Here is a 115,343-nt window from a genome sequence, read left to right as displayed (position 1 = left end):
TTGGAAAGGAGTTGTCGAAGATCACAATAAATTTCAAATTGAATTATTGACTGTTCTTGGTATTGATGAGGAAAAATGGTCGGGTTATTGGGAAGAAATGAAAATTTACAGAAATGAAGCAGTAGCACATGATTTTGATGATACGAACATAACTCACCACCCCACATTTGATATAGCATTAAATTCATGTCATTTCTATTATGGGCACCTTATAAAGAACCTAAGAGACTTAGGTTCTACTCAGTTCCCAGATAGCCTTAAAGAGTATAGTGACGATTTTACAGAGCAAATTAGATCAATAGCAGAGATAGCAGTAAATGCCACAAAAGATATAGAAGAGAGAGAACGAAAAAAATACTAGTAAAAATTCGAGGTGAAAAACAACATTGAAATTAAGTTCATGCTTTAACAAACTTAATCACTGGAAAAGGCTCGCGGTAGTACTAACCGGAATTTATTTTCTGGGTGCTTTGGTATGGGGGCTGAATATCTATATTGGTTTCAATAACCCTAGTCCGTCCAATGTTAAGAGAACATATTTATTTGTTATTTTTACCCCATTTGATGAAACCGAAGTTGCTAGCTATAAAAAGTGGAAATATGAGCAGTGCTCAAATGATGGTATGTTGCTAAATGATAAAAGGTTAGATAATGAAGGTTGCAAAGGTCTCGTAGAGTTAGACTTGGGACAAATGGCTCATAAATCACCTAATTATATTGGCTTTTTAATTTTATTAATTTTAGCCCCAATGCTTTTTTGGTTATTTGTATGGCTACTGATAAAAATTGTAAAATGGGTTCTGGCTGGAAAATCTAATGCATAATAAGGCCATTAAACTTGCCCCTACGGTCGCTGGAGGTAGTATAGGAAAAAGCGTCATTACACTCCAAAGTGTTTTTTGAAGGGATTTACAGGTGGTGGTGAAAACTCTTCACCATTTTGAGCTATACCAAAAAATAATGAGATTCCATTCCCGACCAGCCACAATGATGTAAGTGTTGAACAAGCCGCTAATTTTCACCATTTCCGCCCCTATTGAACATAATAATGAAAGTGCGAAATGCGACTTTAGGCTTCGAAGAAAAAGAGCGATAAACGTCTTAAAATGAGCAGTTATCTTAGCAAAATTAGTGAAAAAATCACATGCTAATAAGTGGTGAGTTTCACCACTATGAGGTTAAGGCCAATGGAGTCATGAGTGGGTCATTTTAGGGCTTTTTGATGGCATGTTTGGTTTAACTTTTCTATTTTCTATTCTCTATTCTCTATTCTCTATTCTCTATTCTCTATTCTCTATTCTCTATTCTGTTCGATTTTTCGTTCTTTGTGATTGGTTGTTTGTGATTTTCTTGCTTGATATTGCGGGATAAAATCGATTTAATGGCATGAGGTTAGCGTTTTGATGACGTATAAAGAAGAGGCTGAAATGAAACATCGATTGTGGGCGAGAAAAGGCTGGATTGTCATGGCCGGATTATTGAGTGTGATGTCGATAAAGAGTATGGCATTTTCTATTCCTCAATCGTCTCAAGCAATAGAAGCCAGTAAAATCGCTTATTTGCAGCTTAATGCCAGCTTAGGTAAACCTAAAGCGCAGTACTTATTGGGGATCATGTATTTAACGGGAAAATATGTGGATCAAAATACCCCTCAAGCTATTCATGCGATTACGGCTGCAGCAGAGGGGGGTGACGAGAAAGCGCAGAAAACATTGGCTGATTTGTATTATGACGGACAATTTATTCCAAAGGATTTTGCTCAAGCTGCGCACTGGTATACGGTATTAGTGAATAATGAGCGCAATGACGATCGCAAGTGGGCCAGCTTTCGATTAGGCTTTATTTATGCGGCTGGTGGCCTAGGTGTGCCCAGAAATTGTGGCAAAGCTTTATCTCAGTTTGAGTTGGTGGGAGATAAGGTCTCACTTGGAAATGTTGCCTGGATTTTAGCAACTTGTCCTGAAGCGCAATATCGAGACGGTCATAAAGCGGAGAACATTATAAAGTCTTTATTGGCAGAGAATAAAAATAATCCGGTTTATTTAGATAACTTGGCAGCGGCCTATGCCGAACAAGGTGATTTTAGGGCGGCTATTGATGCACAGAAAAAAGCCATAAAGGTGATAGATAAGGTGGCTGAAGAAGCGGATTTCAAGGCGTATGTGAAGCGACTTGCTTTGTATAAGCAGCACAAGCCCTTTAGAGAGCATTCAAATAGCCTTTCAATGTGATGTGAGTTTATTTTGTTGGTTTGACTGTGGCGAGTTCAAGCCGATACTCGGCAAACCCTATGTTGTTGGTGGCTATTTTGGTCATTTTTATCTGTTGATGTTGAATGATAAAACGGTCAGCTTTTGGGCTGTTTTGAGTTTCAAAACGAATATCTAATGGGATGTGTGTGTTAATGGTTTTCAAATGCCAATTATAAGTCGGTGCCGCAGAGACCTGTCCCCATTTTGCGGTTTGCTCTGTGATGTAATTGGCTAACACATCTCTACTGCTATCGGGTGAGACGTATATGACATTTTCTTTTCTTGTGCCGGCAAATTTACCCCCAAATGCACGATAGCTATTGGTTGCAACGATAAAATTCATTTGTTTAAACAGTGGCTTTATTTAATCTTAACTCGGAATGATGATTGTTATATTGAGTTATCTATATATTTAAAATTAATGGTTTAATTTACTTTGTTGTTTTTACTTATTTCACTTTTTTCCGACATTTTTGCCGAATTTTTTGTCGATATCAAGGCGAGTTTTCATACTTAATAACCCGCTATTAGTAGAAAGCATAACACAGCTAGGGGGCAAAATAGCGATATCTGACGGCGCTGCTTATTCCGAGCTCAGCTGCTTTACTCTTCTGAGCGAAGTTGGATACGTTTGTCCATTAACTCTTTGACTAACGGTGTTAAAATGAGCTCCATGGCGAGGGACATTTTTCCACCTGGCACCACTAAGGTATTGGTACGAGACATGAAAGAGCCTTGGATCATATTGAGATAATAAGGATAATCCACATTTTGAATATCATGGAAGCAAATTACCACAAAGCTTTCATCGAGACTGGGTATGGTGGTGGCACTAAAAGGATTAGATGTATCTATGGTAGGGACACGTTGAAAATTGATATGTGTGCGTGAAAATTGAGGAGTAATATGATTAATATAATCATCCATACTACGCACAATGGAGCCCATGACTTTTTCTCGTGTATGGCCTCTATCGGATGTATCGCGAATAATTTTTTGGATCCACTCTAAGTTAACAATAGGCACCATGCCAATGAGTAAATCTACATGTTGGGCGACATTACATTCATCGGTGATCACTCCTCCGTGCAGGCCTTCATAATAAAGCATGTCAGTATTATCCGGTAGCGGACGCCATTGGGTGAATGTGCCCGGCATTTGATTAAAGGGAACGGCTTCATCAAAGGTATGCAAGTAAGAGCGGCTTTCTCCTTGGCCGGTTTGCCCATAATCATGAAAACATTGCTCGAGTCGAATAAAGTCATTGGCCTCTGCACCAAAATAACTAATATTGCGATTTTCGGTTTTCAATTTACGGATAGTCACTTCCATTTCAGCTCGAGTGTAATGGTGGAAGCTGTCACCTTCAATGGTGACGGCGTTAATCCCAAGTTGCCTAAAAATTTCTGTAAAGGCGGTGGTGGTTGTGGTTGTGCCGGCGCCTGAGGAGCCAGTGACTGCAATAATGGGATGTTTTGCTGACATGTTGATTACCTAACTATATGGAGTGTTGTCCACACTTCATTAATCATGCGCTGAAAAAAGATAGTGCTAAGCGCGTTAAAAAGTGAATGGGTAAAGGTACCTGTATCGACGTTGCATCACCTTAAAAGGCAATAAGTATTTCTGCAATAATACGTCTTGAATTAGGACCTTTTACAGGCTCTGAAAACATGCATCTTCAAGTATTATGGGTATAGTTATACGGATTGAATTGCTTAAGGTCAATTTTCCGGCTGCATATTTGTGATATTATCCTTGTGCCTGATGGCAATAGATTCATCTTCTTCACTGTATTCGACCATTAACATACCAGATTTAAGTGCTTGATGGCATTTAATAATAGCATTTTCTAGTACTTTGTCATCTGTATGGCTAAAACTGCCATCTTCTACTTGAGTGAATAAGTATTCCTTTATTAGGTTGTTAATTGTGTCTTTTGGAAGTTGTTGTAATGCTTCAAAAGGAACTAGCATTGAATGTTATCCATTTAAGTTTGAGGTGAAGTAGGAAATAAAAAATCAAGAATGCGACGTTCTAGGTAATATTTTGGATGCCAAGGACTCCCGCCTTCAATAAAGCCTAAGTGACCCCCTTGCTTGTGTAATTCATAACTCACATGTGGTGAGAGCTCTGCGGGGCCGGGAATGACATCTTCTGTCATAAAGGGGTCGTCTTTAGCATGAATGACCAATGTGGGTTTAGCTACATGGGCGAGAAAAGGTAACCCACTGGCTTGACGATAATAATCATCTACGCCATCAAAACCATGTAATGGCGCGGTAACTTGATGATCAAACCCATGAAAAGTGGTTAAATTTTTGATTTGATGCTTAGTCACAGGAATATAAGAATCTAATGCCATACGTTCCATTTTATCGATGATTTTTTGTTGTAATAATTTAATCAAATAACTTTGGTAGACTTTTGAAAAGCCTTTTTCGAGTTTTTTAGCACAAGCGGCGAGTTGTAATGGCGCAGAAACCACTACTGCACGTTCGATTAAACTTTGCTCTTTTTGTTCGCCAAGATATTTAGTGAGAACGTTTCCACCTAGGCTATAACCTACGGCATAAATAGGGTTATTTGGATAGTGTTCTTTAAGATGTTGTAAACTCAATTGAACATCTTGTGTATCACCACTGTGATAACTTCTAGGCAGGCGATTTTGTTCACCAGAGCAGCCTCTGTGATGATGAATTAACGCGCAATAACCTTTTGATTTACAAGATAGAAAAAGCCTTTTTATATAGTGTGAGTCAGCGCTGCCTTCTAAGCCATGGAACATGAGTATAATCGGTTGACTTTCTATGGGCTGCGATAACCAGTCAAGATCAATAAAGTCTTGATCGGGGAGCTCCAACCGTTCCCTTTCTAATAACGGCCCTAATACTCGAGTAATTGATGGTAAAATGGTTTGAATGTGGGGGCTTTTTGCCCACCAAGGGGGAGAAAATACACTACTCATTGTTAATACCCGTGATACTTCAAAATGTCTGTTTTCAGAGTGCGTAAAAGTGCCTAATTCAAGGCGTATTATTGCTAAAATGCTTATTGCCTTTTAAGATGATACAACGTAGAAGTCGGTGCTTTTACACACTCCCAACGGGCTGGTTTAAAAGCCTTTTATACTGTGTTATTGAACACCAGCTTAGAATGACTAGGCTTGATGCTCAACGTCTTGTCTAAAAGGCTTTTAATTCCAGCTGAACCCTGCAGCTTGAAGCATCACGGGTATAGATCATCTTAAACATTAAACCAGTCATCGATAAAAATAGTGTAGCTAATACCAAAGTGATACGCCAATAGTTATTTAGTGTGAGTAAAATGACATACTCAGCTGGAATAAAATCCTCATGAAGAATTTTTATTCGCTTTCAACTTTGTTTGAAGGAGGGGAAGTGAAGATCACTTCAACTTTATGGCCCATTGCGGTGCTTTCACTGTTGTAATGCCAGTGAAATTTTTTAATGAGTCGTTGGGTGAGTTGCAGTCCAAGGCCAAAGCCTAAATCATCCGGCTTTGCTATTGGATCAATATGGGTATTTTCAATGATGACATGATTGCTAGATTGTTTAATTGACACTGTACCTGATTGAGTGTGTTGAAATGCATTTCGAATGAGGTTTGTGAGCACAATTAAGCAGGCTGTTGTTGGTAATTTGATACGATATTGACTGGATTGAATGTCAATATTGACGGTTTTTCCTTGCAGTAAATAACGCAGTTCATCCACAAGTTGCTGAATAAGTTTGTTAAGTTTGATATTTGATATTTGAGGGGGGATGGTATTATCTCGTCCTAACCAGAGTAAAGTTTCAGTAAGGTGTGTCATCGTGAAGCCAGCACGTTCAATGCGCTGCAATATTTTTTGTTGCTTATCATTTAACGGAGTGACTTCATTCATCTTATTGAGTAATTCAATATTGGAACGGATCACTGAAATCGGTGTACGCAGTTCATGACTGGCGTAATTGAGAAATGCTTGTTCTCTTTTGAGACTTGATTGAACCGAATTTAAACTGCTGTGAATGATTTGAGCCAGTTCATTAGGCTCATGATATTTAAAGTCAGGAGGCGGTAGGGCTAAGCTTTTATCATTGAGTGTTTTGGTCCAATTGATTAATGATTCCATCGGAGAGGAGATCTTATTCATAATGAGGAATAAAAATAATGTGAAGACAATGAGACCACAAATGCCGAATAACAAGATCCCGGTAAAATGTGAGCTGCCTTTTTTGGTTTCATTCTTGATGGTATTTTTATTAAAGACTTTACTCACATAGCGCTTTTCTCCTTGTTCATTAATCATATAAATGACGAAATAGGCTTTTTTAGGCGGAGAAAATAGTGTGACATCTTGCATTTTCTTGTGTAAAACGCCTTGTTTGGTAGGAGGCTTTGGAAATTGCGCTTTAATATCCGCAGGTACATCTTGCCATCGACTGGATATTTGAAAGTTAATTAATTTGACAGGATGGTTGTCGCGAACATTGTCGACTTTGGATAATTGATGCATGGTGCTTCGCATGCCAGTATCGAGCCCTTCAATAAAATAATTAATGGTGAGTGCCGAAAAGACTAAGGTGAGTGACGCACCTAAGAGTAATACGGCAATAAAGAAATAGAATCTTAGGCTCGGTTTTATTTTCATCATTCATGCTCTTTGCTAAGGCGTAAGGCAAACCCTTGACCTTGCACTGTGTGTAATAATTTAGGACTATGCTGCCCATCAAGTTGTTTACGCAGGTGATGAATGTGCACTTTTAAACTATTGCTATCAGGTTGATCATCCCCCCATATATTTTGCATTATTTGATGACGTGAGACGGGATTAGGTGATGCGCGCAGTAAAACATCAAGAATGCGAAAAGCGGTGGGTGAAAGCTTAAGTGGATCATTATGTCTGTAGGCTTTTTTATCTGCCAGATCAATTTCAAGATCGGCTAAGCGCAACTTTTTGACTTGACCGCTTCGACGTTTTGACAATGTTTGAATACGCACTATCAGTTCTGCCATTGCGAATGGCTTGACGAGGTAATCATCTGCACCTGATTGAAATCCTTCAATTTTATTATCTAAACTGTCTCTAGCCGTTAGCATGAGTACTGGGGTATCAATGCCTTTTTCCCTGAGGGTGTTGCATAAAGTTAACCCATCCATTTTAGGCAAATTAATATCGATGATCAGTGCCGAATATGCCTGCTGCTCAATGAAGTGTAAGCCTGCTAACCCATTTGTCGCATGATCGCATTGCATTGATTCAAGTTCAAAATAATCAATAATGGTCGCGGCTAAATCGATGTCGTCTTCGACTAATAAGAGATTTAGCATGATGAGATTTCCTTTTTAGAGGCCGTTTCATTGAATGAGAGCAGTTTACCTAATAATGTTTTTATTTCACATTGAATTAATAATAATGCAGGGATCAAAATTAAGGTGATCACTGTGGCAAATAAAATTCCGTAAGCCAGTGAGGCTGCTGCTGGAATTAAAAATTGTGCTTGTAGGGATGTTTCACTCAATAAGGGGACTAATCCAACAAAAGTCGTAATGGATGTGAGTAAAATGGCCCTTAAGCGGCTGGTACATGCTGTGATAATCGCTTGTTGCACCGAATGTTTACCTGCTTTGATTAATTCATTAAAGCGAGAAACCAGTAATAAGCTGTCGTTAACGACAACACCGCTGAGCGCCAAAATACCATTTAGCGATAATAGGCTAATGGTGATGTCATTTAGCCAGTGCCCTAATATGGCCCCGACAATACCAAAGGGGATAGCCATCATGATTAATATGGGTTGAATATAGGATTTTAATGGGATGGCCAGTAATACATAAATGGCGAGCATAGCGAGGATAAACATACTACTCATCGAACTGGAGGTTTCTTGTTGCTGTTCAGCTTCACCTGCAAAATATACATTTAAATCAGGATATTGATTTTGCAGTTGGGGAACAAAATTTCTCTTTAAATTGGCGACTAACTCATTAGGCGCAATGATTGTTTTGTCCACTGCTGCACTTAAGTAAACGGCACTTTGGTTATTAATACGTGTCATTTCATCTTGTTGATATTCGCTACTCACTTCGGCTATAGCGCTTAAAGGAACAATGGTGCCATCAGGGGTTCTGACTCGGGCTTGCATTACATCAGCAAGGGTTTGACGTTGTTCTTTGGGGTAGCGGACTCTGACCCAGACTTCATCTTTGTCTCTTTGGTATCGCTGTACGACTTGTCCGCCAAAGGCTTGTAATAATTGTTCGGATAGGCTGGCTGTGTCCATGCCCAAGCTTCGGCCTTGATTGGATAAAGTAAAATGCAGCTGTGCTTGACCTGGAGATAAGTTATCTTCGATTCCATTAACACCTTGGGTATTGAGAAGCATCGTTTTAAATTGTGCACCAGCCGCTTTAAGGGTAGTTGCATCATTGGATTTTAATTCAACTTTAAAATTATCTACCATCTCTTTTTTTGAACTAAATTTAAGCTTTTTAATGCCTTCAGGTGAGCCCACATCCTGTTGCCATTGCTTAATAAGCTCGGTTGATGGATAGGGGGAGTCTGAGTCCATTTCAACAATGAGTTTACCGCTGAGATCGCCACTGGCGATGACTTGAACACTTTTTATTGCACTTGAATGGGTCTGATACTTTTCGGCTAATTGCTGATCTGCTGCTATCGCTGTTTTTTCTAATAGCAGTAAATTCGCATTCGTTTGGCCAAAGCTGGCATCATTTTGCATTGCAATATCCACATTGATCACATCACCATTGATATCGGGAAAGAAAGAGACCCTAACACTGCCATTAAAAGGCATTGCCGTCACGAGAATAAAAATGGCGATAAAAATGAAGATCACGGCATAGCGAAACTTTAATGCCCAACGTATGGCGGGTTGATAGAGTCGTGAGTTAAACCATTCTAAGCTGCTATTAGCGAGTGCTTGTATTTTTGCCCACATGCCCGCAATCCCTGTTGTGGCTCTGTTTTGTGTATTAAGATGGGCTAAGTGAGAGGGCAAAATCAATTTTGATTCAACCAGTGAAAGCAGTAAGCAAATGGTCACGACTGTCGCAAATTGTGCAAAGAGTTTACCGATATTTCCCGATATATTTGACAATGCGATGAAGGCTGCGACGGTTGTTAATACACCAAAGATAGTGGGGATGGCCACTTTTTTGGTGCCAATGATGGTATTTTCAATCGTGTCGCCAAATCGTTGGCGGGTTGTATAAATACTCTCACTGATGACAACAGCGTCATCAACGACAATACCTAATGCCATAATAAACCCAAAGGTGGTCATTTCATTGATGGTCAGGCCTGTATAGGCATCGCCCATAAAATACAAGGTACCAAAGAACACAAAAGGCAGGCCTGCAGCAACCCAAAATGCGAGTCTGAGATTGAGAAATAATGCCAGTATGATGAAGACCAGTGCGATACCGCTGACGGCATTTTTAGTGAGTAAGGATAACCGGTCTTTGATGATGGTGCTGCCATCATACCAGGTTTTTAGCTTAACATTTTGAGGTAATAATCCCCTGTTATTCCAGTCTTGTACAACGGCGTTGGCTTGATCAACAATTTGGGTTATATCCCCTTGCTCGTCCATGACTATCTCAATACTCATGCCATTTTGTTGATTAAAGCGTGAGAGGGTATAGGGATCGTCGTCAAAAGTATCGGTAATGGTGGCCACTTCCCCCAAAGTGATAACAGAGCCTGTGCTGGTGGTAATGAGAGGAATTTTTTCAAAATCAGCAATTTGATACGCTTGATCTGAAGCTTTAAGACGTACAATTTTATTCTCATTTCGCAGGCTGGTGGTCAAAGGTGCAGAAGACTCAGCATTAATCGCCGTTTCAACATCGCTTAAGGTGATCCCATAGGCTTGAAGTTTACTGTCATCGACTTCCACTGACATTAATATTTGGGATTCAGCTGAGATTGATAGGTTGCGAATGGCAGGTTTAGTTAATAATGCGGTTTTTAATTTTTCAGCTAGCTTTTGCAAGGTGATTCGGTCGGCATCACCATAAAGTTGCACCCATATAGCATGATCTTCACGAGTGGCTTTCTCAATAACGGGTTTTTGTGCATCCGTTGGCAGGTTATAAATGGAGTCAACTTTTGTTTTAATATTAGTAAATAAGGTATCGAGGGAATAATTGGTTTCTTTTTCAATGGTAACAGTACTCCCGCTGGCATTGGAGACTGAGGTAATACGTTTAATTCCGGGGACAGTTTCTAAGGCATTTTCAATTTTAATCGCAATGCCTTCTTCTGCTTGCTTAGCATTTCCACTGTAATAACTGACTGAAACGGTAATGAATCTGGGCTCAATGCTTGGAAAAACTTCCTTTCGAAGTGAATATAAAGAGAGGATCCCTAGAATGATAACAGAGATCAGAAATAAATTAGCAGCAACCGAATTTCGGGCGAACCAAGCAATAATACCGGTTTGTTTTGTTGATGTTGGCTGTTCTGGGTTAACAGGAAGAGATGACATATTATTGTTCCTCCTGTGCTGTTTTTGCTAATAGTTGTGCTGCGTTGGTGTGTGTGGGAGTCATATGCATACCCACAAGATAATTATTGAGTGGGCGAATGACTATTTGTGCATTTTTCATATCGTCAATGGGAGTGATATAGACTTTGTTCTTTATTTCAAACAGTTTATTAGCTTTAAAATTAAGCAGGTTATTCTGATTGTCTACATACCAAACTTCACCGCTTTGAGAGAGGGCAGAAGCGGGGATTTCCCAAATATTTTTTAAGGCTACTCCCTGTATTACCGCTGTAAGGAATGTGCCTGGAAACAGGGCGGGTGTTTGTTCTAGTGGAGAGTCAACGGCGACAATCAATGAACGTTGTCTGCTGGTGGGATCTAAATGTTGCTCAACACGTTGTACGTAACCTTGCCATTGCTCACTGCCTTGTGTATTTCGTAAAGTGACAGGCCATGTTTTTGGGGGCATATTATTGATGTTAGGCAGGCTTTGCCATTGATGTTCAGATAAAGGAATACTGATCTCGATTCTATCTGTGCTATAAAGCGTGCTCACAGTGCTCCCTACAGTCAGGTAGCTTCCAGGTTGTATGTCTCTAGATACGATCAGTGCATCAAAAGGCGCGGTAATATGGGTTTTTTGCAGATCACGCTCAGCGGTTTTCAGTTGTCTTTGTGCATCATCAAGACTAGCTTGAGCCGCGATAAGTTGAGGGTGACGCAATACTAAAGAGGAGTCTGGTTTACCTGCCATCCCTGAATTTTTCCACTCTAATTGGGCTTGTTGGCCTTGACGCTCTTCTTCAAGTAGTGCCACTTTGGCATCGGCCACAGCCATTTTTGCATCTGTTACAGCTTGTTGGTATGTGGTGTCATTTAACGATGTGAGTAATGCGCCTTGTTCAATTTGTTTGCCGGTTTCAAACTGTGACGATAAGGTTTCAACTTGGCCACTCACTTCAGTGGTTAGTGTGAGTGTGTTGCGTGCTTTAGCCTCGCCATATCCTATGATTTGAGCTTGATATGTCTGTGCACTGACATTAAGGATCTCAACCTCAGGAGCCGCAACAGCAGTGGGCTGACTCATTGACTGGCTATTTTTGAGGTAATTGGCTTTTTTGGCTTGGGTATAAGTGATTGCTCCAGCAATACACAGTACTGCTATTAAGGTAATGAAAATAGTTTGTTTTTTGTGTTTCATTTCGAGATCCCTAAGCCTAATGCAAGCCCTAAGTCGATGCGGTTGACCAGTCTGTTGTAGATAAGTTGAGTGAGTTGAGATTGAAGGTCGAATGTTTGCTGTTGAACGGAAAGTAAATCAATGATATTGACTAATCCTTGGCGATATTTTGTTTGATAATTTGCAAAACTGCGATTAGCACTTTTTAGTGCATCATCAATATGGCCTTGCTGACGAGATAAAGATTGTTCTTGTCCTAAGGCATTATCAACTTCATTAACAGCGTTAAGGAGGGTTTCTTTATAGCTCCAATAGGCTTTTTCGGCTGTCAGCTCAGCAATATCGGCTTGGGCTCTGAGCTTCCCGCCTTCAAATAAAGGCGCGGTAAGTTGACTCAGTAGTGTCCATGCAGGGCTATTAAAAAGGGCGTTGCCTGTGAGTTGTGCACTTAAATTAATAGAAGGTAATAATGCCTTGTAAGCAGCACTTGAACGGTACTGTTCGGCGTAAATGGTGTAATAAGCGCTTTGAAGATCGGGGCGCCTGCTTAAGTCTTGATTGGGAAGACTGGCTAAAGGTTGTAATACCGCTGGAAATTCAGCATTGATAGTGATATCGGCGGGGGCGGTATCTTGACCGAGTAATTGCCACATTGTACGCTGATATTGGGCATAGAGTTCATTATATTCAGCCAGTGTGGCCCGTGTACTTGCACTTGAACTTTTAGCATCATCCAAATCTTCTAAACTGCCAAGCCCTGAGCGATAGCGTTCAATAATAAACGTTTCATTGTGTTCGAGAGAGGTCAGTCTTTGCTGTTCTATTTTGATGAGTTGCTGCTGTAAATTAATCTGTAACCAAGTTCGCATAATATTGGCAGCGAGTGCATCTTGTGCGGCTTGTAGATTTGCTTTTGAGCTGGCGATATCCATTTCAGCCCCCTTGATGCTATCACTGATTTTTTGCCATAAATCCACTTCCCAGCTGATGTTGAGTTCATTGCCATAGCTGGTATTGCTTCCCTCATTTTTACTGCTGGTACTATTGAGTGAAGCTTGAGGTAAACTCTCGCTGGTTTCTATGCCTCTTTGTGCATAGGCAATTTGTAATGCAATGGCGGTTTGTTGCACACTGGGATTATGCTTCATGGCTTGATCAATGAAGCGTGTGAGTTCTGGTATATTGATGAGCTCAGTTAAATCGGAGACTTTTTCTGCGTTATTTTGACTGTATTGCCAAGGCTTTATTTGCTCTCGAGAATCAATTGCTTGTGATTGATAATCTGATGCTTTTTGAGCACTACAGCTTGTGATACTTATCATTAATAGCAATTTTATTAGTAGCTTAGAATGGCTTTTCTTAAGCATAAGGTCAGTTTCTCCTACAATTATCTCTCAGTAGAGTACACAATGGGGGGTTAAGGCTGGGTTAAAGGGGGGAGGAAAAATAATCTGGTTCAAGCTATGTTTATGATGTCAGTTTTACAGGGAGCTTAAGTGATATGGACTTGCCAATGTAAGGGGGATGAATAAATATGAATGTTACAGCAGAAAAAATACACAGTGAACAGTATGATGTTGTGATTGTTGGGGGCAGTTTTAGCGGTTTGAGTTTAGGATTATTTTTAGGCAATGCAATGCGTAGGGTATTAATTGTTGATGCCTATTCTCCACGCAATGAACAAAGCCATATCATGTACAACTTAATCGGGCGAAATGAAACAGAGCCCTGTTCATTGTTAGAAGATGCAAAAGCAGAATTGTTGTCATTTGAGCATGTTACTTTATGTCATGGCACGGTGACATTAGTCAGCGGCAATGAAAAAACCGGTTTTACCGTTGCTTACAGTAAATTTGATGCGCAAAAAACAAATATAGAAGTGGCTGCTAAGCAGGTGGCATTTGCAAGTGGTGTTAAAGATATTTTACCGCAAATTGAGGGGATTGAGACTTTTTGGCCTGAACATATTTTTCATTGTCCTTATTGCATTGCTTATGGAATAAAAGGGTTACCGGTTGCGATTTACAGTCCTAATGAGGAGGCTTATATGATGGCTAAAATCATTAATAAATGGACTGGGGATGTATTGTTATTAACAGAAAATAAAGTGATGCTGAGTGATGAAGAATTGGCAGAATTAGCTCGCTTAGATGTGGCTATTAATACCAGTGAAATTGTGAAAATAACAGGAGATGTTGGCGATCATATAGAGTTACATTTAGCAACGGGTGAGCGTATTCGTCGGCGGGGGTTGTTTATTCATTTACCCTTTCATCTTAATAATGAAGCCTTGCTAATGCAATTAGGTTTAGCGATTACTCAAGAAGGATTAGTTCAAGTTAATGAGAACTATCAAACCTCTAAAGCAGGAATTTATGCGGTTGGTGATATGGTGACCTTGCTACAAAAAGTGAGTCATGCTATTCATAGCGGTAATGCGGCAGGCTTTGCTATTGATCACGTTTTATCTATGCAAGTGGATGATGTAGCTTAAGTTATTCATGCTTCATTATTTTTATTTTGTTTATCTGATGATTTGATAATGAAACGCCGCGCTTGATGTATGTTGACTTCAAGTAAATTAATTAAATGTTGCATCGGTTCAAGTGCGGGTAATGTTTGCTCAAAGGGATCTGATAATAAATTTTTGATTTGTTTGATGATGCGTTTTAATTTGTATTCTGTTGCGAGCGAGTGTATATCTTGACTGATGAGATATATTTTATGTATATCTTTGCTTTCTGATGCTTGTATTATTTCTGAAATCATCGATTCAGCACTGTTTTGAAAAGCGTTAATTAAGCTGTTTAATTCTAGATGCTGTTTTTGAGCAAGGCTCTGTAAGTGATTGAGTTTGATTTCCGCTTCAGTGAGATTGAGTTCACTTTTTATATGGCGAGATAAGACGATGATATGGGCTGTTTCTGATGGAGTCTCAGTATTGTCGTTGAGGATGGGATGACTAGATTGCGCTGCCGTCGGTTCATCATGGTGGGCGATTAGTCCAGCATGTTGATGTAATGCATCCATAAAGCTTTGCTCTTGCAATGGTTTTGTGAGTACATGATTAGCGCCTGCTTCAATGAACTTATCGTGTGCTTCTTGAAAAACATCGGCTGTACAGGCAAAAATGGGGGTGGTTATTTTTAACTCTTGTCGAATGGCGGTTGTTGCTTCAATTCCATCCATTTCAGGCATGTGGTTATCCATAATAATGAGATCAAAGTGATTGTCTCTTAAAAGGTTAACGGCTTCGAGTCCGTTATTGGCAATTGTGGCATTATGCCCGAGCCGTTGACAGAAGGTTTTAGCCACTAATGCATTGATTTTATTGTCCTCTGCAATAAGTATCACGAGATTTTTTGGTAAATCTCTTATTAATGCTTGTTGCTGCTTTGGTTCACTGAGTGCTTTATCTGATTGCTTTAGTCCGATAAAGAGAGTAAATGTGGTGCCTTTACCGATTTCACTGTCTATAGTTACATTCCCCTGCATGAGCTCGACTAACTGTTTTACGATAGAAAGACCTAATCCGGTACCACCATATTGGCGAGTTGTTGACGATTCTGCTTGGATAAATGGATTAAAAATAGTGTCAAGTCGTTCCTGTCTAATGCCAATACCTGTGTCTGATAATGTAATACAGACTCCTTCAATATCATGTTGTTGGGTTTTCTTGAAGCTAAGGGTGACGCTGCCTTCATGAGTGAACTTCACGGAATTACTGAGCAAGTTATAAATCACTTGGCGGATCCTAGCCTTATCTCCTTCAAATGCTTGATTTTCATCAATATCATTATTTAGTATAAATTTTATATTTTTTTCATCGCATATGGGACCATAAGTGCTAATAATGGGGTCAATAACATTGTTAAAGCTGAATAATTCACTGTCTAATTCCAATTTATTTTGTTCTATTTTTGAAAAGTCGAGAATATCATTTAAGAGCGCGGTGAGGTGATTACCTGATTCAAGTAATATCTGCAGCTGTTTTCGTTGAGTGGGCTCAGTTAAATTCGATTCGACAATTTGCGCCATGCCTAAAATACCATTTAGAGGGGTCCTGAGCTCGTGACTCATGGTGGCTAAAAAAGTGGATTTTGCAGCACTTGAGGCATCGGCAGTTTTGACTGCGTGAGCGAGTTCTGTTTGCATTTTTTTTCTATCGCTACAATCTCTTTCCACTGCAATATACTTAATTAACTGATTTTCAGCACTTAAAATGGGCGTGATAGCGATATCTATCCAATAGGGTGAACCATTTTTATGGTAGTTAATGATTTCTGCTTTGACAGGCTTGATTTGTTTGATGGCTTGGCTAATTTTGTTTATGTCTTCTTTGTCCGTTTCACTGCCTTGTAATATTTCGCCAGGTTTTTTATTGAGCATCTCATTAAGTGAATAGCCAGATAAAGCCGTAAAAGCTTGATTAACCCAAGTCACTTTTCCTTGTTCGTTGGTGATAATAATTGCATCTTGGGCATGCTCCGCAACGAGGGCTAATTGGTGTTTCTCTTTTTCTACTTTGGCTAATGTTTGTTGAATATTGAGCTCTTTTTGGGCTCTTAATTTAAATTGTAAAGCGTAATAACTGAATAACGATAGGGTTAATAAAAGCAATGATATGAAAATAGCTTGCTTAGTATTTTCAGTTTTTTCTAGCCATAAAAAGGTGTTATTTTCAAGTAAGTGACGAACTTGATTATTCAGAATACTGATATTTTTTTGTTCTATATTGAGGTTAACGTTATTAGCCAGCTTAAGATGGTTTTTAAGGCTAATATAGGCGTTATCATCACTTAAAGTAGGTGAGTGGAACTGTGTATTCTCTGTACTATTAAGCAAAGATAAAATGTGTATTTTTTCTTGGGTTGTCGGGTTATTGTTTAATAATTTTTGTTGTAATAAAGTGATGGTATGGCTGGAATATTCTTGTGAAATCATTAGCCTTAATAATGTTTCAAGTTCTGTTATCAGTTGTGAAATAGCTGTGGTTAAGCGCTGACTTCCACGTTCAACGGATTGCCCGCCTATGAGAAAAAGGGCAATCATGTTCAGTTTTTGATTGGAAAGACTGGTATCAATTTGAGTCACTTGTAGTTCTGATTGAAGCAGCTTTTGTGAGATAAGGTCATAGTTTTTTTGATCGCCAACTTTAAATTTAAATACCGCATCTCTGACAGAGAGAACTTGATGGGTTAAGTCAACATAAGCATGGTGGTATTGTTGAATAAGATGTGTTTTAGTCACTAACAATGAAAGACTCAGTAAAAGTAAAGTACTGGCAGTAATAAGAAGCCCACTAGCGACACGGTATTGATGTGTGGTCATTATTGTAACGCCTTTAATGCTGGAGGAAGAGGGGCACTGAGTGCATGAAGAAAGGCGGAGAGTTCCAGCACAGTAATGGGATCGAGATCTTGACCTAATTGCGCTTTTGCCATGAGAATAATGGCCTCTTCTAATGTCGCTGCTCTACCATCATGGAAATAGGGGGGGGTGATTGCCACATTTCGTAAGCTGGGTACGCGAAAGACATTTTTATCGCTTTCTTCTTGAGTAATGGCAAAGCGTCCTAAATCATCAGGATTGAGGTGAATAGATTCCACATGACCGAACTTTTGAAAAATATTTCCTCCGATATTTTGTCCTTGATGACAGTAAATACAACCTAAATTTTGAAATTTCACCCAGCCATTAATGGCGGTTTGTGACATGGCTTGTGGATTGCCCAATAAATATCGATCAAAATCGGCATCGGGTGTATTGAGTACTTGCATAAAACTAATGAGCGCATCTTTTATGGTTTGTTCATTAATCTTGCCGTTATATTCTTGGTTGAAGGCCGTTTGATAGCTTTTATCTGCTTGAATCATTTGGCTAATATCTTTCCAATTACTATTCATTTCAAGTGGATGGTGGACAGGGCCGTCTATTTGTTCATGTAAACTAGATGCGCGGCCATCCCAAAAAAATCGAGTGTTAAAGGCGATGTTAAATACAGTCGGTGAATTTCGATTACCTTTACCGAGTACACCAGTTGATACTTTGGTGGTTTCAGCTCCATTAGTGAAAAGGTTGTGGCAAGAAGCGCAGCTGATTAAATTGTTTGAGGATAAGCGAGGGTCAAGAAATAAACGTAAACCCAGCTGTAATTTATTTTTATCTTCAGGTTGGATGTTTGATACAGGAATAGGTGTAATAGCTTGATTAAAGTTAGGTGTAGAAGGTTGTTGAGGCGCACTAATTAGTGGCTCTCTAAAAGTGATATACAGATAAAGGCTAAATCCGAGAACGATTGATAGTGCAATTACCCACCTGTAATCGACTTTCATTGAATGGCATCCTTGGTTTCATCAATGCTAGTTTTATTTTAGAACATATTTAGTGTTTCTTTGTGATTCTTTATTATGGATATAGAACAGTGGCTATAATCGCCAGATTGCTCTCAATGTCTTTTTATATATAAAAGACATTGAGAGTGAACAACCTTAATTGGCATATTGCTCAACTTATTGGGCTGTAATCGTGTCGACATCTATTTTCACATTGGTACCGTCTGTATCTACTTCTCCTTGTATAATCACTTGTGTTTTTGGCGTGACTTTCAGCCCATTCCAATCATCATCGTCAATATCGACGACCATTTCTCCAGTATCATCTTGAAAATGATATTTTTCATCACCTAATGAGCTGGTTATGTAACCTGTTAATGTTACTTGGGCATCATCAGGTGCAGCTAGTGCATCTTTTACGTTAGTAATACTGTCTTTGGCTGGTCCAACAAACCCGCCTGAATCAGCGAATGCTGTTATTGCGAATGTAGAACTGGAGATAATTAGTAAGAGGCATAATAATGACTTTTTCATATTCATTCCTTATATTGACTTCTATTCTTGAACATAAAGAAAGGGGAGTATGTGTACAATAAACAACAATAGATGGACATAGTAGAGAATGCCAATAAATGCACAAATATACTCAAGCGAAACGAGTGGCCTTTATTTCACTTAGGTAGAGGCGCGATTTCACATAAATGCGGTAGTAAACTATGATTTAAGCTCAAGGAAGTTTTATATTGGTGGTGAAAGATGTCCGTTTTTAATCAATGTAAACATAAAACTGCTATTGAAAAGGTGGTTTTTCATTCAGGGATGAGTGAATGTTATAATCGATTTGAATGTCCTCGAAATGCTATTGATGCGGCTAAAAGAGGACTCAATTTATCTATAGCGCGTCAACAACCTATGCCAGTAACCGATCTTAAGCTTTCCCATTTACAGTTTCAATGCCATAGAGTAGGAGATGCATTAAAAGGAACTTTATATGCACCTATGGGCCCTCATGTGAAAGGAAAGCCATTTAATGGAAATAACTTAGCGACGTTGATGGTATTTTTCATCGTTTTTAAGGGGAATGATACTTTATATTGGAATGAGTTAGCGGACTGTTATCATGCCATTTATCATCGGCCTCCAGATGTGATTAAACCAGAACTTCCTTGGATGGGGATTATTATGACCCCTTTTATTGATGAATTTCCTGAAGGAGGGGAGTCATTAAGCCATTTTGAATTATCACTTGCATGGGCTTGGGAGGAAAAGCTATCTCGTACAATGATATATCGATAAGATTTAACGTTATATTATTTTAAATATTAATGTTAACAAGTACCTATATACTAGATCTAGTAATATTCTTTTTGGTTGATATTTTGTTAAATTTAGTTGTTATTGATAGATAAGTGTTACTTAAAAGAAGAAAAACCACTTTTATATTATTATTCCCATTTTTTCTTGTCAAACTCCTTGTATATTAAGATATAAAGAACATTATTTATTGATATAGCGCTCAATGACTTTGTTGCTAACTTTATAAATAAATAGAAAAGGCAGATTTCTATTTGGTTTTATGGTTAACAATTATCTCCAGAGATGTGTTTACTCTAATGAGAGCAATTCCCCTAATTAAAAATCTATGATAGCTTGGTTATTAGTTTATTAACGGTTTTATTTTTTGGTAAATGGAGTCATGATGAAGATCCCAAATCAATTCACTAAACAATTAAAAAACTTATGTTTGCTTGCTAGAGATGCCGAAAGTGATTATGAAAAGGCGGCGATTTTTTCAGCGACTGAGCTATTTGTCACCAATTTTTTAGATAGAAATATTTATAATGAAGCGGTAAATAACCGTATTCAAGGTATTAAATTTCATATTCATGCGGCTTTAGGTTATGAATCGGCTAATGGCTATCATCTTCATTCTCATGCTAATTGGGCATTATCGGAAATTGATGAGTTATTATCTTATTCTTGTGATTATAATGATCAGGTTATAGTGATCCACGGCATGAGGTAACATTTTGCAATGATCTGTATTTAGGGTGATTGTATTATATATTTCATAACTATTAATGAGTACAAACAAAATATATTTTATTATGATGGTGGGCTTGTTCCTTTTATTATATTGATTGTTTGAGGTATTTGTCATGGCTTCTCAGTCCTTAATAAGCCAATATTTTTATACTCAAGATAATGTAAAGTTACACTATATCGACTTGGGAAGTGGACTGCCCATTGTGATGCTACCTGCTTGGTCTCAAAGTATCGAAGAGTTTAAATATCAAATTGAAGCGCTACATCAATATTATCGCGTTATCGCACTGGATATGCGAGGACATGGCTTATCTGAAAAGGTTGAATACGGATATCGGATCCCACGATTGGCAAAAGATCTTCATGAATTACTATCTTTATTAGGATTAAATGATGTTGTTCTGGTGGGCCACGCTATGGGCTCTGCTGTTATGTTGTGTTATTGGGATTTATTTGGTGATGGATTATTATCTAAGTTGGTTATTATTGATATGCCATCGATGTTGGTTTCAAATCCTATTTGGTCCCCTCAAGAAATGCATAATTTTGGGCCTTTGGTGGATCCTATTAATGTGATGGATGTGATGAATGTGATTAAAGGGGAGCAAGGCAATAACTACCGAAAAACCGTATTGAATTGTATGTTGTCATCTAATATTTGTCCTGATAAGCGCCAACGTATTATTCAATCTAGGCTTAAGTTACCCCTTCCTCAAGCCGCGCAACTTTTTTATAGCAATTATCATCAAGATTGGCGTGATATTTTTGCGAGGGTGAAATTACCGAGTTTAGTTGTTTCTGGTCGAGCAAGTCTTACTGCCTGGCGGTCTCAACGATGGATCGCAGAGCAGCTCCCTCAATCTAAACTTGTTTATTTTGAAGAGAGTGAGGGAGGTAAGCATTTTATGTTTCTTGAAAATCCATTGAGGTTTAATGCTGTTTTACATGATTTTATTCAGTCTTATTAACCGATTTAATATTTTTAAGCAGTGTTAGCAAAGTCTTTTATAGCATTAATTAACGCATGCAATCCATTACTTCGAGAAGGGCTCAACTGGCCACTTAACCCAAGCTCTTCAAAATAGTGGGTATGATCAAATGCATTAATTTCTGTTGTCGTTTTATCATTGTATGCGATAAGCAATAACACAATCAGTCCTCTTACTATTCTGGCATCACTGTCTCCTGTATAGAAATGAGTACCTTTTTTTTCATAATGATAGAGCCATGCATTACTTTCACATCCTTGCACTTGTGCATTGGGTATATGGTATTCTGATGCAAGCTTAGGGAGTTGCTTTCCCAGTAACATCAATTGCCGATAACGTTCTTGCCAATTTCTTGCTTGTGTGAAGCGGCTTAATACTTGCTCGGTATTGAATGATAGGGGGGTGAATAGATCGGGGGTCACATAAGCCTCTGTTAGTATGTTTTGCATGGCGGTTAAAGTAAAATGTCTTTAACCATTTTTAGTCCATCAACAAAATTATCAATATCTTGCTTGTTCGTATAAATCCCAATGGAGGCTCGACAGCAACCTTTAATATTTAAGGTTTGCATTAATGGCATTGCGCAGTGGTGCCCACAGCGGATAGCAATGGCTTGTTGATCGAGTAAAGTGCCAACATCTTGATGATGCTCACCATATACATTAAAAGCAACGGCGCCAATATTATCCTTATGGACTCCATAAAGAACGATATCTGGGAGGTTAGCGAGCTGTTGTTGTAAGTAATGTAATAAAGCACTTTCATGTTCTGCGCGTATGGTTTGAGGTATGTGAGTGAGGAATGTGATTGCTTCACCTAATCCAATGACTTCTGCGATAGGGGGGGTTCCAGCTTCTAATCGATTGGGCAGCACATTAAATTCTGTTTTTTCAAAACTGACGGATTGGATCATTTCTCCGCCTGTGATTAATGGAGTGAGAGAATCGAGTGCTTTAAAGCGACCATAGAGGATGCCAATACCCGTTGGGCCATACATTTTATGGCCGGAAAAGGCATAAAAATCACATTCAAGTTGCTGAACATCAATATCAAGGTGTGCTACGGCTTGGGCACCATCGATGACGGTTATTGCCCCAACGGTTTTCGCTTTTTGAATCAGCTCCTGTATGGGGTTGAGGATCCCGAGTGCATTAGAGACATGGCTAAGGGCAACAATGGCAGGTTTTTCAAGTAATAATGTCTCATAAGCTAACAGATCTAGTCTTCCGTCTGCTGCTAACGGTATTGGTTTTATCATGGCTCCGGTTTCTTGGGCGATGACTTGCCAAGGAACAATATTGGCGTGATGAGCTAGGCTATCGATGAGAATAATTTGCCCAGATTTTAAGTCTTTTTTGAGACCGTGGGCCACCATGTTAATAGCTTCTGTTGTTCCATGAGTAAAAATGACTTCTTCTCTGCGCTTTGCGTGAATAAAGCGCCTAACTTGCTCACGTACGGCTTCATATTCACGTGTAGCTTGACTGGATAATTGATGCGCTGCTCGATGCACATTGGCATTGGTTTTTAAATAAAACTGTGTCATAGCGTCTAATACTTGCTGAGGTTTGTGGCTGGTTGCAGCGGTATCGAGATAACACAAAGGGTAGTCATTGAGCGTTTGTGCCAGTGTAGGAAACTGAGTGCGCACTTGGGTAAAATCCATTAATGCAGTCCAAAAAGTGTTCGTGAATGAGTCAGCAAAACCGATCTTCTAAGATCTGCTGACCGAATGCAAGCTGCATTTTATTAAACGGAACACTAATTGTCATTATAGGCAAGGAATGCGATAGGTTTGGTTTGTTTCATCAATTGCTTGCATTAATTCTGGTGTGATTGTGTATCGAAGGCTATCAATATTGCTTTCTAACTGAGATAGCTGTGTTGCCCCTATAATATTACTGGCGACGAAAGGCTGTGAATTAACAAAGGCGAGCGCCATTTGAGTGGGGGTGAGAGAAAAGCTGTGAGCAAGATCGACATAGGCTTGGGTAGCTTGGATGGCTATCTGGTGATGACTATATCGATTATATTGTTTAAACAAGTTTAAGCGGGTATTTTTGGGGGTTGGGTTGTTGAGGTATTTTCCTGTTAGTACACCAAAAGCGAGTGGAGAATAGGCTAATAAAGGTAGGTTTTCCCTATGACTGATTTCTGACATGCTAATATCGAAACTTCGATTGAGTAAGTTATAAGGATTTTGGATACTGATTATTTTATGTAATTCATGTTTTTCGGCTAGTTGTAAATATTTCATTAACCCCCAAGCTGTTTCATTTGATACACCGATATAGCGAATTTTCCCTGCATCAACTAAATCAGATAGAGCTTCTAAGGTATCAATAATGGGAGTGAGTTTCTCATGTTCATCCTGTTGCTGGTAGGAAAATTGTCCATGGATATTACAGTTTCTGTCTGGCCAATGGACTTGGTAAAGATCGATAGCATCAATTTGTAATCTTTGCAGTGAGTCATCAACAGATTGATGAATGTTTTGCCAATTTAACGGGGGACTGTGATGATTATTTTCTAGCGGTGCAATGGTTTTGCTGGCGATAATTAAATCATGCCGCTTCCCTTTTTGTTTAAGATATTGGCCAAGTATTCGTTCACTTTCTCCGTGATGACTTCGTTCAAATGAGGCTTGAGCCATATCACTAGTATTGATGAAGTTGATGCCATGATTAATAGCAAAATCTAATTGCTCAAATGCGTCTCGTTGAGAATTTTGCTTTCCCCAGGTCATAGTGCCAAGGCATAACTGGCTGACAAGTAAATTAGAATGAGATAGGCGACGATATTCCATAAAAAGTTCCATTGCATTGTTATGACTTAAAGTTATCAAGCTTTGGTTTTTATGGCTAGACTCATTAAGGTGGATAGGATGTGAGAACTTGACTCCATAAAACTGGAAAATGTGATGAAGAAAGTACTACTGATAGGTTTTGAAGCACATGCACCTCGATATACTTATTCAGCCCAATCTGTTGTTGATACCTTACATGGTTTACAACAAGGGAAAATTCGTATTTATTCTCGTTTAATAAAGGAAACATTTTTTGATTCAGTTGATGCTGTGTGTATGGCAATGACCGAATTCAAGCCCGATGTGGTGCTTATGATGGGGGAATATATTGGGGCTAATATCATAACGCTTGAGCGTATTGCTCATAATTTTAATGACATGAAAGCTCATAGCATGATTGATACCAGTGACTTAAATGAGGATAATGCATTTACAGCTAAGTCTGGTCCCGTTGCCTACATGAGCTCATTACCTCTTAATACTATGGTCAAAATGATGAGAAGCAATGGGGTTCCCGCTGATATTTCAAATTCAAACGGGACGTTATATGGTAATCATGTTTTTTATGGTGTGTTACATTACCTTTCCATTCATCAATTATCGACACCTGTTGGTTGGTTAAATCTACCGATGTTACCTGAAAAAGCGACGTTACCTGAATATCTTGGCCAACCCAGTATGTCTTTGCATACGTGTATCGAAGGGGTGAAGTTGGCTATTCAGGCCGCAATGTGAATATTATCATCCTACCTTATGATGAAGGCTTTTTTTTATTGTTAAGGTTGAATTTAGGCTGGAGTTCACATTAGCGCTCCACAGCATCTCATATTATGGATGATGTTCAAAGAGTGCTGGGTTTAAAATGGGGGCCATAGCCAAGATCAAACCTTGAGTATAAGTGCTTTCTCTTGTGGCTTTATGCTGGGTGAGTAGCCCTATTGCACCACCTTGTTGCTTAATATTCTTAGTGTTAAATAGTCTATCCATGACATGTCCTAATTCTTCACCTTGTTTTAGTGCTTGATAAACCGCTATGGGAAGAGGTAATGAAGCACTTCTGCCGATGGACAGTTGGTTTTTTGTGGCAATGGCTAAATAAGCAAAAGTTGCAGGGCCTTGCTCAAATAAGTCGACTCCGCCCTCCATGGCAAAGTAAAAATCTGCTTCATGTCGTGACTGGCAGTACTTCACTCTATTGATAGCACCTTGTTTGGTCTCTTCAGCGGTCATGGGCTGTTCAGGGACTAACGATGGGGCTTGCATACCCTGACATTGAATGCTGGCATTTGGGTAGAATGTGGCAATGGTGGTCTGAGCAGCATTGATTTTAATAGGATTGGTTGAGCCAACGATGATATTGAGGTGATTGTCCATTATTATTTAGTACTCCAATCTAACTGTTTGAAAGTTATATTTTTATTTAAAAATAACCATATTATTTTACTTTGTCATGTTAATAGGTTGTTTATGTAAAATAACCATGTGTTCTTCTTGTTTAAGTTGTGCTTTTTTTGTTTTTAAGTATGTGTTTGTCAGTTTGTTAGTTATTGTTTTTCATGTTTGTTGTTTGGTTAATGTTTGTTTGATAACAATTGTTGAGGGAAAATTCGACTTATTTCTTCTTTTGAAGGATTCATTAGTATACCCTCGATCGCTTATTCAGCGAATATACAGATAAAATATCAACGTATGAATACTGTGTTTAAGTTTTTTTACAAGGTGTGGATGGATGCAAAAAGAACAGGTAGAGAATCAAGATGTACTGATAAGTACACAAGATAGGGTGAGTTCGGTCGCGTGGACTGCAAAAGATACAACATGGATGTTGAGTTTATTTGGCACAGCTGTCGGCGCTGGGATTTTATTTTTACCGATAAATGCTGGAATGGGGGGCTTTTGGCCTCTATTATTAATGGCAATTTTAATTGGTCCTATGACTTATCTAGCCCACCGTGGTTTATCGCGTTTTGTTTGTTCATCGACTAAAAAAAACAGTGATATTACAGAAGTTGTGACTGAGCATTTTGGCGACGGAGCGGGAAGGGCTATCACGTTACTTTATTTTTTGGCTATTTATCCTATTGTGCTAATTTATGCAGTGGGGATCACAAATACGGTCGATAGTTTTATGGTCCATCAATTGGGCTTTAGTTCACCACCTCGATGGTTGCTATCAGGTACACTTATTGTGGGCATGATGTCTGTGATGATGGCGGGTGAGCAATTTATGTTGAAGGTCACTCAGCTGCTTGTTTATCCCTTAGTGGCTATATTAGCGTTTATGTCTCTTTATCTTATTCCTGATTGGAAGCTTGATGCTCTGATGAGCGTGCCTTCGACAGGAGACTTTTTGAGTACCGTTTGGTTAACAATTCCAGTATTGATTTTTGCATTTAATCACTCACCTGCTATTTCGCAATTTTCGGTGTCCTTAAAGCGCGATCATGGAGAGCATGCGGCGAATAAAGCTGATGTGATTTTACGTAATACCACCTTGATGTTGGTGGGATTTGTTATGTTGTTTGTTTTTTCTTGCGTGCTGTCATTGTCCCCAGCTCAGCTTGTGGAAGCTAAGGCGCATAATTTACCTATTCTTTCTTATTTAGCGAATATGCATCAAAGTGACTTTGTGAGCTATTTCGGCCCTATAATTGCTTTTGTGGCTATTATATCATCTTTTTTTGGTCATTATATGGGAGCAAGAGAAGGGTTAAAAGGATTGATTACAAAACAAATGAAATTGGATGCTTCAACAGTGGCGACACCAAAAATTGATAAATTTATTATTGGTTTTATGTTTTTGACCTGTTGGGGGGTGGCTATCCTTAATCCGAGCATTCTGGGGATGATAGAATCTTTGGGTGGGCCAGTGATTGCGGCTATTTTATATTTAATGCCTATGTATGCTATTTATAAGGTTCCCGCCTTAAAAGCTTACAGGGGACGTCTGAGTAATCTGTTTGTTATATTGGCTGGTTTACTTTCTATTACGGCTATTTTATTAGGTTTATTTTAATTCAGTTTCATTTAATTAAGCCATATGCGCCCATGTCGTAATGGCTTAATTATCACATTGATTGCTTATTTATAAGAATGGAAAAGTGATTTCTACTGGCATCAATAAATCTTCCTTCTATATTCTATTATTTCCGCTTTAATTAATCCTTACTGTCAACAATCAGCATTCTATCGACATAAGCACTAAACTCAACTAGTACAAAAGAGCTAGTCCCAATGGGTTATTTTTTTATAAGGGAGTGTTATTTATCGATAATTTGAGGTTCACTGGTCTTAAGGAATGTTCAATTACCCTTGGCTTATCATCAATTTTAAAAGTAATTCACAGGGATGTTGGAGGGGGAATGACGAAGATAATCACTCTATTATTATGTTTTTTTTTAGCTTTGCCAGTATTGGCAGCTGACGATGATATTGAGATCAGTGGGTTAGTCATAGACAGAACATTGACTCGATTTGGTAAAGATTTTAATTTTTATTATTCGAGTTATTGGCGCAGTTTACCTTTTACGCAAGGTTTTAATGTGACGCTTTATGAAACTGTATTTCCTCAGGCGGGCACTGAATTAACGCTAGAACTTAATGGCGAGAAAATTTATGTGACTCATTTCGGACGTCGAGCAAACCCCATTAAAGAAAGAGCTGAGCAAGCAATTTTATTGACAATTGATCATATTGCTCGAGTCAGAGCGGGTGCTATTGCGGGTGAATTGTCGACAGTCAATGATGGTTTTTAGGAATGAGAATAATGAACAATAGGATGTTAATGCTCGCGACAGCGGCATGCTTTTCAAGTACAGCTTTACACGCAACAGAGTTAGTTTATACCCCGTTAAACCCAAGTTTTGGTGGTAACCCTCTTATTGGCTCTTATTTATTAAACAAAGCTAATGCACAAAATGATCATACCGAACAAGGGAGTGATGATGATTTTGTTACCCGTTTTCAAGAGTCGTTAGAACGGAATATGATCAGTGAAATTACACGAGGTGTGACGAATGGGGAAATAGAAAATGGCACCTTTACATCGGGTGATTATTTAATTGATATTGTTTCTTTAGGTGGTGATACCGTTATCACCATTACAAATGTATTAGATCCGACAGAAGTGACTATTATCAGAATGTCGGATTTTGGGTAAATAATAATGAAAAAAATACTTCCCTTTATCGGTTTACTTTGTTTATCTGGATGCAGTTTATTTCCAAAGCCAATATTAAGTGTGACACCCGCTGAGCTTAATACTGTTAGTGATACAATGAAAACATTACAGAGCCAGCCTAAGCCTAAATACCCTATACCTGTTGCTGTGTATTCTTTTCGTGATCAAACGGGTCAATATAAGCCGCAACAAAATGTGAGTTCGTTTTCAACTGCGGTCACTCAGGGAGCGACCTCTATGTTGGTGCAAACCTTGCTGGATTCAAAATGGTTTTCACCTGTTGAACGTGAAGGATTGCAAAATTTACTAACAGAAAGAAAAATCATTAAGAAACAAGTGGTCAAATCTAAACCGGCTGAAGTACCTCATTTAACTGATGCTCGATTATTGCTTGAAGGTGGGATTATCAGTTACGAAACAAACATCAGTACTGGTGGGGCTGGTGTAGAATATTACGGTATTGGTGCATCAGAGTTATATCGTGAAGATCAAATTACCATTTATCTCAGAGCTGTGGATGTTCATACCGGTAAGGTGATGATGTCAGTATCGACGACAAAACGTGTTTATTCTCAGGAAATGCGTGCAGGCCTTTTTCGATATACGAGTCTTAATCGTCTAGCCGAAGCAGAAATAGGTTACACAACCAATGAGCCGGTGCAATTTTGTGTTTTACAGGCGATAGAATTAGCTGTCGTTGAGTTAATTGAACAAGGTACTGAATTAGGTTATTGGAGTCCATCAAACAACACAACTCAAGGTGATACTCAAAAAATTACCGCCTCTTAAGTCTGATTTTTAATTATACATAATGTTAACTTTTCAGTGAAGAAACTGTGTCTAATCTCGGTTTCTTCTCATTTTCCCTTCGACGTAACATTTATTTTATTCTCTTTAGGTCTTCATATTCATGGTAAAATCTTGGGAAAGTTATTTTTCAAAGATTTTTTGTTGGATTTATTCTTTTTATCTTTGTTTGATAGATATTGAAGACTTTACTAGTAATTTATTGCTAAATGTTATATTAATGTTGTGTCTAGGTCGTTTGAGGCGAGCTAATTTCTATTATTAAGCGAGATCAAACACTGATCAATCAGGAGGTGAGTTTGATCAGACGTAAACTTTCAGGGAGAACAATCCTATGGGTAAAATCGATGAGTTAGTGTTTATTCATCAATTGGCTGCGCCATGTCATTTGGCTATATTGGCCGAATCAATTGGTTTTAAAACGCGGGTCGTCAAACAAGTTTCTGAATTATCTGCAGAGAATGCCGGTCAAGGCTTCTGTCTTATTTCGCAAAAAGGGGCCGCGATGGACAGTAAAGGTATTCCTTTATTGGCTTCGCAATTAGTCTCTCAATATCCTGTTGCTTTATACCAAGTTGAGAGAGGAACGATTGAAGCTGAGTCTGCATTGCTATTAGGGATCAAAGGTATTTTGTATGCCGATCAAGGCATGGACTTATTATTAAGTGCATTGAGGAAAATGCTAGAAGGTGAACTTTGGTTTGATAGAGTATTATTGAGTCAAACATTTAGTCAACTGATACGGCGGTTAGATGGCGGGCAAAATGCGCTACAAGATACGGTTGTCATGCTGCAAATGCTGACAAGTCGAGAAAGAACGATTATTCATCTGGTATCGAGTGGAGCGAGGAATAAAGAAATTGCTCATCGATTATGCATTAGTGAGCATACAGTAAAAGCACATATTTCATCTATTTTTAGAAAAACTCAGTCTCGAAATCGAGTGGAGTTACTTCGTTGGGCCCAATCTCATCAAAGTCAGTTTGAATTGAATGTGAGTTAAAGGTTTTGTAGTCTATTCAATATTATCTGTGTCGTGCTTGGGGCTGAATAATCAACCTCAAGGCGGCGGCGTTTTTATTTTTGGCTCTCATTTCTCATCGATTTTCATGGTCACTATTTTTCCCTATCCTCACTTAATTCTTGGGCGCAGGGGCAACAGGCTGTACAATAGCGGTTGCACAATGCGCTATAAAGAATGTTGCTAGATTAAATCCTGTGGTTTTCATTTCAAGATTAATTGATGTGATTTTAATAAATCATTGTAATATTCATTAAATTTTTTGTTTTTAAGCTTGTATTAAATCATGCTTTGCATGTTTGCTGTATTTTGGAGAGTCAATGTCACAACAAAGTGCCTTCAAGGCCAAAGCCCCCATTCGTGATTTACAAATGGATGCATTAAAGATGCCCCCTCATTCGATTGAAGCTGAGCAATCTGTATTGGGTGGGCTCATGCTTGATGCTGATGCGTGGGATAAAGTGGCTGAGGCAATAGTAAAAGAAGATTTTTATTCACGTGCCCATGGAATGATTTTTGGGGCGATGGAATCTTTAGTTGGTTCTGGTCAACCAATTGATTTAATTACTGTTGCTGAACAGCTTGAGCTTGAGGATTTGTTAGAGGATGTTGGCGGATTTGCTTATATCGGCGAAATTGCAAAAAATACACCCAGTGCAGGTAACATCCATTCCTATGCCGATATTGTCCGAGAAAGAGCCGTAGTTAGGGATATGATTAAAGTGGCGAATGAGATTGCGGATGCTGGGTTTAACCCAGAAGGTCGTAATTCAGGAGAGTTGCTTGATCTGGCTGAGACGAAGGTTTTCAAAATTGCTGAACAAAGAACAAATGCTAATGAAGGACCTGAAGGCATTAAAACCATTTTAGAGAAAACGGTTGATAAGATTGAACAGTTATACAATAACCCCACTAATGGTGTTACAGGGGTTTCTAGTGGTTTCGGTGATTTAGACGGAATGACCGCAGGTTTTCAGTCTGGGGATCTTGTTATTGTTGCTGCGCGTCCTTCGATGGGTAAAACCACTTTTGCCATGAATTTGTGTGAACAAGCTGCATTGCATGAAGATAAACCTGTCTTAATTTTTAGCTTAGAGATGCCCTCGGAACAAATTATGATGCGTATGTTGGCATCTCTTGGGCGAGTGGATCAAACAAAAATTCGTACGGGTCAGTTAGATGATGACGATTGGGCTAGAGTGTCATCTACTATGGGGATTATGCTTGAACAAGGTAAAATGTATATTGATGATGGTTCAGGCTTAACGCCTACAGAGGTGAGAAGTCGTGCAAGGCGTATTGCCAGAGAATACGGTGGTTTGTCCATGATCATGATAGATTACTTGCAATTAATGCAAGTACCGGCTTTGAAGGATAATCGTACGCTAGAGATTTCTGAGATTTCTCGCTCATTAAAAGCATTAGCAAAAGAGCTGGAAATTCCTGTTGTCGCACTGTCTCAGCTTAACCGTTCATTGGAGCAACGAGCAGATAAGCGTCCAGTGAATTCCGATTTGCGTGAATCAGGTGCTATCGAGCAAGATGCTGATTTGATTATGTTTATTTACCGTGATGAAGTTTATAATGATGATTCTGAAGACAAAGGCACTGCCGAGATTATTATTGGTAAACAACGTAATGGACCCATTGGGCGCGTACGTTTAACATTCCAAGGGCAATTTTCAAGATTTGATAATTATGCTGGCCCACAATTTGAAGAAGATTAATTTTTTACTTTCATTCAATGTTCATGCATGTGTATTAAATTAGAGTTTAGCGCTCATTGACAATAAAATATAAAATTTAGGTGATTGTTTGAAACCATTTCCTCGTGCTGAGATTAGTCGTTCTGCATTACAACATAATATGAAAAGGTTGCGAGAAATCGCACCTAATAGTCAAGTGATGGCCGTTGTTAAAGCCAATGGGTACGGGCATGGGTTGCTGAATGTAGCGAGTTGCTTAGAAACGGCGGATGGTTTTGGGCTTGCACGTCTTGAAGAGGCGTTGATATTGCGTTCTGGTGGCGTGAAAGCAAAATTATTATTATTGGAAGGTGTATTTCGAACAGATGACCTTTATCAATTAGTTGAACATGATATTGAAACGGTAGTACATCATAGCTCTCAATTAGAGATGTTAGAACAAACGAGCCTTTCTACTCCTGTTAATGTGTGGTTAAAAATTGATTCTGGTATGCATCGATTAGGCTTCACACCTGAAGAATTTCATTCAATGTATGAGCGTTTAATGCGATGTGAAAATGTCGCTAAACCCATTCATTTAATGACGCACTTTGCTTGCGCTGATGAGCCAAATAATCCGATGACATCGGCTCAGCTTGAAGTATTCTCTGGTTTGACACGAGATTTACCTGGTCATCATTCATTAGCAAACTCAGCTGGAACGCTTTATTGGAAAGAAACGCAAGCTGATTGGGTACGAGCCGGTATAGCTTTATATGGTGTTTCACCGGTTAATGAGGATTTAGGTCGCGATCATGGATTGCTTCCAGCGATGGATTTAGTGTCAAGACTGATTGCTGTTCGCGATCATAAAGCAGGCGAACCAGTAGGCTATGGCAGTTATTGGCAGGCTAAGCAAGATACACGGTTAGGGATTGTGGCAATAGGCTATGGTGATGGTTATCCTCGAAATGCCCCTGAGGGGACGCCTGTTTGGGTTAATGGCCGATTAGTACCTATAGTTGGTCGAGTCTCAATGGATATGTTAAGCGTGGACTTAGGCGTTGATGCGAGCGATAAGGTGGGTGATGAAGCGATGCTTTGGGGGAGCAAATTACCCGTTGAAGTTGTCGCAGAACATATTGGTACGATAGCTTATGAACTGGTGACTAAATTGACACCAAGAGTGGCTGTGTGTTTAGGTTAAAGGCTTTTTAAGTTCTGATGTTTTATAGCAAAATCACTCTAACGCACGCATCTTTAAGTGATTTTTGGGGAAAGGAGTCATTGTTTGACTCCTTTTTTCTATATTATGGTTTGATTATTTTTATTTGATGTCGAGGGGAATAATACCAATCTAAGTCAATAAGTGATCATTTAGTGGGAATGAAAAATACAGTAGGTAAGGTTATAAATTGTTACTGCTTTAACAGACATTTTCACCATTCATGGCGGTCACGGCTGTTTGACGCTAGTAGCAATTTTAAATAGAACACCAGGTTACTTAGATTGGTGTGATTTCATGTTGAATAAGATAATCAATTCCCCCTTTAATGGCCGCTACTTGTGCTTGAATGCATATTGCATCTGTTACACGAGGGCTATCAGGATAAACCTCTGTGGTGGAGGTATATTTAGCCTTGGTCATCCCGCTGCATAGACCCAATGCTTGAGTGGGATAATTAATTACTCCCCATTGAGATATCGGTTCGCCGATGAGCTTGTTTTCTTCATCAGCAGGAGCAATATGAGTCACTTTTTGTACCGCGTTAATGATTGCTTGTTGAAATGCATCTTGAGGGTTATCACTGTTTCCGACTAAATAGAAACCATCTGGAATATTCCAGGTTTTTTGTGGTTTTGCATCTCTTGCTGCTAACGCGGGCCTAAACACACTGTTGTCTGTGTCTGTGGTTTCATGTAAATCAATATGCATGAATATTGTGTGGTTAATCTCCCTTAGGTATTGGATTAATAAACGGGATTCTTCAGCGTCGTGATTAATGCCGTTTACTTGTGCTTGAGAATAGAATGACCGATTAGGATCGACTGCAAAAGGGTTCCATCGATTGATGGTTTCATAGCCCCATGGGCTGATACAAGGTACAACAATGATATTAAATATATTGCTGTAATGGAGTGATTCTTGTTTTAGAAAGGCAAGCGCACCCTGCACCCCACTGGTTTCATAGCCGTGAACGCCTCCAGTGATGAGTAATGTGGGTTTATCTTTATGCCAATTTGATGTGGTTACCACGTAGAGAGGATAACGAGCTGGATCATAGGATAATGCCCCATATTGTTTGACCGTAAATAGCTCGCTCAATATCTTGATTTTAGCTACCACTTCGTCTTGGTATGAGCGCTGAATTGTTTGAGCCGCTAACCAAGCGTTTTTTTCTTTTAATCCCCATTCTAATGATAAGGTATTCATTTGCTGTTTATCCTATTTAATGGCATTGAGTAGGTCTGTCGTTACTTCTCGTATAACCTTGTTATTGTGTTTTGCATTAATATGGTCTTGTACATAATAAATACTGAGTATTAAAGGAGCACTGTTTGACGGCCAGATGACAGCAATATCATTAGTGGCGCCAAAACTGCCACTACCTGTTTTATCACCGACAATCCAAGTTGTTGGAGCAGAAGCACGAATTTTAGTGTCTCCCGTTGTGTTTTGAATAAGCCAACCTTTTAGTTTTTCTCTTTGCGGTTTTTGTAGTGCACTACCAATGACTAACTTTTTAAGACTTAATGACATAGCTTGAGGCGTTGTTGTGTCATGGCTTTCTCCTGGGTAGACAAGGTTGAGTTTAGGCTCCCAGCGAGTGAGATTAAAGTATTCATCATTAATACTGCGGGCAAAGGCGGTAACTTTATTCGGTCCACCAAGCTGCTCTATTAGCAGATTAACGGCGGTATTATCACTATATTTGAGCGCTGCGGCGCATAAAGCCTCTACGGTCATGCCCGTTTGAATATGCTTTGAAGTAATGGGGGCGTAGCCCGAGTTATTGACTTGCTGTCTGGTATAAGCAATTTTTTTATTTAATAAGCGAGTATCTGACTCACTTTTTTTTAAGATAGCGGCAACTGCCATGACTTTAAAGGTACTGGCAAAAGGAAAGCGCTCATTTTCGCGATAATAAATTGTACTATTATCTCGAAGGTTAATGAATGATATGCCTATGCGACCACCATATTGCTTTTCAAGAGCTGAGAATTTTTTTATCAGTTGAGATTCAATAGTCGATGGTGATAATTGCGCATTGGAAGACTTCATTATTGACGCTGTGATGGCATATGACATGAAGGGAGTCATTGGGAGGAGCAAGAGACTCACCCAATAGCGTGTAATGATTTTTTTTAATTGCATGACGAAGCCAAGTAAGAAAGGTAAACCTATTAGAGCATATTTTTAATCCATTATACATTAGGGAAAAATGGCAATATGAATATGAAAAGTGTCATTAAAATGATTGTAACTCAATTAAATGGCACCTTAATGGGATCGTCATTTTCCGTGTTAGAGGAGATAAGCTAGCGTATTAACGCCCATACAAGGGCAAAGATCATTAATATGGCGAATAAAATCCTTAATATTCTAGCCTGACGTGGATGTTGAAAGAGTGGACGTAACAAGCCACCAAAACATAGCCATAATGTATCGACAATGGCTGCAACGGCTAAGCATATAATACCAGTGGCAATGTAGGAATGTATCTCACTGGTTAACGGTAAAATAAATTGAGAGAAAATAGCTAAAAAAGCTGCGTAAGCTTTAGGGTTTAATAAGTTGAGAATAAAGCCATCTTTTAATAACGGCGCGTTGACTGAGGATGCATTTACATTGGGGCTGACTGGGGCTGTCGCAATTTTAAAGGCGATATAGACAAGATAGGCAGCACCTAAGAGTTGTACCGTGATTTGTAACTCAGGCCAATGAGCAAAGAGGGAGGCCAATCCCATGGTTGTGCCTACAATGGCCACGGATAAACCAAGTAAGATACCGCATAAAAATGGTGTGCCTTTTTTTATACCATGTGTCGCACCTGTTGCGGCAAGAGCGAGTGGAGCAGGGCCTGGTGATCCCAGTAATAGGGCGGTGGTGGTGATCAGGGTAATAACAGCTTCAATCAAAATCTGACTCCTTGATATGATGTATTGAATATTATGATCTATCAGATAATAATAAATTAAAACAATATATTAACATAGAAGGAGAAAGGTTGGTCAAAATAAATGCAAAGCGAATGTGTTGAAAGGAAGCGTTGCCGGTTATTGAATTGGCGCGGCAGCGGTGGGGATTGATAAGAATAAATAGCTGTGATCTGAAGTTGTCTGACTATTAGGAAGTTTTGCTTTTGAATGACAACCAATGCAGCTACTCGTGTTTTGTATATAGCTTTCCATGGTGATATTGGCTGCGAGTTTTGGGATTGGTTTTCCTTGAGGATCATGAGGGTGTTGGGGCTGTGAAGGGCGTTGGGTGACGATTAATTGATAGTTTTCTAATACCGTATCATTAACAGGATTATTTTCGTGTTGGTATTGGTTGACTTCATTTGTCATTTCATGGATAGGCGTGACTCGGTCAAGGGGGGTTGGGGTATTAAAGCTGATATTTTCTTTTGGTTGACATAAGGCTGATTCATTGAGGGATGAAAAGACAGTACTTGGTTTATTAAGAATAGGGCGTTCAATCCATAAACATGGAGATTGATTAACCTTGCTTGAAGGAGTGTGAATATTGTAATAGTGATATTGAATGCTAGGCTTTGGTTGATTAACGACTGTGTTATTCTCTACTATTTGGATCGGTACGTTATCTATATGCTCAAAAGTAGACCAAATCCATTGAGGATACCCTGATGCCTTAGTGGCAATGTGTAAGCCCACTAGTCCCAGCGTGACATTCTTTATTTGAGTTGTTTTTTGTCCAAGTGAATCAAACTCTTGTATATCTGCTTGTTTAGTAATATAGCGATTTAAGTCATCATTTATCAGATTTAATGGTCGCCAACTTGCTTTAATGTGAGTGGATGAATTGGGGAAATGGATTTTTCTTGTGTGGGCGAGTTGATGACTATCATATAATTTGTTTTCAACAATATAGTTGAATGAGGTTTGATTGATGAATATTTCATAATAAGTGGGGTGACCTTGCTGATCAATTAGCCATCCTCCGATTTGCTGTAATTCAGCTAAGTTGGCTGCTTGAGCAGTGACTTTCGTTAACTGAGATAAGGTCAAAGGTGCTTCCCCCCCCCATTTGGGGGGTGTTTGTTGCGTATTATCAAATAGTGCTTTGATGTTTTTATAGTTTTGCCAGACGCTTTGTTGTTTATCCTTAAGGGATAAAGTGCAATCGGGTTGCCCTGTAAGTTTTGATTTTGATGGCCAATTCAGGGCAATGAATAATTGCCAACTGTATTGATTGAAATCCGTTATTGTCCCAGTAATATGAGGGGCATTACTTGGAAATTGACAATGAGAATGTGAGCTTGTGAGTATAGAGTGGCGAGGAGAGAAAATGAGTGAAAACACGCAAACAACAATAATGACAAGCGCTAAATAAACAATAATTTTATTCATGAGGTTTCCTTTCTATTTTGTGACTTCTTAAGGGGGATAAAATTGTGATAAACAATGTTATCTATATGGAAAGTCAATTAATGTACGACTTTATTATGAAAACAATGACAGTGTAACAGTGTGTTTTTAATTGAATTCAACGGTTAAAATATCTTATTGTTTAAATATCACCATTAATTTTTTTCAGATTTTATTTGATCCCAACCAGAGCCAGCAGGCAGTATTTTTAATTGATTATTGTTGGTTTTGAGTAAATTTGAATAATTAAAAAGTTGGCATGGTTTCGGTACTGCTGGGCACATTCTTGATACACGTTCCCAAGTATGTGCTGGATTGGGTTTTTCGACTCTAAAACTGGTGTAATTTTGACTGACTATTGGGGCATTGGCCGTATTATAGTCTCCAGAGAAAAAGAATGAATGGGGATGTTGATACCCAGGTGTATTAAATGCATCTGGTGAGACTGCTTTATGGAAGGCAAAACCAAACAGTACTTGGCCATGTAAGGTTAATTGTTGTCGAGAATAGGCCAAAATAGAGTGATTAAGGTGTTTACTACGAAGAAAATCATAGTTTAGGTATTTGACAAAATCGGGTCGCATTGCATGGTGGTATGGGGAGAATAAGCAACAGGTTGGCATTAATTGGGGCCTGTTATGCGGATAGGTAATAAAATACGTTTTATTGCCTAATGAAATGATGCTACAAGTATAGTTATTATTTTCAATAGGAAAAATCGGTAGGCAATAGTTATCATAGTGGGTCATCATGGCACCGATACCATCACCGTGCAGGGGTAAATAGTTGGCGTCATAAAAGGTGGTTCCATAGGAAACAGTGTAATCTTCAGGTTGTAACGTCGAAGGTGGATTTGTGTAAGGAGGGGGATTGTCTTTATAGTTTTGCTTTACTCTGAACATAATCCAGTCGCTTATCCACTCTAAAGGTAAAATAGGATTATTGGGGGCATTTCTGGCTCGAGGTGCTAAACAAAAACCATTTTGCTCATTACAACCGAGGTCATTATGTACGCCATAAGTTTCATATGTGTTGGTTGTTTTATTTTTGCCTGTTTTATCTTGGTTTATTGGTGTGTTTGCTAACGTAGCCGCACAGAAAAAGAATAAAAAATATAATAACAATGAATTATCTTTTAATAAAAGAGGTGAAAAAAAAGTGGTGAGATGGATTGGTGGCATACTCGCTTCCTTCTTTTCTGTCAAAATAGCGGGGCTTTCATAATGATTTTATATTATGTTTTACACTGGTTGTTTTATTTATATTAGCTTCTGATGTTGTATTTGGTAGGGCATTATGGTGAAAAAGAATCGATATCACATGGATAATATATTTAGTGACATAAATTACGAGACCTCAATCGGCTCAGATTATCCTTAATCTCATTCAATTTTTGAACGAATTTGGCATATGTATAATATGCGTTAGCCTGATTGTGGTACTGGTTTATAGAGTAAAAACTATGCAGGAATTCCCTCTAAGTAGAAGCGATTGATTAATGCTTTATCATTGACATTGAGGTGTTGGGGCTCAATAACTGACAAAATGGCTTGAGGAGGTTGACGTTTCGTTAGCAAACGTTCGCGTAATAAGTCGGCTGCTAAGATTGACAATGCAGGGTTATGTCGCTTTTTGAGATCGATTATTTGTGAAGCATCTAAATCAAGAAACAAGGTTTTAAGTACTAGCTGATTAAAGGCTTCTGTATTGAAGTATCTTGCAGGCCAAGGATGGTTTAACGCGATAGCAGCAAATAAAGGTGGATAGTTAGAATTGCTAAGTTCGATAAACTGCTGTACCAACTTTCCTTCTGTATCTGCGAGATGTAATCCTCTGGTAATCGCAATAGCCTCTATGTCATCGGCAAAATGAAAGCATAAAGCACATAATTCTTTTCTTTGGAGCTCATGGCAGCATGATAATGTGTGTGTAAAGAGCAGAAAGCGTGCGAGTTGATCGCATTCCCAACTTGTTGTTTTATAATTTATGATTGTATTATCTAGATAATGAGAGGTGTTATTACTTGCCTCACTCCACAATTTAGCCAGTTGCTTAGGGGTGTTGTTTGGTAGTGTGGCTTGTATTAGTCCTATCACACTATAAAACCAGTCGATTTGTTCTTGATTGACAGTGTCAGTAAATAATTGTGTTAATTGTTTTATTGCTTTCTTGTCAGATGAAACCATCGTAGCTCCTTGCGTTGTTGTGTTTTTTTACGGTCATTATTCGACTTCATTTTCAAATAATATGGTTTAATTATAATAAGGTTAAGTATTATGCAATGTCTCGTATTGTATGAAGAGAGCGGTTAGCTCCCTTCCTTCCTTGTAATTGATTTAAGCGACAATCGCTTGTTTTGGGATAACATGTTTCTTTGTTAGTTCATCGTTATATAAAGTATTTATGGCTTTTTCCATGATGTGCGATTCAATGCCTTGAATCGTCTTACTGTATCCAATTGCCGTTAATAAAGGGACCGGTAAGTCCGCGTAAGTCTTCTCTTTTAGGTTTGCTATCAATTGATTTTGCAGCTTTCCCTTTAATTCTTCATGCCATAGTTTTATATCTAACTTATCGAATAGTTTGACCACTCTTTGGGCGTATTCTTGATTAAGTAAACCAATTTGGCTTGAATAAAAGGCGTTCAAAACAAGGCTTATTGCCATTATTTCAGCATGTTCTAATGGGAGGTTGAGCTTGCTAGATAATAATTGATGACTCCATTGTCCGTATTCGAGTTGGCTGGTACTTTCTTGATGATAAAAATGTAAACTACTGCTTAAATGCTGTTGTTTTAATTGAGTGCAACGAGAAATGGCATATTGCATTTCGTTTGGCTGGCTAAGCCGTAAAGCATCGGCATTAATTTCAATCCAATTAAAAAATTGCGCATCTTTGAGTAATGCCATTTTGACAATGAATACCAGCCCTTGTTGTGTTTGCTGGGTTATGGAAGACAACAATTTGAAGTCATTGAAGATAGCTAAAGGGGGGCAATAGTATTTGCTATTATCTCTTTTTGATCCGCCTTGTAATGAGCTGTCTTCAATAATGCTAGTGTATGCTTGGGAGGACAGGGTTGATGGCATGAAAATAATGGGTACCTTAGAGCAAAGGCTATTAAGAGTGACAGATATTCCCTGAAAAAAATATTCTGTGCCAATCACAATGAAATGCGTATTTCTGTTTAATTTATTTTCCGCAAAAAGCGACTTGATTGCTTCAATCTTGTCTGTCGAATTAATGCTGGTAATCACTGGCTCACACATTAAGCTTAAGTGTATGTTAAAATTGAAAAACTTTTGTATTTCAATCGGTAAATAAGGTTTTCTTTGAGTGGTTTCTTGATCAATAATACAAACGAAAGTATTACTCTTTTGCTGAATATATAGGGTATTTAAAAAAGCCAATAAAGGAGAGGAAATGCTGGAATGAGTAGACCATACATTTGTTGTTGTAAAAATAGGATGAGTTGACTTTGATGAAACAGTTGATTGCGTCAGTTTATTTCCAGTTATCGAGCTCCTTGAACGCGTTATATTAGCTGGGTGATTATTTTTTTGTTTAAAAAGAGAAGATATTAAGGAAAAAGCGCTGTGTATAAGCACTGCGATGCTTGGTAATGCGGTGCCAGCAATGATTAAAAATAAGATAGCATTGCTACTAGATGCTGATGAACCTAGTTGGTTATAGGCCAATGATAAACCAATATTACTCAGGCTGATGAGCCATATGAATTGTCGAATGGGAAGCTGTAAAATACCTGCAGTAATGACCGATATTTCTGCAAGAACGGGTATGGCTCGAAATAAAATGAGCATGATACTTGAAACGTGATCAGCACTTTTTTTTGTTTGGTAAGCAATGGGAGAAGAAGTATTGAAAATGGCTGTTATATTTTTTAGGTGGTGACCAAGCCAGTATCCTATTAAGGAGCTGGTTGTGAGTCCAAACCAAATGATGATAGGGGCTAATAAGTGATTAAAATGTTCGGTTGCAAAAAGAGAAGGCAAGCTTGCAGGTATCGGTAAAATAACATTCACGCTTAATACTAAGATTAAAAAGAGCGCTGATAAATACGATTGAGGCCTTTCTTGCTGCAGTTGAAGAAAAAAAGTTGAAATGACTTCTGTCGTACTTTGCTCTAAAAAGAGGAAAGATAAAATAACCATTAAAGTGAGGGTGGTTAAGAGGATACAAAGGTGAGCCGAACGCAGCATGTTTTTCTCCTAAGTCAATTGGCCCTTAAAATGGCTGTTCTAAATCATCTTAATGATGAACATGAGTTATAAAAGGCCGCAAAGTGGTTTCAAGTAAACTCAGTGCGACTCAATATGTAATTGCCTGTGGTATCGATTACTTCACACGTTTGAAAGTTGATATTCAATGCCCTTTATTGATATAAAATAAACAATAAAATATAAAAATCCAACATATAGCAACATAATATCTACATTCGATTAACGCAATACTTGTATTAATAAAAATGTGAATGATGTCACTTTTCTTACACTTGATAATTGAGCACATAAGCATGCCATGAAATGGATAAGTGAGTCATTTAAAATGAGGTATTACTATGATAAGTATTATAACTAATTCAATTAAATAAGATGTTTTTGGAGGGATGTAGTCTGAATGTATATTTTTAGTGATTAATATCTTTATTATGTATACATAACTGATTGAATGGCTATATTTCTTTGATTATTCGTTTTGTTGTTTGTTAACACAGATATTGAATTGGGCGTACTAAGATTACGTTATCGTTAACAAAGCATAATCCGTTTAGGGGGGATTTTAAGCTTTATGTGCGATTTAATTCTCCATGGCTGCCCTTTAATTCGCCTGATGATGTGTGACTTACATATTGACTTTTCACCCTGTATAATTCAGATAGATTTTTAATGATGACTCCGCAACAGTAGTTAAAATTCCATCGATTTTTGCTATTTTTGACTGAATATGACGCCATAACCTTAAATTGTCCTACTGAAGAAGGGGCGCTATAGAGGGCGTACATTGAAACAGGAGGACGTTACAAGCACTTACAAGTAGTTTAAGTGAAATGTAAAAAGCAGTATTTTTAAGGTAAGTAATGAAAAGTAAAGAAAAAAAGCTTGATAGGACGCTTTCCATTGCGCCCATGCTTGATTGGACTGATAAACATTATCGTTATTTTGCTCGATTAATGTCTTCTAAAGCGCTTTTGTATACTGAAATGGTGACAACAGGGGCCATCATCCATGGAAAAGGAGATTACCTTGCTTATAACGAAGAGGAGCACCCTCTGGCTTTGCAATTAGGAGGCTCAGATCCTCAAGCGTTAGCGATTTGTGCGAAAGCCGCCTTTGACAGGGGTTATGATGAAGTCAACTTAAATGTAGGCTGTCCTTCAGATAGAGTGCAAAGTGGTCGATTTGGAGCTTGCCTAATGAGTGAGCCTCAATTGGTTGCTGAGTGTGTTTCCAGTATGAAGCAGGTTGTAGATATTCCCATTACGGTAAAAACGCGTATTGGTATAGATGAGCAAGACAGTTATGCTTTCTTAACTGAATTTGTTGAAACTGTTGCTGAAGCGGGCTGTGATACCTTTATTATCCATGCACGTAAAGCTTGGCTTAATGGCTTAAGCCCAAAAGAAAACCGAGAAATTCCCCCATTAGACTATGCTCGAGTACATCAATTAAAACAAGATTTTCCAACGCTGGATCTCAGTATTAATGGCGGTATTAAAACATTAGCTGAAGCTAAGCTGCATTTACAAACATTAGATGGGGTGATGATTGGGCGAGAAGCTTATCAAAATCCTTATCTTTTAGCTGAGGTTGATCAACAGTTATGTGGAATGGAGCGTTCAATACTTAGCCGGGATCAAGTATTGGATGCTTTATTGCCTTACATAGAACGACATGTCAAACAAGGCGGCAAGCTGAATCATATTACTCGGCATATTATTGGACTCTATCAAGGTGAAATGGGGTCGCGAGTGTGGCGACGCTATTTAAGTGAAAATGCTCATAAATCAGGAGCAGGTGCTGAAGTGGTTTTACAAGCAAGAGAAAAAATGGCGCAAGTTTCTTAGCGGTTTTTGATCTTTATTTCCTTCTGTTTGCAAAAATTGACCATATGTTGGTCAATTTTGCAAAATCTATTGTTATATTCAATACTTTGATCATAAAGCCTTTCCTTTAATTTAAAATAGTACTTATATATCAATATATTACCTGTATTGGCACACAGTTTGCTTTATCAGGATAACTGTTATTAATGATTTATTGAATATTTCAATATGGAAAAGGAAGACCAGATGTTTAATTTAACTCATATTCAAACGGCTAGAAAATATTTAGTGTTATTTGTCTTATTGATGGCAATGCCTATGTCGGCTCATGCTGAATCAAGTATCGATATTGATTTATCTCATCGCGTTGGCAATACGATTACGGCGCAAATGGATGAAGCTGTTGATTCTTTAAAAGCAGAATTGTCGCTTTTAATACAGTTGCAAATGTCTGAAATGTTATTTGAACATCAATTAGGGGCAATACTCGCTCCTGAACTATCAATAGGTGAAAATGATGTTAAAAGTGACAAATTGGAGCAAGAATGAGCTTTTTATATTTGAGCCTTGTTATATTATTAATGCCCATTTTGAGTTTAGCATTTTTTGCAACGATAATGAGATATTTCTTTATTAATTAATAGTATAAATTATTTATATAAATTAGGAGGGAACAAATATGCGTTCAAGCTCTGTTCATTCTTCAAACAGGGATTCAATGATTTGTGGTGTGGTAGCAAACATATCATCACGCTTTGGTTGGTCCCTTTTTTGGACTCGTATTATTAGTGCTGTTTTCATTATTCTTAATCCTGTATTTGGATTGTTGACCTATTTTTTACTGGCATGGATATTGTCTAAATAGGAGGGCGCTAGTAAGGGAAGGTGCATTTGACTTCAATAGCGGCTTCCCTTCGTTGTTTAAGCTTGTTTACGGTTTTTTTTGTTTAAAAATGCATGAAAGCGTGTTTTAGCCTCATCACTTTTTAATCGAGTACTGAACTCTTCTAATTCAGCATGCATCTGAGCACGGATAGCATCATTGTTACTTCTCATCAAACGTCGACTGGCTTGCATAGCTTGAGGCGGCATCGAGGCTAATTTTGAGGCTTGAGTAAATGCAAAGTCAAATAAGGTTTCTGACGGTAAAATCTCATTAATAATATTCAATTTATGGGCAGCCTCAGTATCAAAACTGTCTCCTAATAATAGTAATTCAGCAGCTTTTTGTGGTCCAACAATTTGAGAGAGTAGTAGACTGGATGCCGCTTCTGGAACGAGGGCTAAGTGAACAAAAGGTAATTGAAATTTTGCACTTTTATCTGCGTATACTAAATCACAATGTAGTAACAAAGTCGTACCAATTCCCACGGCAGCGCCAGCAACGGCAGCGACTATCGGTTTAGTGATGTCTAATAATGTAAAAAGAAATCGAAAAGCGGGATGCTGGGGATCAATGTCAGTGTGTTTTAAAAAATCTTTTAGATCATTTCCTGCGGTAAAACAATCGACTTGCCCTCTGATCATAAAGGCACGAATATCATTGTCTGAGTTGCCCTGAATGAGGTATTCTGTTAACTGTGTATACATCTCTAGGTCAATTGCATTACGTTTTTCTGGGCGATTCAGTATCAATACGCGCACACCATTAACATCTTTAACCTGGATTTTGCTCATACGTAATTTCCTTTATGACAATATGATAAATATAAGTTTAAATGGAGTTTAAGACATTGAAGCCAATATTCAAACACCTGTTTAATTTCGTTGTTCTGTTTAGTTTATCCTTTTCTGCTTTAGGAAAAGTAGAATTGTTAACAGGCTACGTGAGAGCCATGCCCGCAAGTGTCCCTAATTCGGCGGCTTATTTGAGTTTAAAAAATTTAGGGGAAGCGACTGATTTAGTATCAGTTAAGACTGATGCTGCAAAAGAAGCCCAATTACATCGTTTGATTGATGATAATGGCATGATAAAAATGCGGCAAGCTGATAAATTTGCTTTGCCAGAAAAAGGTCAACTTACACTATTAGAGACCGGTAATCATATTATGTTGATTGGACTCAATCAGCCTTTAGAAGTGGGGAATACTGTCGATTTGGTTTTATTGTTTGATAATGGCGAATCTTTGCCTGTGACTTTACCTATAAAAAAACAACATAGTGCAGTAGCTGCACATTCTCACCATTAACGGGAGTGCTATTTGATGAAATTCACATGGAAGAAGTTTATCGCCCTAGTGAGTGGCTTAATCATTATTGGTTATTTTGTGAGTGTTTGGTGGAGTATCGAACCTCCTGTGCTTAATCCAGATACCTATACCACCGCGAGTGAGCGTAAGGTTGTAGGGTATACCACGACATCAGCGTTAATCATGACAATGGATACTTTATTAAATAAATCAGGCGGCTGGTTATCTAATGATGTGATGCCGCCTTCTGTTTTTATGGATAACATGCCTGCATTTGAGTTTGGGGCTTTAGAACAAGCTCGAGACTTAGCTTTGGTGATGAGAAAAGAGTTTAGCCGCTCACAATCTCAATCAACAGCGGATAAAGATCTATTGGCGGCCCAATCTAAACTTAATATTGAACACACTAGTTGGCTAGTGCCAAGTGCAGAAGGTGAATATAAACAATCAGTTAAGTTGCTAAAACTCTATAGGGCTAGGCTGAAAGATCCCAATTCACCTAATGCACAGTTTTTTGCTCGTGCTGATAATCTCAATGAATGGTTAAAAGAAGTGCAAAAACGTCTAGGGAGTTTATCTCAGCGTTTGTCCGCAAGCGTAGGCCAAGAGAGGCTAAATATTGATTTGGCTGGTGATTTATCGGCAAAACAATCTACACCTAATGCCAATACAGGTATGGTGAAAACCAGTTGGTGGAAAATTGATGATGTGTTTTATGAAACTCGAGGAGCAAGTTGGGCTTTGCTCAATTTCATGAAAGCCATTGAAATAGACTTTGCTGATGTCTTAGAGAAGAAAAATGCTCGAGTCAGTTTACGGCAAATTATTCGTGAATTAGAGGAAACACAGCAAACTGTTTGGAGCCCTATTGTGCTCAATGGGTCTGGTTTTGGTATGATGGCTAATCATTCCTTAGTTATGGCCAATTATATTTCTCGTGCCAATGCGGCCGTTATTGATCTTACTAATTTATTAACTCAAGGTTAACTATGAAAAAAACGTTATTAGCGTGTGCATTATTCAGTGGTTTTATCGGCTCAAGCGCTCAAGCATCAACCTTGCTTGGTTTTAAAGCTGGAGCCGATTACTGGAGAGCTGATACTAGTGGTACGTTAGGCAGTAATGGCGGTTCACAGCAAAGTTTTAATTACAGTGATGGTTCTCAAGGGAGTATTTGGTTTGCTTTTGAACATCCCGTTCCGATTATTCCTAATATTAAAATTCGTGAAAACCGCCTTGTGAGTGATGGCAGTACCGCATCGGCTAATTTTACTTTTGACGGTGTCAATTATACTGGCGATGCCAATACTCGAACGGACTTAAGTAATACAGATTTTATTTTGTATTATGAATTACTGGATAATGACATTGTTTCATTAGATGTGGGCGGTGCGTATAAGAAAATGCATGGCTCGCTTCGAGTGAGTAATAGCACGACGAGTTCAAAAACAAATGTGAATAGCGGGATAGTCATGGGCTATGTTGATGCCATGGCCAGTGTGCCCGGTATTGGGTTATATGGTTTTACCAATATCATGGTTGGGGCCAATGAGTCTAATGTTTATGATTACTCATTGGGTTTGGGGTGGAAAATTGATGGGCTCGCGTTGGATTATAATTTACGTGTAGGTTATCGTGAGTTCATGTTTGATGTGAATGATTTTTCTGATGTGAGTACTGATCTAAAATCGAGTGGCTATTTCGCTGGAGTTGAAGTGGTATTTTAAACTTCATTATGTATCGTTAATAATAAAAAACCGCGATTAACGCGGTTTTTTTATATTCAGCGATTATTGCGCTGTTGTATTTTTTGGGGGCGTCGTTAATCCACGGTTGATTAAAGCGAGATCTTTTTCATTTAATGTGCCAGCGGCTTGTTTAAGGGCTAAGACAGAATTAATGTAATTATAACGGGCTGTTGATAGTTCACTTTTAGAACTATATAGCGTACTCGTGCTGTTCAGTACATCAACGATAGTGCGGGTGCCAACTTCAAATCCTGCTTGTGTCGCTTCTAGGGCACTTTGTGAGGAAATTACCGATTGCTCATAAGCACGAATGGAGCTAATTGAAGCGTTTACATTATTAAAGTAGCTCCGCACATCTTGCACTACACTGCGATGGGTTTCTTCTAATACTTCACTGGCATTAACATAATCATATTGTGCTTGACGTACTTGTGAATTGACACTAAAACCAGAGAAAATAGGAACATCTAATGTTACAGCAAGAGAGCCATTATGTTGTTTACCACCATAGATACTGCTTTCAGCAGTAGAGTCTGTTCGATATCCCGATGCATCTAAGCTAAGCGTGGGTAAATGTCCTGATTTATAGAAGGCGATGGTTTCTTCGGCAATGTCTTTGCCGATTTTATCAGACAGTAGTGATAAACTGCTTTCTTCAGAAGCTTTGACCCAGTCTTTAACATTTGTGGGAGAGACCGCAGTAGCTGAAAAACGACTGGTATCCAATACATCAATATTTTCGTAATCCACGCCTGTAATCGCACGCAGTGATTCATAGCTATTGGTTAAGGTATTTTTAGCAGTAATTTCTGTTGCTGTAGCTAAATCATATTGCGCCTGTGCTGAATGCACATCGGTAATAGCGGATAGCCCGACTGCGAAGCGTTGTTTCGTTTGGGCTAATTGGCGCTCATAAGCGCGTCTTTCAGCTCCTTGAAACTCATAATCATCTTGGGCGCTTAGCACATTAAAATAAGCTGTGCTAACGCGAATAATCAAATCTTGTAGCGCCGCCGCGTACGTGGCATCAGCTTGAGTGGCGGTCTTTTCCGCAATGGTTAAGCTAGACCATAGACTATTATCATATAAAGTTTGTGATAAGCTTAGTCCAACAGAGCTTTGACCACCAGCACTTGAGAAGCTTGCAGGGTAATCGTTCCAAGTTTCTGTATAACTGACACTGCCACTGATTGTCGGCAATAGTGAAGCGCGAGATTGTTCGATTTGTTCGTATAACGAATTTCGCTGGGCTTTCGCCTGTAATGTGGCTGGATCGTTCGTTAATGCTTGTTCATAAATTTGTAAAAGGTCGGTCGCCTGAACGGTATTGGCTGTTGCTGCAAGCGATAAAGCGATGTAGAGAGAACGGATCTTAAATTTCATTTTATGTCCTTGTTAGGAAAAACGCTCCCAGAGGAAAGGCTTTATTTATTGTTAGCCATGCGTTGTTAGAGTTAGACGATTGCGTTTCCCGACGCTTCTCAAGTTAATGCCAGATTAACTGATGTTTAGATTCTAAAAAAAATCCACTTTCTAAGTCAACTATCAAGTGTAACAGTTTTTTTCAAAATAACTATTTTTTGTATTATTTCTATTTAGTTAGAATAAAACCTTAAGGTGAGTAATAATTCTAATTTTTGTTGGAGACGGATAATATTATGGGAAAAGAAATGTTTAATTTGGCTGATGTGAAATTGATGAATAAAAAAGTCAGTTATCAAGGTTTTTTTCAAGTTGAGGAGTTGACTTTCAAACATAAGCTTTTTTCAGGACAATGGAGCTCAGTGGTTAAACGTGAGGTGCTTGAAAGAGGTAACGCAGTCGCGATTTTGGCTTACGATCCTTATCTTGAACAGGTCATATTGGTTGAGCAAATCAGAGTACCTGTACTGGCACAGATAAAAGATGAATTGGCTCAGTCCCCTTGGTTATTAGAGCTGGCAGCAGGTATGATAGAATTAAATGAATCACCTGAAGATGTTGCAAGACGAGAATTGATGGAAGAAACAGGGCTAGAAGCGAAGCAACTGAATAAAATTCTTCATTTTTATCCAAGTCCTGGTGGTTGTAGTGAACGAGTGGATTTATATCTTGCTATTGTTGATGCGACAAAAGCCTTTGGTATACATGGACTGTCTAGTGAGAATGAAGATATACGTGTTCATGTGATGAGCCGAATTAATGCGTATAATAAAGTCATGTCGGGTGAAATAGTCAGTGCACCAACGATTATTGGTTTACAGTGGTTAATGATGAATAAGAATGCTTTAGAGGTCGTAGCGAAAAGTGACACAGTCTAGATTTGCGAAGAAAACAAAATATCAACCTAACATAAGTCGGTTTCTTGCTTTGTGTGGACGTAACTATGTGAATATTTTACGTTGGTTACCCCATGCCACTCTTAAAGGGCATCACTGGCAAGTTGTAGGGGAATGGGGTTGTTTAAATGTTCGTTTATTAGAAGACACACCTTATACTCAAGTGATTAATATTTCTCGTGATATAGGGTTTAAAAAAATCTCTTCTTCAAATCAGGTTTCGTCTGAATCCGTTTTGTTATTATCAACACCGCATATATCAGTCCGTATTTTTCATGATGCTCAATTAGCAGAAGTGTTAACTAGTCAACAGATTTCTCAATTACGCCCAGTGTATGATTACCCCAATGTAGAAATGCATCATGAAGATGAAAAGTTTCGTGTTAACGCTTTTCTGGAAGAGTTATTGAAAATAGGCGGGTTAGTTAAAACCGTTTGTTAATCATTTAGGTAATGAATGTGTTGAAAGAGGCGGCTTCTTATTCTGTTGCAAACAATAAAACGGTGAGATTGGTACAGATCACCGATCCTCATTTATTTGCTGATCCTGATGCCCAATTATTGGGTGTGAATACAGCGCACAGTTTAGAAGCGGTATTAAATACCTTAAATGCCACTGCTTCTCCTGCAGATGTTATGTTAGTGACTGGGGATATTAGTCAGGATTATACTGATAAATCTTACCATAACTTTATCGAAGCCATTAAGCCCATTGGATTACCGTGTCATTACCTGCCTGGTAATCATGATGATTTACGTTTGATGAACTTACACATGCAGGGTGATAATGTGCATGGACATAAATGTATTTATATTGGACAGTGGCAAATTTTGATGCTCAATACAACGGTTAAAGGTTCTCCTGGTGGGATAATGCCTGATACGGAATGTGAGTTTATTGAGAGAGCAATTGCTACAGCATCCGATAAACATGTTTTATTGGCTATGCATCATAATCCTATTTTTGTGGGCTGTTTATGGCTTGATAATCATTGGATGAAAAACGGTGATGAATTTTTAGCCTGGGTATCGAATTTTCCTCAAATAAAAGGGCTACTGTGGGGCCATGTGCATCAAACCATAGAAGAAACATATCAAGGTCATTTCGGTAACATAAAGTTAATGGCAACCCCCTCGACCTGTATTCAATTTAAGCCTAAATCAGATTATTTTGCTTTAGATGCCCTTCAGCCGGGTTATCGTTTGCTGGATCTCAATGCAGATGGTAGCATTCTAACAAATGTGTATCGTGTGCCAGGTGAGCATTTTTCACCTGACAAGGACGCTGGCGGTTATTAATCTTTTCTGCATCTTGGGCCGTTATCAATGATGAAGGATAGTCAGTAATCGCAGCATGGGGATTTATGCTGCTCTATATTCATGGCTTCAATAGCTCTCCGTTATCTGACAAAGGTGTGATGACGGCTCGTTTTATGGCTCAATCTTATCCTAATGTGACGTTTTATCAGCCTCAGTTACCGAGTGATATTCAAGAAGCCATCACATTGCTTGAAACTATCGTTAAAAAGGCGAAACAAGCTGGGCAAACGCTTAATTATATCGGTTCATCATTAGGAGGTTTTTTAGCAAGTTATCTTGCTGAACGTTACGGTGGTCAAGCGGTATTGATTAACCCCGCGGTGAATCCAGTAGAGTTATTTGATGGTCTAATGGGTGAGCAGTACAACCCTTATACGGATGAAACATATCACATAAAACCTGAACATAAAGCACAGCTTGTTGCATGTGATACACAGGTTATTTTACATCCTGATCGCTTTTTTGTGTTATTACAAACCAATGATGAAGTTTTAGATTATAAGCTTGCGGTCCAAAAATATCATTGCTGTCAGTTGCTTATTCAGCCTGGTGGCGATCATAGTTTTATCGGATATGAACAGCAGCTAACGTCGATTTGTGACTTTTTGCAGTTAGAATATTAAACTCAAAGGGCAATCAAGCCCCAAATATTATAAGAATTAAGTTTGCCATGACTAATCAATATACCTCTGATGCAATTGAAGTTCTTAACGGACTTGAACCTGTAAAACGCCGACCCGGTATGTATACCGATACCACGCGTCCCAATCACTTGGGTCAAGAAGTGATCGATAACAGTGTAGATGAAGCGCTGGCTGGGCATGCAAGTAAGATAGAGGTGATTTTACATAAAGATAATTCACTGGAAGTGATTGATGATGGTCGAGGTATGCCGGTGGATATTCACCCTGAAGAGGGGATACCTGGTGTCGAATTGATTTTGACGAAATTGCATGCTGGTGGAAAGTTTTCCAATAAGAATTATCAATTTTCCGGTGGACTTCATGGTGTTGGTATCTCAGTTGTTAATGCGCTTTCCAGTCGAGTTGAAATTACCGTAAGGCGTAATGCCCAAGTGCATGAAATGGCTTTTGAGCACGGTGATAAAGTGGAATCGTTATCTGTCACTGGGGCTTGTGGACGACGTAATACTGGAACTCGAGTGCATTTCTGGCCTGATGCAAGCTATTTTGATTCTGAGAATTTCTCTATCTCAAAATTGATCTACTTATTGCGTGCAAAAGCTGTTCTGTGTCCTGGTTTAAGAATTAAATTTGTCAATAAACAAACTAATGAGACTGAAGAATGGTGTTATGAAAGTGGCTTAGAGGATTACCTTAAAGCGACTGTGAAAGGCTCAGCTATGTTACCAGAGGCACCTTTTGTTGGTAGTTTTAAGGGGAATTTAGAGGCAGCTGATTGGGCAATTACTTGGTTGCCTGAGGGGGGAGATTACCTTACTGAGAGCTATGTTAATCTTATTCCTACCGTATTAGGCGGTACCCACGTTAATGGCTTTAGGCAAGGGTTATTGGAGTCAATGAGGGAGTTTTGTGAATTTCGTAATTTGATCCCTCGCGGATTAAAGTTAAGTCCAGAAGATATATGGGATCGCAGTTCTTTTATTTTATCTGTCAAAATTCAAGATCCTCAGTTTGCGGGTCAAACAAAAGAGAAACTATCGAGTCGGCAATGTGCCGCCTTTGTTTCAGGTGTCGTTAGGGATGCGTTTAGCTTATGGTTAAACACGCATACTGAACAGGCTTTAGCCTTAGCTGATATGTGCATTAATCATGCTTTAAAACGCCTGAAAGCGGCTAAAAAAGTCGCCCGTAAAAAAGTCACCTCAGGACCTGCTTTACCGGGTAAATTGACCGATTGTAGCGGCCAAGATCCCATGAAAGGCGAGTTGTTTTTAGTGGAGGGGGACTCTGCTGGAGGCAGTGCGAAACAAGCACGAGATCGTGAATTTCAAGCGATTATGCCTTTGAGAGGAAAAATTTTAAATACTTGGGAGGTCGATGCTTCTCAAGTGTTGGGCTCTAGTGAAGTCCATGATATTTCTGTGGCAATAGGTTGTGATCCTGACAATGATAATATTGCTGAATTACGCTATGGCAAAATTTGTATTTTAGCGGACGCCGACTCAGATGGTTTACATATTGCCACTTTGCTTTGTGCACTGTTTTTAAAGCATTACCGAGTTTTAGTTGAGCAAGGACATGTTTATGTTGCTATGCCGCCGCTGTTTAGAATTGATATTGGAAAAGACGTATTTTACGCGCTGGATGAAGCTGAGAAAGAAGGCATACTGGATAGATTAGTGGCCGAAAAGCGCAAAGGAAAGGTGCAGGTGACACGCTTTAAAGGCTTGGGGGAGATGAACCCTCTACAGTTGCGCGAAACCACCATGGATCCTAATACACGGCGTTTGGTGCAACTGACTATTGATGATGCTGAGGATACGATGGCATTGATGGATATGTTGCTTGCAAAAAAGCGCTCAAATGATCGTAAGGCATGGCTGGAAATGAAAGGCGATTTAGCACAAATCTAATGTTTTAAGTCATGGTCATTGAAACGATAAAGTAACGGTTAAGGGAATAATCTAAGGGTAATAATCATGATAAGTATTCAAAAAAAGCAATGGTTTGAATTATGGTTATTCGCAGCTTGTGTTTGGAACTTTCAAGCTAAGGCTAATGATTTGTCGATGATCAAAGTGGCTGATGGTTTTTCGATAAGCTTATATGCCTCTAATTTGGGGGATGCAAAACAATTAGCTGTGGGTGATAAAGGCACTTTGTTTGTTGGTACTGGAAAAAGTGGGTTGATCCATGCCTTGGTCGATACCAATGGTAGCGGTCGGGTTAACAAACGCTATGTGGTGGCTCACGGGCTTACTATGCCAGAAGCAATTGCTTTTTATCAAGGTGATTTATTTGTGGCGAGTGAAAGAAATATTTTACGTTATCGGAATATTGAGAATAACCTTAGGCGACGAATGAGGCCTGAAGTGGTTTATCAAAAATTGCCTGGGGACGTGATAAAAAGTCGCCGTGCAATTCAGTTTGGTAAGGATGGACGCCTTTATATAACATTAGGGGTTAACTGTAATGTTTGTGAGGCAAAGCTGCCTTTAGGTCAGTTGTTAGCGATTAACATTGATACGGGGGATACTGAAGTTATTGCGAGTGGGATCCGTCGAGTGACAGGCTTTGATTGGTCTAAAGATGATAAATTGTGGTTTGCTGATCTCGGGCGAGATTGGTTGGGCGATAATTTACCGGCAGATGAGCTTAATCGAGTGGATACGGTAGGGGCGCATTTCGGTTTTCCTTACCTACATGGTAAATCAGTTCAAGAACCGGCTTTTACGAAACCTAAAGGATTAAAGATCACTAAACCTGTGTATGAGTTACCAGCACATGTTGGTCCTATGGGGTTGCATTTTTATCGAGGGAGTCAATTTCCAAGCCTGTATCATAATCAACTGTTGGTGGCTGAAAATGGTTCATGGAATCGTTCTAGTAAAGTGGGTTATCAAGTGACACTTTTGCAGCTTGAGGCTCAGAAGGTGGTTAAGCGAACAACGATGGTGAGCTTTTTAGACAGTGAGTTTCCTGTGGCTCAACCGTATTCTTTAACCACTGCACCTGATGGTGCTTTGTTTATTTCTGATGATTTTAAGGGGCGAGTATATCGACTGTCTTATAAAAATAATCATCAAGTAAAGGATATTTTATAGATGAGTGATGCAATAGATTTGAGTCTTGATGGGGTTGAGCAGATGCCGCTGCGCCGCTTTACCGAAGAGGCTTATCTAAATTATTCGATGTATGTGATTATGGATCGTGCATTGCCCCATATTGGGGATGGGTTAAAGCCTGTGCAACGTCGTATTATTTATGCGATGAGTGAATTAGGGATCACTGCGCAATCGAAACATAAAAAATCGGCTCGTACAGTAGGGGATGTGTTAGGTAAATATCATCCCCATGGCGACAGTGCTTGCTATGAGGCCATGGTATTAATGGCGCAGCCTTTTTCTTATCGTTATCCATTGGTCGATGGACAAGGTAACTGGGGGGCGCCGGATGACCCAAAATCTTTTGCGGCTATGCGTTACACCGAAGCGAGATTATCAAAATGTGCAGAGGTCTTATTAGGCGAGTTGGGTCAAGGTACCGTAGATTGGGGGGTTAATTTTGATGGCACCATGAAAGAGCCCTTGGTATTACCGGCTCGCTTACCGCATATTTTGATGAATGGTATTACAGGCATTGCAGTGGGGATGGCCACAGATGTGCCGCCGCACAATGTCAAAGAGTTGGTGTCTGCTTGTGTGGAATTGTTGGATAACCCTAAGGCAGATCTTGATCGTTTAATGGCATTGCTGCCTGGGCCTGATTACCCCACTGACGCTGAAATTATTACTCCTGTTTTTGACATAAAAAAAATCTATGAGACAGGTAAAGGCTCTATTAAACAACGGGCTGTTTATAATATAGAATCCGGCGAAGTGGTCATTACCGCACTACCACATCAAGTGAGTGGTGCGAAACTATTAGAGCAAATAGCTGGGCAGATGCAGGCCAAGAAATTGCCTATGGTGTCTGATTTGCGTGATGAATCAGATCATGAAAACCCCGTGCGAATTGTGATAGTTCCACGCTCAAACCGAGTTGATTGCGAACAGTTAATGGCGCATTTGTTTGCGACAACAGATTTGCAAAAAAGCTATCGTGTTAATTTAAATATTCTTGGATTAAATGGGCGTCCTCAGGTTAAAGGCTTAAAGCAAATTTTAACCGAGTGGCTAGAGTGCCGTTTTAACACCGTTAAGCGTCGTTTAGAGCATAGACTAGATAAAATTTTAGCCCGATTGCATATTCTTGATGCCTTAATGATCGCTTTTTTAAATATTGATGAAGTGATTGAGATTATTCGCCATCATGATGATCCTAAAGTGGAGTTAATGAGTCGGTTTGGACTGACTGAATTACAAGCTAACGCTATTTTAGATTTAAAATTACGTCATTTGGCTAAGTTAGAAGAAGTTAAAATCAAAGCTGAACAAAGTGAGCTTGAGGCTGAGCGGGATAAGCTACAGCTAACGTTAGGCTCAGATCGTCGTATGAAAACCTTGATAAAAAAAGAGTTGCAAAAAGATGCACAAACCTATGGTGATGAGAGGCGCTCACCGTTAGTGGTACGTGCCGAAACCAAAGCTCTGACAGAGCAGGAACTCATTCCTGTTGAAGCAGTTACTGTGGTGTTATCTGAAAAAGGCTGGGTGCGTTGTGCAAAAGGGCACGAGGTTGATGGCAAAGCATTATCTTACAAGGCTGGGGATGACTTTTTATGTTCTGCTGCGGGGCGCAGTAATCAAGTGAGTGTATTCATTGATTCTGGTGGCCGAGCCTTTACCACAGATACCCATAGTTTACCTTCAGCGCGCTCTCAAGGGGAGCCGATTACGACTCGTTTTAATTTAGCGCCAGGCATGACAGCTCAGCATGTGTTACTGAGTGATGATGAGCAATGTTACTTGTTAGCAAGTGATGCAGGCTATGGTTTTATTGCTGAATATAAAGATATGATTTCTCGAAATAAAGCGGGTAAGGCTTTACTCACTTTACCGAGTAATGCAAAAGTGCTTAATCCTCAAAAAGTCAGCCCTGAACGCAGTGAATCTATTTTAGCGATTACTAATGAAGGCCGTATGTTACTTTTTGGCCTCGATGCCTTACCGCAATTATCTAAAGGTAAGGGAAATAAAATTATTGGTATTCCGACTGAGCGGGCAAAAAATCGTGAAGAGTTATTACTTCATTTGCAATTAGTGCCAATTGATACACCTGTAACATTATGGGCTGGCAAACGTAAGCTCACCTTGAAACCCAGTGATTTAGAACATTATCGAGGTGAGAGAGGTAGGCGTGGGGCTAAATTACCTCGCGGTTTGCAGCGAGTGGATAAGATCACCTTAGATGACGAGAATGCATCTCTATAACGATGAAGTGATATACTTTATTGTTTGATGTTTATTGACATGATTTGCATGAGCCCTGACTGTTACAGTAAGGGCTTTTTTAATGGGCTGCTTTATTTTTCTGGTTCCGCGGATTTTTTAATAAACATCCAAAGAATGTAGCCCAAAATACCGATAGTGCTAAAAATGACGATCATAGACAGTAAGCCGATGGCGTTACCAAACATGAGATCGAGCCAAAATGCCATTGTTAAATCCTTTTGTCTTTATTTGTTGGAAATATAGCCTTGCTTGAAGACTAAGCTATTGATCTGGATCAATTTGAATAAGTTAAACAGAAGTGAACAAATAAAATGACTGAGCTTTGTTAAGGGGCTCACATTTTGAGAATTAAGGTGAATAAGGACGGTACTGAGTGAATTTCATGCGGTCAGCCATAAACTGCAAGTAAAGTGCTTGCCATTGCTCTGTGCTTGAGTATAATTCTCTGCAACTTAACGAGGAGTGACTATTTACTCTTTGATTTAAGTCATTAGTATTAATGAAGCCGGTGTGGTGGAATTGGTAGACACGTCGGATTCAAAATCCGATTTCTTCGGAAGTGACGGTTCAAGTCCGTCCACCGGTACCATTAATATTAATCTCGACTTAGGCATTACTAAGCAGAGATACAATAACCGACCATGAGTCGGTTTTTTTTATGCTTAAAATTAGATATTATCAATCGTTCAAGTGAATTTAAGTACAATAACTGACTTTCAATTTACTTAAGAGCACTTTGCTCCCATTTAATCATCATAAGCATGAAGGGCATGCTCTTGTGAAATTATCACTACCTTGTTGAATGGTATTACTCGTACCACTTTTGTATACGATATTCCACTTTGTCATAATTTCAGCTGAGCTGGGATTATAATATCCTGTCCATGATGTTAGGCTACCGCAATTTTTACCTCCGTTGATTGGTTTAGACCAATCAACCATAAAAACAATTTGATTGGCATTGACCCAACCTTTTAGCGGATATTTATCTTTTTTCTGAGCACAAGAAAAAGCTTTCATGCCATTTTGATAAAAGCCTGTAATGACTCCCTTTTCATTCTTAAGGATTGTCATCACTGAATTGCCCTCATTTTTCCAGACTTTATTTGCCGCTAAGCCACCAGATAAACCATTAAATAGCCCCTCTGCTCTGGCAACGCCGAATATCAATAGGGTGAGACTTAAAAATAGAGTGATCTTATTCATCATTAATTCCTTCTAATGTGGCAATGGTTCAATCAGTATTGGTTTATGTAGTCAAATTAACTAGTAAGTATAGACTATACAAGCTAAGGCTAATGAAATTATTGAGTGCTTTCACATGTCGACTGGGGATTTTTTCTGTTGAGAGTGGAATCTGGTATTGTTGGTAATCTATTGAATAATAAGTTTTTTAAACTGGCAGGCTCAACTGGTAAGTTAAATTTGACGTTACAAAAAATAGCATGCTTAAGGTAAGGGGGTGTGAATTGATGAAAGGGGAAGTGAAACCTCACGGGTATATGCTGCAAAGTAAAGTTGATTAATGTATTGAAAAGCACTTGAGGGCGGGTTTTTACTAAACTGAAATAACCTTCCAGAATAATTTGTAGATGAATGAGTCGATAATGGCGTATTTTCCCGTAGATAAAAATTGCTGGCAACTTATGAAAGGCTATAAGAAAAGTGTATTACTCAAAGGTGATCAAGATTTATTAGTTGAAGGAACGCTAATTCAACTGTTGATGATAGAACCTTACACTTCAGTGGCTGCGCATTACCATGAGCAAACCTTAGAGGTGTTTCATATCACCAGTGGAGCGGGCAACATGGTGATTGATGGCGAGTTATTTCAATTAAAAAAAGGAGATACTTTAACCTGTGAGCCCAAGATTGTTCACAGTTCTGAGAATCCTTATTCTGAGCCGTTTGAATATATTGTGATTAAGACTCATTGGAGTGAGGGAGATAGTATCTGGATTTAATATCTGGTCTGAGTGTTCGTTCCCTCTTAGGTTACGCCCTAAGAGGGAGGTTGAGATCTGTTAGCTTTGTAATATTTTCAGTGGCAGTCCCAGCATGCTGTCGCCTGTGCCGGCAAAATACCAAATAATGGCTACGAGCAAACCGACGGTAATGAAGTACCACAGTGTAGAGAATACTTGTCCGTATCTATCGAGGGGTAATAAATGACTTTGGTGACGGGTTTTCCACTCGAACATAATCTCAGCGCTACCGATGAGTAATAAAAAGCCCAGTAAGGCTAAGCCAAGCGTATAACTGATATAAATGCCGATAGCGGCACCTAATGCACAAGCAACCAGACCTGCGATACTGTTCATGGAAAAGCTGATGCTTTTTAAAATATGTCCGCCATCTAAAGGGAGAATAGGCAGTAAGTTAAATAAATTGAGTAAGGCATTAAAGGCTGCAAGTCCTGCAAAAAAAATGTGACCCGTTATCCAGTATAAAATTAACGAAATGATGGACATAAATAGTCCAAATGTTGGCCCCATGATGGAGATCACAACATCTTGCCAGCGGGTATTGATTTTCTCATCACTGAGTGCCAGTCCTCCCATGAAAGGAATAAGGTAGATGCCTTTGGTTTTCATGCCAAAATATTTCATTGCACGAATATGTCCATATTCGTGGAATACTAAACAAGCGATTAGTGCTAAGGCAAAGTGAAAAGAAAATAGCCAAGAATAAGCGGCTATACTGGCACCAGCTAAGACGACTTTAATTATTTTTGCGCTTTTTAGTAGTTTAAACCCCAGTGAGGCCAGCCCGATGAGACTAAATGATCTTTTGACTTTAACGGGCTTAATAGGCACTTGACGTTCAATATCTTTGGTGTTGCGGCTTCCTTCACTGAGTAAGGTTTCATTTTTAAACAGTTTGTATTGGATGGAGAAAGGCTGCCAGCTTAAGTCTGTTTCGAGTCTTATCTGAATTTGTTGTACTGCTTGAGGCGCATCGGGTTGTGTGATTGATTGTTTATGTTGTATCGAAAGCTCAAAGGTATGTATTTTTTTGCCTTCATTATCGGGGCTGGCATCAATGACTGAAACTAAGTTTTCTCCCCAAAAAAGTTGCTGCCAACCTGCCATAGAGCCTTCAAGTCTTAAGGGTTTGCCGAGGCAATTGATATTCATTAATTCCACTTTCATTATTACCTGTTTATTAAGTTACCTGCAAAGTTACAGGTTTTGAGTCAACTATACTTTATTTTATCCATTCTTGTGGTTCAGGGGGAATTATATGTGCCTGAGTGGCTGTTTTTTCTTTTTATCGTTCATACAAAGCTAAATTTATTTAGCTTTGTATTGCTGTTGAACTGAGGTTTTATGCTTGATTAGCATATATTTTATAATGATTGGTTTCGGCTTTCACATGCACTTGCTTGAAGTGTGTTTTGATGGTGTCGGCATAAGGTAAATGGCGATTAGCAACAATATAAAATAGCCCTGTTTTGTCCAGTCTTATGGCGCTCTCTTGTACAAAGGTTTTGGCTATTTGAGTCGTGGCTGATAACCCATCATGAAAAGGTGGATTAGAGATAATACCATTATAAAGCGTATTGGTTTGCCTTAAGCCGTCTGATGCAAAAATATTCGCGCTGAACCCATTGGCCTCCATGGTAAGCCTGCAGGCTTCTAATGCCATGGCATTAATATCGACACAATCTATACTTAACTCAGGTTGTGCTTTTAATAAGGCTGCGGTAATAACACCCGCTCCGCAGCCAAAATCTAAGACTTTCCCTGACATTTTTGGCAGGTTTTCAAGCAATAACTGAGTACCCGCATCGAGGCGTCTTTCACTGAATACGCCCACAAGATTGCAAATCGTCAGCTCACCTTGTGGAGTGTTGAGTTGATATTGACTTGTCCAATCTTTGATATTAATACTCGGTGCATCACCTTGTAATTCACTGCAAAAAAGTAAACAATGCCGAGCATTATCAAGCTTTATGGGTTTACTGAAATAATCAGGTGTTTGCTTTGTAATGGATTTAATACCGCCTTTATTTTCGCCGGTGATGATGAGCTGTCCTTCCTGCTTTAGGTGATGAGCAGCAAGGTTCAGTAAATAAGGCACTAATGATTTTGCTTTTGGGTAGTAAATGAGCACACTATCAAATTTTTCATCATGGGGAAGCTGATGGCCAAAATGAAGAGTTAATCTGTCGTGCTGATGATGATTTAATTGTAAGTGGTGATGGAAGTCCAATGCTAGCGCGCAAACATTTGAAGCGGTTTGCAATAATTCAACAGCAAGTAAATCACTTTCATAGTTGAGGATTAAGACAGAATGATTATCGACTAATTCGTGATTACGTAAAATAATTTGAGAAGGATTGGTTAGCACGGGGATCACATCAAGTAAGAATTTGCGCCATTATACGTTATTTTTCTTTAATGAGTTAAAGAGTCTTGAAAGCTTGATTTTCAAGACTCTTGAGAGGGGGACTATTTATGGCAAGAGGCTGATCATTTTCTTCGCGATATCAGTATTGTCTTGATGTCCTCTAAACAGATTGGCCCCAGGGCCTTCGGCAAAGACTTGAACATCGACGCCCGTGTGACCGCCTGATGTCCAGCCTGTATTGGATTTTTGATTAATCAATTGTTTGATGGCAGTTGTTAGCGCTTTAGTATTTTTACTTTTAGCATCAGCTAACATTTGTAGCTCATGACTGTCTGGGGTAAAGCCTAAGCTCGTGATCATGTTCTGTTGCCAATTAGGATCATCTTGTGTGTTTTGTGCAATACGTTTGGGGCTGGCATTTACTCCTTTAATCAGTGCTGTATCCCACGCATAAATACCATTAGCGCCTATGGATAACCCTCCAGTGTTATGATCGGCGGTGATCACCACAAGTGTATCAGGATGATCACGAACATATTGTTCGACCACTTCTATGGTATTGGCAAACTCTTCCATTTCTCCCATTGCGCTAACAATATCGTTATCATGGCCACCCCAGTCGATGAGACTGCCTTCGACTAATAGCACAAAGCCTTTGGGATTTTGAGACAGTAGTGAGATAGCTTTTTCTGTTTCTTTCGCTAAGCTGTTAGTCCCTTTATTATTAACCGCTAAAGGTAATTCGATATCGGCAAATAAGCCAAGCACCTTAGGTTTATTGATACTTTCTAATTGGGAGATTTCGGTAATATATTGATAGCCTTTCTTCTTGAATTGATTGATTAATGCTTCAGAGAAATATCGCTGACCACCACCTAGAATGACATCAGCATCGGTATCAATATAGCTTTCTGCGATGGCGACGTAATTTTTTCTGCTTTCATTATGGGCGAGAAAGGCTGCAGGTGTGGCATGATTGACTTGTGATTTGACTGCGACACCTGTTGACATGCCTTTTTTCTTGGCGATTTGCATGATAGAGCTGATGGACTTCTTGTGTTCATCAACGCCGATTGCGCCATTATAGGTTTTTATACCTGAAGACAAAGCGGTGGCTGACGCTGCTGAGTCGGTAACGTAGCCACTGATTCTTGCAGGGTAAGTGCTGGCCATACCCACGAGCAATCTATCAAAAACGGTTTCTTCTACTTCTTCTGTATTGGGATTGTCTTGATAGTACCGATAAGCACTTGTGTATTCTGGGCCCATACCGTCCCCAATCATCACAATAATATTCTTAGGTCGAGAAGGGGGTTGTTGAATATTAACATCGGTATTGTTCGTGATGGCTGTTGCAGTAAAGGAAAAGATCATATTTGCTGCACACACCAACAACATTACTTTTTTTAAAAGCATGGTGTTCTTCCTGTTTTAAAATGAATAAATTTATTGTTTCGCTAAGATATTTATTTAGTTTTTATAGTGAGTTACACTTTTTTTAACATGATGAGGATAGTAAAAGGATAAGAGCTAAATTACATCTCTTTTATGACACTTTTTGTCATTATTTTGCTTATTCTAATAATTTATCTTCAATAACATAAAGAGAAAAGGTGTCGAAATTATATTTTTACTATAAAAAACATGTAATTAATTTTTAATCTTTGTTGTTTAAGACTCATTTTTATATAAATATAAAAGCACAATGAGTCAATATTGAAGTTTATTTTTTTACATAAAATATATGATCTGTTTATTTTTAAATTATTAAACTTACTTTTAAGTCATTAGAGAGATTTCAGGTTAACATTTGCTGTAAGCTATTGTTTATTTTGATTGGTGTGATTTGGTAACAGGCTGATCATTTTATTTGCGATATCAGTGTTATCTTGATGTCCTTGGAATAAGGCGGATCCTGGACCTGTTGCAAAGACTTGTATATCAACTCCCGTATGACCGTGGCTTGTCCAACCTGTGTGGGAACGATAACTAATAATCGTATTGATGACTTCAAGGAGCTGCCTAATATCGTGTTCTTTTGCTGTTTTTAGCTGTGTTATTTCGGTGTCAGTTAGTTCAAAACCTAACTGCTTACTGGTATTTTGTTGCCAATCATTATTGTCCATGACCGTTTGGGCAATGGTTTCAGGGCTTGTTTTAATACCTTTGATGAGTTGAGCATTCCATGCGTAAACATTATTAGCACCTATAGAAAGACCACCAGTACTATGATCGGCTGTGATCACAAGTAATGTATCATTGTGCTCTCTCGCAAACTGCTCAGCCGCTTCAATCGCATTGGCAAACTCCGCCATTTCTCCCATGGCATTGACAATATCATTGTTGTGTCCAGCCCAGTCAATAAGACTACCTTCGACTAACAGAATAAACCCTTTTGGATTTTTTGAAAGGAGTCTTAAGGCCGTTTGTGTTTCCTGTGTAAGAAAATGGGCTTTTTTGTTATTGATTGCCCAAGGTAATTCGACCTCGGCGAATAATCCTAATACTTTAGGTTGAGTTAAGGTATTGAGTTGAGAAAATTGGCTAATGTATTGATAACCTTTATGCTTAAATTGCTCAATTAATGCGGGTGGAAAATACTTCTGTCCACCTCCAAGAATCACATCGACATCGCTGTTTAAATAACTTCTTGCAATTTCATCGTAGTTCCGGCGACTTTCATTTTGGCTTAAAAATGCAGCGGGTGTGGCATGATTGACTTGAGAGGTGACCGCTATGCCTGTCGACATGCCTTGTTGTTTAGCCAACTGCATGATAGAGATGAGAACTTGCTTGTCTTTATCAACACCGACAGCGCCATTATAGGTTTTCCTCCCCGATGCCAATGCTGTAGCGGCAGCAGCGCTATCTGTGACGATTCCTTCACTGCTTGTTGGATGGGTACTGGACATGCCGACCAGTAATCGGTCAAAAACTGTATGTTCAATTTCTTCTGTGTCTGGATTATCTTGGTAATAGCGGTATGCGGTTGTATAAGCAGGTCCCATACCATCTCCTATCATGATAATAATATTATTAGGCCGTGAAGGGGCGGGGTTTTCCTCTAATTGTAGAGAAGGTTCTGCTGCAAGTAGGTTAGATGAAAACAAGCTGTAAACTGATAATATGACAGAAAGGCAAAGTTTGCCGGTGTATTTTTTATGTTTGAATATCATTAAGTAAGCTCCTTTTTATTGATGAGTCCTAATTGATACCTGAGAATATCTACCTTATATTTCTTTGTTTTAATACCAATGAATTTGATGATAAGCACTTCATTTTTGACTGGCTTATCATCAATATCGTTTTTAGGTGTGTTTTAGGCGGATTTCGATGGCATCCATCAACATGCCTGTGATGTCCACATCAAAAGCTGCTTCAATTTCTTTAATACAGGTGGGGCTGGTCACATTGATTTCTGTTAATTTGTCGCCAATGACATCAAGTCCAACAAAGATAAGACCGCGTTTTTTTAATTCCGGCCCTAAGGTCTTGGCAATATTCCAATCACTGTCAGATAAAGGCTGAGCAACGCCGCGCCCTCCTGCTGCTAAATTGCCTCTTGTTTCCCCTTTTTGGGGGATTCGAGCTAAAGAATAGGGGACAGGTTCCCCGTCGATGACTAATATGCGTTTATCTCCTGAAGTAATATCAGGAATAAAGGCCTGCACCATGGCATATTCTTGGCCATGGTTAGTGAGAGTTTCAATGATCACGCCTAAGTTAGGATCGGCTTTTTTTACGCGAAAAATAGAACTGCCCCCCATACCATCTAGGGGTTTTAAAATAATATCACCTTTTTGATCATAAAAATCACGAATACGTTTTTCATCTCGTGTGACTAATGTTTCTGGCGTAAATTCAGCGAACCAAGCGGTAAAGAGCTTTTCATTGGCATCACGTAAACTTTGCGGTTTATTGACTATCAGTACACCTTGTTCTTCTGCTCGTTCAAGCATGTAAGTCGCATAAATAAACTCAGTATCAAAAGGGGGATCCTTACGCATTAAAATGACATCTAGATCGGATAAAGGCAGATCTTGAGCGGTTTCTAGTTGATACCAATTTTGTGGATCGTCTGTTACTGAGAGTGGACTCATATTTGCTCTCGCTTGGCCATTGAGCATGGCGAGATCATTCATTTCCATATAGAATAATTGATAACCGCGTGCCTGTGCTGTCATTAGCATAGCAAAGCTGGAGTCTTTCTTGATGTTAATATTACTGATGGGATCCATCACTATACCGAGTTTGATCATAACGCGATTCCTTTATTGTCTTTATCTATGATGTTCAATTAATGTCCTAGCTTAAATCCCCAAATTTTAGTTGTAATGCACTAATGGCGCATAATGCGGCTGTTTCGGTTCTTAATACTCTGGGACCTAATAAAATATCGGTAAATTGGTGTTCTGCAGTCATGTTTATTTCAGCTTCAGATAGTCCTCCTTCAGGACCAATCAACAATCGAACACGGTTTGTTTGGAGTTCAAGATCATTAATGCCATGACTGGCTCTTGGATGCAAATTGAGCTTAATTGCGTCAGATGCTTCGTTGCACCAATCTTGTAGGGTCATTGCTTGGCGGACGATGGGGACGTGACTTCGGCCGGATTGTTCACACGCGCTGATGACAATTTTTTGCCATTGTTGAATTTTTTTCTCTAATCTCTCACCGTTGAGTTTGACTCCACAACGCTCAGAAAAAAGCGGAGTGATGGTGTTGACGCCCAATTCAACCGATTTTTGTAACGTAAAATCCATTCTGTCACCTCGAGAGATCACTTGCCCTAAATGCAAATTGAGCGGTGATTCACTTAAGTTTGCTTGGGATGAAATAATACTGACAGTGACATTTTTTTTGCTGGCAGATTGAATACTGGCTAAGTAGTCATGACCATCACCATTAAATAAAATGATTTGTTCGCCTTCATTCATACGTAGTACGCGACCTACGTGCACAGCTGCTTCATCGTTTAGCTGGCATTCTTGCGCGATGGTTAATGGCGATGAGTGATATATTCTCGGAATTCTCATAGAGTTAATGCCTTATTTTACGACTTTTTGCTGACTGCCTTTAGGGCCACAATGAAGACTGACAAATGGGTTATGATTGCCCTGAATTTTAGCAATTTCTGTGTCGCGCTTACATTCCATTTTATCAACAGGATAAGTTTTATCCCAGGCTTTAAAGAGTTTTAATTGGCTCTTGGCTATTTTCAATCCATATTTTTTTTGCATATACAAATAAGTACGGGCAATTTTACCTCGAGTGTAGACGGGAGGTTCGACTTTACGGGCTTTAAAATCAACAATCATATTACATTGGCCATATTGCCGAGCTTTACCGTTCCATTGACTGAAGCGGAAATTACTGCGATCGCCGTTGACTTCTCCTATGGCGGGCACGAGGTTATGCAGATCGGATTCCATTTTTTTAAATCCAGTATCTTTTTTACAATTTTTACGGCCGCCTTTTTGCCAACATTGCTTTTGATGGCCGAACTCCCAAGCTGGGACTATGTGTTCCCATTCGATACGTGCTGCACGGATTTCTTGCTTTCTGACTTGATAGCCACAGCGGGCAAAGTCAGTTTTCCACTTTTTGCCTTTGATTTGGATATCACAGCCACAATAAAAACTTGTATGAGGTAGCTGTACTGAGTACATTTTTTTTGCCCACTTTTTGGCTTGGCTAAAACTACTGGGATGGGCGGGAGAAGCGGTTGTGATAGATGAGAAGAGTAACAAAAAAATCGTGACTAAAAAGGGGGGGAAAGCAGTTTTCAAGTTAACTCCAAATGGACAAAATTATGACGTATGGTGGGGGATAATAAGGGATTGTGTTTAGCGGAGCAATGGATTTTTAGTGTTTTAAAAAGCTTATAAAATGTTTTTATTATGGGGATGATAGCTATGAATGCTTCGGCTATGACAAGGGGCTTAATTGGGTGTTACAACGGCGACAACGGTATTGAGTTTGGCCTCTTATTATTTTGTTGTGGCGGCGCAGTGATAAATTGATGGTACCGCAATGGCATTGGTAGCGAAATTGGGGGCCTGTGGCGTCTGTGGTGTCAAAATCATGGGTAGTACGAGGCGAAAGGTTAAAAACATATTGCATCATATTTTTCCATTCCTTACCGTGAGGTTTGACTCTGCCAAAGATATGGTAAACAAGTAAATGACAGACTTCGTGTGGTACCACTTCCGTTAAAAAAGCCTGACTGTTGTTGGCTAATAATGTGGGGTTAAACCTAAGGTGGTTATGTTGTAAGTGTGCCATCCCTGCACATTTGCCTCGTAACTTAAAGCCTATAGTCGGTCTGGCAAAGTGCAGCTCTAATTGTGATTCAGCCGCTTGATAACAGATTTCCACTTTTTTAATTAATGTCTGTTGTAGTGGAGTAATGTTATGGGTTACAGGCATCAAACTGGGCAGTTTTGGTATCATTGAACGTGATACCAATGATTGTTGCGCTTGATTGAAAATGGATTTGAGTGCTTTCATCTTCGCCTTATTATATGTCGGTGTATAGTCTGAATGATGCCATGCTTAGGCTTTTCTCAGTTTAATCAAAATACGATTACATCATTAAAGATTGTAATGACTCTTGATGTGTAAATCGTTGATGAAAAAAATCGAGAAAGGCTTTAATGCTGGTGGCTAATTGCCGTTTGCTGGAATATACACCATAGACTTTAAAAGCTTCAATGGGCCATTCTTGTAATAAAGGAATTAAGCGCCCACTGGCTAGTTCTCCTTGGCATACAGAGCTAGATAGCATAGCGATACCAAAATCATCTAATACGAGTTGTTTAACCATAACGGCGCTATTGACTCTGACTTTCTTTTTAAAGTTGATCATGGTTTTTGCTTGGCCTTTACCTAAGGGCCAGATAGGCGCAGAACGTGAAGTACCTAATAAAATACCTTCATGTTTAACTAAATCTTTAGGTGTGGCTGGTGTGCCATGGGTCGTTAAATAGTTAGGGCTAGCGACGAGGATAGATTGGCGCTCAAATAATAATCGGGCGATTAAATCGGAAGATTGTAATGGTCCATACTTTATCGCAATGTCATAACCTTCTCCAACGAGACTGACATCATTATCGGTAAATTGAACATCCAGTTCAATATTGGGGTATAGGCGCATAAAGCCACTGCAAAGGTGTGCAATCAGCTCTTGGCTAAAAGAAACGGGAATGGCGATTCTCAGAGAGCCAGAGACATCGTTATGGGTATTCTCTATGGTGGCTTTGGCAGCTTCTAGCTCATCACTTATACTTGTACAGTGTTGAAAAAAAAGCGCACCCACTTGAGTCAGACTCAAACTGCGTGTGTTTCGTTGTAGTAAGCGAACGCCCAACTGTTCTTCAAGTTGCGCAACCTTACGGCTAATGGTTGATTTTGGCATGCCTGTTTCGCGAGCAGCTTGAGAGAATCCTTTCGCTCGAACAACGGCGGCAAACAGCATCATACCGTTTAAATCTGGCATGTTATTGTCACTGTCTCAAAAATGGAACAAAGCGTCTAGCTTAGTTTAATGGTATTTGACATGATAACAAAGTTATATTCACGGGCTAAAAATTTTTTTGAGGCTAAGCAGAGGATCTTTAGATGACCAGCACAGATCAGCCCACCAATCAGACTCAGGCCGTTACCGCCGATCCGCTTTTTTTAAAAGCAGAACAATTGGCCAAAGACTTCTCACTCTTTCCTGAGCACAGCAAGCAAACTTTATCCGAAGAGATTAAAGGGCTTTTAAATGATGAAGCCATAGAAAGTAACCTAAAAAGCCTTGCTCAACTTAACGTAGATGAGTACGTGACTAAGGTTATTCAGCCTACACAAGATAAAAACCGTCTTGGTGCCAAGCGTGTCATTGCCGATCTAAAAGGTAAATTAGTCACAGAAACCCATATTGGCTCTTTTTATAGCGCTGAAATTGAATTGAACTTTGGTTCACGTGCCCGCCGTATTGGTTTTATCGCTCAAGAGCGTACCACAGCCAATGGTGCTTGGATGCCGGAGCATCATCTAGCGGCATGTAAAGCGATTCGTCATTTTGCTGAGTTGGGTATGCCGATTGTGTATTTAATCGACACGCCAGGTGCCGATGCAGGTGAAATCGCTAACAGTCAAAACCAAGCGCACTCGATTTCAAAGGCGATTGCAGAAAGTGCGAATGTGGATGTTCCCACTTTGGGGATTGTGATTGGCGCAGGTTATTCTGGTGGCGCTATTCCATTGGCGGCGGCTAATATTTTGCTGTCATTACGTGACGGTATTTTTAACACCATTCAACCTCAGGGCCTACAGAGTATTGCCCGTAAATATAACTTGTCTTGGCAAGAGTGTGCTAAATCCGTAGGGGTATCACCTGAGGAGCTTTATACTGCTGGGTGTATCGATGGTATTGTTGATTTTTCTCCCAGTGATAAAGATGAGCGTCAACATAACTTACGTCGTGCGATAATTAGTAGTATTGAAGCGATAGAGCAAGCGGCATTGCAATTTGTTCGTGAATCTGATGATTTGCGTGAGCACTATGATCGTAGTTTAGCGCGCTTTTTAAAGCCATCTAAAAGTTTAACGGCATTAGAGGTAAATGCTGAGCTTGCAGTGGCCACCAACCCAACCATGTATTTTAACTTGTTTGGTAGTGCTTATCGTTATCTACGTTATTTGACGCTTCGCAGTCGCATTCATTCTATTTCACAAGAGCAATATGGCCGTTTGTCAAAAGTGAGTGTACCAGAAGGTGATTTGCTTGAACGTATTGCACAAGAGCAAAACCGCGTGTTTCAGTCTTGGTTATCAAGCCCAGATAAATTGGTTTATGATGAAGACTTGAATAAACTGTGGGGCAACTTTATTGCTAAACGTGAAGATGTGTCAACAGAACGTAATATGTTGACTCGTTTCATTTTAGGTGAGCCGAAAGAGAATTACAAAAAAGCGCGTAAGGCCCTTATCTTTAACATAGGTTGGTCGTTATTCCATCGCTGGAAAGGTAATGCTGAGAATAATTTTAAAGGGCTGATTCAGCACCTTGAAACGTTACCCGATGCGGTGAAACAGGCGGACTGGCCTGAATTGAACCAATTGACCGTTCTTGATGTGATTCAGCATGAAGATTTACGTGAAGACTTTATCTGGCAATGCCGTAATATTCTTATTTTTAATGCGTTGTATGATAATGTCGTGGGTAACTTAGCATCAATTGCGAAAGAAGCGATGATGTCAAAAAGCTTGGCTCGCGGATCGGTTAATAATTTATTGCATGATTCAATCGATTCGGCTCTTTCGACGCAAGATGTGCCAAACGATAAGAGTAAATTTTATAAGTGGCTGAAATATTTTATGTCTCAGTCAAACCGTGCAGAATTATTAACCCGCACGGAACAATGGAAAAGTGTTGGCTTTCCTCAACTCAATGACAGTTTATTTGTTATTTTAACTTACTTCTTTGAACGTTTACTCCCTGAGTATTTCGATAGTGAAGAGGAAAGTAACGAGTATACAGGTGCGATTAACCCTGTTCGTATTGGTCGCCGGAAAGATTTCTGGAACCGTTTGACTATGGGTTATCAAGATCTTCTTATTCAAAAAGTCCTTCGCGATGAGAAACGTGCAGGTAAAATGTCTTGGAATGCAATCGTTGATAAATTCTTCACACAATTTGAAGAAATTAATGGCGATAAAATTTCTGCTAACTTATTGAACTTTCCAGGTTTTCGTCTATCCATTGAAGATGCACTAGATAGAGGTGTTCGTCCGTGTGGTCTTATTACGGGATTAGCTGATTTTGAAAGTGAAGGTCAGCATATGCGTGTGGGTGTTGCTGTATCGAATACAGCATTCCAAGCAGGTGCATTTGATATGGCCAGTGCTGAGAAGTTCAGTGCACTGCTTATTGAGTGCGCGAAACGTAAGTTACCCGTTATTTGTTTTATCAGTTCTGGTGGTATGCAGACCAAAGAAGGGGCTGCAGCACTCTTTTCTATGGCTGTGGTGAATGACAGGATCACGCGTTTTATTCGTGATAATGAGTTGCCAGTGCTTATGTTTGGTTATGGCGACTGTACGGGGGGAGCGCAAGCCAGTTTTGTGACGCATCCTTTGGTACAAACTTATTACCTATCTGGCACCAATATGCCTTTTGCGGGTCAAATGGTAGTACCAGCATATTTGCCTTCTACATCGACCCTGTCAAATTACTTGTCTAAAGTCCCCGGTGCAATGCATGGATTGGTCAGTAATCCATTTAGTCATACCATTGATGATCAATTAGCCAGCATTGATCCTTTAATGCCAAAACCTACGATGAACATTGAGAGCGTGATCACCAATGCCTTATCGACTCTAGTGCCTGAGGCTTCTATTGCTGATCAAGAAATTGTACAAGATGATCCACGTGGTTTGATGAAGCCAATTAATAAAGTGTTGGTTCATGCTCGTGGCTGTACTGCGGTTAAATTAATTCGTAAGGCCCATGATAATAATATTAATGTGGTTTTAGTGGCATCAGATCCCGATATGACTTCGGTTCCAGCGGATATGCTAAAAGCCAATGATAAGCTTGTGTGTATTGGGGGGAATACGTCAGATGAAAGTTACTTAAATGCTTACTCTGTCTTAAAAGTAGCTGAGTATGAAAATGTTGATGCGTTGCATCCAGGCATTGGTTTCTTATCTGAAAGCCCTCAGTTTGCGGCATTATGTGTCAATAATGGCGTGAACTTTGTTGGTCCTAGCGTGCAAAGTATGACGACTATGGGTAACAAATCGAATGCGATTAAGACATCACAATCTCAAAATGTACCTGTTGTGCCTGGTAGTCATGGTATTTTAAATAATGCCGAACAAGCTGTTAATGTGGCAAATGAGATTGGTTATCCTGTTTTGCTTAAGGCAGTACAAGGTGGTGGCGGTAAAGGGATCCAAGTTGTAGAGCGCCCTAGTGATATGATTGGATTATTCCAACAAACATCAACGGAAGCGGCTGCTGCATTTGGTAATGGTGATTTGTATCTTGAAAAATATGTGACAAGTTTACGTCATATTGAAGTGCAGCTATTACGTGATAAATTTGGTAATACCAAAGTCTTGGGGCTACGTGATTGCTCTGTTCAGCGTAATAACCAAAAAGTTATTGAAGAGTCTGGTTCAACGATGCTGCCTGCTGAACTTCAAGAGCAAGTCCTTGAATACACTCGTGCTTTAGGTGATGTCACCGATTATATGGGGGCAGGGACAGTTGAGTTTATTTACAACCTTGATGCCAATGAAGTCTACTTCATGGAAATGAATACTCGTTTGCAGGTTGAACATCCAGTGACAGAAGCGACGTCGGGTATTGATATCGTTAGTGCGCAATTTGATATTGCCGCAGGACGCTCAATAGAAAATCTAGCGCCTGTTTCTAAGGGTTATGCTATTGAAGTTCGTGTAACCGCTGAGAAAGCGGCATTAGATAGCGATGGTATCTTACAACTTCAGCCAAACCCTGGAATGATCACTGAGTGCGTAATGCCAGAACGTGATGATATAGAGATTATTTCTATTGCGGCCAGTGATAAAGAAGTGTCTCCATACTATGATAGTTTAATTGCACAGATTATTTGTCGTGGTGAAAGCCGTGAGGATGTTGTCACTAAACTGTATGATTATTTAGATTCTGTAGTACTTAAGGGGATTGCGACTAACATTCCATTATTGAAGCGTATTTTGAAAGATGAAACGTTCAATAAAGGTGTTTACGACACGAACTATTTACCACGTCTAATGGCAGAACTTGATATTCCTGAGTTGATTGCTGAAATGGAAGCCGCTGCAGATACAGTGAGCGTAGATACTGAATCATTGCGTGTTGGTGGTAGTGATGAGCTGAAAGTACTAGCGCAAGGTGCGGGCATTTTCTATACATCACCGGCACCAGGAGAGGCAGATTTTGTTAAAGAAGGGGACATTGTGACTGTTGATCAAACCCTTGCTTTAACTGAGGCAATGAAGATGTTTTCTCAAGTGACGTTAGCCGGCTTTAATCGTCAAAATGCTGTGCTTTATCCGGAAGATAAGAAATACCGTATTGAGCGTATTCTTAATAGTAATGGACAACAAGTATCACAAAATGACTTGTTATTTGTTGTGTCGCCTATTGAGAGCTAACGAACAAAGAGAGTTTAATTCTCTGTTAGTATATTGAACTGATAATATTACCCACTTTTAATATTGTATTGAAAGTGGGTATTTTTTATGGTAAGGGTTTTGTCTATAACGCATAACTTGTCATTTAATCGTCATTGTTCATTGAAATATTCAAATAAACATATAATTGACTAGCTTGCCTTTTTTATTTGATTATTGATTCTTTTATTTCTAAATTTACCGATATAACGGCCTTTTTTCCTAAAGAGACATTTTGATGTGTTAGTATCTTTATGTTTATTATTGTAAATAATAGGGGCTTTAAGTTTATTTATAATGTACAACTATGATATTATCTTGTGGTATTTTTCATAAAAGAATACTCTGTTCAAATAATTCGTTTAACATTAATGTTATTAACATAAATAAAACAATAATTAACTTAAAACCAATATTGAATATGCTTGTTTGGATATTCATGCTATTTCTTTGAGAGACACTTTGATGTACATATCTAATGTAAAGGCGAATCAACATCAGGATATTACTGATATCAATGGATTTAAACATGTTGGAGAAATTGCAGTTAAAGGCTGTCCATACGACTTTATGCGCCGTGGCTTTTTTAGAAATGATATTCATGATTTTTACCTCTTTGGTAAGACTTCACCGTTGACTTATATTATTTCAAGTACCTTGAATCGTTTTAAATCTTCTAATAATAATATTGGTCATGTTTATATAGAGCTGACTTTTTTTAATGATGATCATGGGGATAACCGAAATGGGATGGCTTGTGTATCGATTGATCTTATTAGAAAAGAATTAAAGGTGATCTCGGCTAGGGATGTTGATAATAATCAAATACCGACATCTCTAGCACAAGTATCAGGTAATGATTTTGCTTTTTCGTCTGAGATAAAAAAGCGAAAGTTTGATACTTATATTCATTATATGTTTAATGTGAACAGGGATACTAACCAAGATTGTATTGCTGTTGAGTTTGATAGTATTGGTGATGGCGGCATTTATACTTATCAACTGTATAATGCATAAATGTCTTAGAGGGTCAGAGTCGATTCAAAGGCAAAGATTCACTATACTTTTTTCTTGGTAACTCTTTGTGGGGGAAGTTATTTCCCCCATTTTATCAGTGTAAGGGAAGATGTTATTTTAATAATGGGTGCTCTTCAGGTAACTGCCGACTTATCCACAAAATCAGTTTGTGTTTCATGTTTGGACCATCTTCTTTATCCGTTGCAAGAGGTTGTATTAATTTATCTTTGACTAGGAGGCGATAAATACACTCGACTTTATCTTTAGGGGAAATACCTTTATCAAAGTCGGAAAAGCCTCGTTTTTTAGCGTAACCGACGCCAATTTCTATTGCGAGTTTTAACAGTTTGCCATCATTTTTGCCTGTTTTCATATGTTGTTTCCCTGTTTGTCGCGATTTTTGGGACTAAATTTCTGAATGATTTATATTCGATTGAGCGTATTTATTCATCTAATGAATAGGGTAAAGCTTGTATATGTAAATGAGCCTGAGTATCACCTTGGAAACGTAATATTGAATCCGTGTTAGTATCATTTGCCAATACCGCTGTTAATAATACTTTACTGCCCTCTTGAAAATATTCAATTATTTTTCCGGCATTACGATATTGTTGTTCATCTAAGGCAATTTCTAATTGGCTCTCAAGTGAAATGTTTTGCTCTGTGGAGCCTGTAATGATGTAAAGCGCGCGTTTATTTCCGCCTCGATATTTCATTCTGGCAATGGTTTCTTGGCCCATATAGCAGCCTTTGGTAAAGCTGATACCATCGATGGCTTGTAGGTTACACATTTGAGGAACAAATAGCCCTTGATGAGAAACATCAATATTGGGATAACCAGAGTTTATTTCCAATGCTTGCCATGTTTCTTTTGTTGTAATTGAGCCTGTGTTGTTATCGATTATTTTTCGGGCATCATTAGTTGGCATGACGAGAATAAACCGAGTATCATCTTGAAGAATAATGGTGTCTTCAATTCGTGTCACTCTGGATGTTATATGGCCAAATTGTGTATTTATCCAGGTTGTTGCTTTCGGGCCACTAATACCAAGAAGTGAATATTCTTCACTGGCGTCAGTGAGTTCAACTTGACTGAATACTGCATATTTTGCCAGTTGGGGTAAATCAGCTTGTAATGTTGTTTTTGGCATCAACATGAGCAGGGCATTATCAATATTAAAAGCGCGAAAGCTGGCCAACATTTTTCCTTTAGGATCACAATGTGCGCCCCAGCGCCATTCGTCTAGTCCTAATGTATCAATATCGGTTGTGACTTGCCCTTGAATAAAGCTATGTCTTTGCTTTCCCGTGATTTTCATTAAGCTTAAATGAGTGAGTGGACTAATGTTTAACTCTGTAGAATGCTTATTTACGGCTTTATTGGATGGCGTTTGAGGGGGGGTCATAAAGTGTTCCGACATATTGTCCATTTGCAAGTTTATCGATTGTAACCGTAATTGAGTTTGGTGCAATATGCTTAAGATGAAAAAGCACGATTTACATCGTGCTTTTTGTGTTTTCTCTAACGCAATAAACGCGCTCTAATCGTCCCTTCAATGAGTTTCATTTGTTCAAGGGCTTTATTACCGTGTTCAGAATCGACTTCCATTACTACGTAACCGATATCAGCTGTTGTTTGTAGGTACTGCGCGGCAATGTTAATTCCTTGCTCAGAAAAAGCTTGGTTAATTTTAATTAAGATGCCAGGTTTATTATGATGGATATGTAATAACCTTGAGGTGCCAGTATGTTGTGCGAGGGAGACCTCTGGGAAATTAACGGCTGTCATTGTTGAGCCATTATCAGAATATTTGGCGAGCTTTCCTGCGACTTCAATACCGATATTCTCTTGTGCTTCTAAAGTACTGCCACCCACATGGGGGGTTAAAATGACATTGTCTAGTCCGCGTAGCGGGCTGATAAACTCGTCTTTATTAGACTTAGGTTCAATTGGAAAAACATCAATGGCTGCGCCAGCTAGGTGATCTGATTCTATCGCATTTGCTAAGGCAGGAATATCAACAACGGTACCGCGAGAAGCATTGATAAAGATACTGCCTTTACGCATCAAGGAGAATTCTTTTTCACTTATCATGTCTTTTGTTTGCTTGGTCTCGGGGACGTGTAAGCTCACGACATCAGCGTTGGATAAAAGTGATGCTAATGAGTGTACTTGCTGTGCATTACCTAACGGTAGCTTATCTTCAATATCAAAGAAGATGACCCTCATGCCTAAGGTTTCGGCTAAAATACCTAATTGGGTACCAATATGTCCATAGCCAATAACGCCTAATGTTTTACCACGGGCTTCAAAGCTACCAATGGCATTTTTAAGCCATTCGCCTCTGTGAGCGGCAGCATTTCGTTTCGGAATGCCTCTAAGAAGCATGATAGCTTGGCCAAGCACGAGTTCAGCAACACTTCGGGTATTGGAAAAAGGTGCGTTAAATACTGGAATACCCCGCTTTTCAGCGGCTTTTAAATTAACTTGATTAGTGCCAATGCAGAAGCAACCGATACCGACCAGCTTTTCGGCTTTATTGAGCACAGCTTCGGTTAATTGAGTGCGGGAACGTAATCCTACAAAGTGCGCATCTTTGATGGCTATTTGTAAAGCTTCTTCTCCTAATGAGGCTTTATGGTATTCAATATTGGTATAGCCAGCGCGTTGAAATACGTCAATAGCTGATTGATGAACGCCTTCTAATAGCAGGATTTTAATTTTATCCTTTTCCAGCGAGTATTGCGCCATGATGTGAGTACCTTTTAAGTGGGTTGATTTCAGCGAGTATCTGTTGTGATTTGTGTATAAAGTAACATTTTTTATTTACAGTGTGGAGGGCTAGATGGCTAAAGTGTTTGTTTTACATTTAGAACAATATTATCTAAGGAGAAATTATTTTGCATAACAAGCTCTTGTGGTTAATTATATATTTAATTGTTTTGATATGGTCAGGGGTTAACCCTAAAGATCAGTTTACTTGGTTTTTAGAAGTTTTGCCTGCTTTGATTGCTATACCCATTTTATTTTTTACGTTTAAAACCTTTAAGTTGACCACATTATCTTATGTGTTGATTTTACTTCATTGCATCATTTTGATGGTAGGAGGCCACTATACTTATGCCGAAGTCCCATTATTTGATTGGATCGCTGAAGTGACGGGATCTGGGCGAAATAATTATGACAAGGTTGGTCATTTTGCGCAGGGCTTTATTCCAGCGATGCTTGCTCGAGAAGTGTTTATTCGTCTCAATGTGATTAAGTTGAGTTTTTGGCGACCTTTTTTAATTTGTTGCTTTGTATTAGCTCTGTCAGCCTTTTATGAATTAATCGAATGGTGGGTTGCTGCTGCAACAGGCGAGGGGGCGGAAGCATTTTTAGGGACACAAGGGTATATATGGGATACTCAATCGGATATGTTGATGGCATTGATTGGCGGCATAGTCGCGTTAGTGTTGTTGTCTAAGTATCAAGATACGCAAATAGCAAAAATTTAATTTTCAATACGTTAAGCAAATTTAAAGGGGCAGTGGGTGTCGATACCACCCACTTGGGTAAAACGCTTGTCCTGTCCTATACTAAAGACTCATTGTTAAACATATTTTAGAAAAGATCCTCCCTATTAGAAGTGGAAGGTACCAATATGGAAGATATCGATGAATTAGTGTTTCTTCATCAGATGACGACTCCCTGCCATCTTGCTATTTTAGCTGAGTCAATTGGTTTTAAAACGCGGGTTGTGAGTAGGGTCGAACAATTGGAAGTTGAAAATAAAAGTAGCTTTTACCTTATTGCTCAGCAAAAAGCGGCTTTAAATAATAATGGGATCCCTCTAGTTGCTGTGAAGCTTGTCCAACATGTGCCGGTTGCTTTGTATTGTGTCGAAAGAGATACATTAGACTCTGAATCTGCGCTTATGCTAGGGATTCGAGGTGTTTTGTTTGCTGATCAAAGGATGGATTTACTATTAACGGCTTTACGTAAAATGATAGCCAATGAACTTTGGTATGAAAGACCGTTATTAAGTAAGGTATACCGTCATTTAATTGAGCAGTCAGATCCTGCTGCTGGTTTATCGCCTCAATCGGTTGCAGCATTGCATTTGCTAACGACTCGAGAGAAAACAATTATTCAATTAGTGGCCAGTGGTGCAAGAAATAAAGAAATTGCTGAGCGTCTTTGTATTAGTGAGCATACTGTTAAGGCGCATTTATCATCTATTTATCGTAAAACAGAGTCGAGAAATCGTGTTGAATTATTACGTTGGGCTCAGACCTTTCAAAGTCATTTTTAATGTTTTTCTTATGGGTGCATTATCTTTACTTAACTTGTTACAAGATTGTGTATCAACTTGTATCGTTAAGTGATTATCTTTTTTAGGATTTTTTAATTCAATTTTCACTCAATATAACTATTTTAATGTGTCTAGTTTGATTAAATATCAAACGGGTCTAGATATTTACATAGATTATTTTAGGCTTAATTTAAATTTTTATTTATAAAGAAAATATGCCCGCGATTTAGGTCATTCCACTATGGATGAGTAATAACTTATTTATATTCATATTATTAGATTATTTTCTTGTTTAATTTTTTTAATCTCCTTTTTTACTTGCTTAGCTAAAGTTATTTTTGAACCTTATATTCCGCCCCAATTAAACTGTAAATTATTTGTTGTTATCTTTTTTTTGACACATAAGTCTGTGACAATTAATTCACACTCAGTTTTATATTGAGTGGCACAATAATAAAAGAAGTAGGGTTGATAACAATGAGCATGAAAATAAAAAGAAGCATTGCTTCACTCGCCGTGGTTGCGGTGTTGCCAAATTTGGCACAAGCCGAAATCATTATCAGTGAATACGTAGAGGGGAGTAGCTTTAATAAAGCAATAGAACTTTATAATACTGGCGAAACGAGTGCGGATTTAACGGGTTACACTCTTGTTCGCTATAAAGATGGTGCGACAGAGGCAAGTGATGCTATTTCGCTTGATGGGCAACAAATTGCAGCTGGCGCGGTAAAAGTATTTGCACATGCTAGCGCTGATTTAGGCTTAGGTGAGGATGTTGATACGGTTACTGCCAGCCTTAGTTTTAATGGGGGAGATGCGGTTGCGCTCCTAAATGGCGATACCGTTATTGATATTGTGGGCAGTGTACCAACAACGTCTAGTTGGGGGAAAGATGTCACATTGCAACGTAATCAAGATGCGTTGAGTGCCAGTGCCGCTTTTATTGATAGCCAGTGGACGACATTAGCGAAAGATACTTTTTCTGGCTTAGGCACTATAAACGATACAGATACAGATGTGCCTGTTGAAGATCCTTTTACCTGTGAAGGCGCTACTCTTACTCCAATTTATATTGTACAAGGTGACGGAGATTCGAGTCCACTGGTTGAAGAAGGGGCATATGAGTCAACAGATGAAGTGACTATTAAAGGGGTGGTAACAGCTCGCGGCGAAAGTTTATTTAAAGGCTTTTATTTGCAAGACGTTGAAGGTGACGGCCTGAGCGAGACTTCTGATGGTATTTTTGTTTACTTGAATGAAGCGGCTCCTGATACTATTCAGCCAGGTGTCGAGGTTTGTGTACAAGGCTTAGTGAAAGAATATTATGGCCTTACGCAAATAGATATAAAAGATGATAAAAAAATGGAGGTGGGTGAACAAGGGGAAATCCTTGCTGCAACCGCTTTTTATGTGTCCGAAGGCGAAAGTTTAGACACAGCATTAGAGCGTTTTGAAGGCATGAATATCAAATTAGATTTGGCGAGTGAAATGAAAGTCACTCGTAATTTTAGTTTCGATTACGATGCTTACCGCAATAATATGGTGCTGTCACATAAAGCCCCTTTGATGAAGCCGACACAGGTTTATTCTGCACTTTCAGATGAAGCCATTGCATTGGCTGCTGCAAACAGTATCAATCAATTGATTGTTGAATCAGATTTTAAAGCTGATGATGGCGTGGTGCCATATTTTGATAATTTCAATGCTGAGACTGGCTATATTCGAATTGGTGATCAGTTGGTTAATTTAGAAGGCGTGGTGACATACAGTTATGATCAGTATCGCTTAGTGGCTACCAATAACCTCGTTGAAACAGATTTTATTCACCTTGATGATCGTCTCGATACGCCTGTAACAGCATCTGTTGGTGATATTCGTGTGGCGAGCTTTAACGTCTTGAACTTCTTCACCGATGCTATTGAAGGCGATGCCAACCCGACAGGCAGTAACCGTGGAGCAGAGACTGAAGCAGAGATGATTTTACAGCGCACTAAAATCGTGAATGCGCTTATTGCCATGAATGCCGATATTGTTGGCTTGATGGAAATTGAAAATAATGGTTATGGTGAAAATAGCGCTATTCAAAACTTATTAACGGCATTAAATAACGAACTTGATGAAGGAGCGCAATATCAGTTTATTGAAATTGCTGATAGTGATAAATATCAAGGAAGCTATTTAGGTTCAGATGCCATTGCCGTGGGTTTATTGTATCGCGCTGCCAATGTTACACCTCAAGGTGATGCATTTGTTATTGAAACTCCGGAGCAACATGCGGCAGAAGGGCTGGTGACTCGTGGTGAAGGGGATAATTTAGAGTCCAACCCTGCGTATGATAAATACCAACGTCATAGTTTAGGACAAACCTTTGCTGTTAACGGTGAATCTTTAACTGTGGTGGTCAATCACTTCAAATCTAAAGGATCTGCTTGTTTAGAGGACTGGATTGAAGGTGAAGAGAATGATGATCCGGCCGATTTACAAGGTCGCTGTAATGAATTTCGCGTATCTGCTGCTGCGGTGATTGGTGATGCACTAAAAGCAATTGAGGGTGATATTCTTGTTATTGGTGATATGAATGCTTATGGGTTGGAAGATCCTATTCGCGTATTAACGGACTATGATGCAACTGCATCAAGTCATGATATTTATACTGCATCACATACCACATTAGCTGGGGAAGTCTTAGATGCTGATAAACGTAAAATTGAACAAGGTTATGGTTTTATAAACCTTAATACACAAGCTCATGGCACAACCACTTACTCTTATACGTTTAGTGGTGAATTAGGTAACCTAGATCATGCGTTAGGTAATGCAAGTGTGGCTGAACGTATGGTGGCCATTGAAGATTGGCATATTAATTCCGTTGAGTCGACTTTGTTTGAGTATTCAAGTGAATATACTGGTGGGCTTGCAAAGTCTGATAATGCTTTTTCTGCATCAGATCATGATCCTGTGATTATTGCGTTAGCTTATGAAGAGGCTGAAGTTGAACCGGAGCCAGAGTCTTCAATTATCGAACAGATCATTGAGCGTATTATTCAGTTTTTCTCGCGTTGGAGCTTTTGGAGATAGCTAATGTGATAGTTCAAAATGGATAACAATGTGAGATAAAACACCTATGATTATGAATAAGGGAGCGTATTGCTCCCTTTTTTATGGCGATTATTTCTTCGGTTAAAAAAACAGTGGCATCTTTATATTAGCGTTTCATTGTTAACTAAATGTATGGTTTGTTTGGGTTTTGATTTTATTTTGTTCTTTCATAGTTATTCTTTGTCTTAAAAATATTTTATTTTACCTTTTGTTAACAGTTAAAGTCTGTGACAATCCCGCCTACGTCCAACACACAATGGGCGATTTAATGATAAAAACTGGGGTTGAATCCAAATGTATAATACAAAAATGACCATTATTTCGGCGGCCGTTGCTGCTATGTTACCCACATTAACGCAAGCAGATGTGATCATCACTGAATATGTTGAAGAGAGCGGAAATAATAAAGCCATTGAGCTTTATAACTCCGGTGAAGTTGCCGTTGATTTATCAAACTATAGCTTAGCAAATTATAATAATGGCAATACAGATGCGACGAATGTTTTTACACTTGAAGGTCAACTAGAAGCTGGTGCCGTTAAAGTGATTGCAAATCTAGGCGCGGATTTAGGACTCGATGCATCGGTTGATGTGTTAGAAGCAAGTTTAGGTTTTAATGGTAATGATGCCGTCGTGCTATTTAATGGTGATGTAGCTGTTGATGTGATGGGAGAAATTGGCTCTAGTGACGATTGGGGTCGTGATGTCACCTTAGCGCGCAGCAGTGATGTCACCAGTGGCAGCGCCGCCTTTGAAGAGAGTCAGTGGACCACACTGGATAAAGGTACGTTTTCAGGTTTAGGGTCTTTTGCTGGCGCAACTGACGGTGATACACCCATTGAAACGCCTGTAGAAGAAGTGCCGTTTACGTGTGATGGGCAAATGGTATTGCCGATTTATAACGTTCAAGGCTCAGGGGACTATAGTCCTTTTATTATTAAAGATGACGATGACGTTTTAGAGGAATCGCAATTTGAATCCGCTGTTGAAGTGACGGTAAAAGGGATTGTGACTACGCGCGGGGAGAGTTTATACAAGGGTTTCTATTTACAAGAAGCCACTGGTGACGGGTTAGATGAAACCTCTGATGGTATTTTTGTGTATTTAGGTGAAGCTGCCCCTGACAGTATTCAACCTGGCGTTGAAGTGTGTGTGCAAGGCTTAGTCAAAGAATATTACGGCCTGACGCAAATTGATATTAAAGATGAGCAAAAAATGGAAGTGGGTGAGCAAGGCGATGTGCTTGCGGCAACCAGCTTTTATGTCAATGAAGGTGATAGCTTAGCCGAAGCGCTTGAGCGTTTCGAAGGCATGAAGATTAAGCTTGAAGCGACTAGTGAATTATTGGTGAGTCGCAGTTTTAGTTACGATTATGATGCGGGTCGTAACAACATGGTGTTGTCCCATAAAGCGCCTCTTATGAAGCCAACGCAAGTGTATGCGCCATTATCTGAAGAGGCCATAGCATTAGCAGAAACGAATAGCCAAAATCAATTGTTTATTGAGTCAGATTATAAAGCGGGTTCAGGTGAAGTCCCTTATTTTAGCGAGTTTAATGCCGAAACCGGTTATATTCGTGTGGGGGATACCATCGCCGATGTAGAAGGTGTGGTGAGCTATGGTTATGGCAAGTATCGTTTTGTGGTGACCAATGCGCTGGAAGAAACCAATTTTATTCATAATAACGATAGAGTTGAGATCCCAGAGGTGGCTTCATTAGGTGATATTCGTGTTGCCAGCTTTAACGTATTAAACTTCTTTACCTATGCTATTGATGGAGATGAAAATCCTTCAGGTGGTAATCGCGGTGCCGAATCTGAAGAGGACATGATCCTTCAGCGCACGAAAATTGTGAATGCAATTTTAGCCATGAATGCCGATATTGTTGGCTTAATGGAAATTGAAAATAATGGTTTTGGTGAGAATAGTGCGATTCAAAACTTATTAACAGCATTGAATTCTGGGCTTGAGAAAGAACAAGCTTATCAGTTCATTGAAATTACTGATGCGGATAAAGACGAAGGCCAATATTTAGGCTCTGATGCCATTGCGGTGGGCTTATTGTATCGTCCAAGTACTGTGACGCCAGCAGGAGAGGCCTTAGTCATTGAAACGCCTGAGCAGCATGTACCTGAAGCTATCATTGCACGTATTAACGACGGTAAAGCTGAAGCGAATCCTGCATATGAAAAATATCAACGTCATAGTTTAGCTCAGACCTTCACCATTAATGATGAAAGCTTAACGGTTGTTGTTAACCATTTAAAATCTAAAGGCTCGGCGTGTTTAGAAGATTGGATTGCAGGTGAGGAAAGTGATGATCCAGCTGATTTACAGGGACGTTGTAATGAGTTTCGTGTATCAGCGGCGACCGTTATTGGGGATGCCTTAAGTGATGTCGAAGGGGATATTCTGATTATCGGTGACTTGAATGCTTACGGTATGGAAGATCCAGTTCGAGTGTTAACCGATTATGATGCAGAAACCTCAGATAATGCAATTTATACTGCTTCTCACACCACATTAGGCGGTGAGCCTTTTGATATCGAAGCTCGTGAGATCAAGCAAGGCTACGGCTTTATTAATTTGAATACTCAAGCTCACGGGGCGGCGACCTATTCGTACACTTATAATGGCGAGTTAGGTAATTTGGATCATGCTTTAGGTAATGCCAGTGTTGCTGAGCGTATGGTGGCCATTGAAGATTGGCATATCAACTCGGTTGAGTCGAATCTGTTTGAATATTCAAGCAAGTACACCGGTACACTTGAAAAGTCTGAAAATGCATTTTCAGCGTCAGATCATGATCCTGTGATCATTGCACTGAATTATACAGAGGAAGAGCCTGAGATTGAGCCTGAAGTTGAGCCTGAAAATAAGCCAACCAGTGATGGTGGTTCACTTGGGTTCTTAGGTTTAGGCTTATTGTCTTTATTTGGACTGTCGCGTCGTAAGCGTTAAAACACATTATTTTATATAAGGGAGCCTTAGGCTCCCTTTTTTGTTGAGTTGGATGGGCATGACTTTTTTACGTTATTTACTCAGGATTTACTCAGGTTGGTATCAAATATTTTCATGGTAATGTTCCTTTTTAACCTTGTTTGCGTCTTTATGTTTTAAAGCACTCTTTAATGGATAATAGCTGCTCATGCTTTAGGGCATTTTTATATTCATCAATAAGTGAAGCATAGCGTGGTATTTTTGCTAAATTTTGGTTTTCTGATGGGTCTAGGTTAAGATCAAAAAAGAGGTCATCGTAATGTGAACAATGAACATATTTGTAATCATTATCTTTGATCACAGCGCTTCTGTTGAAATGGACTTTGTCTATATAATCGAAGTTTTCAAAACAAACTTTTGTTCTGTATTTATGATTGTTTTCACTTTTTACCATTAGATTAGAGAAAGACTGGCCTTGGACATTTTTGGGAATGGAAATACCTAATAATGTTAATATTGTGGGCATTAAGTCAATCGAACTGGTATAAGGTTCGGTAAATATTTTTGGGGAGCGTTTTTTAATAGATTTAGGTAGCTTAAAAATTAAAGGTACATGAAAAGATGAGTCAAAATATCCCCCTTTTTCATAAAGCCAGTTCTTTCCTAATAATTCGCCGTGGTCACTGGTGAAAATAAACATAGTGTCGTCAAATAGGTTTTTATCTTTAAGGCAACCGATGAGTCGGCCTATATGAAGATCTAATTCAGAGATAAGCGCATAATATTCTGCTTGATCTGATGCGAATTTAGCTAAAAGTTGTTTTTCGATTGTTCTGGGATGAAGACCTTGAAATTGTTGACCATAGACGTTTTCAAAGAGGGCGTGATGGAGTGGATGCATCGAAATAAAGTCTTCTAATCTTGTAGAAGGCTTTTTAATAACAAGATCTTGATAGCTGTTTGAGAAGGGATTAGGTGCAACAAATGGTGGGTGAGGTCGAAAATAAGCCAAATGTAAAAAACCGAATGATTGATGATTATTAATGAAATTGATCGCCTGATCTGTTAGAAAAGCGGTGTCACTGTTTGATGAATCGTATGGTAATATTGGTAACTTATAAATATCCATTGCCTTTGTGGGAACAGATATATTTTGTTTTCTCAAGAATTTCATCCAACTTTGTAACCCGACTTCGTGCAAATTCATATAAGTTTGGACATTAAATCCAGACATTATGTCTTCGCTCTTTTGAGATAAAGTCGAATATGTTGTATCTGTGTAACCAAACAGAGACGACGGGATCTGGTGTTTTTTCAGCTCTAATGCTAGGTTCGTTTCACTTTGCAACGGCCGACTCTTGTGGAAAGAACCATGAGTGCTAGGGTACTGTCCTGTAAAAAGGCTGGTTCTGGCTGGTCCACAGGGCGACCCTGCACTGTAATGATTCAAAAACACGAATGACTCATGAATTAAATTATCTAAATTCGGTGTATTTATTTGGTTGTTGCCCAGAGCAGCAATAGTGTCTGCACGCATTTGATCGACGCAGATTAGGATTACATTCATGTTCAAGGTATTTTTGTTTTTAAGTTGTCTTGTAGTCGCATTTTTACTTGATTCCATTCAGCCGTAATTATACTGTAAATGATGGTGTGTCTTGTTCTATGATTTCTGAGAATCATATGATTGCGAAGTGTTCCTTCTCGAATTGCTCCTATTCTTTCTATCGCCTTTTGAGAAGCAAAGTTCTTTGAATCTATAGAAAACTCAACCCTATGGACTTTCATCGATTCGAATGCAAGGGTCAGCAATAATAGTTTCGTCTCTGTATTAACATAGGTTTTTTGCCAAGAAGCTGCAATAAATGTATATCCGACTTCAACTTTTCTATGTGCGGAATTGATATTCATTAGCCGTGAAGATCCCACGACGCTATTGCTTTCTTTGTCTACAATTGCGTAAACAAAAGCCGTATTATCGGCATGCTCAATTTGAGCCTTGTCGATAAAGTCAGCGACTTCTTCCTCGTTTGGAACCATGGTTTCTGTTATTTGCCATAATTTACCGTCTTTAATTGCTTCAATGAGTGACTGCCTGTGGCAATGTGACAGCAATTCCAAACGTACCTTTTTCCCTTCCAAAAATTGTTTTGGCACTCGTTGTAACATATGCTAAATCGCTCCTTTTTGCATTAATAAGGAATTTAGGTGCTGTAATTGTTCGCTAAAGACTTTAGATTTATATAAATCACTGATTGAGATATCTACTTCAAACTCTCGGTATATAAACTGCTTTAGCTTTACTATATCCAGTGAGTTTGCCGCTAGTGTAAAAAAAGAGGTATCTTGCTGTGGCTCTGCGCCGACTAATTCCATCCACAAATGTTTAAGTTTGTATTCTGTACTGTTTTCTAAGCTTTCAGGTAAGCGGGTCATTTTCATTCAACCTTATGTTTTAAGTTGCTAAGTTTAACTTAAGTGTTGCTATCGTGTGTGAGTCTAGGATTGGAATTATAGGCTTCTTAGCATAGAAACACCGTTCCAAAGAATCCCGTTTTCGTTTTCACCGAGTTTTTCGGTCATCAACCATAAATTGCTGAATACGCCTAACTCTGGTGCGACGAAGTGATTATCATTAACATGGATAAGTTCAACTTGTTTATGATCTCCGAAAAGATTTGGTTGAACGGATGAAACTTTTACGTTTCCTTCAGTGCCTTTCCAGTTGATTTCAAAGGTTCTAAACGAGTCAGAATATTGTTTTAAAAAGCAGTCTGTTATACTGAAGTTCTGTTTGTCTAGACGTTGAGATCCTTCGTGACTTATCATTTCTCCTTCAATCTGCGTTAAACAATAATTCCAAAGTTCATTAAATAAGACTCCTGCCGAATGGTAATTTGCCGTGACTATTAGGGCGGCCTTCGTTTCTGGAAGAATTCGAACTAATACATGTTGCCGGATCCCGTCTCCGCTGAATCCAAATGAACCATCAGCATAAGCCAGCCAGCCATAGCCTAATCCACGCATGCCAGGCCATGGCCCTGAAAGTTGGTTGACTGAACGCTGCATAGCGTCAATGTGCTTTTTTGCCAAAATGCGTTGACCATTTGGCCCCACGCCACCATTTAAGTGTACTTGTGCAATAGTCATCAGCTCTCTGGCGCTAAAAGACAGGAGCCCGCCGTCGGCTGGGGTAAACTCTTTTGGTTCAAAAGAGGCATATGTTCCTTGACAGTTTTTATTAAGACATTCACCAAAGTAGGGGCTAGTTTCTTCGTGTACTTTTGGTGCAATTTCCAATGGAATCAATATTCGTTCGTTTAAGTCTTCTATCCAACTCTTATTTCGTATTTTTTCAATCAATAATGCTAATAAAACATAGCCAACATTGCTGTATGATGAATGTGTAGAAGGTGCAGAAACAAAAAGCTCCTGATTAGAATATTGGCAAACGGCCTCTATAATGTTTGTGGTTGTGAGCTTGTTATCCTGATAAAGGAAATTGGCTACTAATCCAGAACCATGCAGCAATAATTGATTGGTCGTAATGCTTAATAAATAATCCGATCGTGAACTTTGTAATTGGGGGATATAGGTGACGATAGGTTGTTCCAAATCAATCAGCTTGTCTTCCACTAACATCATAATTTGAGTAGCAGTGAGGACTTTTATCAAACAACCAATTCTAAACTGAGTATCAAAGTCATACTTGCCATCATTAAGTGAAATGTTTCCAGCGTGAGCGAATTCTTTATGATCATTTTGAATGAAAATAGCTGAGGCACCAGGCAATTCAAATTCTTTTAGTGATTGGTTAAGTGTGTGTTGTAGAGTTGAGTTTGTCATTTTCATTTAGGCCTAGAAATAAGATGAGGAGTTAAGGTTGCAAAAAACTTTTATGCCACTGTTCATCAATTAGCGTGATGACCTCTCGTATATGCATTCTATCTTGCCTAAATGTAAGAAATTCGAAATGAATAGGTCGTATAAGGTAGCCGCCCCACATGGGGGGTTTTGGAACCTCAACTGTTTCGAATTCCTTTGAGTACTTTGCTAAATTATTTGTAAGAGATACACTGTGAGATAAAGGTTGGCTTTGATTCGATGCCCATGTTGTTAATTGGGCTGAGCGAGAGCGAGATAACCAATATTGCTGTGATTGTTCAGCGTTTACTTTTGAAACTTTTCCTTTGATACGAATTTGCGTTTCAATATGCTCCCACCATACCGTTAAACCAATTTTGTTGTTTTGGGAAATTGATTTGCCTTTATTTGATTCATAGTCTGTACAGAATACAAACCCTTCTGCTGTTACTTCTTTTAAATCAACAAATCTGGAATCAGGAAAGCCGTCACTGTCCAGCGTTGAAATACAAATCGCTCCTTTTTGCTGTAAGGTACTGTCGGCTCGAGCCACTTTATATAGTGCCTGAAATTTCTCTATTGGGTTGATTTTCATTATTATCCTGTTCACTTCGACATTTTCATAGAATATTTTTGGCCTATAGAGTATTCATCAATAGGCCTGTTGAACTGATCTTTGACATGGTTTTAGTCAAAAATCTTTTGTGAAAGCTCTTCTTTAGTTATCTCGTTGAAATCATTTAATCTTTCTAAAAATAATTCATTGAGATTTTCATCGGCTTTCTCTTCGATGAGTTTTGCTGTGTAACCCACATGGAGTAATTCATCTTTGAGCAAAGAGCGGGAAATAGTGGACATTCGTTCTTGGTTTTCCTCAGGGCAAAACTTTTCTAACGCTTTTCTTTGCAGCATATGGTGCATAGCGGTTCTTATTTCAGCGATATTCATTTGAATGTAGTCGTCAATAGAAGGTTTGCGGGCATACTCTGAATTTTCCACAATTTTAGGTTCTTGAGTTAAGGCATAATGTGGTGACAATTTTTCTTCTAACTCTGCACGGAAGTCAGGCTCTATTGCATCAGGAAAGGTGTAATCCAACATCTTTAAATACATAGTGGAGTGGCGCGATTCATCAACGGCATGGCGTTTAACCAGCTCTTTTTCTTTTTCATTATCGCAGCATGCCGCCATCGACCAAAGTCTGGTGGCCCCATCACCTTCTCGTTCAGAGTTAGTCACGAGGGATGTTGCGAACCATTGCTCATCCTTGGAGGCTTCTCTAAATGCATCACCATAACTCTTTTTGTCGAATTCTGGTTTTAGCCTATGTACAGCATACTCCACGGCGGCAAGATATTTAGGGTAGTCATGGATGTCTCCATTATGAGATAAAGAAAGGTGAGCGACATTGACGAATTGGTCATATTCCGTCTTTGCTTCTATTAGGTTATCTACATTCATTTTCTTTCCTTGGTTTTGATTGAATTGATGGTGCAATTAATTATTGTGCTAGGCACAAACAGTTTTGGCTTGATCATTATTTGCTTTGATAATTGATGCAGTATTTGCCGAGGCTTTTCCGATACAAATTGTGGACATTCTAGCTTGATGTTCTTTATATTTTTTCTTCCATGCGACGGGATCCCGTTGATAGATCTTCTGATTGTAATCATCTAGAAATGCTTCGACGATTCGCTCTAGCGTGGAGCCATCTATGTCGGTTAGTTTTAGCGTCGATTGGGCTGTATCAATATAAAGAGAACCCTCATAAGAAATGGAACCATTTTGCAGTGAAACTTCAAAAAGCTCAGAACCAGGCAAAGCTTGAGCAATGAAAACGTTGATAGAATTAAATGGTAATTTTTCTACATACTTAAAGCCTTTCTCTATTTCTTCTATTGTTTCTCCTGGCATGCCAACGACTAATGTTCCATGCATTAATATTTCTCTTTTTTGCAGGTAGTCCATTAAAATGGGCACTCTTTGTAACTTCACCGGTTTGCGATGCTTTTCTTTAAGGGTATCGGCGTTGCCACTGTCTAAGGATAAGGTTATTTGGTAGAGACCTGAACGTATCATCGCATCTAGCACTTGTTCATCTAAGGTGTTGAGCATAATTCCATTGGGTGTACACCATTTGATGTTGAGTTTTTCTAATTCGTTAAATAAAGCAATTGAGCGTTTTTTATCAAAAGTTAAGTTGTCATCTGCAAACTGTATTTCATCGATACCATACTTTTTTTGGTAGTATTTGATTTCTTCGATAACATTTTCAACGCTTCTTCCGCGATAGGCTTTATTGAAGTTAGTACTTGAACAAAATGTACATCCAATTGGGCAGCCCCTAGACGTATATATCTGCATAACGCGATTACCCCTAGGATAGGGTGAAAAAGGGACATTGTGATGGAAGTACTTTTCAAGTGGTAGTTTGTGATAGGCTGGAAAAGGAAGATCATCTAAATCTTGGATTTGTTCGTACTGAGGGTTAATAAATAGTTCATCTTCACTCCAGCCAACTAACCCATCTGAATGAACATTTACTCGTCCTTGCTGCAGATCTTTGATTAATTCAATGAGGCGAAATTCGCCTTCTCCTCGAATGACAAAGTCGATAATGGGTTTGTCATTATAATAGCCTGCATCTTTAATAAATCGTTCAGGGTATATTGAGGCGTGCATTCCTCCAGCTACCACTATTTTCTCACTTGCGACTTGTTTGACAATTTTTGCGTATTGATAGAGGTTGTCGATATCCGATGAATAAATCATTGAAAAACAGATAACATCATGTTCGCTATTTTTGATACGCGCAGCGAATTCTGTTTCAGTAATACCAAGTCTATAGATTTTTGGTGCGATAAGTGTTTCAGTGTTATAGCCTTCGACGATACAATCCAAAATATCAACTTTATGATTAAACTTCAGTAGATTAGCAGCTATATAGCATAAGCCAAGAGGAGGTATCAGACGTTTCACTGCACCTTCGTACATACACATTGGGGGCAATACAAGTAAAACACTGAGTGCTTTGTTAGATTTTGAACCTAGAGATTGGTACTTAGGTGCCTTTCTCGAGCATGGGGTGCTGGATGTTTCATCTTTTGTTCCTAAGTACTCTCGAAGTGCACTTTTTTGAGGGATATTTTTCTCCAGAGCCGTTTGTTTTAATACTCTTACCGGAATAACCTCTGTACCTTTATTATGCATTGACTTTTCCCTCTTGCTCTAAACTTGTCACGACTGTTTCGAATGGAGATATTCGTATATTATTGTTGAAACCGAATCTGCTACGTTAGAAGGAGATCCGCAGGCGTCGACAACTCGCCAATGATGCTTGCGACTCCATACTTGAAGTTGATTTCTAATTTTATTTTGATGATGAATAAAGCTCTCACATGAGAGGCTTGAGTTCATACCGCATTCGTAAGCGTTGAGGTCAATCTTTGTTGGTGTTGACTTACGTTGGTAGGCTATTTCAGGCGACAGATCTAAACATATGGTTAGATCTGCTTTTGGTAGTAGTTCAATAGAATTTTCAACGAAACTCTCAGGTAGGCCATAGGCTATTTCTGATGCGGCGTGTTTCATCCAGTAACTGTCTATGAAAGTGATTGTAGGAGAAGCAGGATCATAGTCTTCAAGCACGCTATATATTGTCCAGAGAATGAAAAGGAATCGTGAGGGGCCTTTCATTTCACTGACACACTCTTTTAGTTCTTTCAAGGGAGAGCGAATAAATCGACTTTGAGAAAAGTTTGATGTGTTTAATATATCCCAGCGGTCAACTGTCTCTAACTTTTGCCCAGTTTTCAACACTTCTTCTTTAATGACTTTTGATACTGTGCTTTTCCCAGTGCCATCTGGGCCTGTGAGTGCTACTAGCATTTTTCCTCCGTTGGAAACTTGAGATCAATTGCTGTTTCATAAGGGGAAAAATAGGTACCTTTTAAGCCTTTACTTAAAATTTGCTTGGTTTCCTGATTCAAGAAAGTCGAAACAGAGCAAATGACAGATTCGACTCCTAGGTGAACTAATCGCATTGCTGAATCGACTTTACCTTGCATTCCATTGGTGACATCTAATTTTTGAGATTCAAATATAGAATGACAAATTGCTTCATAATCTGTTGGAGTGATTCTTTTATATATTTGATTCTTTGATGCGTCATACACTCCGTCGATATCAGAAACAAAAATACTTTGCCCTGATGGGTACATAGTTGCAATCAGTTCAGGAACTCGATCGCTGCCAAATATCATTTGCCCTTTCTCTAAGTCAAAGGCGACTCCTCCTGTTAATAAAGGAATATGGTTTAATTTAAAGCAATTTGTAATTGGATCATCAAATACTCGCTCTATTTGTCCATTTCGACTCACAAATAGAGAGTTGGATTGAAATGGACTAAAATCGACCGACTCTTCATAACCCACCTCCATAAACTCCTGTACTAATTGATATAAAGAAAGAGTTAACCTAGAAAACTGTTGGAGATTGGAATAACTGCCTGCATTCGCTAAATTGTACTGATGAACAGAAGGGTGCCCAAAAGAGCCTCCTCCCAAAATCAATACTATCGGTCTTGTTGATTGCTGTTTGAGCTTTTTGATTTTTTTTATTAAATGACGACAGGTTTCTTTTTCTAGGGTATAGGGCTTTTGCCTATCCGTGATGATACTGCCGCCCAATTTAATGATTAAAGGATTATTTAGCATCATTGATTATTAGGTCTCTTGTTTAATGGCAGATTGAAATGCTGATGTTAATGATTCAATATCTTTAATGGATATATCACCGATACAACCCACTCTGAAATAATTAATGTTATTGATGACACCTGGGTAAATGACCAAACCTTTTTGTTTCAACTCGCTATACAGCTTGTTAAAGTCGTCAATATTGGTTCCCATCAAGTAGGAAACGATAATCGGGGAGTGCGTTGATTCTTGTAATAATGCTTTGAATCCTAGTGAGGTCATTTTTTGGGTGAGAAATTGATAGTTTTGTTTATAACGTTTAGCTCTTGCTTTAACACCGCCTTGGCGATGAAAAAGGCTTAAAGCAGTATTGAACGCGGCGACTACGTGAGTCGGTGGTGAAAAGCGCCATTGGCTTTTTTCTTCCATGTATTGCCATTGACTGAATAGATCAAAACTTATTGAGGTACAGTTGTCTTTCGAGTCAATGAGTTGTTTTTCTTTTATAAAAACAAAAGTGATTCCAGGTACACTTTCGAGGCATTTATTGGCTGATCCGATTAATGCGACGGTTGAAGAAGAGAAGGATGGGTAAGTCATTCCTCCAAATGTAGAAACAGTATCAGCAATGAGTTTTAACTTATTTTTATGTGAAAATTGATCAGCCCAAACAATATCATTTAATATTCCCGTACTGGTCTCACAGTGGACAAAAGTAACATAATCAAATTCAGAGTAATCGAGATCTAAATTGTCGAGAGACTTTTCATTTATTGGTTGGTCAAATGGAAGTGAAATTAATTCAATTTGGTATCCTGCTAATTTCGCTATTTGATACATCCTATCGCCGTACACTCCATTTGATAGGGCAAGTATACGTTCTTGTTTTTTGACCAGAGTGGTAATCGTAGCTTCAATTGCAAAAGTAGAGGGACCTTGTAAAAGAACACAGGCATATGCGTGGTCAAATTGATAAATCTTTTCAAGATTATTTAAAACAGATCGCGTTATGGCTTCAAAATCGACATCTCTTGAGGGCCAATCATGTAACATAGACGCTTTAGTCTCAGAGGCTGTTGACAAAGGACCTGGGGTAAATAATTTATAAGTCATTATGTTCCATCTCGAATTGTCTATCATTTTTAATGATTTGTGCGAGGAGGGTTTGTTGTATATACCTTAGGTCTTCTTGATTATCACACTCGGCGAAAACCATATCCTGGTCGACAGCCACGATCAAAAGTGATTCTAAATTGAAAAAATATTGCCATATTTCTTCGTGTTCAGATTTTTTTTTGGCGTAACCAAATGCTTTTTGAGATAGGGGAGAGCCACACAGCCATGTTGTGAGATTTTTTAATAAAGATAGGTCGTTTTCCACAATTTTTATTATGCCTAAGCTTTCCCCTGCTAATTTGAGTTTATTAGCGATTTTCGGTGATATTCCTTTACCAATAAGTTTAGGTTTGTTCTGTTGTAGATAGACTCTTACCTCTTCCTCATCTTTGGATATGTTAGGCGTGACGAATAAGGATGAACCTAGATTGGATTGAACAATAAATTTTGCTAGTTTTTTTTCAAAAATAATGTCTCCATCCAGAATAAAAAGTTCATCGACTAATTGAGTTGAATTTTCCTCAATAAAGTTTAATGCATAGCTTAAACTTAAAGAGGAACCGGTATGCTTGACGTCCGAATAATTGGTCACTAATGATACGTTGGTATTTTCAAACGGCCTAAACTGCTGGCTGTTTTGAGCATTAACAACTAATACAAAGTTATCGATGCCACTTTCTTTCAGTAATCTTATGTTTCTTTCTATTAAGGTGAAGGATTCATTAGAATCAGGTTCTTTAAAAGGTATTAGAGATTTGGGTAGATCTTTTCCCATTCTTTTTCCAATACCCGCCAGAAGTATAATGGCAGTCCGATTAATCTTTGATGCATGTTTACGTAAATCTTGTACTGTTGGTTGATGAGTCTCTTTAATCGGATATTTTAAGTGACTGATAAATTGATTTGACCAACAACTAATATCATTAAAGATATGGTGGTTTTGTCTTGGTCTTGCGGCCCCTATTTGAAAAAAGTATTTCCCTTCTGTTGGTGGACCTAATAGTGTTATACCTGATTCAGCAATACCATCTTTGTTAACAGGTTTGAACTGGTCGGTTAGCTGAAGGCCTCCTGGCTGAAATGGACTTTCTGTTTCATGTTTATTTTCCCAAAGAGTCACTAAACCCCGATCTAACATATTTTGATATAGAGGTGTGATATCGTTCTCAGCGTGAAATTCGTGTATTTTGGCGTTGATAATGATATTTGCGATAAAAGCGTGCTTTCCATCACCATCGCTAATGGTATATCCCTTTGTTGAGGATGTCTTGATGACAGGATTGTAACCTAATGAAATATCTAGTACTTCTGCTTTTACTAGCGCTAACATCTTCTGCATGACCTCTAAACTCGCGCCATTACCAAGCCTATTGTGGATCCGCATATATTTATGTAGGAAAGTTTTATGCGAAGAAGGCGTTAACCCACCATCGTCTATCGCATAAGCCATAACTTGTCTTAAGTCTCGCCATACTCCGTCACAAAGCGCTTTTACAGGGTTGTCTAAGTTATTCTGTTTCGCGTTTTTGATGTCCTTTTCCATGAACTCGATAATGGCTTTAGTATATTCAGGCCCTGATAGATTGGCTTTAATGGGGTGGTTGATTTTTTCCCAAGAATATTTATGAGCGCGAATATTCTTGTCGTGATCCCATGGAGAGGTGAGTTGTTCATATATTATTGAAAACACGCTTGAATTGAGTGGGGAACCTTGAAGCTCTGTGTGTAAATTTATGCCGCTATAGTACTTAAAGTAGTGGATAGCTGCGGAGCGAATAAGCTCATCGGTAAATAATGACGGTGATTGATAAGTTTGATTGAGTATCGACTCGATTGTGTGAATAAGATTATCAACGACTTCATTAATTATATTTTCAAAATATAGCGCAGCCTTTTCTCCGTTTCTGCTGTGTTCTAAATTCGCCTTGATAAAACTGTCAACGTCGGATCCTACAGTCCTTTTTATATGTTCACCGAATTGTTCACCAAAAAGCGTTTTATAATACAAATACGATTGTTCAAGTCGTATGAGAGGCCAAAGGTGTAATTCAAAATCTAATTTGTTAAACTTCCCTATGCCGCGATATTTTCGCAGTTGATCAATTATACGTTGATGAAAGAAAAAGCCTTTGTGCTCGAGGTTTTGTATATCTCTTTCTTTTTCATTGTGAGGGCGAGTCATGGTAAACAGTCCACTTCGGCTAAACCCAATCAATTTGGGTTCCCTACCAGAAGGAATATAGATATATTCTTGCGAACTATTCTTTTTGAATTGACCTCCACTTCCTTCCGTCAAATACAAGAATACGTCAATTGCGGTTAGCCCTAATCCTTGAACAGCTACAGTTTGAGAAGCATCTATATTTTGTAAATTATCAACCAAAGGGTAGGCATAGTTGATAAAATCAATATTCTCATTTTGCTGCGCATGAGCCGCTAAGATCTTATATGGTGCCGAGCTTTCAGGATGATTAGCAGAGTGCCCAGTGGCAAGCAGCAATTGATCACATAAAATGTCTGGGTGTTGATTGGAAACAACCTTAAATTGTTCGCCAACTTTCTCTATATCAAATACCTCACCCTTTATTAGGTTTACCGTTACATGATCGAGGTTATTTAATAACGTAATATACTCGTCAAAATGTATTTTTAAGGCTTCTCCATGAAGCGCTCGTTTGGGCCAATCTTGAGACCCCAATTGATATCTGTTGTCTTTTGTTTCTTGGTATTTATTTAGGCACCATTCACTTAACGTTAATCTGTATTTTGGGGGTAAAAGCGGCCCTGCGTTTACATTTGATTCATCTGCAGCAAAACAAACTTGTCCCGCGATTCTGTTGAGAAAGCTTGTTTTAGATTGAGTTGGGCTATGGACTTCTCCAGAACCGAAGTGCCCTGTTTTATCGAAAATGTATATGGTGCATGGACGTAACCTTTCTCTAAAATGGTTAAAGTTAGCGGCTAGGCGTTCAATTGCGTAGGTACACGTTGGGCCGGCACCGATTATTGCTAAAACGCAAGGTTGATCATTATTGATTGCAGACATTATCTTAAATCTTACCTATGTTGTTTCAGGTATTTTCTGAATCGAAGTGCAACTTCGACTGGTTGAACGCTGGGTCTGGCTAAATTCTTTAAACTGCCAGACTCAATCTTCATATGGACTAACGTTGGCCCTTTTACCTCAAGAGCCGCTTGAACCGCATCTTTAAAGCCTTCAATACAGTTTGCTTTATAGATGTTTCGGTATCCACACGCTTGTGCAATTAGAGCAAAGTCCGTTGTTTGTGCACTTGTCTGTTGACCGCCGGTTGAATCATATGTTTCATTATCTAAAATGATATGGATGAGGTTTTCTGGTGACTGATGTCCAATGGTTGCTAGATTTCCAAGCTTCATTAGTGCGGCGCCGTCACCGTCAATTACCACGACTTTAAGTGGCGTGTTAAGTGAAATACCTAATCCAAGTGCAGAAGCACACCCCATAGAGCCTACTTGATAGAAAAAGTTTGATTGATCTGAAATTGTAAATAATTCTCTGCCTGTTTTACCCGTGCTCGCAATGACCACTGCGTTATCGGGCAGTAAATTCAAACATGTTTCAATTGCTCTAAAGCGAATAGGGCGTTGATCTGAGCGTTGAAAGTCAAAGCGATTGGCTTGACATATTTGTCTGGTGCTAGACTCATTGATTTTTTCTGTTATTAATAGGTCGTTTGGAATAATTAATGCGTGCGACATTCTGTCGGCGAGTTTATTTGAAAGCTCTTTAAATATTGTTCCAAGTCGCTTTTGACTAGCGTCAATTACATCATAACCGATATTTAGCAATGATAATAACGACGGTGTAATACTGCCCATAAGTTGATGTTGTGGCTCATCTTTTCTCCCTGGTTGACCTCGCCAAGTTACCATTAGTGCCAGCGGTATTTGAAACGTTTGATTGAGAGAGGTTAAGGGGTTCACGGCATTGCCCAGCCCAGAATTTTGCATCATAACACCTGCATTTATACCTGCTAACCATGCGCCACTTGCTATTCCAATCGCTTCTCCTTCAGAGGTGGCCGTTACATTTTTAATGACTGCATGTGTATCGAATGCGTTGTACAAGGGGGTCATGATAGAGCAAGGTACAGAGGCCCAAAAATTGATACTTTGCTTTTCGACACCGTCTATGATTGCCGAATTCATGCTGTTTTGGCCTCTGAATATTTTGCGAATTCTAAATCAATTGCTGTATTGATATCTATCCAGCCGCCATTTAGGTAAACACATTTTGCATGGACACCATTTTTCAGCAATGTGTCAATTAAGTCATTAATGGAAGCATTTTTGTTGTCCGCAATTATGCGTGTAAGTGTGCTTTTAACATTGTCTAATCCATTTTCTGTCACTTTCAATAATCCTATCCATTGCCCGTGGGCATTTTTGGTATTATCTTCATTTACAACAGATTTAACTTTGGGGGAACTGTCTTTAAATGGATTGGGAGAAAAAGCTGACGAACAACGAACAAAGCATCCTTTATGGTTTTCTATCTTTTCGTTGCTTTTATCTATGTATAACACGATATCCGCATCAGTCTCATCCTTTGCTAATTCCGTTAGTATGTGCTCATCTAGCAAAAGATCACCATAACAAACGATCGTAGACTCTCTTAATTGGTCAATTGCACAATTCAGTGAATAACATTCACCAGTCGATTCATAGCTATCGTTTTTAATGTTTCTTACATCGAATTTGTCTAGTTGTTGGCTAGCGTAACCAGACACCACTGATATATCTAAAATGCCTTTATTTCTAAAACGTTGTATATTGTGTTGTAGAAGGGGCTTACCATTTATTTCGAGTAAACATTTAGGCTGTTTTTTGGTCATATCCTTAAGGTATTCACCGCGGGATGCGGCCAAAAATATGATATTTTTGGGGTCCAATGTGGGGACATATTTTTTTTCTATATGCTCCATTTCATGTTCACCACTGAGACGAAAAATCTCTGTTAAAGGCGCGACTTCTTTTTCGATTGGGAGCAGAGATTTAGAGTTATAAACAGCCTTAGCTGTATCTTGAACGGCTTTAACAGAAGCTCGCAGTGAGTGGTTTGCCCATATTACTGTAGATATTCCTGCCTGTTCAAATCTTTCAGGAGGCGTATTGTAATACTTTGTCGGAACGATCACTACGGGGCAAGGGGTATCAAATAACTCGCAAAATTCTAGGATTTCATTAGCATGAGAAGCTTTAGAATGAATTAAAATCGCATCTGCACCTGCTTCATAGTACGCTTTTGCGCGACGCAAAGCTTCATTTACTCCCCAGCCAGAAATAAGTGCTTCTGTTCTGGCAACAATAACAAAGTCATCATTTACTTTACTGTCGACACCTGCTTTTAATTTAGCGGTAAATTCTGCCACAGACGCCAGTTCTTGCTTCTCGCCAATGAAAGAATTCTTTTTTGGGAAAATCTTGTCTTCAATACAGCAGCCTGAAATATTTCGTTGTCCAAGCTTCTTAACGACTCGACGAAAACTATTATAGTCACCATAACCGGTGTCTGCGTCTAGTAATATTGGGCAGTCTACGGCATCGGTCATATATTCAACAGTGTCTAAGACTTGTGTCCATGAAATTTCGTTTCGATCTCTAACCCCTAAAGATGAAGAAATAGTTAAACCGGAAGCCCAAATCCCTGAAAAACCTGTTTCTTCGATGATTTTTGCGGAGATTGCATTGTGTGCCTCCATTAAATATTCGGTGTGTGGGGAGGTTATGATTTCTTTCAGCGTTCGTTTTTTTTGTTGTTTTTTCATTTTTTTTCCCTAAATAGCTGAATTCGAGGGTTTTCAAAGTAGTCGTTTTTACTGCTATAAATTTGTGAGCATTAATCTTTTGCTAATAATCCTGTTTGGTCGAATGCTTTTAAAAGTTTATTCAAAGTGTTCCTTTCTTCGACACCTATTTTCTTTTGGAAAACATTCGATAATGCTTCTTCCTCGTGTGTTTTTCCGTTAAATTGCATGACTAAGCTTAATTCAGTTGAAGATAGGGATAGCACTTCATCAAATTCATTTAATCTAGCCATAAAAATTTCGTCGTCATTGATATGAAAATCAACATCAAATTCTAATAGCGGCAGAGTTGAGTAGCCGATATTGTCTGAGTTAGGCAGAGGGAAATTAGTAATTACTTTGAAGAACTTAAATACATGTGGATGAACCAACTTAATTTCAGCATATAAAAATACCCATCTACAAAAAGTAAATATTTCGTGGGCTTGCTCAAGGATTGCTTGGGGTGTGTGTTCGGGTATTTTATGGAGATGCCATACAATATCATCAGCATTTTTACTTTTAAATCTCTGATCCAGTTCTGAAAGGCCAATGTCAGGTAATGATTCTAAAAGTCGACTCCGCCATTTTGCCATTGGATTGGTAATATAATGGGATGCAAGTAAGGCATCAATGGCATGTCCTAAAAGCTCGATGGCTGCGTATGTTATTGAACGGTAATCTTGCCTTTGTTTATGCCCAACGACATCGACTTGAATTGATCTCGCAGTATGACGTGCACAATGGAGCTTAAGGCGTGATAATTCTATTTCATCATATTTAACGATCTGATTTTGTTTTTTATTATCAGAGTCATCTAAATATATACCTTTGAGATAACGATGAAGCAATTTACGTTCTTCTGAAGAAAAGTTTGCGGCAAATGTTTTGCCCCATCCTCCTTGAATCCAGCCTTTAAAGCGAGTCACTAGCTCTTGAACAGCAGCACGGTGAACAATTTCCATATCAACTAAACATTTACCATTCACCCAAGCAATACTGCCGTTTTTCGAAATAGATTTAGGATCACGATCGGTTACGAGGATGAGGTCCATATCAGATTTTAGCGTCGCCAGACCTTCTGATAGAGAGCCAACTACGATTAAAGTATCCTCTTCTACGAGCTGTCCTTCCTCATTTGCAGAGGCCAACACTTGCTCAATTGAAGTTTGCTTTTTTCTCAGAAATTCTTCTAAATCCATAATTGTTTACTGCTTTGTCTAATTAGTTTTCCGATTTTTATTAAATGGGAAAAGAAACGTTCGCAATTTGAATACGGGATATCAAAGGCGATGCTTTATTTTGCTAATATAAAAATACTTGGGTAGAATGCTGGCCGCCTAATTAGATGGTCAGCACTCAATATATTAGTATTTATCGATTCATAAATTTATGAAGCAGATAATTACTTAGTTGTATTTGGCTTGAATGGAGCGTTTACAGCTACGAAGCCCTTGTCAGCTTTTACTGAACCTTTTGAGCCAACCTGACACATTTGAAGTTTGCCATTTTCAAATTTACCAGAGATCTTTACATTTGATTTTTGCATTTCAATTTCCTTATATACATTAATACAAAATTTTTATGAGTTGATAATTTAAGAAAGGATTGCTTTGTAAAATCTTCGTTTAAAAATAACAGCATTTAGAACGATAGATTAAAAGTCCTAATTTACCTTGCACCACTTTAATAAAAGTTGCTATTAATCAAATCAATTTTTTAAAAGTATAGAACTTTAAAAGTTTGAGTTTGATAACACCAAAGTTTAATTAATTTGGCATATAGTCCATTAGTCAGTATTTAAGACGCTACTTCAACTGTTAGTAGTACTTAAGAAGTAGTGCTTAACGATCTGTTACCATTCCTTTTATATCAACAGGTTATTGCGCCGTAAAATCATGGCGAGCATACATAAAACCATATGTGAATTTATTTTACAACAAAAAAAACCTATATTTTAACATTGTTAGGCTCAAGTCATTGAAGCTATGGCTTCAAGTTACCTAAAAAACATTACGAATGAAAGATAAGATGGATAGGGTTATAGGAAAAAATAGAAATGGGTAAATACTGCTTACTCATTACTTAATTTCCTAGCCATTTAAATCTAAGAGTAACGGTAAATCATAATACTTTTTTCTAGGGTGACATCTTTGTTTCCTTGAAATTCCTTATACATTAACTTTTCAATTAGTGCGAGATAATTTTATTTAAATTTTGAGGGAGATCAATTAAAGTCTCAATTTTAACTGGGGAAAATCAAGTTGATAAATAATTATTGACAAAAATTTTTCAAGAGGATAATTTGACACTAAAAATGAGTTTTAGGCTAAAAAATACAAGTTTAATTAATGTTTTTATTGTGTTATTTATAAATTTTAAGTTAAGTTTTGTATTGAAAATAATGGCTCATATAAAATAGGCAAGAGAAAAAGTTAACCGAGTTGTGCGGGATATTTTTTATTTTGCTGATGATTGATATAGCTATACTGACCCTGACGACAAGGTTGTTGAATGGTAACAAGGATAATAAAGCGAAAAATGTAATTCCCCCCAATCTAACAGTAAGCGATGAAAATGTTTTTAAAATGATTTTTAGATCAACTTACTGATTAGTTTCTCTTGGAGGATAAAAAGAGCTTCGCAAAATTAAGAGGTTTTCAATGTGCATCGAAGGACATAGTTGAATGCGATATTTTTTTTCTATTGGGAACCGACAAAAGTTATATTTAGCCATTCAATCTAAGCAGCTAGTGAGTATAGCTTACGTCATCGCTACAAACTTAGTGCTTCTGGCAGGTGATATATTAAAATTTTCAGCTTCGATTTATGTGTTTGAAATTGAAGGCAGTGTCATGAGCTTTTCTTTGTTAGCCATTGCTGCGTTGCTACCTGGTTTTATCATATTTCCCTTGATTGGCGCCGCATTGGATAAGTTTTCAAAACAGAAGTTAATATATCTATCAATTTTTGTTTTTTGGTTAGCTTTGTTGAGCTTGAAGCTAGCTATTAACCACAATGATAGCGACTTTAGCTTTATTCTAGTACTTATGTGCGTCATCAGTTTTGTCGAAGCTTCGCTACAATTATCTTTGGCAAGCATTCTTCCCAATATTACGGAAAATGTAAAACTAGGAAAACTTAACTCATTAAATGAAATGCTACGTGCAAGCTCAATGTTCATTTCTCCAATTGTTGCCGCGGGCTTATTTTCTGTTATTTCTATGTCTGATTTTACACTACTTGCTCTCGTTATTTCAGCTATTTCGTTTTTAATCTTTGGAGTGTTTGCGATAGATGAATCTAAAGTTAATGCGCAAAAAATAGCTCATACAATAGGTCTTGTGGATGGATATAAGAGTGCGCTGCGTTGCATTCTTCGTCATAAAGGGTTATTAGCTGTACTGATGTTATTTGTTTACTCTAATTTCGCTAATGGCGTATTTTTAGTGCTTATGTTCCCATTAACATTAACATTAGGTTCTGTCGAAGACGCAGGCTTATATCGAGCCGCACTTGCACTGGGTATGGTATTAGGTGGGGTATTATTATCTCAATTTATTAATCGAATCTTATCTTATGTGCCTATTTTATTGGCCATTAGTGTACCGTTAGTCTTGATCAGTTTATTTGCCTTATATTCCAATAATATAGTTAATTCATTTTTACTGTTTTCGGCAGGTTGTGGGATTGCAATGGCCAATGGACTCAGTCAAACGCTCTGGCAACTCAATACTCCAGAACATTTACGAGGTAAAGTGTTTGCGCTTCGAAGATTGGTTGCTTTTAGCGTTTTACCTATTGCTTATTTATGTTCTCCTTTTATTACTGACGGCTTTCAACAATTGAATGCCTCTTTCGGTCACGAAATTGAATTGACAAGTGCAATGCAGTTTACATTGATCTCAACCTGTTTATTGTCGTTGACATTTGTCTTATTACAGTTAAGAAATATCAGCCTCATAAGAGAAACATTTAGTGCACTTGATTTGGAATCAAAGAATGGTATTTAAATTTAGCTTTGAGGATAAGTTAGAGAAGCTAAAAATCGTTCTCGTTAATAGTTTGGTGGCTTTCAATGTCAATCATTAAGCAAGTTAAACAAATGAATATAGAACAGCCATCACGGTCTTTACTTACTCTTTGAGTCTGACTTTGTCAAGTAGAACGAGTAGGGAAACGAGACAAAATTTGGCATATCGAGGGAGACATTTTTTAAATCAAAATGTTGAAATTAACAAATATTGTTTGTATTGATGGTCGTTGTTTTTTAGATGGTGCTCCTTAATAAGTACAAACTTGCGAACACTCTACATTAAATAAAATTAATCATAAAGAGTCTTAAATTTATGAAAAGGATATTCTACTCAAAATATTTTTCTCTAGCATTTTGTATTGCGATTCTAGTTCTAGGACTCATGAGTCTTTATAGTAACAAGATCCAGTTAATGCCAAATATAGAACCTCCTAAATTATCATTTCAAGTCCTTTGGCCAGGTATGTCTGAAGACTTTCTCATTGCTGAAATTGTTGAGCCCTATGAGAGCGTGATCCTTGGCAAGATAAAAAGCATTGAGTCGTTGAAAGTAAAAACATCTGACGAAAAGGTGTCGTTTGAGATAACGCTAAAGTATGGGAGTAACCTGACTGAAATAGAAAATAGGTTAACCGCGCTTTTAACACGCACTCGACCGCTGCCGCCAAATGTAAGGCCAATCGTATTTCGCCATGGAGGACAGAATGTGTCAAACCGTGTGGTGGGGAGTTATTTTATTACATCTGAAACTGGCTATTTTACTGATCAACAGCTCGATTTTATCAAGAATATTGCTTTACATCAGTTTAATTTGGTAGAGGGTGTCGAATCTGTTGAACTTAATCCACTGCTTGAGCGAGAACTGCAAATAAAACTGGATATGAGCAAGCTATTTCAAATGCAAATGAGTTTTGAGTTGGTAAGAGATACCGTTCGTAATCTTCTAATTCAACCTGTTTCTAGATTATATAAGAATGAAGATGTCATAACCGCTACTTTTCAACGCACAGAAACACTTGAAAGTATTAGGCAATTACCCATATCTACTGTAAATGGTTCTATAATCCGGCTAAATAATATAGCCGACATCTCAGTTAAGGCAATTAGAACAACGGCTTCAGTCCGTTTCGATGGTAAACCTGCAATTGCCATGCGTATTCTTCGAGAAAATACGGCAAATTTAATTGAAGTGCAGCAAAGTGTTGATGATATTTTAGCTCAAGAGCAAAGTGTGATGGCTCAAGCTGGCTTGACTTATAACTTATCCTTTGACACAGCTTTATTTATTACAAGAGCAATTTCTTGGGTGGTGACAACCTTGATTCTTGGTGTTGCGCTTACCACGCTGGTTTCGTTTTACTTTTTTAAGCGATTACAACCAACCATACTATCTTGTATTATAACGATACTATCCGTTTTTGGGATTTTTATTGTTCTCGCTTTAACGAATACTTCCATCAACGTTATTTCCTTGGCCGGTATTACTTTTGCGACGGGTATGTTTGTAGATGGTGTTCTCATTTACATAGAATATTTAGATCGAACCTCATCAGCAGATCAGGTAAACGAAGCATCAATACGAGCATCATTAAATAAGTTAGTTCCGCCTTTATTTGCGTCATTGTTGACGACCATTGTTGTATTTTTACCTGTTGTTTTTGGGAAGGGGGTTGAGGCTCAATTATTTAAAGGTCTGAGTATAGCGATAACATCAGGCTTAATTTTTGCGTTTGTGTTAACTGTTTTGCTAACCCCTATTTTTGCTATTTATTTTATGCCTAGTCGAAAAGCTCATACTCCTAGAGAATTTGGAATTAAACCTGTTGTTAAAGTCGTTGAATTTATTGTGGCTAACCAACGCCGAAGTAGAGTTGTTTTGGGGGGGGTAATATTCGCGAGTTTAAGCGCCTTAATTGTTTTTTTTCCTGCTTTGGGTTACTTACCAGAAGTTAAGAGAGATGCGGTTGATATTTATGTTCCGATAGCCTCCAATAAAACGATGGATTCAGTTAATAAGAATGTCGTTGAACCAATAAATGAGATTATTCAAAGTATTCCTAAGCATATTGAAGTGAAGAGTGATTACGTCATAGGGTGGCCCTTTTTTGTTACCGCAGGCGTTAGACTAAATGACAACAGCTTACTGACCGATTTAGAAAGTTATTTAAAAGAATCACTTAAAAATCAACTTCCTCAAAACAGAACCATTGTTATGCGAGGACAATTATTTGGAGGGGTTGAGGGCGGTAATAGTATCAAGGTTAATCTTTTTGTCAGTGACAAAAGTTGGTTATCACAACATATCAGCGAAATGCGCAGTTTAATTGAAAAGTCTATACCAGGTGTTGCATTAAACATAATGCCTAAATTAGAGACTCAGAAAACGGAGTTCGAATTTGTGGCCAATTTGCCACAATTGATTCAGTTGAATGTGACGAACATTGAAATGAAAAATGTGGTTAAAGCGCTAGGCGAATCGGATTTTATTGGAAAATGGAATAGTGGAGACGAAGTCTTAAATGCCTATATTTCAATTGAAAATACGAGCTCGAACATAAGCGAAATACCTTATGTCGCCTCTAATGGTGATAGAACATATCTAGGAGAAATGTTTACAATTGAAGAATTCAAAAAATGGGCATCATTTGATCGTCTAAATGGGATCCCTGCTGCCACAATTAACTTACGTATAACAGATAAAGCCCTTTCTGTTTCAGAGGTACTGGCTGTCTTAGAGAAAGAAATAGTGCCTAAGTTAAAGGAAATAATTGGAGCAAAAGGTTTGGTTAGTATCGAAGGCAGTGTGGCGAGCTTGACCAAAGCGAAAGTCTTTTTACTCGCCATGCTGTTATTTTCCTTGGTATCATTTTTTGTGATTATTTCTTATACCTTAAAATCAATGAGAAATGGTATTGTGGTTATATTTTCTTTGCTTCCTGCTATTGCAGGCGGTGTATTTGGATTCCACATTTTAGCCCTTTTTACACCTGCTGACTTCAATATACTCACTATGCTGGGCTTTGCAATTATGTTAGGTATCGTTTCTAACAATGCGATATTACTGATTGATTCTATTAGCAGACATAGCAAGGATTTGAATCATTCATATGCGATAGTCAATGGAGTAAAAGAACGGTTCAGGGCCGTTCTTATTAGCTCTGTTACTACTATTTTTGCAAGTATTCCGCTACTCCTTTTTCCATCGGATGCTTCAAGTATCTATCAAGGGATTGTTGCCGTCATAGTTGGTGGTATTTTTACTAATTTGTTAACAGTTACTTTTGTTTCCGCTAGTGCTGCAAATGTCTTGGTAGTTGGGCGCGGAGACATCGCGATCATGCACCCAACCCAACCCACCTCTTTAGAAAAGGTAGCCTAATGTCAAAATTTGTTAGTTTTTTATTATTAGTCATCATATCTCAACATGTTGCTAGTGTTGAAGTTTCTGACATTGTGCTGCCAGGGACAGTCTATTCTAAATCGAAGGTTCAATTATATGCTGAACAAGAAGGCCTGTTGACTTACGTATTGGATACTGGTGCCGGATTTAAAAAAGGAAATGTAATCGCTAAAATTGAGCAGGATAATGATAATCGGCAGTTGGTGATTTTGAATCGCCAACTAGCGTTAAAAAAGCAGATTATAGAGGAATATCAAAATATTATTTTCAGCTATAAAACGTTAGTTGAAAGTCATTCAGTTTCAGATGAGATGAGAGCACAGAAGCATATTGATTATTTAAATGCGGCTCAAGAACTCAGTATTATTGAGCAAAATATCCTTAATCTCGAATTTGTTATCGACAAAAAAAATATTCGAGCTCCTTATGATGGTGTTGTGCTTCAACGCAATGGCAATTTGAATGAATTTATCAATGAAGGTCAAAAAGTTGCGTTATTATTCAATCCCAAAAATATGTTTGTAAAAGTACAAATCCCTTATCAAAGCTTCGACAAACTGGATCTCTCGAGTGCTTATTTTAAGCAAAAAAATATAAAGGTGGATTTGCCATTAGATTATGTATTGCCACATGTCGATGCTAAATCAGGCACTGTGATCGCCAGCTTTAGCCTTTATGAACAGGAAATTCTCATCGGTCAGGGCTTAAAAGTCTTGATCCCAGCAAAAAAAATTTAGTGGGTAACTAACGATGATAAAAAAGTTTATCTCTAGAATTGGCAAAGAAAACGTTTATCAGTATATTCAGACTTCGCAGCAACGTTTACCCATTCAACAGTTGGAGAAAAAAGCAGATTTATGGGCTTCACTACTTGCAAACCAATTGGGAACCAATACAGAGCATTGGCCCCATGTCATACCGATAATTTCCCCGCGTTCCATTGATTATATTCAGGCGGTATTGGCTTGTTGGAAACTGGGAATTGGGGTTGCGCCTATATTTGAAGGCACACCACCTCAAAGATTAAACCACATTCTAAAAGAACTCAGCTGCAAATTTGTCATCAATCTTACGCCAAAATCAACAGAAAGCGAAGCACTGGACATATCCTTTAATACGAATGTTAATGCTTCTTGTGAACTCACTAACAGGCCGTCGATAAAAGCTGATATTGCCTACGTAGCATATACCTCAGGCACAACGGGGCTTCCAAAAGGATGCGTCATTGGGTTTGAAACCTTGTTACCTGTAGTGGATGTCTTTTGTCAATACTACGGCTTAAACTCTAGCAGCAGAATAACATTTAGCTCGAATACCGCTTTTGATGCCGCGATGATGGAATGGTTACCCGCCCTCAATTGTGGCGCGAACCTTTTTATTGTTGGCAATGAAGTTCTCTTGAATCCTCGAAGGTTAACCGAATTTTATTCGCTTCATCAAATTACTTTCTCTTGGTTACCGACTCCCATAGCAGAAATATTAATGCGAGACCCATTAGTTATTCTGCCGGAAAGTTTACAAGTTTTGCAAACCGCAGGTCAGCAGTTAACGACAAGGCCACCAACGCACTGGACAGTAAGGGTTGAGAATGCTTACGGTCCTTCAGAAGCGACAGTGATCACAACTTCAGGTTTCGTTTCAAGTGAGTCGGGTGCTTTGCCTGACATTGGGGTTCCGCTTCCGGGGATTAAGTGTGCGATTGTTGATAATGATCTTAAGCCCGTCGCGCAAGGTCAGGAAGGAGAGCTCATTATTTATGGTATTGGAGTTGGGCGAGGATATATTAATAAAAAAATCAAAGAAAATAACAATTTTGTATTATTTACTGATCGAATTGGTGTTAAGCACAGATCTTATCGTACAGGAGATCTATGCAGAGAAAACCAAGCACAGAAAATAGAATATGTCGGTCGCATAGATAAACAAATAAAGTTGAATGGTTTTCGAATTGAAGCTGGCGAAATAGTGTCTCATTTAATGGGTCTCAAAGGCATAAAACAGTCTCATGTTGTGAAGCAGCAACTTGGTCGAGGCGAAGCCTTAATCGCCTATATTGTCGTTGAGTCAAATAAAGGCGTTTCTGATTTAGAGATAAAAACGTTTTTAGAAGAAAGGCTGCCTAGCTATATGCTCCCGTCCCATTTTATTAGACTTGAATGCTTGCCATTAACACCCAATTTGAAACTGGATGAGTCTGCTTTACCCAAACCGATATTGGAAATAAAACCTGCTGATGACTCGATAGAAAGTCTTAGTGCTAAAGAAGCGAAGTTTCTCAATCTGTTTCGCACACAATTAGGTTTGAATATTGATTGGGAGGACGATTTTTTTCAGCGTGGAGGGAATTCTGTTGCGGCAATCTCGATAGCGGCTCAGGTGTATAAGTCATTTAAACTGCATTTACCGTTTGAGTTGTTTCAAACTCTTGGTTCGCCAAATAAGATTTGGTTTGCAATAAAGAGTAATACTTACTCAACAACTGAAATTAATACTAGAAATATAAATAAGTCTACTCTAGGTGGATATTTTGACGTTGCTCTTTCATCCTCTCAGCGTTCAATATGGTATTTAGCGAACATGAACATAGAGGATAAAGCATATCATGCTAAGTCTCAACTTTGTCTATCAGGTAAAGTGGATGGAAAAGCAGTAGAGCATGCCCTTCAGAAAATTGTTGAGCGACACAGTATTTTCAGAACCGCTTTTGTTGATGGGCAAGGAGAAGGTATTCAACGGGTTTATGCAAACTTCAAAGTGGTCCTACAAGTCTTTGACTTCTCGACTCTGGACCCGAATGTCAGTGCTGATAAGTTAGATGAAGTCATTAGCAATAAGTTAAATCAACCGTTTGATTTGTCTGTGCTCCCGCTTGTGCGTTGGGGGTTGGTAAAAATGCCTAATGGTAAAAATATTTTGGTGCATATAGAGCACCATCTCGTGCACGATGGCTGGTCATACAATTTATTTTTAGAGGACTTTCTATTTTATTATGCAAAATATATCGAAAATAGTGATGAACAGAGAGAAAAGCCTACACAATATGCGGATTTTTGTATCACTCAATTGAAATGGCTTGAAACGGAAGAGGCGGCCTCACAGCTTGAATATTGGCGACGCCAGCTTCAAGGGTCGAGCAAAATGACGAATCTGCCCACATTCCCTACGAGGAGCGATGACACCAGTCAAGGAAAAACCATTCGAGTTCAAGTTGAACGTAGTATGTGGTCTAAAATTGAAAAATTTGTAGAGCGAAGAAAGGAAGCCCCCTTTAGTTTCATGCTTGCAGCTTTTCATGTGATGTTGTCCCAATACTCTGGTGATAAAGACATTAATATTGGTTCTGCGTTTGCTAACCGTCAATGGGAAAATGCAAACTCTATTATAGGTATGATGATTAATACGGTTGTTTTACGTAATGCTTATGATGAATCAACGACTGTTCATGAATTTTTAAAAATGAGTGCGCAATGTGTGTCTAAAGCGCAGAAGAATCAAGCTCTCCCTTTTGAACATCTTGTTCAACAGTTAAATCCTTCTCGAGAGTTTGCGGTGAATCCATTTTTTCAAGTGTTTTTTGGTTTTCATGATTCACCAATGCCAGAAATGGTCATACCTAATATTCAGGCTGTACAAGCTTACGAAGCAATAGACAGTCACGCGGCTAAGTTTGATTTATCAGTGATCGTTATTCCAAGGAAAGGTCAGGTGGGTGACAATGATCCTGTGCATATGTTATGGGAGTTTAAAACCGCTCGTTTTCCTGAGTGGTTTATAGAGAGCATGATGCAGAGCTATCTGAAAATACTTAATTTGTTTTTAGAGCGTTGTTCTAGTCTTGTTTGTGAGTTACCGGTGGATGCGCCAGTGATTTGTGGTCCAAAATTAAAGATTCAAGAACAAACTGTATTTGAACAATTTAAGAAGAAGGCTTTACAATTCCCTAACAATAAAGCCGTAACATGTTCAGGACAATCAATTACTTATAGTGAGTTGCTTCAATGTGTAGAGGCTAAAGCTTCTTTATTATCTTCATTTTCAATGAGTCTAGGTGAGTATATAGGGATATGTCTACAAAGAGGTGTCGATAGTGTTGCTTGGATGTTGGCTTGTCAAGCCGTTGGAAGGGGCTATATTCCAATTGATCCTGATTACCCCAAAGAACGCATTGACTATGTTATCAAACAAAGTGGTATTCAATATGTCGTCACTGCTGATAACCACTTTGATGTCAGTCCCGTTGCACCTGATGCCAGTAGTCATCAACCGTTTATCGAGCCGTTGGTTAACTCAACAAATCCTATGTATTGTATATACACCTCGGGAAGCTCCGGGAACCCTAAGGGGGTAGAGATAAGCTATGGTGCATTTGCTAGCTTTTTAACGTCCATGTCCAAGGAATTTTCTATTGGCAGTCATGACACTTGGTTAGCATTGACTTCATTTTCGTTCGATATTTCAGCTCTTGAGCTATTCCTTCCTCTGTCTCATGGTGCAGAAGTGATCTTGGCTACGAATGAAGAAATAAACGATGTCAACGCATTAATGTCATTCTTACATGATGCTAGAGTCACTTACTGTCAAGCGACGCCAAGCATGTGGAAAGTGTTACTCTTATCAGGTTGGAAGCCTCTCTCCTCTCAGACAATTTTATGTGGTGGAGAACCTATGGATGTAACTTTGGCGCAAGGATTAAGTCAGAATGGAAATCTTTGTTTCAATATGTATGGTCCGACAGAAACAACGGTTTGGTCGTCTATGAAGCGTATAGAGGTGAGCAGTCAAACGCATTCTTTTAGCTTAGGTAAACCGATTGCAAATACTCAGTTTCATGTCCTAGACGCTAACCTTGCACCAGTCCCAAAAGGCGCAATTGGTGAGTTATGGATCAGTGGACGTACCTTGGCTAATGGTTATTTACACAACACAAGCTTAACGAATGAACGGTTTATATTATCACCTCAGACAGGGCAGCGAATGTACCGAACAGGTGATTTAGTCTGGATAGATAATCATCTTGAACTTCAGTTTGTTGGGCGAATAGACCAGCAAGTAAAACTATCTGGCTTTCGAATAGAATTAGAAGAAATTGAGCAAGTTTTAAAACGACATCATGGTGTTACCCAATGTGCGATTGTTGTTCGTGAGTCAAATGATGTTGAGCAATTGGTTGCTTTTATGCAAACAAATGGCACAGAGCAGGACATGATTGAGGTTTGTCGCAACTCTTTGCCATCTTATATGGTGCCTAGCCGAATTGTTATTTTAGATGAGTTACCTCTCACTCCTAATAAAAAAGTGGATAGAGGTGCTCTACCGCAAATAGACACAATAAAGTTGATTAATGACTTAAAGCTAACTCTGGTAGAAAAGAGTTTATCAGATATCATTTGTCGTCATTTAAAAGTTAAAGATATTGATATTTTTGCGAGTTTTTACGCTCTAGGCTGTAGTTCGTTAATGGCTATGAGAATATGTGCGATAATCGAACAAGAAATGACCTTTACGATTCGAGCGATGGATTTTCTTCGCTTGGGTTCCGTGCGAGCCGTTGCTAGCTTCCTTGACTCTACTGCTAAAGATATCTCTGATGTTGTGGAGGAGCTGACGATATGAACGTAAGTGTGTTTTTGATGGAGCTTTCCAAACAAGGCGTTTCTGTAAGGGCTGCAGATAATCAGTTAAAAATAAAATCAAAGAATAGCCCTATTCCTAACCAAATAGTTGAAAAACTAAAAAAACATAAAGAACTGATACTTAACTACTTGGCTGAGATTAAAATTGAATCCCTGGAACTAGCCCCATTAGATGCTTTTGTAAAAAAGGGGGGAATTGAGATTTCTGCTTCTCAAAAAGAGTTATGGCCAGTATATAAGTTATCAGGCGCAGAGCATTACAATATTCCACTTTGCTATGACTTAAAAGGTGAATTAGATGTTGCTCGTTTAGCGTCTGCACTGAAGTGGGTGTATAAAAATATCGATGTCTTACACTGTGTTTTTAAAGAAGCCGATGACAAGGTGTTAATGAAGCCTAATTATTTGAGCGAATGGGACGTTGATGTGGCCAGTGGGAATGAGAACGATATTCAAAGAACGCTCAAATATGAAACGGAGCGAAGGTTTAATTTGTACTTCGGTCCACTTTTTATTGCTAAAATAATTAATATTGCTTTTAATCATTCCGTATTAATACTCAACTTCCCGCACATTATTATTGATGGCATTTCTATCGATATTTTGTTTAAAAAAATAGTTAAAATATATAACAATGACAATATTGTCCCTCCTGAGTTTGGTTATTTAGATCTCATTCAATTGCAATTAGGTGATAGTCGTGAGCAAACTTATTGGGAGCAAAGGCTCGATACATGTAAACCCCTTAGTTTACACTCTATTTCACTTCCTCTAAAAAGTGGAGTTCATAATCGATTTTACGTATTGAGCGAAAATGAGAATGTTGACTTAACGCAAATGGCTAAACAATCTCAAGTCTCGTTATTTAGTGCCTCTTTATACTGCTGGGCAAAAACGTTATGTGAATATGCAGGTCAAGCTGAAGTCGTGCTCAGTTCACCACACATGAATCGTAGACACAATCAATCAGGGGACATAATTGGCCATTTAGCGCAACTTATTCCAATTCGATTTCACTCCAGTACTTGCTTAGCCGATTTTCAGCAACAATTGCATTGTGATTTTTCTGCTAATGTATTTGACCCATCATCGTTTGATGAGGCAAATCGGTTCGAGGATGTAAATTTGCTTTTTCGACAAGTGGTATTTTCTTGGCAAGAAGAAACCAATGACTTGATTGAAATGGCTAATTTATCAATATCAAGGCGAGATACACGTTCTTTTAAATCAAAATTTCCATTGAGCCTTGCTTGTTTTTCATCGAGTGATGGGATCAGGTTAAAATGGGAATTTGATCCTAGTATATTGAGCGAGTCAACGATAGAGCGGCTCGAATTTTTGTTTCTATCGAATATTCGAGGTGAAAAGCCGAGTTGGCCTAGAATGCCAAGCTGGGCAGAAACACCCAGTGTATTAGCGGCTTTTTCAGAGCAAGTGACGTTACAAAAAGAGCGAATGGCTGTTCGCACAAGTCAAGAGGGGATAAGCTATGGCGCACTTTGGCTGCAAGGTGAACAGATTGCTAAAAGCCTCCATCATTTCGGTGTTAAACAAGGTGATGCAGTCGCAGTAAGTTTACCCCATTCGTTAGATTTAAGTATTGCGTTAGTCGGCATCATGATGGCGGGAGCTGTGTATGTCCCTTTGTCGCAAGATGCCCCTGAGCACCATATCAAAACAGTTATTAATCAGAGTGGCTTGAGCCTCTGCATAGGTCAGCCCTTAAACAGTAAAGAAGTGAAGTTCTATTCGATAAAAACCCTATT

At 38.8% G+C, this 115,343-nt stretch carries 94 protein-coding genes and 1 tRNA gene (1 of these 95 running past the window's edge); 41 read left to right on the top strand and 54 right to left on the bottom strand.

From position 1 onward, the window contains the following. The 3 genes from Q0976_RS04145 to Q0976_RS04135 form a co-directional block, all read left to right on the top strand. Window positions 1-361, top strand: partial view of a hypothetical protein gene (locus Q0976_RS04145; RefSeq protein ID WP_299491281.1) — the 3' portion only. Its footprint begins 194 nt before the window's first position; the window shows 361 of its 555 coding nt (coding positions 195-555); the start codon falls outside the window, past its left edge; the stop codon is at window positions 359-361. 25 nt (window positions 362-386) lie between these two features. Then, window positions 387-824: a hypothetical protein gene (locus Q0976_RS04140; RefSeq protein WP_299491278.1), complete on the top strand. Its 438-nt coding sequence runs from the start codon at window positions 387-389 to the stop codon at window positions 822-824. Window positions 825-1,427: 603 nt separating this feature from the next. Then, complete coding sequence (locus Q0976_RS04135) at window positions 1,428-2,231, top strand: tetratricopeptide repeat protein (protein WP_299491475.1); 804 nt, start codon at window positions 1,428-1,430, stop codon at window positions 2,229-2,231. A 7-nt stretch (window positions 2,232-2,238) separates the two neighbouring features. Here the strand turns inward: Q0976_RS04135 and Q0976_RS04130 are convergent, their stop codons facing one another. From Q0976_RS04130 to Q0976_RS04090, 9 genes are all read right to left on the bottom strand, one after another. Further along, window positions 2,239-2,595, bottom strand: a complete 357-nt coding sequence (locus Q0976_RS04130) for a hypothetical protein (protein ID WP_299491276.1) — start codon at window positions 2,593-2,595, stop codon at window positions 2,239-2,241. 260 nt (window positions 2,596-2,855) lie between these two features. Beyond that, the gene (locus tag Q0976_RS04125; protein WP_299491274.1) at window positions 2,856-3,737 is read right to left on the bottom strand and encodes a phosphoribulokinase; all 882 of its coding nucleotides are present in this window, start codon (window positions 3,735-3,737) and stop codon (window positions 2,856-2,858) included. Between the two features lie 239 nt (window positions 3,738-3,976). Continuing rightward, entirely contained in the window at window positions 3,977-4,228 is a 252-nt protein-coding gene (locus Q0976_RS04120) for a YheU family protein (protein ID WP_299491272.1), read from the bottom strand. Window positions 4,229-4,242: 14 nt separating this feature from the next. Beyond that, complete coding sequence (locus Q0976_RS04115; RefSeq protein ID WP_299491269.1) at window positions 4,243-5,220, bottom strand: hydrolase; 978 nt, start codon at window positions 5,218-5,220, stop codon at window positions 4,243-4,245. Between the two features lie 399 nt (window positions 5,221-5,619). Beyond that, entirely contained in the window at window positions 5,620-6,909 is a 1,290-nt protein-coding gene (locus tag Q0976_RS04110) for a HAMP domain-containing sensor histidine kinase (protein ID WP_299491267.1), read from the bottom strand. Further along, on the bottom strand, window positions 6,906-7,586 hold the full coding sequence (locus Q0976_RS04105) for a response regulator transcription factor (protein ID WP_299491265.1): 681 nt from the start codon (window positions 7,584-7,586) through the stop codon (window positions 6,906-6,908). The genes Q0976_RS04110 and Q0976_RS04105 overlap by 4 nt, the downstream gene beginning before the upstream one ends. Further along, window positions 7,580-10,768, bottom strand: coding sequence for an efflux RND transporter permease subunit (locus Q0976_RS04100; RefSeq protein WP_299491263.1), 3,189 nt, complete (start codon window positions 10,766-10,768; stop codon window positions 7,580-7,582). The genes Q0976_RS04105 and Q0976_RS04100 overlap by 7 nt, the downstream gene beginning before the upstream one ends. Window position 10,769: 1 nt before the next feature. Then, window positions 10,770-11,969, bottom strand: coding sequence for an efflux RND transporter periplasmic adaptor subunit (locus tag Q0976_RS04095; RefSeq protein ID WP_299491261.1), 1,200 nt, complete (start codon window positions 11,967-11,969; stop codon window positions 10,770-10,772). Then, a complete protein-coding gene (locus Q0976_RS04090; RefSeq protein WP_299491258.1) occupies window positions 11,966-13,315 on the bottom strand; it encodes a TolC family protein in 1,350 nt (449 codons plus the stop codon). The genes Q0976_RS04095 and Q0976_RS04090 overlap by 4 nt, the downstream gene beginning before the upstream one ends. Window positions 13,316-13,482: 167 nt before the next feature. On the opposite strand from Q0976_RS04090, the gene Q0976_RS04085 reads away from it, so the two are divergent. Then, complete coding sequence (locus Q0976_RS04085) at window positions 13,483-14,442, top strand: NAD(P)/FAD-dependent oxidoreductase (protein ID WP_299491256.1); 960 nt, start codon at window positions 13,483-13,485, stop codon at window positions 14,440-14,442. A gap of 5 nt (window positions 14,443-14,447) precedes the next feature. On the opposite strand, the gene Q0976_RS04080 is transcribed toward Q0976_RS04085, so the two are convergent. The 3 genes from Q0976_RS04080 to Q0976_RS04070 form a co-directional block, all read right to left on the bottom strand. Continuing rightward, entirely contained in the window at window positions 14,448-17,279 is a 2,832-nt protein-coding gene (locus Q0976_RS04080; protein ID WP_299491254.1) for a PAS domain-containing hybrid sensor histidine kinase/response regulator, read from the bottom strand. Continuing rightward, complete coding sequence (locus Q0976_RS04075; RefSeq protein WP_299491252.1) at window positions 17,279-18,283, bottom strand: cytochrome c peroxidase; 1,005 nt, start codon at window positions 18,281-18,283, stop codon at window positions 17,279-17,281. Before Q0976_RS04075 ends, Q0976_RS04080 begins: the two co-directional genes overlap by 1 nt. 177 nt (window positions 18,284-18,460) lie before the next feature. Continuing rightward, window positions 18,461-18,817, bottom strand: a complete 357-nt coding sequence (locus Q0976_RS04070) for a NirD/YgiW/YdeI family stress tolerance protein (RefSeq protein WP_299491250.1) — start codon at window positions 18,815-18,817, stop codon at window positions 18,461-18,463. A gap of 222 nt (window positions 18,818-19,039) precedes the next feature. Between Q0976_RS04070 and Q0976_RS04065 the strand changes: the two genes are divergently transcribed. The 3 genes from Q0976_RS04065 to Q0976_RS04055 all read left to right on the top strand — a co-directional run bounded on the left by Q0976_RS04065 (window position 19,040) and on the right by Q0976_RS04055 (window position 21,297). Then, window positions 19,040-19,579, top strand: a complete 540-nt coding sequence (locus tag Q0976_RS04065) for a hypothetical protein (protein ID WP_299491248.1) — start codon at window positions 19,040-19,042, stop codon at window positions 19,577-19,579. A gap of 400 nt (window positions 19,580-19,979) precedes the next feature. Further along, window positions 19,980-20,309, top strand: coding sequence for a hypothetical protein (locus Q0976_RS04060; RefSeq protein WP_299491246.1), 330 nt, complete (start codon window positions 19,980-19,982; stop codon window positions 20,307-20,309). Between the two features lie 133 nt (window positions 20,310-20,442). Continuing rightward, complete coding sequence (locus Q0976_RS04055; RefSeq protein ID WP_299491245.1) at window positions 20,443-21,297, top strand: alpha/beta hydrolase; 855 nt, start codon at window positions 20,443-20,445, stop codon at window positions 21,295-21,297. Between the two features lie 14 nt (window positions 21,298-21,311). Here Q0976_RS04055 and Q0976_RS04050 read toward each other — a convergent pair whose 3' ends face one another. The 3 genes from Q0976_RS04050 to Q0976_RS04040 all read right to left on the bottom strand — a co-directional run bounded on the left by Q0976_RS04050 (window position 21,312) and on the right by Q0976_RS04040 (window position 24,124). Continuing rightward, entirely contained in the window at window positions 21,312-21,767 is a 456-nt protein-coding gene (locus tag Q0976_RS04050) for a SufE family protein (RefSeq protein ID WP_299491243.1), read from the bottom strand. Between the two features lie 5 nt (window positions 21,768-21,772). Further along, window positions 21,773-22,984 (bottom strand): cysteine desulfurase, encoded by a 1,212-nt coding sequence (locus tag Q0976_RS04045; protein WP_299491241.1) that lies wholly within the window; start codon window positions 22,982-22,984, stop codon window positions 21,773-21,775. Window positions 22,985-23,089: 105 nt separating this feature from the next. After that, window positions 23,090-24,124 (bottom strand): aldo/keto reductase, encoded by a 1,035-nt coding sequence (locus Q0976_RS04040; protein ID WP_299491240.1) that lies wholly within the window; start codon window positions 24,122-24,124, stop codon window positions 23,090-23,092. A 114-nt stretch (window positions 24,125-24,238) separates the two neighbouring features. Between Q0976_RS04040 and Q0976_RS04035 the strand changes: the two genes are divergently transcribed. Beyond that, a complete protein-coding gene (locus tag Q0976_RS04035; RefSeq protein WP_299491239.1) occupies window positions 24,239-24,859 on the top strand; it encodes a hypothetical protein in 621 nt (206 codons plus the stop codon). A gap of 93 nt (window positions 24,860-24,952) precedes the next feature. Here Q0976_RS04035 and yjjX read toward each other — a convergent pair whose 3' ends face one another. Next, window positions 24,953-25,501 carry an inosine/xanthosine triphosphatase gene (gene yjjX, locus Q0976_RS04030; RefSeq protein ID WP_299491473.1) on the bottom strand — a complete coding sequence of 183 codons (549 nt, stop codon included), beginning with the start codon at window positions 25,499-25,501 and terminating at the stop codon, window positions 24,953-24,955. A 352-nt stretch (window positions 25,502-25,853) separates the two neighbouring features. Between yjjX and Q0976_RS04025 the strand changes: the two genes are divergently transcribed. The 7 genes from Q0976_RS04025 (at window position 25,854) to alr (ending at window position 33,024) form a co-directional block, all read left to right on the top strand. After that, window positions 25,854-27,140 carry an aromatic amino acid transport family protein gene (locus Q0976_RS04025; protein ID WP_299491238.1) on the top strand — a complete coding sequence of 429 codons (1,287 nt, stop codon included), beginning with the start codon at window positions 25,854-25,856 and terminating at the stop codon, window positions 27,138-27,140. A gap of 346 nt (window positions 27,141-27,486) precedes the next feature. Next, the gene (locus tag Q0976_RS04020; RefSeq protein WP_299491236.1) at window positions 27,487-27,879 is read left to right on the top strand and encodes a curli production assembly/transport protein CsgE; all 393 of its coding nucleotides are present in this window, start codon (window positions 27,487-27,489) and stop codon (window positions 27,877-27,879) included. 11 nt (window positions 27,880-27,890) lie between these two features. Then, the gene (locus tag Q0976_RS04015; RefSeq protein ID WP_299491234.1) at window positions 27,891-28,283 is read left to right on the top strand and encodes a curli assembly protein CsgF; all 393 of its coding nucleotides are present in this window, start codon (window positions 27,891-27,893) and stop codon (window positions 28,281-28,283) included. Between the two features lie 6 nt (window positions 28,284-28,289). Then, window positions 28,290-29,093 (top strand): CsgG/HfaB family protein, encoded by an 804-nt coding sequence (locus tag Q0976_RS04010; RefSeq protein ID WP_299491231.1) that lies wholly within the window; start codon window positions 28,290-28,292, stop codon window positions 29,091-29,093. Window positions 29,094-29,445: 352 nt separating this feature from the next. Further along, complete coding sequence (locus Q0976_RS04005) at window positions 29,446-30,114, top strand: response regulator transcription factor (protein ID WP_299491229.1); 669 nt, start codon at window positions 29,446-29,448, stop codon at window positions 30,112-30,114. 338 nt (window positions 30,115-30,452) lie between these two features. After that, a complete protein-coding gene (gene dnaB / locus Q0976_RS04000; protein ID WP_299491227.1) occupies window positions 30,453-31,859 on the top strand; it encodes a replicative DNA helicase in 1,407 nt (468 codons plus the stop codon). 88 nt (window positions 31,860-31,947) lie between these two features. Next, complete coding sequence (alr, locus tag Q0976_RS03995) at window positions 31,948-33,024, top strand: alanine racemase (RefSeq protein ID WP_299491225.1); 1,077 nt, start codon at window positions 31,948-31,950, stop codon at window positions 33,022-33,024. Between the two features lie 297 nt (window positions 33,025-33,321). Here the strand turns inward: alr and Q0976_RS03990 are convergent, their stop codons facing one another. From Q0976_RS03990 to Q0976_RS03960, 7 genes are all read right to left on the bottom strand, one after another. Beyond that, window positions 33,322-34,251 (bottom strand): M14 family metallocarboxypeptidase, encoded by a 930-nt coding sequence (locus tag Q0976_RS03990; protein ID WP_299491223.1) that lies wholly within the window; start codon window positions 34,249-34,251, stop codon window positions 33,322-33,324. Between the two features lie 12 nt (window positions 34,252-34,263). After that, entirely contained in the window at window positions 34,264-35,193 is a 930-nt protein-coding gene (gene bla, locus Q0976_RS03985) for a class A beta-lactamase (protein ID WP_299491221.1), read from the bottom strand. Between the two features lie 164 nt (window positions 35,194-35,357). Next, window positions 35,358-35,957, bottom strand: coding sequence for a LysE family translocator (locus Q0976_RS03980; protein WP_299491220.1), 600 nt, complete (start codon window positions 35,955-35,957; stop codon window positions 35,358-35,360). A 138-nt stretch (window positions 35,958-36,095) separates the two neighbouring features. After that, a complete protein-coding gene (locus Q0976_RS03975; protein WP_299491218.1) occupies window positions 36,096-37,412 on the bottom strand; it encodes a hypothetical protein in 1,317 nt (438 codons plus the stop codon). A 173-nt stretch (window positions 37,413-37,585) separates the two neighbouring features. Continuing rightward, window positions 37,586-38,611 carry a hypothetical protein gene (locus Q0976_RS03970; RefSeq protein ID WP_299491216.1) on the bottom strand — a complete coding sequence of 342 codons (1,026 nt, stop codon included), beginning with the start codon at window positions 38,609-38,611 and terminating at the stop codon, window positions 37,586-37,588. A gap of 279 nt (window positions 38,612-38,890) precedes the next feature. After that, window positions 38,891-39,616 carry an EboA domain-containing protein gene (locus Q0976_RS03965; RefSeq protein ID WP_299491214.1) on the bottom strand — a complete coding sequence of 242 codons (726 nt, stop codon included), beginning with the start codon at window positions 39,614-39,616 and terminating at the stop codon, window positions 38,891-38,893. A 150-nt stretch (window positions 39,617-39,766) separates the two neighbouring features. Then, entirely contained in the window at window positions 39,767-41,650 is a 1,884-nt protein-coding gene (locus Q0976_RS03960) for a VTT domain-containing protein (protein WP_299491212.1), read from the bottom strand. An 878-nt stretch (window positions 41,651-42,528) separates the two neighbouring features. On the opposite strand from Q0976_RS03960, the gene dusA reads away from it, so the two are divergent. From dusA to Q0976_RS03945, 3 genes are all read left to right on the top strand, one after another. Then, on the top strand, window positions 42,529-43,515 hold the full coding sequence (gene dusA / locus Q0976_RS03955; protein ID WP_299491209.1) for a tRNA dihydrouridine(20/20a) synthase DusA: 987 nt from the start codon (window positions 42,529-42,531) through the stop codon (window positions 43,513-43,515). A 225-nt stretch (window positions 43,516-43,740) separates the two neighbouring features. Further along, complete coding sequence (locus tag Q0976_RS03950; protein ID WP_299491206.1) at window positions 43,741-44,043, top strand: hypothetical protein; 303 nt, start codon at window positions 43,741-43,743, stop codon at window positions 44,041-44,043. 130 nt (window positions 44,044-44,173) lie between these two features. Next, window positions 44,174-44,359 (top strand): PspC domain-containing protein, encoded by a 186-nt coding sequence (locus tag Q0976_RS03945; RefSeq protein ID WP_299491203.1) that lies wholly within the window; start codon window positions 44,174-44,176, stop codon window positions 44,357-44,359. A gap of 56 nt (window positions 44,360-44,415) precedes the next feature. Here Q0976_RS03945 and Q0976_RS03940 read toward each other — a convergent pair whose 3' ends face one another. Further along, complete coding sequence (locus Q0976_RS03940; protein ID WP_299491200.1) at window positions 44,416-45,171, bottom strand: enoyl-CoA hydratase-related protein; 756 nt, start codon at window positions 45,169-45,171, stop codon at window positions 44,416-44,418. Window positions 45,172-45,212: 41 nt separating this feature from the next. Between Q0976_RS03940 and Q0976_RS03935 the strand changes: the two genes are divergently transcribed. The 3 genes from Q0976_RS03935 to Q0976_RS03925 are packed head-to-tail and all read left to right on the top strand — an operon-like array spanning window position 45,213 to window position 47,410. After that, complete coding sequence (locus tag Q0976_RS03935; RefSeq protein WP_299491198.1) at window positions 45,213-45,683, top strand: copper chaperone PCu(A)C; 471 nt, start codon at window positions 45,213-45,215, stop codon at window positions 45,681-45,683. Between the two features lie 15 nt (window positions 45,684-45,698). Further along, window positions 45,699-46,670, top strand: a complete 972-nt coding sequence (locus Q0976_RS03930; protein ID WP_299491196.1) for a DUF2333 family protein — start codon at window positions 45,699-45,701, stop codon at window positions 46,668-46,670. A 2-nt stretch (window positions 46,671-46,672) separates the two neighbouring features. Then, on the top strand, window positions 46,673-47,410 hold the full coding sequence (locus Q0976_RS03925; protein ID WP_299491194.1) for a TIGR04219 family outer membrane beta-barrel protein: 738 nt from the start codon (window positions 46,673-46,675) through the stop codon (window positions 47,408-47,410). Window positions 47,411-47,473: 63 nt separating this feature from the next. Here Q0976_RS03925 and tolC read toward each other — a convergent pair whose 3' ends face one another. Further along, a complete protein-coding gene (gene tolC, locus Q0976_RS03920; protein ID WP_299491192.1) occupies window positions 47,474-48,814 on the bottom strand; it encodes an outer membrane channel protein TolC in 1,341 nt (446 codons plus the stop codon). 275 nt (window positions 48,815-49,089) lie between these two features. On the opposite strand from tolC, the gene Q0976_RS03915 reads away from it, so the two are divergent. The 7 genes from Q0976_RS03915 (at window position 49,090) to parC (ending at window position 57,085) form a co-directional block, all read left to right on the top strand. Next, the gene (locus tag Q0976_RS03915; protein ID WP_299491191.1) at window positions 49,090-49,731 is read left to right on the top strand and encodes an NUDIX domain-containing protein; all 642 of its coding nucleotides are present in this window, start codon (window positions 49,090-49,092) and stop codon (window positions 49,729-49,731) included. Continuing rightward, complete coding sequence (locus Q0976_RS03910; protein ID WP_299491189.1) at window positions 49,718-50,191, top strand: DUF1249 domain-containing protein; 474 nt, start codon at window positions 49,718-49,720, stop codon at window positions 50,189-50,191. The genes Q0976_RS03915 and Q0976_RS03910 overlap by 14 nt, the downstream gene beginning before the upstream one ends. A gap of 17 nt (window positions 50,192-50,208) precedes the next feature. Further along, window positions 50,209-51,048 (top strand): 3',5'-cyclic-AMP phosphodiesterase, encoded by an 840-nt coding sequence (cpdA, locus tag Q0976_RS03905; RefSeq protein ID WP_299491186.1) that lies wholly within the window; start codon window positions 50,209-50,211, stop codon window positions 51,046-51,048. 65 nt (window positions 51,049-51,113) lie between these two features. Beyond that, window positions 51,114-51,692 (top strand): YqiA/YcfP family alpha/beta fold hydrolase, encoded by a 579-nt coding sequence (locus tag Q0976_RS03900; protein WP_299491184.1) that lies wholly within the window; start codon window positions 51,114-51,116, stop codon window positions 51,690-51,692. 47 nt (window positions 51,693-51,739) lie between these two features. Next, window positions 51,740-53,626, top strand: a complete 1,887-nt coding sequence (gene parE, locus Q0976_RS03895) for a DNA topoisomerase IV subunit B (RefSeq protein WP_299491182.1) — start codon at window positions 51,740-51,742, stop codon at window positions 53,624-53,626. A 156-nt stretch (window positions 53,627-53,782) separates the two neighbouring features. Then, entirely contained in the window at window positions 53,783-54,817 is a 1,035-nt protein-coding gene (locus tag Q0976_RS03890) for a PQQ-dependent sugar dehydrogenase (protein ID WP_299491471.1), read from the top strand. Beyond that, window positions 54,818-57,085, top strand: a complete 2,268-nt coding sequence (gene parC / locus Q0976_RS03885; protein WP_299491179.1) for a DNA topoisomerase IV subunit A — start codon at window positions 54,818-54,820, stop codon at window positions 57,083-57,085. A 92-nt stretch (window positions 57,086-57,177) separates the two neighbouring features. Here parC and Q0976_RS03880 read toward each other — a convergent pair whose 3' ends face one another. Continuing rightward, window positions 57,178-57,312, bottom strand: a complete 135-nt coding sequence (locus Q0976_RS03880) for a DUF3149 domain-containing protein (protein ID WP_299491176.1) — start codon at window positions 57,310-57,312, stop codon at window positions 57,178-57,180. A gap of 298 nt (window positions 57,313-57,610) precedes the next feature. Here Q0976_RS03880 and Q0976_RS03875 point away from each other — a divergent pair. Continuing rightward, window positions 57,611-57,695: transfer RNA gene (locus tag Q0976_RS03875), tRNA-Leu, on the top strand. A 164-nt stretch (window positions 57,696-57,859) separates the two neighbouring features. On the opposite strand, the gene Q0976_RS03870 is transcribed toward Q0976_RS03875, so the two are convergent. Continuing rightward, window positions 57,860-58,315: an avidin/streptavidin family protein gene (locus Q0976_RS03870; protein WP_299491173.1), complete on the bottom strand. Its 456-nt coding sequence runs from the start codon at window positions 58,313-58,315 to the stop codon at window positions 57,860-57,862. 398 nt (window positions 58,316-58,713) lie between these two features. Between Q0976_RS03870 and Q0976_RS03865 the strand changes: the two genes are divergently transcribed. Next, window positions 58,714-59,070 carry a cupin domain-containing protein gene (locus Q0976_RS03865; protein WP_299491171.1) on the top strand — a complete coding sequence of 119 codons (357 nt, stop codon included), beginning with the start codon at window positions 58,714-58,716 and terminating at the stop codon, window positions 59,068-59,070. A gap of 60 nt (window positions 59,071-59,130) precedes the next feature. Here Q0976_RS03865 and Q0976_RS03860 read toward each other — a convergent pair whose 3' ends face one another. The 9 genes from Q0976_RS03860 to Q0976_RS03820 form a co-directional block, all read right to left on the bottom strand. Further along, complete coding sequence (locus Q0976_RS03860; protein WP_299491168.1) at window positions 59,131-60,243, bottom strand: site-2 protease family protein; 1,113 nt, start codon at window positions 60,241-60,243, stop codon at window positions 59,131-59,133. Between the two features lie 190 nt (window positions 60,244-60,433). Next, window positions 60,434-61,459, bottom strand: coding sequence for a class I SAM-dependent methyltransferase (locus Q0976_RS03855; RefSeq protein ID WP_299491166.1), 1,026 nt, complete (start codon window positions 61,457-61,459; stop codon window positions 60,434-60,436). Window positions 61,460-61,564: 105 nt separating this feature from the next. Then, window positions 61,565-62,875, bottom strand: a complete 1,311-nt coding sequence (locus Q0976_RS03850) for an alkaline phosphatase (RefSeq protein ID WP_299491163.1) — start codon at window positions 62,873-62,875, stop codon at window positions 61,565-61,567. 404 nt (window positions 62,876-63,279) lie between these two features. Further along, complete coding sequence (locus Q0976_RS03845) at window positions 63,280-64,635, bottom strand: alkaline phosphatase (protein ID WP_299491160.1); 1,356 nt, start codon at window positions 64,633-64,635, stop codon at window positions 63,280-63,282. A 132-nt stretch (window positions 64,636-64,767) separates the two neighbouring features. Next, window positions 64,768-65,718 (bottom strand): glutathione synthase, encoded by a 951-nt coding sequence (gene gshB / locus Q0976_RS03840; protein WP_299491157.1) that lies wholly within the window; start codon window positions 65,716-65,718, stop codon window positions 64,768-64,770. 46 nt (window positions 65,719-65,764) lie between these two features. After that, window positions 65,765-66,496: a 16S rRNA (uracil(1498)-N(3))-methyltransferase gene (gene rsmE / locus Q0976_RS03835; protein ID WP_299491155.1), complete on the bottom strand. Its 732-nt coding sequence runs from the start codon at window positions 66,494-66,496 to the stop codon at window positions 65,765-65,767. Window positions 66,497-66,508: 12 nt separating this feature from the next. Beyond that, window positions 66,509-67,216 carry an endonuclease gene (locus Q0976_RS03830; RefSeq protein ID WP_299491470.1) on the bottom strand — a complete coding sequence of 236 codons (708 nt, stop codon included), beginning with the start codon at window positions 67,214-67,216 and terminating at the stop codon, window positions 66,509-66,511. Window positions 67,217-67,388: 172 nt separating this feature from the next. After that, window positions 67,389-67,970, bottom strand: a complete 582-nt coding sequence (locus Q0976_RS03825; RefSeq protein ID WP_299491153.1) for a SprT family zinc-dependent metalloprotease — start codon at window positions 67,968-67,970, stop codon at window positions 67,389-67,391. Window positions 67,971-68,046: 76 nt separating this feature from the next. Continuing rightward, window positions 68,047-68,958, bottom strand: a complete 912-nt coding sequence (locus Q0976_RS03820) for a LysR family transcriptional regulator (protein ID WP_299491151.1) — start codon at window positions 68,956-68,958, stop codon at window positions 68,047-68,049. A gap of 122 nt (window positions 68,959-69,080) precedes the next feature. Between Q0976_RS03820 and Q0976_RS03815 the strand changes: the two genes are divergently transcribed. Next, complete coding sequence (locus tag Q0976_RS03815) at window positions 69,081-73,634, top strand: biotin carboxylase N-terminal domain-containing protein (RefSeq protein ID WP_299491148.1); 4,554 nt, start codon at window positions 69,081-69,083, stop codon at window positions 73,632-73,634. A gap of 483 nt (window positions 73,635-74,117) precedes the next feature. After that, complete coding sequence (locus tag Q0976_RS03810) at window positions 74,118-74,669, top strand: hypothetical protein (protein ID WP_299491146.1); 552 nt, start codon at window positions 74,118-74,120, stop codon at window positions 74,667-74,669. A 112-nt stretch (window positions 74,670-74,781) separates the two neighbouring features. Here the strand turns inward: Q0976_RS03810 and Q0976_RS03805 are convergent, their stop codons facing one another. From Q0976_RS03805 to serA, 3 genes are all read right to left on the bottom strand, one after another. After that, window positions 74,782-75,042 carry a DUF5062 family protein gene (locus tag Q0976_RS03805; protein WP_299491143.1) on the bottom strand — a complete coding sequence of 87 codons (261 nt, stop codon included), beginning with the start codon at window positions 75,040-75,042 and terminating at the stop codon, window positions 74,782-74,784. A 70-nt stretch (window positions 75,043-75,112) separates the two neighbouring features. Further along, a complete protein-coding gene (gene ygfZ, locus Q0976_RS03800) occupies window positions 75,113-76,075 on the bottom strand; it encodes a tRNA-modifying protein YgfZ (RefSeq protein ID WP_299491141.1) in 963 nt (320 codons plus the stop codon). A 116-nt stretch (window positions 76,076-76,191) separates the two neighbouring features. Continuing rightward, on the bottom strand, window positions 76,192-77,421 hold the full coding sequence (gene serA, locus Q0976_RS03795; protein WP_299491139.1) for a phosphoglycerate dehydrogenase: 1,230 nt from the start codon (window positions 77,419-77,421) through the stop codon (window positions 76,192-76,194). A 149-nt stretch (window positions 77,422-77,570) separates the two neighbouring features. Between serA and Q0976_RS03790 the strand changes: the two genes are divergently transcribed. From Q0976_RS03790 to exeM (Q0976_RS03775), 4 genes are all read left to right on the top strand, one after another. After that, window positions 77,571-78,167, top strand: a complete 597-nt coding sequence (locus Q0976_RS03790) for a DUF2238 domain-containing protein (protein ID WP_299491137.1) — start codon at window positions 77,571-77,573, stop codon at window positions 78,165-78,167. 146 nt (window positions 78,168-78,313) lie between these two features. Beyond that, window positions 78,314-78,964, top strand: coding sequence for a response regulator transcription factor (locus tag Q0976_RS03785; protein ID WP_299491134.1), 651 nt, complete (start codon window positions 78,314-78,316; stop codon window positions 78,962-78,964). Between the two features lie 477 nt (window positions 78,965-79,441). Continuing rightward, complete coding sequence (gene exeM / locus Q0976_RS03780) at window positions 79,442-82,042, top strand: extracellular exonuclease ExeM (protein ID WP_299491133.1); 2,601 nt, start codon at window positions 79,442-79,444, stop codon at window positions 82,040-82,042. A gap of 315 nt (window positions 82,043-82,357) precedes the next feature. Beyond that, the gene (gene exeM, locus Q0976_RS03775) at window positions 82,358-85,024 is read left to right on the top strand and encodes an extracellular exonuclease ExeM (RefSeq protein WP_299491130.1); all 2,667 of its coding nucleotides are present in this window, start codon (window positions 82,358-82,360) and stop codon (window positions 85,022-85,024) included. A 148-nt stretch (window positions 85,025-85,172) separates the two neighbouring features. On the opposite strand, the gene Q0976_RS03770 is transcribed toward exeM (Q0976_RS03775), so the two are convergent. The 15 genes from Q0976_RS03770 to Q0976_RS03700 form a co-directional block, all read right to left on the bottom strand. Then, window positions 85,173-86,627 (bottom strand): sulfatase-like hydrolase/transferase, encoded by a 1,455-nt coding sequence (locus Q0976_RS03770; protein WP_299491128.1) that lies wholly within the window; start codon window positions 86,625-86,627, stop codon window positions 85,173-85,175. Beyond that, window positions 86,573-87,172: a GNAT family protein gene (locus tag Q0976_RS03765; protein WP_299491126.1), complete on the bottom strand. Its 600-nt coding sequence runs from the start codon at window positions 87,170-87,172 to the stop codon at window positions 86,573-86,575. The genes Q0976_RS03770 and Q0976_RS03765 overlap by 55 nt, the downstream gene beginning before the upstream one ends. 3 nt (window positions 87,173-87,175) lie before the next feature. After that, a complete protein-coding gene (locus Q0976_RS03760) occupies window positions 87,176-87,439 on the bottom strand; it encodes an acyl carrier protein (RefSeq protein WP_299491124.1) in 264 nt (87 codons plus the stop codon). Window positions 87,440-87,514: 75 nt separating this feature from the next. Then, window positions 87,515-88,849, bottom strand: coding sequence for a serine hydrolase domain-containing protein (locus Q0976_RS03755; RefSeq protein WP_299491123.1), 1,335 nt, complete (start codon window positions 88,847-88,849; stop codon window positions 87,515-87,517). A gap of 31 nt (window positions 88,850-88,880) precedes the next feature. Next, the gene (gene pdxH / locus Q0976_RS03750; RefSeq protein WP_299491120.1) at window positions 88,881-89,477 is read right to left on the bottom strand and encodes a pyridoxamine 5'-phosphate oxidase; all 597 of its coding nucleotides are present in this window, start codon (window positions 89,475-89,477) and stop codon (window positions 88,881-88,883) included. Window positions 89,478-89,554: 77 nt separating this feature from the next. Further along, window positions 89,555-90,328 carry a hypothetical protein gene (locus tag Q0976_RS03745; protein WP_299491118.1) on the bottom strand — a complete coding sequence of 258 codons (774 nt, stop codon included), beginning with the start codon at window positions 90,326-90,328 and terminating at the stop codon, window positions 89,555-89,557. A gap of 48 nt (window positions 90,329-90,376) precedes the next feature. Next, the gene (locus tag Q0976_RS03740; protein WP_299491116.1) at window positions 90,377-92,077 is read right to left on the bottom strand and encodes an Sden_1168 family B12-binding radical SAM P-methyltransferase; all 1,701 of its coding nucleotides are present in this window, start codon (window positions 92,075-92,077) and stop codon (window positions 90,377-90,379) included. Window positions 92,078-92,104: 27 nt separating this feature from the next. After that, the gene (locus Q0976_RS03735) at window positions 92,105-92,755 is read right to left on the bottom strand and encodes a hypothetical protein (RefSeq protein ID WP_299491114.1); all 651 of its coding nucleotides are present in this window, start codon (window positions 92,753-92,755) and stop codon (window positions 92,105-92,107) included. Beyond that, complete coding sequence (locus Q0976_RS03730) at window positions 92,749-93,585, bottom strand: isopentenyl phosphate kinase (RefSeq protein WP_299491112.1); 837 nt, start codon at window positions 93,583-93,585, stop codon at window positions 92,749-92,751. The genes Q0976_RS03735 and Q0976_RS03730 overlap by 7 nt, the downstream gene beginning before the upstream one ends. Window positions 93,586-93,591: 6 nt before the next feature. Then, window positions 93,592-94,677, bottom strand: a complete 1,086-nt coding sequence (locus Q0976_RS03725; RefSeq protein ID WP_299491111.1) for a 2-aminoethylphosphonate--pyruvate transaminase — start codon at window positions 94,675-94,677, stop codon at window positions 93,592-93,594. Further along, on the bottom strand, window positions 94,667-97,726 hold the full coding sequence (locus Q0976_RS03720; protein ID WP_299491109.1) for an Sden_1164 family protein: 3,060 nt from the start codon (window positions 97,724-97,726) through the stop codon (window positions 94,667-94,669). Before Q0976_RS03720 ends, Q0976_RS03725 begins: the two co-directional genes overlap by 11 nt. A gap of 11 nt (window positions 97,727-97,737) precedes the next feature. Continuing rightward, on the bottom strand, window positions 97,738-98,871 hold the full coding sequence (gene aepY, locus Q0976_RS03715) for a phosphonopyruvate decarboxylase (RefSeq protein WP_299491107.1): 1,134 nt from the start codon (window positions 98,869-98,871) through the stop codon (window positions 97,738-97,740). Next, window positions 98,868-100,490, bottom strand: a complete 1,623-nt coding sequence (gene aepX, locus Q0976_RS03710; RefSeq protein WP_299491105.1) for a phosphoenolpyruvate mutase — start codon at window positions 100,488-100,490, stop codon at window positions 98,868-98,870. The genes aepY and aepX overlap by 4 nt, the downstream gene beginning before the upstream one ends. Before the next feature lie 71 nt (window positions 100,491-100,561). Next, window positions 100,562-101,710, bottom strand: a complete 1,149-nt coding sequence (locus Q0976_RS03705) for a hypothetical protein (protein WP_299491103.1) — start codon at window positions 101,708-101,710, stop codon at window positions 100,562-100,564. A gap of 203 nt (window positions 101,711-101,913) precedes the next feature. Continuing rightward, the gene (locus Q0976_RS03700) at window positions 101,914-102,057 is read right to left on the bottom strand and encodes a hypothetical protein (RefSeq protein ID WP_298773175.1); all 144 of its coding nucleotides are present in this window, start codon (window positions 102,055-102,057) and stop codon (window positions 101,914-101,916) included. A gap of 1,138 nt (window positions 102,058-103,195) precedes the next feature. On the opposite strand from Q0976_RS03700, the gene Q0976_RS03695 reads away from it, so the two are divergent. The 5 genes from Q0976_RS03695 to Q0976_RS03675 form a co-directional block, all read left to right on the top strand. Beyond that, window positions 103,196-104,521, top strand: coding sequence for an MFS transporter (locus tag Q0976_RS03695; protein ID WP_299491101.1), 1,326 nt, complete (start codon window positions 103,196-103,198; stop codon window positions 104,519-104,521). A gap of 336 nt (window positions 104,522-104,857) precedes the next feature. Continuing rightward, window positions 104,858-107,923 (top strand): efflux RND transporter permease subunit, encoded by a 3,066-nt coding sequence (locus Q0976_RS03690; protein WP_299491099.1) that lies wholly within the window; start codon window positions 104,858-104,860, stop codon window positions 107,921-107,923. Next, window positions 107,923-108,681: an HlyD family efflux transporter periplasmic adaptor subunit gene (locus tag Q0976_RS03685; protein WP_299491097.1), complete on the top strand. Its 759-nt coding sequence runs from the start codon at window positions 107,923-107,925 to the stop codon at window positions 108,679-108,681. The genes Q0976_RS03690 and Q0976_RS03685 overlap by 1 nt, the downstream gene beginning before the upstream one ends. A gap of 13 nt (window positions 108,682-108,694) precedes the next feature. After that, entirely contained in the window at window positions 108,695-113,557 is a 4,863-nt protein-coding gene (locus tag Q0976_RS03680) for a non-ribosomal peptide synthetase (protein WP_299491095.1), read from the top strand. Next, window positions 113,554-115,343, top strand: a 1,790-nt coding sequence (locus Q0976_RS03675; protein WP_299491093.1) for a condensation domain-containing protein, incomplete at its 3' end; no start/stop codon positions are given. The genes Q0976_RS03680 and Q0976_RS03675, both read left to right, overlap by 4 nt.

This window comes from uncultured Shewanella sp., from assembly GCF_947501665.1.
GTDB lineage: Bacteria > Pseudomonadota > Gammaproteobacteria > Enterobacterales > Shewanellaceae > Shewanella.
This window is presented reverse-complemented; position numbering and strand designations above follow the sequence as displayed.

What these genes read in the sequence shown, in the direction of transcription:
- Q0976_RS04135 (WP_299491475.1), top strand. Translation starts at nt 1,428, where the DNA reads ATGAAACATCGATTGTGGGCGAGAAAAGGCTGGATTGTCATGGCCGGA.
- Q0976_RS04130 (WP_299491276.1), bottom strand. Translation starts at nt 2,595, where the DNA reads ATGAATTTTATCGTTGCAACCAATAGCTATCGTGCATTTGGGGGTAAA.
- Q0976_RS04125 (WP_299491274.1), bottom strand. Translation starts at nt 3,737, where the DNA reads ATGTCAGCAAAACATCCCATTATTGCAGTCACTGGCTCCTCAGGCGCC.
- Q0976_RS04120 (WP_299491272.1), bottom strand. Translation starts at nt 4,228, where the DNA reads ATGCTAGTTCCTTTTGAAGCATTACAACAACTTCCAAAAGACACAATT.
- Q0976_RS04115 (WP_299491269.1), bottom strand. Translation starts at nt 5,220, where the DNA reads ATGAGTAGTGTATTTTCTCCCCCTTGGTGGGCAAAAAGCCCCCACATT.
- Q0976_RS04110 (WP_299491267.1), bottom strand. Translation starts at nt 6,909, where the DNA reads ATGATGAAAATAAAACCGAGCCTAAGATTCTATTTCTTTATTGCCGTA.
- Q0976_RS04105 (WP_299491265.1), bottom strand. Translation starts at nt 7,586, where the DNA reads ATGCTAAATCTCTTATTAGTCGAAGACGACATCGATTTAGCCGCGACC.
- Q0976_RS04100 (WP_299491263.1), bottom strand. Translation starts at nt 10,768, where the DNA reads ATGTCATCTCTTCCTGTTAACCCAGAACAGCCAACATCAACAAAACAA.
- Q0976_RS04095 (WP_299491261.1), bottom strand. Translation starts at nt 11,969, where the DNA reads ATGAAACACAAAAAACAAACTATTTTCATTACCTTAATAGCAGTACTG.
- Q0976_RS04090 (WP_299491258.1), bottom strand. Translation starts at nt 13,315, where the DNA reads ATGCTTAAGAAAAGCCATTCTAAGCTACTAATAAAATTGCTATTAATG.
- Q0976_RS04085 (WP_299491256.1), top strand. Translation starts at nt 13,483, where the DNA reads ATGAATGTTACAGCAGAAAAAATACACAGTGAACAGTATGATGTTGTG.
- Q0976_RS04080 (WP_299491254.1), bottom strand. Translation starts at nt 17,279, where the DNA reads ATGACCACACATCAATACCGTGTCGCTAGTGGGCTTCTTATTACTGCC.
- Q0976_RS04075 (WP_299491252.1), bottom strand. Translation starts at nt 18,283, where the DNA reads ATGAAAGTCGATTACAGGTGGGTAATTGCACTATCAATCGTTCTCGGA.
- Q0976_RS04070 (WP_299491250.1), bottom strand. Translation starts at nt 18,817, where the DNA reads ATGAAAAAGTCATTATTATGCCTCTTACTAATTATCTCCAGTTCTACA.
- Q0976_RS04065 (WP_299491248.1), top strand. Translation starts at nt 19,040, where the DNA reads ATGTCCGTTTTTAATCAATGTAAACATAAAACTGCTATTGAAAAGGTG.
- Q0976_RS04060 (WP_299491246.1), top strand. Translation starts at nt 19,980, where the DNA reads ATGATGAAGATCCCAAATCAATTCACTAAACAATTAAAAAACTTATGT.
- Q0976_RS04055 (WP_299491245.1), top strand. Translation starts at nt 20,443, where the DNA reads ATGGCTTCTCAGTCCTTAATAAGCCAATATTTTTATACTCAAGATAAT.
- Q0976_RS04050 (WP_299491243.1), bottom strand. Translation starts at nt 21,767, where the DNA reads ATGCAAAACATACTAACAGAGGCTTATGTGACCCCCGATCTATTCACC.
- Q0976_RS04045 (WP_299491241.1), bottom strand. Translation starts at nt 22,984, where the DNA reads ATGGATTTTACCCAAGTGCGCACTCAGTTTCCTACACTGGCACAAACG.
- Q0976_RS04040 (WP_299491240.1), bottom strand. Translation starts at nt 24,124, where the DNA reads ATGGAATATCGTCGCCTATCTCATTCTAATTTACTTGTCAGCCAGTTA.
- Q0976_RS04035 (WP_299491239.1), top strand. Translation starts at nt 24,239, where the DNA reads ATGAAGAAAGTACTACTGATAGGTTTTGAAGCACATGCACCTCGATAT.
- Q0976_RS04025 (WP_299491238.1), top strand. Translation starts at nt 25,854, where the DNA reads ATGCAAAAAGAACAGGTAGAGAATCAAGATGTACTGATAAGTACACAA.
- Q0976_RS04020 (WP_299491236.1), top strand. Translation starts at nt 27,487, where the DNA reads ATGACGAAGATAATCACTCTATTATTATGTTTTTTTTTAGCTTTGCCA.
- Q0976_RS04015 (WP_299491234.1), top strand. Translation starts at nt 27,891, where the DNA reads ATGAACAATAGGATGTTAATGCTCGCGACAGCGGCATGCTTTTCAAGT.
- Q0976_RS04010 (WP_299491231.1), top strand. Translation starts at nt 28,290, where the DNA reads ATGAAAAAAATACTTCCCTTTATCGGTTTACTTTGTTTATCTGGATGC.
- Q0976_RS04005 (WP_299491229.1), top strand. Translation starts at nt 29,446, where the DNA reads ATGGGTAAAATCGATGAGTTAGTGTTTATTCATCAATTGGCTGCGCCA.
- dnaB (WP_299491227.1), top strand. Translation starts at nt 30,453, where the DNA reads ATGTCACAACAAAGTGCCTTCAAGGCCAAAGCCCCCATTCGTGATTTA.
- Q0976_RS03990 (WP_299491223.1), bottom strand. Translation starts at nt 34,251, where the DNA reads ATGAATACCTTATCATTAGAATGGGGATTAAAAGAAAAAAACGCTTGG.
- bla (WP_299491221.1), bottom strand. Translation starts at nt 35,193, where the DNA reads ATGCAATTAAAAAAAATCATTACACGCTATTGGGTGAGTCTCTTGCTC.
- Q0976_RS03975 (WP_299491218.1), bottom strand. Translation starts at nt 37,412, where the DNA reads ATGAATAAAATTATTGTTTATTTAGCGCTTGTCATTATTGTTGTTTGC.
- Q0976_RS03970 (WP_299491216.1), bottom strand. Translation starts at nt 38,611, where the DNA reads ATGCCACCAATCCATCTCACCACTTTTTTTTCACCTCTTTTATTAAAA.
- Q0976_RS03965 (WP_299491214.1), bottom strand. Translation starts at nt 39,616, where the DNA reads ATGGTTTCATCTGACAAGAAAGCAATAAAACAATTAACACAATTATTT.
- Q0976_RS03960 (WP_299491212.1), bottom strand. Translation starts at nt 41,650, where the DNA reads ATGCTGCGTTCGGCTCACCTTTGTATCCTCTTAACCACCCTCACTTTA.
- dusA (WP_299491209.1), top strand. Translation starts at nt 42,529, where the DNA reads ATGAAAAGTAAAGAAAAAAAGCTTGATAGGACGCTTTCCATTGCGCCC.
- Q0976_RS03950 (WP_299491206.1), top strand. Translation starts at nt 43,741, where the DNA reads ATGTTTAATTTAACTCATATTCAAACGGCTAGAAAATATTTAGTGTTA.
- Q0976_RS03945 (WP_299491203.1), top strand. Translation starts at nt 44,174, where the DNA reads ATGCGTTCAAGCTCTGTTCATTCTTCAAACAGGGATTCAATGATTTGT.
- Q0976_RS03940 (WP_299491200.1), bottom strand. Translation starts at nt 45,171, where the DNA reads ATGAGCAAAATCCAGGTTAAAGATGTTAATGGTGTGCGCGTATTGATA.
- Q0976_RS03935 (WP_299491198.1), top strand. Translation starts at nt 45,213, where the DNA reads ATGGAGTTTAAGACATTGAAGCCAATATTCAAACACCTGTTTAATTTC.
- Q0976_RS03930 (WP_299491196.1), top strand. Translation starts at nt 45,699, where the DNA reads ATGAAATTCACATGGAAGAAGTTTATCGCCCTAGTGAGTGGCTTAATC.
- Q0976_RS03925 (WP_299491194.1), top strand. Translation starts at nt 46,673, where the DNA reads ATGAAAAAAACGTTATTAGCGTGTGCATTATTCAGTGGTTTTATCGGC.
- tolC (WP_299491192.1), bottom strand. Translation starts at nt 48,814, where the DNA reads ATGAAATTTAAGATCCGTTCTCTCTACATCGCTTTATCGCTTGCAGCA.
- Q0976_RS03915 (WP_299491191.1), top strand. Translation starts at nt 49,090, where the DNA reads ATGGGAAAAGAAATGTTTAATTTGGCTGATGTGAAATTGATGAATAAA.
- Q0976_RS03900 (WP_299491184.1), top strand. Translation starts at nt 51,114, where the DNA reads ATGCTGCTCTATATTCATGGCTTCAATAGCTCTCCGTTATCTGACAAA.
- parE (WP_299491182.1), top strand. Translation starts at nt 51,740, where the DNA reads ATGACTAATCAATATACCTCTGATGCAATTGAAGTTCTTAACGGACTT.
- Q0976_RS03890 (WP_299491471.1), top strand. Translation starts at nt 53,783, where the DNA reads ATGATCAAAGTGGCTGATGGTTTTTCGATAAGCTTATATGCCTCTAAT.
- parC (WP_299491179.1), top strand. Translation starts at nt 54,818, where the DNA reads ATGAGTGATGCAATAGATTTGAGTCTTGATGGGGTTGAGCAGATGCCG.
- Q0976_RS03880 (WP_299491176.1), bottom strand. Translation starts at nt 57,312, where the DNA reads ATGGCATTTTGGCTCGATCTCATGTTTGGTAACGCCATCGGCTTACTG.
- Q0976_RS03870 (WP_299491173.1), bottom strand. Translation starts at nt 58,315, where the DNA reads ATGATGAATAAGATCACTCTATTTTTAAGTCTCACCCTATTGATATTC.
- Q0976_RS03865 (WP_299491171.1), top strand. Translation starts at nt 58,714, where the DNA reads ATGGCGTATTTTCCCGTAGATAAAAATTGCTGGCAACTTATGAAAGGC.
- Q0976_RS03860 (WP_299491168.1), bottom strand. Translation starts at nt 60,243, where the DNA reads ATGAATATCAATTGCCTCGGCAAACCCTTAAGACTTGAAGGCTCTATG.
- Q0976_RS03850 (WP_299491163.1), bottom strand. Translation starts at nt 62,875, where the DNA reads ATGCTTTTAAAAAAAGTAATGTTGTTGGTGTGTGCAGCAAATATGATC.
- Q0976_RS03845 (WP_299491160.1), bottom strand. Translation starts at nt 64,635, where the DNA reads ATGATATTCAAACATAAAAAATACACCGGCAAACTTTGCCTTTCTGTC.
- gshB (WP_299491157.1), bottom strand. Translation starts at nt 65,718, where the DNA reads ATGATCAAACTCGGTATAGTGATGGATCCCATCAGTAATATTAACATC.
- rsmE (WP_299491155.1), bottom strand. Translation starts at nt 66,496, where the DNA reads ATGAGAATTCCGAGAATATATCACTCATCGCCATTAACCATCGCGCAA.
- Q0976_RS03825 (WP_299491153.1), bottom strand. Translation starts at nt 67,970, where the DNA reads ATGAAAGCACTCAAATCCATTTTCAATCAAGCGCAACAATCATTGGTA.
- Q0976_RS03820 (WP_299491151.1), bottom strand. Translation starts at nt 68,958, where the DNA reads ATGCCAGATTTAAACGGTATGATGCTGTTTGCCGCCGTTGTTCGAGCG.
- Q0976_RS03815 (WP_299491148.1), top strand. Translation starts at nt 69,081, where the DNA reads ATGACCAGCACAGATCAGCCCACCAATCAGACTCAGGCCGTTACCGCC.
- Q0976_RS03810 (WP_299491146.1), top strand. Translation starts at nt 74,118, where the DNA reads ATGTACATATCTAATGTAAAGGCGAATCAACATCAGGATATTACTGAT.
- Q0976_RS03805 (WP_299491143.1), bottom strand. Translation starts at nt 75,042, where the DNA reads ATGAAAACAGGCAAAAATGATGGCAAACTGTTAAAACTCGCAATAGAA.
- ygfZ (WP_299491141.1), bottom strand. Translation starts at nt 76,075, where the DNA reads ATGACCCCCCCTCAAACGCCATCCAATAAAGCCGTAAATAAGCATTCT.
- serA (WP_299491139.1), bottom strand. Translation starts at nt 77,421, where the DNA reads ATGGCGCAATACTCGCTGGAAAAGGATAAAATTAAAATCCTGCTATTA.
- Q0976_RS03785 (WP_299491134.1), top strand. Translation starts at nt 78,314, where the DNA reads ATGGAAGATATCGATGAATTAGTGTTTCTTCATCAGATGACGACTCCC.
- exeM (WP_299491133.1), top strand. Translation starts at nt 79,442, where the DNA reads ATGAGCATGAAAATAAAAAGAAGCATTGCTTCACTCGCCGTGGTTGCG.
- exeM (WP_299491130.1), top strand. Translation starts at nt 82,358, where the DNA reads ATGTATAATACAAAAATGACCATTATTTCGGCGGCCGTTGCTGCTATG.
- Q0976_RS03770 (WP_299491128.1), bottom strand. Translation starts at nt 86,627, where the DNA reads ATGGAATCAAGTAAAAATGCGACTACAAGACAACTTAAAAACAAAAAT.
- Q0976_RS03765 (WP_299491126.1), bottom strand. Translation starts at nt 87,172, where the DNA reads ATGTTACAACGAGTGCCAAAACAATTTTTGGAAGGGAAAAAGGTACGT.
- Q0976_RS03760 (WP_299491124.1), bottom strand. Translation starts at nt 87,439, where the DNA reads ATGACCCGCTTACCTGAAAGCTTAGAAAACAGTACAGAATACAAACTT.
- Q0976_RS03755 (WP_299491123.1), bottom strand. Translation starts at nt 88,849, where the DNA reads ATGACAAACTCAACTCTACAACACACACTTAACCAATCACTAAAAGAA.
- Q0976_RS03745 (WP_299491118.1), bottom strand. Translation starts at nt 90,328, where the DNA reads ATGAATGTAGATAACCTAATAGAAGCAAAGACGGAATATGACCAATTC.
- Q0976_RS03740 (WP_299491116.1), bottom strand. Translation starts at nt 92,077, where the DNA reads ATGCATAATAAAGGTACAGAGGTTATTCCGGTAAGAGTATTAAAACAA.
- Q0976_RS03735 (WP_299491114.1), bottom strand. Translation starts at nt 92,755, where the DNA reads ATGCTAGTAGCACTCACAGGCCCAGATGGCACTGGGAAAAGCACAGTA.
- Q0976_RS03730 (WP_299491112.1), bottom strand. Translation starts at nt 93,585, where the DNA reads ATGATGCTAAATAATCCTTTAATCATTAAATTGGGCGGCAGTATCATC.
- Q0976_RS03725 (WP_299491111.1), bottom strand. Translation starts at nt 94,677, where the DNA reads ATGACTTATAAATTATTTACCCCAGGTCCTTTGTCAACAGCCTCTGAG.
- Q0976_RS03720 (WP_299491109.1), bottom strand. Translation starts at nt 97,726, where the DNA reads ATGTCTGCAATCAATAATGATCAACCTTGCGTTTTAGCAATAATCGGT.
- aepY (WP_299491107.1), bottom strand. Translation starts at nt 98,871, where the DNA reads ATGAATTCGGCAATCATAGACGGTGTCGAAAAGCAAAGTATCAATTTT.
- aepX (WP_299491105.1), bottom strand. Translation starts at nt 100,490, where the DNA reads ATGAAAAAACAACAAAAAAAACGAACGCTGAAAGAAATCATAACCTCC.
- Q0976_RS03705 (WP_299491103.1), bottom strand. Translation starts at nt 101,710, where the DNA reads ATGGATTTAGAAGAATTTCTGAGAAAAAAGCAAACTTCAATTGAGCAA.
- Q0976_RS03700 (WP_298773175.1), bottom strand. Translation starts at nt 102,057, where the DNA reads ATGCAAAAATCAAATGTAAAGATCTCTGGTAAATTTGAAAATGGCAAA.
- Q0976_RS03695 (WP_299491101.1), top strand. Translation starts at nt 103,196, where the DNA reads ATGCGATATTTTTTTTCTATTGGGAACCGACAAAAGTTATATTTAGCC.
- Q0976_RS03690 (WP_299491099.1), top strand. Translation starts at nt 104,858, where the DNA reads ATGAAAAGGATATTCTACTCAAAATATTTTTCTCTAGCATTTTGTATT.
- Q0976_RS03685 (WP_299491097.1), top strand. Translation starts at nt 107,923, where the DNA reads ATGTCAAAATTTGTTAGTTTTTTATTATTAGTCATCATATCTCAACAT.
- Q0976_RS03680 (WP_299491095.1), top strand. Translation starts at nt 108,695, where the DNA reads ATGATAAAAAAGTTTATCTCTAGAATTGGCAAAGAAAACGTTTATCAG.